The sequence below is a fragment of the Rickettsia montanensis str. OSU 85-930 genome, from assembly GCF_000284175.1.
Classification (GTDB): domain Bacteria; phylum Pseudomonadota; class Alphaproteobacteria; order Rickettsiales; family Rickettsiaceae; genus Rickettsia; species Rickettsia rickettsii.
Genome location: NC_017043.1, coordinates 575055 through 690397, shown reverse-complemented (window position 1 = coordinate 690397; position 115343 = coordinate 575055). Strand labels below are relative to the sequence as shown.

Genomic DNA, 115343 nt, shown 5'->3' with positions numbered 1-115343 from the left:
TATAACTATTTTTGTATTAGCTTCTTTTGTGGGCTATTATGTTGTGTGGAAAGTAGCGCCTGCACTCCATACTCCGCTTATGTCTATTACTAACGCTATTTCAGGTATTATAGTTCTTAGTTCTATGATTGCTGTAAGTAGCTCTGCTTTTGGGTTTCCCGGTCTACTAGGGTATTTTGCAACGCTGCTTGCTTCTATAAATATCTTCAGTGGATTTATAGTAACAAAAAGAATGCTCGAGATGTTTAAGAAGAAGTAATTAATAATGTCATACCTGTGTTGTTGATGCCCAAATTGTCATTGCGAGGAGCAGGGGTTGTTGCATGGATCGAAAAACCTACTCGATGTCGTTCCCGCGTAGGCGGGAATGACATAACAAGCCATACGGTTAACGTTTACAGTGACAAAAAAATCAAATTAAAGTTCTAGTTCTTTATATTCAACGGTAACTACTTCGTATGATTTAGATCCTTTTGGTGTTGTAACTTCTGCAAAATCACCTACCGATTTTCCAATCAAAGCTTTTGCTATAGGAGAAGCGATTGAAACTCTTTTTCTAGTTATATCGGCTTCATATTCTCCTACAATAATATATGTTACTTCTTCTTCAGTATCGTCGTCGATCAAAGTAACCGTAGCCCCGAATTTTATGTTATCTCCCGATAATTTACCAATATCAATAATTTCCGCTCTTGCCGTCATATCTTCAAGCTCTTTAATACGCCCTTCTATAAATGCTTGTTTCTCACGTGCCGCTTCATATTCCGCATTCTCGGATAAATCGCCGTGTTCTCGTGCTTCGGCTATATCTTCACTAATTTTTTTACGTTCTACATGTTTTAAATGTTTAAGCTCGTGTTCTAATTTTTCAAAACCTTTAGCGGTGATAGGAAATTTTGTATTCATAATTATATTGTATAGATTTAGTAATTTTAGTATACTATTTTCAATAATATAGATTTCAGCAAGTATATTTGTAATAGTGAAATTTGTCAAATAAGCCTTTTTAATTATTTGGCATTGCCTAAATATCGTCATTGCAAGCGGTCCTTGTCTAGGCGGATTCTGTTATGTCATCCCTGCGAAAGCAGGAATCCAGTAATCTTTGAATTGTCATACCGCGACTTGATCGCGGTATCCAGTCTTTGTTAGTTTTTTCTGGATTCCTGCTTTCGCAGGGATGACATCGAATACTGCTCGCAATGATGTTGGCATTATTTCTCATATAACAATAGCAACAAATTAGTAATCTTATGGAAATTAAAGATTTTGACTTTGAGAAAAAGCGTAAAATTTTCCACCTATCGGCTATAATATTTCCGCTGCTTTATTTATTTATTCCAAGAACCGCTATTACGTTATTATTATTTGTAATAACGGCTATTACATTATATTTAGATGTATCACGTCATAATAATGCAAAAATTAGCGAATTTGTAACTAGATTTTTTTCAAAAGTTATAAGGCTTGAAGAAAATAACGGTTCTTTTGCTTTAAGCGGCGTTAGCTTTATGATGCTCGGTTTTTTCTTAACTGCTCTTCTTTTCCCTAAAAATTTAGTGATTTGTTCGTGGTTGATTTTAATTATTTCAGATTGTTTAGCGGCTCTTGTCGGCGTTAAAATAGGAAATAGCTTAGGTAACGGTAAATCTATAGCCGGTTCTATTACCTTTTTAGCTTCTGCAATTTTTATAAGTATATTAGTGTATTTCTATTTAGGATATAATACAAGTTTTATTATTATTATTGTAAGCTGCATAGGGGCTACAGTAGCTGAATTTTATTCAAAAGATTTAAGAATTAACGATAATTTGTCTATACCGCTTTCTTATTGTCTTTCTACAGCTATTCTTTCCTACATATTGTAATATAATGAGAGTTGCACCGGAATTTTATGAGTTCTTAAGAAACCGTATTAACATATCGGATGTAGTGCGGCAAAAAGTAGCTTTAACTAGAAAATCCGGTAACTATGTAGGTTTATGTCCTTTCCATCAAGAAAAGACCCCATCTTTTACGGTTAGTGATAGTAAGAGATTTTTCTATTGTTTTGGTTGTAAAGCAGCCGGTGACGTTATAAAATTTACTTCTAATATTAGCGGTTTATCTTATAATGAGTCTGCTATAAAGCTTGCAACCGATTACGGTATAGAGGTACCGAAATTAACCGCGAGACAGAAAGAATTTTATGAAGAATCCGATGAAATTCTAAATATTTTAGAACTCGCCAATAAGTTTTTCAGGACACAATTAACACCTGAAATATTACATTATCTACACGAAAGGGGTATTACCGAAGAAACAGTAAAAGAGTTTTCAATAGGCTTTGCTCCGAAGAATAATAAATTTGAAAAATTTTTTCACGATAAAAATATAGATATTATAAAGCTTGGTAAAGCAGGGCTAATCGGCAAGCGAGAAAACGGTGAAATATATAATTTATTTTCTAACCGTATTACTATTCCAATTAGAAATATTTACAATAAAATTTTAGGCTTTGGCGGTAGAGTACTAGGGGAGGGGCTGCCTAAATACTTAAATTCACCTGAAACTACAGTATTTCGAAAAAGTGAAACTCTATACGGTGAGCATAAAGCGATAAGCAGTAGCTATAAAAAAAATCATTCGATTTTAGTAGAAGGTTATTTTGATGTTATAGCACTACATCAAGCAGGTTTTAGTGAAACGGTTGCGAGTCTCGGTACTAGCGTTACCGAGAATCACTTACATAAATTATGGCGTGCTGGCGATGAAATTATATTATGTCTTGACGGAGATAATGCAGGCATAAAAGCTAGCATAAGAACTATTAACTTAGCATTACCGCTTATTAATAGCGAAAAGAAAATTTCTTTTATTAGGTTACCAAGCGGACTTGATCCCGACGATGCAGTAAATAAAAACGGTGCTGATTTTTTTGCAAAGCTTATAGATAAAAGAATAAGCTTATCAGAAATGATTTGGCATATTGAGTATAGCGGCAAGAGTTTTAAAACTGCGGAAGAAAAAGCTAATTTAGAAAAAAATTTAAAAAATTATTGCAGCAAAATATCGGATAGTGATTTAAAAGCAAGTTATTACAGGTTTTTTAAAGATCAAATATGGCAAAATTTAGTCACAACGCAGAAGAAAGCTACAACTAGAAACTCAAATTTGGTTCCTATAATTTCAAGTCACGGCTATTCGGAGCTTGAAATGCTAGAACACGCTTTTTGTGCTTTGTTGGTTAAATTTCCTATAATACTTGAAGAAAAAGATATTAGAGATTTCATCTTAAATTTAAATTTTAATAATAAATCGCTTGAAGAATTTCGTAATTGGTATTTAAACGAGATTATAGATAATAACGTAGAAGCAAGTGAAATTACTGCAATTGTGGAAAAAACTAGCTTTTTTGATATTTTTTTATTATTATCAAAAACGGATAATTTGTTTTTAGATATCTCATTTAATAAAAATAATATCAGACTGGATTTATTATGGCAGTGGCTACATAAGAAATATTATCTAATAAATTTACAACAAGAATATGCTATTACCATAAACAGTACTGACAATCACGACTTTGAAAAAGTTTTACTATATAAAAAAGAAATTCTGAAAATTGCAAATGAACTTCAAGTTTTAAACGAATCTTTTATTAATCACACGATAACTTAATTATTTCAAACTTCTTTTAAAAAAAAGGCATATAGGTATTTAATGAGCAATAGCAATATAGACAATGATCTAGATAAAATAGATAGTTTACTTAAAAAAGCTAAATCTAAAAAGATACCGGTCACTTATGATGATATAAACAATGCTCTTCCTCTTAATAAAAATCCTTCAATAAGACAATTAGAGGAAGCTATATTAAAATTTTCCGATGCGGGAGTAGATATTTTAGAATCTAATGAAGATGATGAAATTAAGCTTGATATCGGAATGGATGAAGAATTTAAGCTATCTACCAATGTTGATAATGAACCTGAGGATGAGGTAGAAGAAGAAAATATAGGTACTACCGATGATCCTGTAAGATTATATCTTAAGGATATGGGGGGAGTCGATCTTTTAACTCGTGAAAATGAAGTAGAAATAGCAAAAAGGATTGAGGAAGGACATAAAACAATGACTGCTTCCTTATGCAGAAGCCCTATTGCTATGCGTTGTTTTATAGTATGGTATGAAGATTTAGTTAATGAAAAAATGTTACTACGTGATCTGATAGATTTAGAAGCTAACATGTTACATGACGAAACACCCGAAAATGATGAAGAACATAGTAGTGAGACCGAAGGAGAAGAGCATGAGGATAATCACTTATCTATGTCTAGAGTAGAAACGCAGATATTACCTAATATTATAGAGCGTATGAAAAAGATTTCTTTTATCTGCGAAGAGCTACTCATTGAAGCTAAAAAATGTTATGAGAAATCTTTTGAGCCGAAGGTTTTACAAAATAGCAAAAAATATAATAATTTGGAATTATTAATAAATGAGGTTTCGGAAATACATTTTAATTCTAAAAGAACGGAAGAAATTTTAGGTAAGATGTATGGAATAAATCGTGATTTAATTAATAAAGAAACAGCTTTTTTAAAACTTGCTGAAAAATATGGAGTAACTCGCCAAAATTTCCTTGATGAATATATAGGATCGGTTATCAATGCAGCATGGAAAGAAAAAATGCTGAAAAATAAAAAAGTCGCTTGGAAAGAGTTAATGACTAAAGAATCGGATTATATAGATCAAATGATTGCTGAATTATCGGTTATAGAATCTAAAACCGGTCTTTTAGTTAATGATTTTAAAAAACTAGTGAATACTATACAAAAAAGTGAGAGACAAACGCTACAAGCAAAAAAAGATATGATAGAAGCGAATTTACGTTTAGTTATATCTATCGCTAAAAAATACGCTAATAGAGGATTGCAGTTTTTAGATTTAATTCAAGAAGGTAATATAGGACTTATGAAAGCGGTGGATAAATTTGAATATCGCCGTGGTTATAAATTCTCTACCTATGCTACGTGGTGGATTAGACAAGCTATAACAAGAGCTATTGCCGATCAAGCAAGGACTATACGTATTCCTGTGCATATGATTGAAACAATTAATAAGATACTACGTACTTCAAGACAAATGTTTAATGAACTCGGATACGAACCAACAGCAACGGAAATCGCTAACCGTCTTTCAATGCCGCTTGATAAAGTGCGTAAAGTCATGAAAATAGCTAAAGAACCTATAAGTCTTGAGAATCCCGTAGGTGATGATAGTGACGGCGGTCAATTAGGCGATTTTATCGAAGATAAGAATGCAGTAGCACCGATTGATGCGGCAATTCAGTCAAATTTACGAGAAGTTACCACTAGAGTACTTGCAACCCTTACGCCTCGTGAAGAAAGAGTGCTTAGAATGCGTTTCGGTATAGGTATGAATACTGACCATACATTAGAAGAAGTAGGGCAGCAATTTAAAGTAACTAGAGAACGTATAAGACAAATCGAGTCAAAAGCTTTAAGAAAGTTACAACATCCTATTAGATCCAAAAAACTTAATAGCTTTAGAAGCGGAGGAAAGCGTGGTGACGGTAATCCATCGGACTTACTAGAAGCATGATAATACTTATACTGTCATCCCGTGATTCGGGATCTCAGGATACGGGCTGTGATACAAGATCCAGTGGTCAAGCCACGGGATGACAGTGGGCTATTATGTATCGATATAAAATTACCATTGAATATTTAGGCACGGATCTTGCAGGTTGGCAAAGACAAGCAGGAGTAATGTCGGTACAGCAGATATTAGAAGAAGCGATTTATAAATTTTCCGGTGAACAGGTGATATTGTTTGGGTCAGGAAGAACAGATGCCGGTGTTCATGCTATAGGTCAAGTAGCACATTTTGATTTTTCAAAATATTTAGAACCTCACAAAATTATTACGGCTATCAACTATTTTACAAGACCGTATGCTGTAGGAGTATGGAATTGTGAATTAGCCCCCAATAATTTTCATGCTAGGTTTTCAGCTACCTCTCGTTATTATATATATAGAATTATTAATAGACCTTATCCATCGGTAATTGATTTAAATAGAGCATGGTGGATTAGTTCACCTTTAGATGTTCCGGCTATGCAACAAGCTGCTGCTTATCTATTAGGCAAACATGACTTTACTTCATTTAGGGCTAGCTCATGTCAATCAAAATCACCGATTAAAACTTTAACTGAACTTAATATTATTAAAGAAGACGAAGAAATAAAATTATATCTTTCAGCCCCGTCATTTTTGCATCATATGGTACGTAATATTGTCGGCAGTTTAGTACTTGTTGGTAAAAATATTTGGCAGGCAGAACAAATTAAAGATGTTCTAGAAGCCAAAGATAGAAAAGCCGCCGGTCCTACTGCTCCCGCCTCCGGTCTTTATTTTGTGAAAGTAGCGTATTAACAACCATAAATTTTGTCATTACAATGCCTCCCTGCATAGGCATTGTTACGTGCACCTTATCATTGCGAGGAAATTACGAAGTAATTGACGAAGCAATCTCAGAATATTTGACTAGATTGCCACGCAAGTACTACGGCTGCTCACAATGACAACCGGGTATCCATCTACAAAGCACACTCGTAATGACGTCCTAAATTAGTACACTACGACACTGTCAATAAACTGTATAATTTTTCATGGATGTTAGTTAGTTTACCTATATCATTTCCACCGGCTTGAGCAAGGTTTGCTTGTCCACCTCCGCCGCTGCCACCTAAGAATAAAGAAAGTTTTTTTGCAATTATATCTGCATTGTATTTGTCTGTTATAGCTTTACTCACCGCAACCGTAATAGATAATTTACCAATTCCCTCGGCAATATATACCATTATCAAATCTTCTACTTTTTTTGTTAAATTTTCGGCAGCTTGACGTAATATTTTATTGTCTATATTTCCTACTTTTTTGTATAATAGTTTTATTCCTGTTATTTGTGCAGCTTGCTTTTCAATTTGCTCTATACTTAAATCTAAACTAGCTAAATGAGTTTTTTCTAACTCTTTCTCAACTTCCTTGTTACGCTCTAAGATATTATTAACCTTAGTAATAAGTTCATTTTTATTAGTTTTTAAACTGCTTTCTATCGATTTAAGTAAACTATCCTTTTCTCTTATTAATTTAATTACGAATTCACCGCAAACTGCTTCAATTCTACGAACACCTGCTGCTATAGCACTTTCGCTTGTGATTTTAAAGCAACCGATGTCACCGGTACGTCTGACATGCGTACCGCCGCATAATTCTAAAGAAGTCTCACCCACCTTAACTACTCTTACTTCAGAGTCGTATTTCTCGCCAAACAGTGCCATAGCTCCTTGTTTAACTGCATCTTCAGTTGCCATTAATGTAGTATTTACTTCATGATTATCTCTAATAATCTCATTTACCTTATCTTCGATTAAAGTGATTTCTTCATTAGTCACAGCTTTAGAATGGCTAATATCAAAGCGTAAATAAGTCGGAGCGACTAACGAACCTTTTTGAGTAACATGCTTACCAAGTACCTCATGCAGTACTGCATGTAATATATGCGTTGCTGAGTGATGAATTCTTAAATTTTGCCTATATCTTATGTCTATACTAAAATTAGCATTCTCGCCTACGTTAATCTGCCCCTTTTTCAAAATACATTTGTGGACTATAATAGAGCCTAAGTATTTTAAAGTATCTATTACTTCTACTTCAGAATCTTTTGCAAATATCGTTCCGATGTCACCTATTTGACCGCCTGATTCACCGTAGAAAGGAGTTTGGTTGCTGATTAGCAGGAATTGTGTATCTATCTCTTTTATATCATTAACTAAATTATTATTTTTGATTAATGCAATTATTTTACATTTTGCTTCATTAAGTGTATATCCTAAAAACTCCGTGCTACCATGTTGTTCTTTGATGTCAAACCACAACTGATCGGTTTTTGATTCACCGGAGCCAAGCCAAGATTTTCTAGCACGTTCTTTTTGCATAAGCATTTGCTCTTCAAACCCTTTGTGATCAACGGAAATATCACGGTTTTTTAGAATATCTTCGGTTAAATCAAGTGGAAATCCGTAAGTATCGTATAGTTTAAATGCTACTTCTCCTGATAATTCATTACCTTTTGTTAGCGTTTCTGTTTCTTCGGTAAGAAGTTTGAGACCACGTTCTAATGTGGCTTTAAATCTAATTTCTTCTTGTTCTAAGATACTGCTTATAAAGCTTTCTGCTCTTTTAAGTTCAGGATAAACATTCCCCATTAAATCAACAAGTTTTGGCAGTAATTTATACATTAACGGCTCTTTTGACCCAAGCATATGAGCATGCCTCATGGATCTTCGCATAATGCGGCGAAGTACGTAACCACGCCCCTCATTTGAAGGAATAACGCCGTCAGCTATTAAAAAGCTACTTGCTCGTAAGTGGTCGGCAATAACTCGGTAAGAAAATTTAGCTTCTCCCTCTACTTTCACTTTTACTATATTTTCGGTAAAATTAATTATTTCCTGAAATAAATCTATATCATAATTGTTGTTAACATGCTGTAATACTGCCGTCATACGCTCAAGACCCATACCGGTATCGATAGATTTTTGCGATAATTCTATGCTAGTATCTTTATCGATTTGTTCATATTGCATAAATACCATATTCCAAATCTCGATAAATCTATCACCGTCTTCATCTTTAGTACCGGGAAGTCCGCCATATATTTGTTCACCGTGGTCGTAAAAAATTTCGGAACAAGGACCGCAAGGGCCAGTATCACCCATTGACCAAAAATTATCGTTTGTTTTGATCTTTATGATGCGATCATCCCCAAAACCTGCTATTTTTTTCCAATAAGAAGCTGCTTCGTCATCGGTATGATAAATTGTTGCATAAAGCTTGTCTTTTGGGAGTTCAAATTCTTTAGTCAATAAATTCCAAGCGTAATATATGGCTTGTTCTTTAAAATAGTCACCGAATGAAAAATTACCTAGCATTTCAAAAAAGGTATGATGTCTTGCCGTATAACCGACATTCTCAAGGTCGTTATGCTTGCCGCCGGCTCTAAGAGACTTTTGACTAGTTACCGCTTTGTTATAAGGTCTTTTTTCTTGTCCGGTAAAAACATTTTTAAATTGTACCATTCCGGAATTAACAAACATTAAGCTAGGGTCATTGTGTGGAATTAACGAGCTGGTCGGTACATGTGTATGATTATTTGCTTTAAAGTAAGTTATAAATTTACTTCTAACTTCTTCGGTGGTAAATTTAGTCATGGTAAGATATATTATTTAATGTTATGTCATTCCGGAGAGAATCATTTTTCGTCATTGCGAGGAAAATTACGTAGTAATTGTACATACGCAATCTCGTGTCAAAGTCCTGAGATTGCCACGCTCCTTATCAGTCGTTCGCAATGACAAGGTGGTATCCACGCAGAAATGACGTCCAGTATAGTAAAATACACTGAATTATGATTAAAATAAATTTATTTATGAAAAATATTTTTGATTCGATCAAATTACATTTTGTTCAATTTGCTACAAAATTAAAAATATTTTCTTTCAAAAGAAAAAAGATTGTGGTGTTACTAGGTAATAAAGGTGCATTTCTTAGTACTTTTCTCGATAATAAATTATTAGATAAATTATTTATCCCTATTTGGGAACAGATAGACTTAAATCCTTATAAAAACTTTTTTAGTAAATTTCCAAAAAGCGATATTTATTTTTTACTTGACGGCAGCGAATGTAAAACACGGCACGATCAAATACCTATATTACAGTCAATAGTTAAACTTGATCCTATTGAACAATTTATTGAAGGTTATTTTAATAAAGAAGACATTATAGCACATTGTGTTTACGAAATTACTACTACCCCAAGTGAAATTTGGTCGACTTTAATTATGTCGTGTCCATTTGAAACACCTTTAAGTGATATAATTTCATGCATTATAGGTAAAAGATCTCTTGATTTAAAAGGAATTTACTTTTTAACGTTAGAGCTAAAAGTTATTATAAATAAAATAGTGCAAAATATAGAAAATGATGAATATAAAGATTATTTTCAAATTTGTGTATATGCATCACAAGCTAGCGGTATAAAATTTGTTATCAAACATAAAGATAATATAATAACAATTAAAAATCTTGAGTATCCATTTGATAAAACAATCGGCTATGTTCAAGGTATTATAGAACAAGAAATTAATGATTGTTTGATATTATTTAAAAACTATATAAGTAATCTTGACCAAAGAGCCTGTATAATTCTTATAGTAGATGAAGAGTTAAAATCTTTATTAGAATCAACAAATTTTGAAGAACGCCCTGTAATCTTTATACCGGTTGATAATATACTAAATAAGCAAACTCTAGAAAAAGGAAGATTTATAGATACGAATATTAGTAGACTGTTTCTAGAATATAAGAGTTTTCCTGCTTATAATAATAATTTAAAATCAATAAAAAAACTAGTTACTATAAAGGATCTGACATTTAAATTATATAGTGCATTACTTATAATATTAATATTAGTGGTTGGTATTATCAAATATAATACAAAACAAAATTACAAAGACATAAACTCTATTAATGAAAAATATTATGCAACAAATCCAGAATATGATGGTATCAAATATAAATATCCTTATATTAAAAATACTACTAGCCTAGCTGATTTATATGTAATAGAAAAATTACTAGAAGCACCGATACCACTGCCGTTTGATTTACTTAAAAGGCTAATAATTACTTTAAATCCGGCTTTTAAATTAGAAGAAATTAAATGGGAATTAACAAATATAGATAATATTTTGTTAGTTTCTAAGAGACAATTAATGATCAAATTAATACTTAAATATCATACTAATAATCTATCGGTAGATGAATCTCTAAAAATGCTAGATGATCATATGACAAACGTAAAAAATGAATTATCTAATTTGCAGGTAGATTATGTTATATATAAGGATAAAATACTTGATATATTCGGTAAGGTAGTAATTCCTTTATCGGTTAATATAGTTGATAATAAAACGTAATATTCCATGTTATTCCCGCGTAGACGGGAATCCAGTACTTTAAAGCTTTTTAAAAGCTCGATTTATCTCGCTTTACTCTGGATTCCCGCCTACGCGGGAATAACATAAACCATGCAACGGCACTAATAACCCAAGGTAAAAATATATGTTTGAAAAATATATTATGTATTTAAAGAATCTTATATTTTTTCAATTCATTATATATTTCTTCTTTATTTCCTTAACTATTTGGATAATAAAAAATTTCCAGCAAGAATACAATAAATCTATTCTTGATAAACAAGTTTTACAAGAAAATCTAACAGAGGAAATTTTAAAGCTTTATTCTGTCATTAACTCTAAAGAAGAAATATTAGAATCGTACAAAAAATATGTAGATTTAAACGTGCCAAGTAGTGTAAGTTGCTTAAATTATCAAGAACTAATTCCTAAAATAAAAAGCTTAAGCAATAAATATGATCTAGTAGAACCTATAGATGTATTTATAAATTCAGTATTTTTTAAAAATAATGTTCAGGCGGTTGAAGGAGAAGGTGAATCGATTCATGTAAATAATTATAGCATAAATATAAAATATGCATGTGCAGATTTTTTGACTTTTCTAAAAATATTCTCTGAAATTTATTCTTATATGCCTCCTAATACTCTTATATCTTTTGTACGAGTACGTAATGAAGAAGTGTTAACACCTAAGAATATATATAAACTTTCAGTAAATCATGCTCCTAATCTTATTTATGCTAAATTGATATTATATATCAGAGAATTAACCTCAAAATAAATTATCAAAATGAATAATGCAATAGTACTTAATAACGTAAATACTAATTTATTTAAAAAAGATATTGTTAATAATTTTGTCAATAATCTTATGAAATCTACTTGCTCTACTATTGCAAATATGCTTGCTATAGATTATACGCTAAGGCTTAATTCTAAACCAGAAGCTGAAAAATATATTAATAAATGTATTTCTAGACTCAAAAATTATTTAGGTATGCGGGTTATTAACGATGATAATTTTTCCGTAGCATTAGAGTTATTTGCAATAATGATTACTTCTGAAGACGAAAATGAGCAAAATAAGAATAATATTTTAGAGCAATCACAAGATATAATAGCAGAAAATCTTGTAGAAGTTTATTTTGGAGATGAAATAAATAGTACCGAAAAAGAAAAAACTAACAATATATTTAAAACTCTTTTAAAAGAGAAGAATTTTGACAAAATAATAAATTATGCGGAGTCTCACAAAAAATTATTTAAGGCTTCTGTAATGTATGCAATGAAGAAATATAATAATATTGATGAAGCAACCATCTATATAAAGAAAGAATTTAATAAAATATTAGAGATGTCTTTAGTATTTACACAAAAAAGTAATATATTTAAACAAGCAACCGGAAAAATCGCCGGTGCTGTTTGTGCTTTATTAGTCGGAGCAATCAGTGTTGCGACTGCGGGAGCGGCTTTTTCTATCATAGTTGTACCGGCATCAATTTTTGCCGTCAGATATGCACCTGAACTTGGTGAAAAAATTGGAGGATTAATTTTGAATAATGATAATGCAATAAAACTAGAACAAAGCAATATAGATAAGCTTATGAAAACATTACAAAATGATAAAGAAAGTCTTCTATCTCAAGAAAAAACAAAAAACATCAAACAAAATATTAAAGTTTTTCCTTCTCAAATCAATGCTAAATTAACTAAGAAAGTGGTTAATGAAAAACATAGATAGGGTATAGTCATTGCAAGAAGAATTACGTAGTAATTCGACTAAGCAATCCAGTAAAAATTCTGTAAATCAGAATTTTTTAATTATTTTTCTAGATTGCCACATCGCTATGCTCCTCGCAATGACGACTACGGTATCAACGCAAGCAAAGCTATTCGCATGAAATAAAGTTATTTTTACTTGAGAATATAAAATATTACTCTTATTATCTTTTTTAAAATCAATAAAATAACTTAATGAGAAAAGTAGTAATATCCGGCATGATCGGCAACGCTTTAGAATGGTATGATTATGCATTATATGCGCAATTTGCTTATATTATAGGGCAGCATTTTTTTCCGGATCCAGAAATGCGAGAGACTTTAACTTTTGCGGTATTTGCTGCAGGCTTTGTAGTACGACCGCTCGGCGGTGTTATTTTCGGTAATATAGGTGATAGATTCGGTAGACGTACTGCTTTGGTGATGGGTATTATAGCTATGGCAATACCGACTGCCGGGATAGGGCTCTTACCAAGTTATAAAACTATTGGAATTGCCGCTCCTATTATTTTAACTATTATCAGACTCATACAAGGTTTTTCTTTAGGAGGGGAATTTAGCGGTTGTATTTCGTATATTGTAGAACATGCTTCGTTCGAGCAGCGGGGACTTGCGGGGAGTAGCTCATTTGTTAGTATGTGCGGCGGTATGCTGCTTGGACTTGGTACAGCAGCCGGTTTTTCTTATTTTATGCCTGCCGATATGCTATTTGAATGGGGTTGGAGGATACCTTTTATTGCCGGTTTATTTATTAGCTCCGTAGGTTTATATATTAGAAAAAACCTAGCAGAAAGTCCTATTTATAAAAAAGCTAAGGGCACAGGGCGTTTAGCACGTTTTCCTTTACGAGAAACATTAACAAAATACCCAAAAGAACTAATTATCGCACTTGGTCTGTATATTACCGTAACTGCTCCTTTTTATACTTCTACGGTTTTTATTGGTAATTTTATGCAAACACTCGGTTATACTAATCAGCAAAGCACAATTGTTAGTAGTATAATATTAATCGTAATGATGATAGTATTTCCTATATCTGCGTATGTTTCGGATAAGGTGGGGCGACGTCCTGTACTAATATGGGGGATTATCTTGTTAATTTTATCAGTCTATCCTATTTTTGTAGCCTTAGGGTCGATGAATATTACTTTAGCTATAATATCTCAAGTAATATTTGCTGGAGTTATTAGCATTTATATGGGACCTATTCCAACGGTTTTAGTAGAGATATTTCCGACTAGCATAAGATTTACCGGTGTTGCACTTTCATACAACCTTGCAGCTGCTATATTTGGCGGTACTGCTCCAATGTTAGCAATGATATTAACGAAAGTTACCGGAGACAATTATGCTATTGCATATTATTTAATTGCACTTGCCTTGTTATCTTCTATAATTCTAAAATTCTATAAAGAAACCTATAAAAAGAATCTAGTAAATTAATATGCATGAGCGAAGTTTTTGAAATACCAAACGGTGAAAGCAAGGTTTTACTCCATTGTTGTTGTGCTCCTTGTGTTGGCCCTTTAATGGAAAAAATGATCGATACCGGCATTAAGTTTATGCTTTTTTTCTATAATCCTAATATTCATCCTAAAAAAGAATATGAGCTTCGTAAAAACGAAAATATTAAATTTGCCGAGAAACATAATATAGAATTTATCGATGCAGATTATGATCCGCAAAATTGGTTTAGGCGTGCTAAAGGGATGGAGTTTGAGCCTGAGAGAGGTATACGCTGTACAATGTGTTTTGATATGCGTTTCGAGCGTACGGCTTTATATGCTTATGAGAACGGCTTTAAAGTTATAACTAGCTCGCTTGGTATTTCTAGATGGAAAGATATGAACCAAATTAATGAATCAGGAACTAGGGCGGCATCTCATTATGAAGGGGTGACCTATTGGACTTATAATTGGCGTAAAGACGGCGGTGCTAGCAGAATGTACGAAATTGCCAAAGAAGAGAACTTTTATAAACAAGAATTTTGCGGCTGTGTTTATTCTTTCCGTGATACTAACGATTGGCGAGTAGCAAACAATCGCCCTAAAATCGAGATCGGCAAGGAGTATTATTAAGACTTCAAATTAATAAAAAAATATTTTATTTTTTTGAATCTTTATATTATAATAATCTAGACAATCTAGCTATATGGGGATTTTATATGAACAAATGGCAGTTACACGAAGCAAAGAATAAGTTAAGTAATATTATTGATATTGCAATGCATGGTACCCCTCAATGTATTACAAAAAGGGGTGAAGAAGCAGTTGTAATTATTAGTATAAAAGACTATAAACAACTTACTAAACAAAAACCTGATTTCAAAGAATATTTATTGAGCATACCTAAGACAGATAATTTGGATATTCAGAGAGCAAAAGGGTATGCTAGAGATTTTGAATTATGAAATATTTATTAGATACTAATGTTGTATCTGAAATTCAAAAGAAAGAATCCAATTCTCAAGTAGCAGCATGGTTTTCAATTGTTCATTCTAGCCAGTTACACTTAAGTTGTATTACTATCGGCGAAATAAGAAAGGGAATATCAAAATTAGCAAAGAAAGATAAAATAGCAAGTTTGAAATTAGAAAAATGGTTAGAAAGAATAATAATAGACTATAATGAAAGAATTCTTAATATTGACAAAGAAATGTGTGAGGAGTGGAGTGAATTAATGAGTATTGATAGTACGAATGCAATCGATGCTTTAATAGCTGCACAGGCAAAACAAAGCAATATGGTACTAGTTACTAGAAATATCAAACATTATAATATGTTTAATATAAAAATATTCGATCCTTTTAACTGATCAAAATTTTCTTTCCCAATAATAATACCCTATGAAAAAACTATCATTTCAGCAAATTATTCTGACATTACAAAATTATTGGCAGGATTATGGCTGTGCAATATTGCAGCCTTACGATGCCCATGTCGGAGCCGGTACGTTTCACCCTGCAACTGTGCTTCGCTGCCTTGGTATTAAACCTTGGTCTGTTGCATATGTTCAGCCATCAAGAAGACCAGGGGATAGCAGGTATGGCATGCATCCTAATAGAATGCAGCATTATTATCAGTTTCAAGTTATCTTAAAGCCGTCGCCGGATAATATTCAAGAGTTATATCTTAAAAGCTTAGAATGTTTAGGCATAGATTTAAAAATTCATGATATCAGATTTGTTGAAGATGATTGGGAGTCGCCAACCTTAGGTGCTGCCGGGCTTGGCTGGGAAGTATGGTGTAACGGTATGGAAGTATCGCAATTTACTTATATGCAGAAAATCGGCGGTATTGAATGCCGTCCCGTTGCCGGTGAAATCACTTATGGACTCGAGAGGCTTGCTTTATATATTCAAGGTGTTGATGAAGTAAGAGAGCTTGATTGGAACGGGCAAGTAGGCGAAAAAGCTTTAAAATACGGTGAAGTGGATTTCGAAGCTGAACGGCAATTTTCAAAATATAATTTAGAGCTTGCCGATAGTGAAATGTTACTGCGACATTTCAAGGATAGCGAAGACCAGTGTGAGAGATTAATCAAAGCTAATTTACCTATGCCGGCTTATGATGAATGCCTTAAGGCAAGTCATGCATTTAATCAACTAAATGCACTTGGAGTAATTAGCGTCACTGAGCGTGCTTCTTATGTTTTAAGAGTGCGTCATTTAGCTAGAATTTGTTGTACAAAATGGTTGGAGATGAACAAGTGAGCGAGTTATTATTAGAGCTATTTAGCGAAGAAATTCCGGCTTTTATGCAAAAAAATGCTGAAGAGGGTTATTTAAATATATTCACGAAAATTTTTGAAGAAAACGAAATATTTGCAAAAGTACAAGTATTCGCGGGACCTCGCAGGATAACGCTGCATGCTACCCATTTGCCAAAGATAACTTTGCCAAAAGAGGAAGAAATTAAAGGACCAAGCATAGCAGCTCCGGAAGCCGCTATTAACGGCTTTTGTAAAGCTCATAATGTTAGTAAATTAGAGCTTTCTACTAAATTAATTAGTAATCAGCTATATTATTTCTTTGTCAAAAAAACAGAAGAAAGAGAAATAAAAGAGATTTTGCCGGAGATTATTATAGAGGCTATTAATAAATATAGCTGGGCAAAATCGATGTTTTGGGGTGATTACAAAATAAAATGGATTAGACCTCTGCGAAATATTTTATGCATATTTGACGGTGAAATATTACCGATGCAATTTGGGCATTTAACCGCTAATAATATTACGTATGGGCATCGTCTTACTGACAATAAAAAATTAGAAGTAACAGATTTTGAAGATTATAGAAATAAGCTTTTAGAAAATCATGTTATTTTAGAAAGAGCAAAGAGAGAGGCAATAATTAAAACCGGTTTACTGGAACTAGCAAATTCTCATGATTTAATTATAAAAGAAGATAATCGTTTAGTAGAAGAAGTAGCAGGGCTTAGCGAATTTCCTGTTGTACTGCTTGGAAAAATCCCGCAAAAATTTTTAGAGTTACCTAAAGAAGTACTTATTTCTTCGATGCATACGCATCAGAAATATTTTTGTTTATTTGATAAAACAGGAAATTTCACACCGTATTTTCTCTTTGTCAGTAATGGTAGATTTACAAATGCTGAACTAGTTATTCAAGGTAACGAGAAAGTTCTATCAGCACGTCTTTCGGATGCTTTATATTTTTGTAAGCAGGATATAGCTAAAACTTTAGCATCAAGATTAGGCCAATTAGAAGCTGTAACATTTCATGCAAAGCTTGGTAATTTAAGAGAAAAAATTGAACGCATAACCGATATTTGTAATTATATAGCTCCAAATAATAAGGATTTGATTACAGCAGCTAGACTTTGCAAAAGTGATCTTGTTTCTGATATGGTCGGGGAATTTCCGGATTTACAGGGGATTATGGGTTATTATTATGCAAAACATGAAGGGCTAAATGCAGAAATAGCCGCTGCAATTAGAGACCATTGTAAACCGCAAGGTTTGAGCGACAATGTACCAAGCGGAAATGCGGCTTTACTTGCTTTAGCCGATAAGCTAGATAGTTTAGTAGGTTTGATGATAGCAGGGGAAGCACCAACAGGCTCAGGTGATCCATATGCCTTAAGACGTCAAGTTCTTGGTATAATAAGAATAATACTTGAAAATAAATTAGAGCTAAATTTTAATGATTTAATTAATTTTTCTATAAACTTATATAAAGATTCATCTGACGAAAATAAGAATTTAATAATATCTTTTTTTGAAGAAAGAGCAAAGTTTTACTTTAAAAATGACTATGATATTGCGTTAATTAATGCAGTTCTTGACTTAAATTTAGTAGATACAAACTTTAAACTTGATGCGTTAAAAGAATTTTTAATAGAAGACGCAGGCAAGCAATTATTAAATGCTTACAAACGAGCTAGCAATATAATTGGTGATCAGAAAATTACCGGCTTAGTTGATGCGAGTCTCTTTAGTACACAACCTGAAAAAGAATTATTTGAAGTAATCCAAAAAATTTCTCCGCAAATTATAGATAGTATAGCTGATAAAGATTATAAGAAAGCCTTAAATTTATTATCGTCTCTATTAACCCCCATTACTAGCTTTTTTGATAATGTACTCGTTAATGACTCTGATCCAAAGATCGCTCAAAATCGTTTGTCGTTATTACAGAATATTTGCGAGTTATTTGATAAAGTAGCTAAGTTTAACCGCTTATGATAAACAAAGCAGTTCAATTTATAAAATCAGGTAAAGTGGTTGTTTTTCCGACTGAAACAGTCTATGGGATTGGTGCGGATGCCACAAATAATGAGGCGTGTTTAAAGATTTTTCAGTTCAAAGAGCGCCCTGCTATCAATCCGCTTATCGTGCATGTCTCCTCCATAGAGCAAGCAAAGGAAATAGGGGAGTTTAACGATTTAGCTACAAAAATAGCAGAAAAATTTTGGTTTGGACCATTATCTATAGTTGTCCCTTTAAAAGAGAATGCAAATATTGCCCCTAGCGTAACAGCAGGACTAAATACCATAGCACTTCGGATACCGTCTTATCCTGTAGCGTTAGAGCTTATCAGACAATCAGGCATACCTATAGCTGCCCCAAGTGCTAACCCTTCAAACTATATTAGTCCGACTAACGCTGAGCATGTCACAAAACATTTTAAGGATAATCAGGAAATTTTTATTTTAGTACCTGAAATCTATCAATCTAAATATGGGCTAGAGTCAACGATAATCGATACAACAACTGTTACTCCTACTATTCTTAGAGAAGGGTTTATAACTGCTGAAATTTTAGGAGAAATACTAGGGATAGAAGTTTTAAAAGCATCAGAGACAAGTACTATAAAAGCTCCGGGAATGCTTGCAAAACACTATTCACCAAAAGTACCGGTTAGGCTAAATGCTATAAATTTAGAGGATAAAGAAATCGGATTAAATTTTAGCAATAGCAATCTTACAGGAAGATTTTCATTAAACTTAAGTGTAAAAGGTGACTTTATAGAAGCCGCTGCAAATCTTTATGCTTATTTAAGAATACTTGACGATTATGCTGCATCTCATGATGTAAGAGGTATAGCAGTTAGCCCTATACCTCAAGTGAATATAGGGGTTGCAATTAATGATCGCCTAAAACGTGCCGCAAAATCATAAATTTCGGCGTTCTATTCGCCTTAATAGCTTTTCGATGATATTTGGTAATTACATAGTTATCGTGCGGTTTTAAATAATCATTTTTATTTATAATTTCAAAATTACCATTCTGCTGTATTAACTCTATTGCTTCATAAAAATAATTTTCGATATCGGAAGCAAATACTAAATTACCATTGTCTTTTAGCTTATCTTGTAAAATCTTAAGTCGTTCTTTATTGAAAATACGTTTCTTTTTTTGCTTATTTTTTATCCATGGATCGGGAAATAAAATATAAATTCCATCAAGGCTATTACTTGGTATCTCATTTAATATTAAATCCAAATTATTAGGGAATAATAAAAAATTCGTGATATTTTGTTCGCCTGCAAGCTTTAAAACATTTGCAACTCCGTTTAAATATACCTCTACCCCAATAAAAAGTGCATTAGGATTCATTTGAGCTTGATTAATGAAATGCTCACCCATACCAAAGCCTATCTCAAGAAATACTTTACGTTTTTTATTTACAAGCTTTTCTTTAGAAAATAAATATTTTGGTAGTTCGTTATCTAATAAATTCTGTTGTACTCCTGATAAGCTTTTACCGATACGTCTTGCATATGACCGATTGAGATTAATAGGAGAAAATAATATTACCCTACTGTGACCTTGTAGATCCTTATAAACGCTTTCAATATTATAACCATGATCTAAGAAAATTTGGGTTACCGCTTCTTCCTGTTTAAACCCTATTTCTAATATAATCTTACCGTTTGGTTTTAAGAATTGTTTGGCATTTTCGGCGATGAGAAAGTAAGCTTGTAGTCCATCTTTTTCAGCAAATAAAGCAATAGACGGTTCATAATTGATTGTTTCAATTGCCATCTCTGATTTTTCGCTGTGAGCTATATATGGCGGGTTGCTAACGATAAAATCAAATTTCTGAGTTTCAATATTCTCAAACCAATTACTGTGAATAATCTGAATGCGATCCGTTACCTCATATTTTGCCGCATTACTTTTGATAAGTTCTATAGCATCAAGACTTATATCGGTCGCAATTACATTAGCATTCGGTAACTCACATAATAGACTGATAGCAATGCAGCCGCTACCTGTGCCAAGTTCTAGGATGTTTAAGAATTTGTCATTGTAGTTTTCGCTTATGTCATTCCCGCGAAAGCGGGAATGACATTGAAATACAACATCCACTAAAACTTCAGTATCGCTTCTTGGAATTAATACATGTTTATTAACAATAAATTCACGTGAGTAAAATTCTTTAACACCTGTAATATATACTATCGGTTCATGCTTTAATCTTCTTTCTAACAGTTTTTCAAAAGCTTCTATCTCGGCTTCATTTAACTGCTCATCAAGATTAATAAGTAAATACTCAATAGGTTTATTTATAACATGCTGTAGTAAAATTCGTGCCTCTAATTGCGGCGAACTAATACCTATTTTATTTAATTTATCTGTAGCGTCACTAAGAATTTGCTTTATAGAACATTGCATGGAAAGTTTTATTTTCTGCCAAAATTTTTCATTTCTAAAATCTCATCTACACTACCTAGCGGTGCTCGTTTTTTAAGTTCAGTAAATTCACGAAATATATTATTACCAAATTGATTCTTATAATATCCGGGTTCTAGAGTTATAATATCTATTTTAAGATAATTTTTGGTTTTAGGTATTTTAATTATTTTCATAAACCGTTTTATGTTATTATATCACCAATTATTTCTGAATAATATTCATGTTCTATATAGCTATTTTTAAAGCTAAGATTTGCTAATGTTTCTAAATCACAAGTGATTAAAGGTTCTTGTTCGTGTTGATTTTTTAATAAATAAGGACTAGTACAAAACCAAGCGAACTCTCCTTTTATCTGGTCAGCAGTTAGTTTATTTAGTACTTCACCATTTTTCCCATACAAAATAAAGTCAGAAGAAGCACCATATCCTGCTTCGGTAAATTTTATGAGAGCTTTCTTCTCACCTAAAATTTCTTGTTGATTTTTTAAAATACATTCTAAATAAGCTTTAAAATAATGCTTATACTCTTGTCCCTCATATCGTGTACACTTAGTATTTTGATATTTAGATTTTCATTCCTCTAAAGATTCTTGCGGTATTTTTGTGTCTTGATGTCCTATATATATTTTATCTAAAATTTGTTTTTTCTCATATTCTTTAATAATAATATGAGTCATATTTTTTGTTGGAACAGTAATCATATATTCTTTTTTGTTAGGATAAATAATCTCTGCACATTTAGCAATAAAACTATGAAGTTTAAGAGAAAGACTTGAATGTTTTTTAGTATTATTATAGTCATATATTGGAGCTTTTGTTATTCCTATATGTGAAATAAAATTTGTGTTTTGAGAAGTTGCCATAGTTATAATCATTTCTACCGATGGTATATCAATACTACTTTTCTGTTCCCATGCTTTATTATAGGTAAAAACTACATATACATCTGTTAAATCTTGGTCATGATATTCTATGCTAGAGTCAAAAGCATCTAGTTCCATAAAAGCTTTTCTATATTCTTTTTTCCCGGACTGGTTTATAAACTCCCCCTGTTTCTTTGAGACATTTTGCCAAGTAGTTACATTTACTCCATTAACTTTTACCATATAAAAGATGTAAGTCATCTTCTACTTCATAATGATAAATTTCTGATTTTACTTCTTGTGCTTCATATAGCTTTGTAAAAAGATGTTGTAAATTAGAATATTTCTATTTTACTGAAATCAAATTCAGAGAAAATCCGCAAAGCTTGCATATATTGCATGTCTATATTATCAGGTGCTTTTGCTTCTTTGCACGCAACTTTTATAATCAGAAATTTTAATTTCATGTTCTGTACTATATTGGGAAGAGCTAGCAATTTTTATAGATTGCGGTTTAAAAGATAAATTATTACCTAATTTTAAAATAAAATCTTTTACTTCTGGCCAATCTCTATAATTTGATATATCTAAGGCAATAATTTTGTCTGTGAAGTAAAAATCTCTTCTAAGCTCGCTTTTTGTTTTCTAAGGTTTAAAATACCCTCTTCCATAGAATATAAGGCTTCTTCTAATTTAGCATTAGCTTTTTTCATTTTATAAATCTTTTAAATATTAATCCTTAATGTTATATTAAAAATTAATATTTTGTCAATTATAAACTAATTATCTCTTCCATATCCCTTGGCAACTCACAAGAAAATTCCATAATCTCATTACTAGTCGGATGAGTAAAACTTAAATACCAAGAATGCAGGGCTTGACGTTTAAAATCAATTAATTTTGCCTTTAGTTCAGGGGGAGAATGAGCAATTTTTCGGTCGTTATTGCCGTAAGTTTGGTCGCCGACTACCGAATGCTTTAAATGGCTTAACTGTACTCTAATTTGGTGAGTTCTACCCGTACTAAGCTTGCACTCCACCATACTAATACTACCTTTATAAAATAATTCTAGAGTCTTATAATGTGTAACGGCTTCTTTGCCGCCATATTTTAATATGGTCATTTTTTGGCGATCGCTTCGGCTGCGACCTATATTATTCTTAATGACTCCTTCTAGCGGATTTATTACTCCCCACACTAACACTTTATATTTCCGTATTACCTGCCTTTGTTCTATCTGATTTGCAAGTAGCATATGTGCTTTATTATTTTTAGCAACTACCATCAAGCCCGTAGTGTCTTTATCTAAACGATGTACTATCCCGGGTCTTTCTGATGAGCCGATATCCGATAAGTTTTTTGTATGATGTAATAAAGCATTAACAAGCGTATCGTCATGATGCCCTGCTCCCGGGTGTACCGTCATACCTGCAGCTTTGTTAATTACTATCAAATCATCGTCTTCATATATTATATCAAGTGCTACATTTGCTGCTGCCATTTTTAGCTCTTCAGGTTCTTTAAAAGAAAATAATATAATATCATTCTCCTTGACCAAAACATCAGGATCAGAAATAATTACATCATTAACTAGTACTTGCGAATCTTTAATAGCTTTTTGGATTTGATTCCTTGAAACATTTTCAAGAAGCGATGATAGAGCTTTATCAAGCCTTATGCCGTTTAGTTCGTGTGGTACGGAATATTTTAACATATTTTATTTTAAGATAATGAATAATACGCTTAAATGGTTAAGTGCAATCGGTGTTGAATATTATTGCCATGAACATCCACCGCAATTAAAGGTACGTAATAATACTGAACTAACTGAAAAGCCACAAGTAAAACTTATGTCTACAAAAGAAACTGCATTCAATATGAATGATAAAGTTCATGATAATATAACCCTAGCAAGATCTCTTGCCGATAAAGCTAATAATATCGAAGAACTAAAAGAATCTCTACTAAATTTTAATGGTTGTGAACTTAAGAAATTTGCTACTAATACGGTTTTCGGTGACGGTAATTTGGAAGCTAAAATTATGTTAATAGGCGAAGCCCCAGGAAGTACCGAAGATTTGAAAGGAATACCTTTTTACGGCGAAAGTGGCAATTTACTTGATAATATGCTACACGCTATCGGAATTTCACGAAAAAATAACGCTTATATTACTAATACGGTATTTTGGCGTCCTCCTGCTAATAGACAGCCGACGTTCGAAGAAGTCGATATTTGTAGACCTTTTGTCGAGAAGCATATTGCTCTTATTAACCCGAAGCTAATTATTCTAGTCGGTAGCACGGCTGCAACTAGCTTACTTGGAAAAAATTCGGGTATTACTAAAATTAGACAAGAATATTATTTTTATACCAATAAATATCTATCCGCTCCTATTCAAACTACGGCAATTTTCCATCCTGCCTATTTACTCCGCCAACCTATGCAAAAACGCACCTCTTGGTATGATTTACTCAAGATTAAGGAGTATTTAGTCAATAATAGACTTCTTGCATAACTTGTACATTAATCTAGTACTCACAGCTTCACGTACTTTTCAAAATAATTTTCTACTGGACAATTAGTCGTATATATGCGACAGTGTAATCATCTCTAGTTAAGCTTAATATGCAAAACACTAAACAAATACAATTTTTATAACAGATATTCTGCTATCAAATGCAGGTAATAAAGATGCTCAAGGCAAAGATATTAAAAAAGCCTTAGAAATAATAGAAGAAGTTTATAAACGAAATTGAGGGTGTTATATGGAAAGTTTACAGATTATTTAAAAGAAAAATTACAAAATGAGGAAATATTAGTAGGGTGTATTAATGAAGCGTTAGAGCAATATTTCGTGGATCATAATAAAGAAGCTCATATAAATAGACAACATATATATAGAATGTTATCTAGTAAAGGTAATCCAAGTGTCGACAATATAGGATCTTTATTAAACGCTTTAGGCTTGCAGTTGAAAGTAGAAGCATGTGCGTTTTAAATTTTCATTAACCTTGCAAGTTGAGCAAGATATCAAAGAAAATTTTTAAATCCTAATAAATCATAATTCATTTCTAATTTCATTAAATTATGGTTATACTTACTGGTGTATAAAAATAAGGTATATCCATATGACCAATGAAAATAATAATGATTCAGAATTTGCTGAATTAAAAATCAGAGGAAAAATATTTGAATTACCTATACTTAAAGCAAGTATCGGTGAGGATGTAATCGATATAAGTAGGGTATCTGCGGAAGCCGATTGCTTTACTTACGACCCGGGTTTTATGTCTACTGCTTCTTGTCAGTCTACTATCACCTATATAGACGGTGATAAAGGAATCTTGCGGCATCGAGGATATGATATTAAAGACTTAGCTGAGAAAAGTGATTTTTTAGAAGTAGCATATTTACTGATTTATGGGGAACTACCAAGTGGCGAGCAGTATAATAATTTCACTAAACAGGTTGCTCATCATTCATTAGTGAATGAAAGATTACACTATTTATTTCAAACCTTTTGTAGCTCTTCTCATCCTATGGCTATTATGCTTGCGGCTGTTGGTTCTCTTTCGGCATTTTATCCTGATTTATTGAATTTTAAGGAAGCAGACTACGAACTTACCGCTATTAGAATGATTGCTAAGATACCTACCATCGCCGCAATGTCTTATAAATATTCTATAGGACAACCGTTTATTTATCCTGATAATTCGTTAGATTTTACCGAAAATTTTCTGCATATGATGTTTGCAACGCCTTGTACGAAATATAAAGTAAATCCAATAATAAAAAATGCTCTTAATAAGATATTTATCCTACATGCCGATCATGAGCAGAATGCTTCTACTTCAACAGTCCGAATTGCCAGCTCATCCGGAGCTAACCCTTTTGCTTGTATTAGCACGGGTATTGCCTCACTTTGGGGACCTGCTCACGGCGGGGCTAATGAAGCGGTAATAAATATGCTTAAAGAAATCGGTAGTTCTGAGTATATTCCTAAATATATAGCTAAAGCTAAGGATAAAAATGATCCATTTAGGTTAATGGGTTTTGGTCATCGTGTATATAAAAACTATGACCCGCGTGCCGCAGTACTTAAAGAAACGTGCAAAGAAGTATTAAAGGAACTCGGGCAGCTAGATAACAATCCGCTCTTACAAATAGCAATAGAACTTGAAGCTATCGCTCTTAAAGATGAATATTTTATTGAGAGAAAATTATATCCAAATGTTGATTTTTATTCGGGTATTATCTATAAAGCTATGGGTATACCGTCGCAAATGTTCACGGTACTTTTTGCAATAGCAAGAACCGTAGGCTGGATGGCACAATGGAAAGAAATGCACGAAGACCCTGAACAAAAAATCAGCAGACCTAGACAGCTTTACACCGGTTATGTACATAGAGAGTATAAGGGTATTCGGGAGAGGTAAACATTGTCGTCATTGCGAGCGACTGCAAGGAGCGTAGCAATCTCAAGAGATTTGATGAGATTGCCACGTCGCCTCGCTCTTCGCAATGACGTTGAAAATATAAATCATATGCATTTTATTGATGAAGTTAAAATATGTATAAAAGGTGGGGACGGTGGCAATGGTTGTGTTAGTTTCCATCGTGAGAAATTTATTGACAGAGGCGGACCGGATGGTGGTGATGGTGGACGTGGCGGTAGTGTTATTTTCAGGAGTAATCACCATCTTAATACGCTAGTAAATTATCGATATGAACAGCATTTTACCGCAGAAAACGGCGAAAACGGTAAAGATTCAAATAGAAGCGGTAAATCAGGAAAATCATTAGTTCTTGATGTTCCGATCGGTACTCAAATCTTTTCCGAGGACGGCAATATATTATTGCATGATTTCACTGTGGATGATCAAAGCTTTGAAATAATTAAAGGAGGAAGTGGCGGTCTTGGTAACAGCCATTTCAAATCGTCGGTTAATCAAGCTCCAAGAAAGCGTACGGAAGGAGAAATTGCCGAAGAAATGTGGATTCATTTAAGTTTAAAACTTTTCTCTGATGTTGGGCTTGTGGGGCTTCCAAATGCCGGTAAATCTACTTTTTTATCCGTTGTAACGGCAGCCAAGCCTAAAATTGCCGATTATCCCTTTACTACTTTAGTGCCGAATCTTGGAGTGGTATATGTTGATGACGAAGAGTTTGTCATGGCCGATATTCCTGGCTTAATTGAGGGGGCTCATCAAGGTCACGGACTTGGCGATAAATTCTTAAAGCATATAGAAAGATGTAATGTATTAATACATTTAATAGACGGTTCTAGTAATGATGTAGTTGCAGATTATAATACAGTACGTCTTGAGCTTGAATCATATTCCGATTATCTAAAAAATAAAGTCGTAATCATATGTCTTAATAAATGCGATGTTCTCACAGATGAGGAAATACAGGAAAAAATAAATAAGTTGCAGAAAGTTACTAATAAAGAAGTTTTTCCTATCTCTACCTACACTAATGCTGGAGTAAGTAAAATAGTTAAACTTGCTTTAGAGACTATAAAAAATCAGGAGTAATAATACTAGGTATTGCCTGCGTGGATACTGAGGATTTGTCATTGCGAGGATTCCTGAGATTGCCACGCGTACTAACGTTCGCTCGCAATGACGACTTAATATCCACACAATAATATCCCCTCGCAATGACAATTAATAAACTTTAAATTAAAGTAATACGTTGCTCTTCTGCTTCTAGATATTTCTCTAGCTCTTCCTTAGTATATTTCTTTTCTTTAAGCTTTATTTCGTGATTAAATATATATTGTACAGCTTTATCTTCTAAGGCAGGACCTTTAAGTCCTTCAATTGCTCTAGGATTATTTTTATAAAAATCAAATATCATATTTTCCTGCCCAGGAAAATTACGTGCTTGTTGCATAATAACTTTTCTTAAATCATCAGGCTCTAATTGCAAATTTTTAGATTTTGCATATTCAGCAAGTAATAAGCCTATTCGCACACGGCGTAGGGCTAATTTATTATAATATGCTGTTATTTCTTTAGAGGATTTATCTTTCAATAATGATTCATCTTGTTCATTTTGATCGGTCCCGGACTTTAGAATATTTTTTTCTTGCTCTAATAAAGATTCTGGTACATCAAAATCTAACAATTTTTCTAACTTATCAAATAAGTTCATTTTCATTATAGTATTAATAGCTTCTTCCGACTCATTTTCTATTTGTTTAGTAAAATGTGTACGCAATTCTTCAAGGCTATTACTTTGGAATTTTTTAGCAAATTCGTCATCGATAACGGTAGGTTCTGCAGTATGTACTGCTTTAATTTGTACTACAAAACGAGCATCCTTACCTGCTAAATCTTTAGCATGGTAATTTTCAGGAAAAGTAACATTAACATCTACTTCACTACCTGTTTTAGAACCTATTAATTGTTTCTCAAAACCGGGAATAAGTGCATTACTACCTATTATTACCTTAAAATCATTTAATTTACCGTCCTCAAAAGCTTTCTCCTTGATGTACCCGATTGCATCAATAGTAACCTGATCTCCGTCTTTTATTTTTGCTTTACTTTCTTTAGTATAGTTTTTTGTTAATGCGGCAAGTTTTTCTAGTTGTTCTTCAACATCTTTAGAGTTTACTTCTAATTTTGGACGATCTAGTGAGATTTTTTTAAAATCCGGAATAGTAATTTTAGGTAATAGCTCTATTTTTACGGTAAATTCTAAAGTTTTATCGGATTCGTTTTGTAATTCTTCAATTTTGGGTCTACCGATTATATTTAGATTATGCTCTTTAATAATGTGATTTACTGAATGGTTAATTCTTCTTTCTATTATATCATTCCTGACGGAAGTACCGTATTTTTTCTTAACAATTGAAACCGGTACTTTACCGGCTCTAAAACCTGCTATTTTAACTTTTTTGGTTAAATCAAGTAATTCTTTTTGAATATCGTCATCTATCTCACTTAAAGGAGTAGAAATTCTTGCATGAAAATTCAATCCTTCGTTTTTTAATACGGTAATTCCCATTTTAATAATCCATTAATTCTGTATATAGTTTGCTAATCAAAATAAACTAAAGAGCTGAAATATGCAATAGTTTTTGTAAAATCCCATTAGGATTAGGCATTGCTAACTGTGAGTTTCGCAGAACTCACCTTTGCTGGCATATAGTCGTCTATTTTTGCAATCACTAACTATTTCGCGTTGGCACTTAACAGCAATTGAGCCATTTCCATAACAGTAAGCTCCTGCTTCTTATAATTTTCAAGGGCTTTAATAATTTTGGATATATCAAATATCTTATCGGTATTATTAATATAACAAATTTAGCCCGATTTCCCTTTTTTATTGTATTAATGTTCGGTGCGGTGTTTCATATAGTACGTAATAACCTGTTTAATGTGTGTCTATAAATCATGATAATAATTTTTCTCTTTCTTACTTTGCTTTTAGCATTAAGTAATCGTTTATCATTGCTTGCTTCCTCTTTTTTCTTTGCTTCTTCAGGATAAGTATCAACTAGCCAGGTTGCTATTTTAGAAGCAGTAAACTCTTTGCCGGCATGAGTTTTAAGGAGTTTAATAATTGCAGTTTTGTGGTCAAAAAAAGACATATTCGGTAATTATATTAAGTTAAAATTCATATTACTTTATTTTTTAGATATTGCTAAATTAAAGATGGATATTGTCATGAGCTAAGCGACTAGCCGTAGTCGATTTTGTATAAGTACTTTTTTCTTTTTTGTTATTGCTCGTTTGTTCTTTATCTGAGTTAACTTTAAAAGCTCAATAATTACAGCTTTGTATTGAAATTTTGCAGAAAAAATAAATTATAAATTCTTCAAAGTAAACAAATTAATTATATAGAAATTAATATTATAGTGGTATAAAAATACAACTACTTTTTAAATTATGTAAAGATAAGGTATTTATGGGGTAACCCTTTATTTTTTAAAAAGAATTTAAAAGGTTATATCTTACTTTTTTTAGAGTATATTTCAATAAACTAGATGATTTAGGAGCAAAAGCAAGTAAATAAATTGGGTATAAGATTTGTGGCATTGTTAACCAAAGATAGATATCATCATGAGCTAAACAACTGAAAGCATTGTTGCGTGGAGGCCAAATCGTCATTGCGAGGCGCGAAGCAACGTGGCAATCCAAAAAAATAATTAAAAAAATTCTGATTTGCAGAATTTTTTACTGGATTGCTTCGTCGAATTACTACGTAATTCTTCTCGCAATGACGGAAAACCAATCCACGTAACAATGCCACGCAGGAATAACATTAAGAGCATTTTTTATTAGACTGCTTCGTCAATTACTGCGTAATTTTCCTCACAATGGCATTAAGCAATAAGATTTAAGCGTACTTCTTCGTTAAGTTCTTTAGCAGAAGATAATTCTATATCAAGTTCGGCAAGTATCTGCACTAAAGCTACAGATAAATCATTGATCATTTTGTCGGTATGGGCAGGGGTTGGGATGATTCGGAGGCGTTCCATACCTCTCGGTACGGTTGGAAAATTGATATGTTGAACGTAAATACCGTATTCATTAAGGAGCATATTTGAGGCTTTCGTCGCTTTAATCGGATCACCAATAATTATCGGCACTATATGACTTTCATTTTTCAAATAAGGTATATTAAAACGTTCAAAAGAATTTTTAAGTTTTGTAACTACTTCTTGATGTTTTATTCGTTCTTCATTTGATTCTTTAAGATGTCTAATACTATGCGTTGCAGCGGTAGAGATTACCGGCGGCAATGAAGTAGTGAAAATAAACCCTGGAGCGGTTAGTCTTATAGTGTCGACTAAATTATGGTTGCTAGTGATATAACCGCCAATAGTACCATATGCTTTGGCAAGCGTCCCTTGAATAATATCGATTTGATCACTACAATTAAGAAGCTCTGCAATACCGCCACCCTGTTTACCGTATAAACCGACCGTATGAACTTCATCGATAAAGGTTAAAGCATTATATTTCTTGGCTAAGTTGATTATATCTTTGATAGGTGAGAAAAAACCGTCCATAGAGTAAGCCGATTCAAAAACAATAATTTTCGGTCTATTAATATCGACTGATTGTAAAAGCTCTTCTAGATGCTTAACGTCTAAATGTCTATATATATATTTCTCGGCTCTTGAACTTGTAATCCCTGCAATTATTGATGCATGATTTAGCTCATCGGAGAAAAATACTATATCCGGCATAATTTTAGCAAGACTTGCAAGCGTTGTATCATTTGCAACAAAACCGGATGTAAAAACTAAAGCTGCTTGCTTTTTGTGTAAATTTGCAAGTTCTTTTTCAAGCTCAAGAATGGCGATATTATTACCGCCGATATTGCGAGTTCCGCCTGATCCAACACCGTATTTTAGCAAGGCATCTATAGAAGCTTGCATTACTTTTGCATGTTTACTCATACCCAAATAGTCATTAATGCACCACATAACTATTTGTTTATTAGCGTGTTCTGCAAAAGGAAAATTATCGGCTTGCCTTTTTAAGGCCTTAAATTCTCGATATCTTCCTTCGCTTTTGATCTTATCTATATGTTTGCTAAATATAGTATCGTAATAAGACATTTTCTCGATGTCATTCCCGCGTAGGCGGGAATCCATTGTTATTAATTATAAAATTCTATTCAGATATTTTGAATGTTCTTCCTGAATTCCCGCCTACGCGGGAATGACATCGAACAGAACAATACTTCCAAACTCACGTTTGCAACTATTCTACATTAAAATTAAAAAAGTTTAAAGTTATAATATGGCTTTTTGTACAATGTCGTTTAATCTCTTTGAAAATGCACCTGTATCAGCAACCGGTTCACCCTCTAAAATACAGGCTTGATCAAATATTAGATTAACCAATTCTTCATTATTTTTATTATTTGCTTTTAAGTCGTTAAAGATTTTCTCTATGATTTTATTTTTAGGGTTTAACTCTAGATTTTTAGCTGAGGCATTAGCTATTTGTTTCTGCTCAATCAAAAATCTCTCCATACGAATATCCATAGCAGTGTCGCTAACGGCAAGACAAGCAGGACTTGAAGTAAGTTTTTTAGAGATCTTAACTTCTTTTACCAACTCCCCTAGTGTCTCTTTAAAATAATCTGTTAGCAATTTATATTCATCATGGGATTTTTTACTATCTGTATTTTTCTCCTCAGATTGTGAAGTAGTTTGCTCTACATCGATATCACTTCTTGTCGCTGATTTAATAGCATGTTCTTTATATTTGCTATTAACATTTACCCAAAAATCATCCACTGTATCGGTAAAAAGTAATACATCGATTTTTTTACTTAACAACCCTTCGATTTGTGGGCTTGAAAGTAATTTATCGGGGTTATCACCGCTTAAATAATATATAGTACTCTGCCCTTCTTTAAAATTCGCTATATATTCGTCAAGGCTGATCATTTTATTATGCAAGGCACTTCTGAATATGCATACCTCTAATAATTTTTCATGATCGGTAGTAGCCTCACATAAACCCTCTTTTAAAGCACCGCCGAAATTAGCCCAAAACTTATTATATTCTTCAGGTGATTCCTCTTTCTTTTTTCTAAGCTCGCCAAGCACTCTTTTTGTAATAGCACTTTTGATTTTCTCAAGCACACTATTATGCTGCAGTGATTCACGGCTAATATTTAGTGGTAAATCTTCTGAATCAACCACGCCTCGTAAAAATCTTAAATATGACGGGATTAAATCTATATTCTCATCAGATATAAATACTCTTTTTATATATAATTTTACTCGCCTTTTGCGATCAGGGTGGAATAAATCAAATGTTTTGCTTGATGGAATGAAAAGTAGGTTAGTAAATTCTATAGCTCCCTCATTTTTATTATGCATAGTTATCCAAGGGTCATCAACGGCATAAGATAGGCTTTTGTAGAATTCTTTATATTGTTCTTCCGTAATTTCCGATTTCGGTCTTGTCCATAATGCAGAAGCTGAATTAAGCTGGATTTCATTATTACCAGCTTCATCAAAGAAATATATCGGTACTGCTATGTGATCGGAATAGCTTTTAACGATGTGTTTTAATCTAAAATGATCAAGGAATGTATCTTCTTCCTTTTTGATATGTAAAACGATTTCTGTACCTCTTGTAAACTCTTTATCTAAATCTGAGACAGTATATTCACCAAGCCCGTCTGATTCCCAAATATGGATTTTATCTTCCCCAGCTTTTCTTGAGGTTACAGTCACTTTATCGGCTACCATAAAGCTTGAATAAAATCCAACACCAAATTGACCGATTAGCATATTGTCTTTTTTAGAATCACCGGATAGGCTTTTAAGAAAATTTGCCGTACCCGATCTTGCAATAGTACCGAGATTTTCAATTAAATCGTCTTTATTCATGCCGATGCCGTTATCACGGATAATGATTTGTCCGTTATCTTTATCGACTTTAACCGTAATTTTAAAATTGCTATCGCCAGCTACTAATTCACTATTACTTTGAGATAAATAACGTAATTTATCACAAGCATCCGAAGCATTGGAAATTAACTCCCTCATAAAAATCTCTTTATTACTATAAAGAGAGTGAATCATTAAATTTAAAATCTTGCCAACCTCGGCATCAAATTTCTTTTTTTCTTGTGTCATAATTATTCCAGTTAATAAATTATTTTTTCGTTATATGACTGCTTATGTCATTCCTGCGGAAGCAGGAATCTAGAAAATAATAAATATAAACTGGATTCCCGCCTATGCGGGAATGACATTGGAAGTCTAGCAACAACTGTACCTTATTTAATATAGGAATTAATAATCAAATTTAAATAGTCTTCATTAATATTTTTTATCAATATCGTTTTTAAGCTATGAGTATGACCTTTAATAATTTCGATATTACTACGTGATAATTTCCATTCTTTTGCTAAATAATTTATGATTTCTTCATTCGCTTTACCTTGTTCCGGTATTGCTTTTATAGATAATTTTAGATATGGGATATTATTAATAATGACAAAATTGCTAATTAAATTTTGTTTAGAATTAGGCTTTACTTTAAAACTAAGTAAAGCCTGATGTGAAGAAGAATTGTAATTGTAGAATTTATCCATGAATATTTTTTATCATATTTGCTCATTATTTTTAATAAAAAAAGAATCCTTGAAAAACTTTGCTTAAACTGATATAATGCTTGCCATAAATGTTTAGCACCCTTAGCTCAGCTGGATAGAGCAACAGATTTCTAATCTGTGGGTCAGAGGTTCGAATCCTTTAGGGTGCGCCATTCTTCATTTTTCGGTATTTCTACAAACGTATCAAACCGCAGATGCAGCATAAAATCAAGCTTTTGACCGTTTAACTGAATATTAATTGTCTTTCACCAAGTCTCTAAACTAAGCAGCTTTTCTCTTTCTTCTAAAAAAGAAGAAATGATTATTAATACCCTCAAAGAACTATCATCAGACCATTCTGGTGTAATGCTTAATTTAAAACCGAGTAATAACGAAAAAGAGTTTAAAGAAAAATTAGAAAAGATTATTAATACTTATGCAAAAGGGAAGGAAAATCCTGAAAACAAAAAAGCAATTTCTCAAGAAATCAAAAAAGAATTAGAGAATCTAGATATATGGTGCAGAGAAACAGCTAAAAAAGATAATTCGCATGTTTTTAAAAATATTGGACAAGTTATAAAACATAGTTTTAAAGCTTTGGCTAACATAGGAAATAAAGAAGCTTTCAAAAAAGAACAGAAAGAAGTAGGTATTTATATGGATGCTATAACACATGCTAATAAAAATACTAAACAAACACTAGAACGCATAAGGGCTACTATTAACAAACATAAATCTTCCCTTCCTCATTCTATTACTACTCCCGAGAATATATCGCAAAAAAGCAAGCGAGGATCTGTAGAAAGATAAATAATAATTACTCGAAGCTGGTAAATGGGTCGATAATCGTCCACTAGGGCGTGCCATTAACCGAAAACCAACAAGACGCCTTAATCTCGTTTATTTTCAACTGCGGGGCTGGGGCATTTCAAGCATCAACATTGCGGCAAAAGCTAAACCGAGGTGAATGTGCAAACGCTGCTAACGAGTTACTGCGATGGATGCATGCTAAAGGCGGTCTTAAGCTGCAAGGCTTAGTGAAACTTCGGCAATATTATAAATTATAATTATTAAAACTTCTGATTACTTCCTTTAATTCTCAATAATACGCGTTTTATAATTTTTGCTGAGTGTCTTAAACTAAGAGATATTACAGGAAACCTGCTATAAATATTTATCAATTAAGCAGACATCACCGGAGAAGGAGTAAAAGATTTTGTCGGATAATTTCCACTTTCTTTCTCCAATTTTTCAAAATGAAATATACCAAATCCAATACTTGTTGGAATCATAATAATTAATACCCCCCAGTTTCCAAAGGTTTTTATTAAATGAGGAAAACCAAAAGAGCTAATAACATACATACAAGCAGCTGATACAGCATATGTAAATGTTACGGAAGTAAAGCGTTTAAAGATTGGAATAAGTGCTTGAATATGGATTAATAATATTTCCTAATGCCTAATTACAAATCAGAGGAATATCTAATATATTAGACCAAACTTTATCCCAACCTTTTGAATGAGAAATATTAGGAAAAGTTTGCTTTTTTACACACGGTGAGTTACTTGTTTTTACGTAAAGTGCTGCTATGAAAGGCGGGACTCTTTTGTCATCCATGCCGGAGAGATGTAATTGAGGGGTATTATTAACCTGTTTTGCATAATTTATCGGGTTTAAGGATTTAACTAAGTAACCACGATAATTATGATATTTATCAAACTTTTTAGTATCTAAATTACCAGCAATCGTTATAATATCTTTAACATTACTATTTTGAGCGGCAATTAATATTGTAAGCCCGCCGCCACCGGAGAAGCCGACTAAGCTAAATTTTTGTCCGTTATTGATAATATTTATGACATTGTTAATTGAATCTACGACTTCCTGCCCCATTCTTTTATCTAACCAATAATCGCTAATGCATTTTGAGTTCATTTCTAAAGGAGTATATTGGCAAGGTCTTGCTATATAAACAATATTCGGTCTTTTATCCATTGTAGCAAGCTTTAAGAGCATCGGATTAACTGGAGTCGGGTTGTCGGAATTAGCATATCCATCCGCAAGATGTCCATCTCCCTCAATATAGAATACAAAAGGTAGGTTACGGTCGGTAATACGCTGATAAGTCGTAAGAGTAAAATCACCACCGTTTACTAGCCTCATCTGAAAGTTATTTTGAGTTGCTATATCTTGCGAATGCTTTACCCTGCTAGCTACATCATGAGTAGTAGAACACCCTGAAAGAAATATTGGTATTAAAAATATTATTGCCCAAATAAAATTTTTCATAACAATTTTGATTAAAACGGTATTTCGTCGTCTAAGTCGCTATGGTCAAAGGAATGATTTTTAGTTTCAGGATGTTTATATTCGCTATGCCCTGAATCTTGAGTATGATTATTAGAGTTTTTACTATCTAATAATATTAATTGTGAATTAAAGTTTTGTAACACAACTTCCGTGGTATATTTTTCTTGACCTGAATTATCATTCCACTTACGGGTTTGCAATGAACCTTCAATATATAATTTGCTACCTTTTGTGACATAGCGTTCTACAACAGATACTAGCCCTTCACTAAATATCACTACTCTATGCCATTCAGTTCGTTCTTTTCGTTCGCTGGTAATGCGATCTTTCCAAGTTTCGGTTGTTGCTAAGGAAAGATTAATGATTTTTTTCCCTTCGCCCGTAGTTCTCATTTCCGGATCACGCCCTACATTACCTATTAATATTACTTTATTTAAACTACCTGCCATAGATTACTACCTACTTTAAAATATTATTATTGCAATAATAAAATAAAAGAGCCTATAATACCACAGGTTTTTTTAAAAATATCTCAAAAATTTTGTAGTGAAGTGATTATGAACCAAGAATATATTAAGGTACGCGGTGCTAAAGAGCATAATCTAAAAAATATAAATGTTAATATTCCAAGGAATAAATTTGTTGTTATCACTGGTCTTAGCGGTTCAGGCAAGTCTTCTTTGGCGTTTGATACTATTTATGCAGAAGGTCAAAGGCGATATGTTGAAAGTTTATCTTCATATGCAAGGCAATTCTTACATTTACAAAATAAACCTGATGTAGAATCTATTTCCGGATTATCGCCTGCTATTGCAATTGACCAAAAAACTACTTCCAAAAATCCACGTTCTACGGTTGGAACTATAACGGAAATTTACGATTATCTTAGGTTATTATATGCAAGGGTGGGTATTCCTTATTCTCCGGCAACCGGTCTTCCGATACATAGCCAAACAGTTTCCGAGATGGTAGATATAATTAACGAACTACCTAAGGGTACGAAAATATATTTACTCGCTCCTATTGTTAGAGGACATAAGGGTGAGTTCAAGCGTGAAATTATGAATCTGAAAAAGCAAGGCTTTCAGAAATTAATAGTTAACGGGGAAGTTTGCGAAATTGATGATTTACCGAAACTTGATAAAAATAAGAAGCATAATATAGAAGTGATCGTTGATAGAATAGTTCTAGACGAAAGTTTAGGTAATAGACTTGCAGATAGCTTAGAGAGTTCGTTAAATCTTGCCGAGGGTATTACTTATTTGGAAATTGTAGAATTACCGCCGGCAGTTAAGAGCGAGTTTGAAAAAAATCAGCGTATTACTTTTTCCGAGCAATATTCTTGTCCGGTATCGGGTTTTCAGCTTACTGAAATAGAGCCTCGAATCTTTTCTTTTAATAGCCCTTTTGGAGCATGTCCTAAATGTGAAGGGATAGGTAAGGAGTTTTTCTTTGATAGAGATTTAATAGTTCCGGATCAAAGAATTTCTATTAAAGACGGTGCAATAGTGCCTTGGGGTAGTACATCTTCTAAATTTATCCTAGAGACATTAAAGGCTCTTGCCAATCATTATAAATTTTCTATTGAAGTACCTTTTGTAAGTTTATCACAAAATGTTAAGGATATTTTATTTGAAGGTTCAGGAGAAGAGGCAATAAAGTTTGAATTTCACGATGGTTCTAAAACGCAAATAATAAAACAACCTTTTGCTGGTATAATACCAAGTTTGCAAGAAAAGGACCGTACTATAGAATCGGTTTTAATTAAAGAAGAACTAGCTAAATTTAAGTCAGAGCATAAATGTACTGCTTGTTCAGGGTTTAGATTAAAAGACGAAGCATTATGTGTTAAAATAGCAAATTTTCATATAGGCGAAGTAGCAGGTATGAGTATTGCAGCCTTGCAAAAATGGTTTAGTCACTTAGAAGAAAAATTAAATAAAAAGCAATTATTTATTGCTGAGCGTATACTCAAAGAAATTACCGAGAGATTAAAATTTCTTATGAATGTCGGGCTTGATTATCTCACGTTATCACGAGAAGCAGGTACTTTATCGGGGGGGGAAAGTCAGCGTATTCGTCTTGCATCTCAAATAGGTTCAGGACTGAGCGGTGTTTTATATGTACTTGATGAGCCGTCTATCGGTCTTCATCAACGAGATAATACAAGATTAATTGAGACACTAAAAAGGCTTAGAGATCTGGGTAATACCGTTTTGGTAGTCGAGCATGACGAAGAAACAATATATGAGGCAGACCATATTATTGATATAGGACCGGGAGCCGGTATTCACGGCGGTCGTGTTATTGCGGAAGGAAATGCTGAAGAAATAAAGAATTTTGAAGAAAGTATCACAGGTAGGTATCTAAGCGGTCGTCAAACAATCAAAGTGCCGTCTGAAACAAGAGTAGGGCATGATAATAGGGTAATTGAATTACTTGGGGCGGTTTCCAACAATTTAGATAATGTTGATATCAAAATTCCGCTTGGTACTTTTACCGCTATAACGGGCGTATCGGGAAGCGGTAAATCAAGCTTGATGATTCATACCCTATATAAAGCGGCTCTAAAGCATTTAGAGCCAACTAGCAAAGTATTTCCCGGCAAATATAGAGAGTTAAAAGGACTTGAATATATTGATAAAATTATCGATATTAATCAATCTCCGATAGGTAGAACTCCTCGTTCAAACCCTGCGACTTATACAGGTGCCTTTACCCATATTAGGGATTGGTTTGTGGAATTACCTGAATCAAAAGCTAGAGGGTATAAAGTAGGCAGATTTTCGTTTAACGTTAAAGGTGGTAGATGTGAAGCATGCCAAGGTGACGGGCTAATAAAAATAGAGATGCATTTCCTACCTGACGTATATGTAAAGTGTGATATTTGTAACGGTCACAGATATAATAGAGAAACGCTTGAAATAAAATATAAAGGTAAATCTATTGCCGATATTTTGATGATGACTGTAGAAGATGCGATGCAGTTTTTTGAAAAAATACCGTTAATCTATGAAAAATTAATTACCTTAAATGAAGTAGGCCTAGGCTATATTAAAATCGGTCAGTCTGCTACTACTCTTTCAGGTGGTGAAGCACAACGCGTTAAGCTTGCTAAAGAATTATCAAGACGTTCAACCGGTAAAACGCTTTATATACTTGATGAACCGACTACGGGATTACATATCGACGATATTAATAAATTGTTAAAAGTATTACATAAACTTGTTGATATGGGCAATACCGTTTTAGTTATCGAGCATAATTTAGATGTTATAAAAACTGCAGATTATATTATTGACGTCGGTCCTGAAGGTGGCGACAAAGGCGGTAAGATAGTTGTATGTGGCACCCCTGCCGACATCGCTGCCTGTGAGGAAAGCCATACCGGTAGATATTTAAAGCAATATTTGGTGTGATCTAATAAATAGCAAGTTACTCTATATAATTTGCTATTTTCTAAAAATTATCATATTTTATGGTTATTACCATGTTTTATGGTTTTCTGTAGAATAATTATAAAAGAAGAAATTAATGAAAGTTACATTTAATAGTATTGAAAAAATTTATAATTTATTAACTACCGAAGAATGTATAGATAAAAAAGATCCGAAGAAACGCTTAGAACAAAATTTTGATCAATTAAATACTAATGATGAAAAAATACATAAGCAATATTTAAGTACAAAATACACGCCTTAAAAAAATCTTATTAGTAAAGAAGTATGTAAGGAAATATTGCCATATTGTCAAATAATCGCTGACTTATATAAGGAGAATGGCGGTTTAAATTCTTTAGAAATGGCTAAAAAATTATCTACTTAACTTTGGAAATTTAGAAGATATAAAAAGTTACTTAAAAACTGTTAATTATGATACAAAAGAAACAATAGAATTGAATTTTCAATTTAATTTACCACAAAAACTTCTTCCAAAACATTAGAATTTTTTCAAATTTTAAATAAATCTGGAAGAGACTCATTATATATTTTCAGTAATGCACACTTACTGGAAAAAACTGAAAAATAAAAAATTCTTAAAGAAAATAAATTAAATGATTTTCAGCAGATAACTAAAAATGATTTAAAAGAATTAGTAAATCAAGTAACTGAAATAGTAATTAATAAGTACAACGAAGAAGAATTATCAGAAGAAAATAAATTACATGCAAAAAATTTAGCTAATTTTTCTTTAAAAGGAAAACTAGATAATAATAGTTTTCAAAAAGCATTGAACTTTATAAAAGAATATAAGTTAAAAAAAGAAGGTTATATGCCTGATATTAATTTTGATATAGAGGTAAAAGGCAAAAAGTATAATTTTTCTAAATTACCTGCCGATGATATGAGAGGTTTTATGCTTGGTGAATTTAGTAATTCTTGCCAATCTATAGGACATGATTCTACTATTGAAGAGCTAAAAACTGATAGTAAATTATTACAACAAATTATAATAAGTAAGCAAATTAACCGAGATTTAACAGTAACATAGGTTTTACTTTTGCACAAATTTCGAATATAGAAAACGATAAACAAGAATTCTTTGTTGAAAATGACTATAATATAATTTGACTGACGCCGGTATTAGTGTGAAAGAATTACTTGCAATGAAACCAAGTCAGCAAGACTTAGTTATTAAAAATAGTTTGCGGGTAAAAATCTTAATTGACGACGGTCTTAGTATAAAAAAATTACTTGCTATAGAAGCAGGTCAGTAGAAACTCCTTATTGAAAATAGTTATAAGGTAAAAAGCTTATCTAAGGCCGGGCTCACTACGAAAGAATTGTTTAATGTGATAACAGGCCAACAAGAATCAGGTAATACAAATGAAAATGATTTAACTCAGTTCGATAATACGGATCACAATGCATTAAAAGTAGAGGTGATAGGTGATGCTACAGAACAAGCTTAGGTGAGCGTGGAATACAATTCAAGTATAATAGAATTCTTGTATAACATAGCTAATAAGGAGAGATCCTTTTGGAGACAAATAAGTTATGCAAGAATTCTAATGCTTATGGTCATGGTGGTGGGTATAGAAGCCTAGAGCAGAAAGTGCATTTGAGAATTCAGAGTTAGGAGTTATTTCATTTGGTATTCCGCTGCAACATATGTGACCGTTTAAGCATATCACTTGATCGGAGTTTTTTATTACGGTAAATAAATCATGAGAAATCATAAAAACCGTAATATTTAGCTTTTTACGAATCAAATTAATAAGCTGATAAAATTCTTGTTGGCTTGTTACGTCTAAAGACTGTAACGGTTCATCTAAAATAATTAAGTCGGGATTATTAACTATTGAACATGCAAGAACTACCTTTTGAAACTGCCCTCCTGAGAGCTTAGAAATTTCTTGATCTTTTATATGTTCCAAATCAATAAATGAGTTAATCTCTTTAATATTGTTATTAAAATTACTCGGTGCTAACAAATCTAAAAATTTTTTTACTGTAATAGGTAAATCAGGAGTTAATCCGAACTTCTGCGGTACATATTCAATTTTTAGTCTAGGACCAATTATAATCTCACCGCTTGTAGGTTTTTCAAGCCCAAGCATTAATCGTACTATGGTAGTTTTACCTGCACCGTTAGGTCCGATTAAAGTAGTGATATTATTTTTTTTGACAGTGAAACTAACGTTATTTATCGGCAATTTATTACCGCATTTTTTAGATACGTTACGAAACTCGATTATAGGTTTTTGCATGTGTCAGTTCACTTCTGTCATCCCGTGGCTTGACCACAGGATCCAGTAATAAATACTAAAGTTATTAATGTTTTAAGTTATTTTTCTAGATCCTGTGGTCAAGCCACGGGATGACACAGTAGGCAATAAATAGCATTCATTAAATAGAATAAATGCCGATTAGTTCTGCCTCGGCAAGTAAATGTTTTTGCAGGGCTAATACTAAATCTTGCTTGCTAGCATTCTCATCAAGCTCAAGATAATCATTTAGAGCATATAGTTTAAAAAAATAACGATGAGGTTTGCCGGCAGGTGGACAAGGACCACCGTATTTTTTTTCTTGCCAGCTATTATTTAAAATTTTAATACTACTATCTATTTGTCCTTCTGAAAGCTTAGTAATAGAAGCAGAAATATTATATATTACCCAATGATCCCATATACCGTGTGGCGGTGCTATTTCTACCGGTGCATCCGGATCATCCATTATAAGTGCAAAAGATTTAGTATCTGAAGGAGCATTACTCCATTCTAGATGCGGTGAAACATTTTGTCCTTTACAAGTAAATTTATCAGGAATGCGATCATTATGTTTAAATGCCGTACTTGTTATTATGAAAGTCATAGGTTGCTCCTTTTGTTATAACGTCATTACGAGCAGCCATAAGCTGCGTGGCAATCTCATGAAATAATAAAATCCCTGAGATTGCTTCGGCAATTACTTCGTAATTTTCCTCGCAATGACGTTTTGTCTATCAATTTACAACTTGCCATTGTCCGTCAGGTTGGCGGCATGCATTACCGTATGCTTTTTGTTGTTTTCCGCCTATTACAACTGTTTGAGTGTACTCACGGCAATATTGACCAGTGCTATTTCTATAAGTTTTATTAGGTGTTACGTAACCGTAATTGCCGTTATCCGGATTACGCCATTCTACGTTACTACCGCTAGGAGCTGTTTCTAAAGCTCTCTGTGAGGTAAGCTCTGCAAGTCTTCTATCCTGCTCATCCATACCTGCACCGATTTGTCCACCAAGAACTGCTCCAAGTAATGCACCTACACCTACTCCAACAAGCTGTCCTTTGCCCTGACCGAATTGAGAACCAAGTAATGCGCCGCCAGCACCGCCAAGAAGTGTGCCTGTACCTTGTTTATTCATACCGCCCGGACCGTTGCAGGCTTGTAACATAGAAGCTGCAAGAGCTATAATCATAATTTTAGATAATAGTTTCATATAATTCTCTCTAAATTAATATATAATTTAATGAGTATATGGTTTTTGGAATTTTGTAAAGCTAAAACTAGATTCTGTAAACAAAATTTAAATTATTTGTATTTTAAAATATTATTTTTAATTTTGTTCACGGAACCTCATTATAATTGAATTTTATATTTTCTTTGTTAAACTACAAAAAATAAATTGGAAAGATTTGTCATGGATACTAATAGCCGTAATCGGTTAATAAAATCGGCATCTTATTTATCGGTTACTACGGCATTAATGATTTTAAGTGTAAAATTATATGCTTGGGTTGTTACCGGTTCGCAATCAATCCTTGCTTCTTTAATTGATTCAATGCTTGATATAACTTCCTCCTTTATTAATCTAATAGCTTTAAGATTTGCCCTGCAACCGCCGGATCATCATCATCGATTCGGGCATGAAAAAATGCAGGATTTAACAATTTTTTCTCAATCGATATTTTTCTTTGCTTCAGCTTTTTTTGTAGGCTTTTCTTCGGTTAAATCTTTATTTGAAAAAACAAAACCGGAGAATATTAGCGACGGTACTACTGTAATGTATGTATGTATATTCTTAACAATTATTTTAGTGCTTTACCAAACTTATGTAATTAAAAAAACAGGATCGGAAATAGTAAAAGCCGATAAGCTTCATTATTTCACGGACTTACTAACTAATGTTATAGTAATTATCTCTATAAATTTAAGTGATTATTTTTGGTTTGTTGACCCATTATTTGGTGTAGTTATTTCGTTATATATATTTCACTCTTCTTATTCTTTATTTAAAAAGGCATTTAAAAATTTAGTAGATCATGAATTACCCGAACAAGATAGACAAAAAATTATCTCGATAGTTAATAACCATTTAGGGACAAAAGGTATGCACGAAATGAAAACTAGATATGCCGGTCAAAAAGCTTTTATCCAGTGCCATCTGGAAATGGACGGCAATATGTCGCTTTATAATGCTCATAAAATTAGCGATGAGATTGCTTTTGAAATATTGCAGGAATTTCCGGAGGCTGAAATAATTATCCACCAAGATCCTTTTGGAATCGAAGAACACGTAAATTACCGTGAATATATTGTTAGATAAAGAAGCTAATTTTAATAATTTTTTCATGGAGCAAGCTTTAAAACAAGCCAAGATTGCTTTTGATAAAAATGAAGTCCCGGTCGGAGCGGTAATTGTAGATATGTTAAATCAGAAAATTATTGCTAGTACCCATAACAATACGGAAGAAAAAAATAACGCTCTTTATCATGCTGAAATTATTGCTATTAATGAAGCATGTAATCTTATATCTTCTAAAAATTTAAATGATTATGATATTTATGTTACTTTAGAACCTTGTGCTATGTGTGCGGCAGCTATAGCTCACAGCAGGTTAAAACGTTTATTTTACGGAGCTTCTGATTCCAAGCACGGAGCAGTTGAAAGTAATTTGCGATATTTTAACAGTAGTGCTTGTTTTCATAGACCGGAAATATATAGCGGAATTCTTGCCGAAGATTCGGGGCTATTAATGAAAGAGTTTTTTAAGAGGATCAGAACTGTTATTTCTAGACACAGTGATAACCTAGATGATGTCATTCCCGCGAAGGCGGGAATCCACAAAAAATTTTTAAAAACAAAAAGTTAATGGAAATTATATTTAGTTTTTATTTACTGAATTCCCGCTTTCGCGGGAATTACATAGAGGATTGCAAGAATGACATAAAGAAGTAAGAAAACATGCTAAAACTATTAACCCCCTATTATTTTAATAAATTATCAAAGGTTATAATACCTATATTAGCTATATCTACTTGCGTAATGATGATTATAGGTCTTTATTTAGCCATCATAGTTTCGCCGGTAGATTATCAGCAAGGTGAGTTTGTACGCATTATGTATGTTCATGTCCCTGCCTCTTGGATGGCTCTTGGTGTTTATGTTTTCATGGCAGCATGCAGCTTTAGCTATTTAGTATGGAAAACTACTATTAGCTATTTGCTAGCCGTAGCTTCTAGTTACGTTGGGGCTACTTTTACTTTGATTAGTTTAGTAACAGGTTCTTTATGGGGAAAACCTATATGGGGGACATGGTGGGTTTGGGATGCAAGACTTACCTCCATGCTCATATTATTTTTATTATATTTAAGCTATATTATTATAGTGAATAGTGCGGATAATATAAGAAAGGCACAAAATCCTTCTTCTATTATTGCTCTTATCGGACTGATTAACATACCGATAGTAAAATTCTCGGTAAATATTTGGTATAGCCTGCATCAGCCTGCTAGTGTTTTAAGGCTAGGGAGTCCAACTATTCACTCTTCAATGCTAAAGCCTTTAATTATCATGTTTATTAGTTTTATATTATATTTTCTATTAGTATTACTTTTAAGAACTTCTATATTAATCGACAAAACCAAAAATAGATAATAAAATGACTTATGTTGTAACCGATGAATGCATAAAATGTAAATATACCGATTGTGTTGAAGTATGTCCTGTAGATTGTTTTTATGAAGGTGAAAGGGAAGATGATTTTATGTTAGTCATTAACCCCGATGAATGTATAGATTGCGGCGTTTGTGTTCCTGATTGTCCTATAGGTGCTATTAAACCCGAATCACCGGGGTTAATAGAATGGGTAGAACGTGCAAAAGATTTTATAGAAAATAAAGGATGGCAAAATATTACCAAAAAAAAACCTGCTTTGCCTGATGCCGATAAATTTAAAGATGAGAAAGATAAGTTTAATAAATACATCAGGTTCTGTGAGGATTTCTAATTGATTTGTTATTTTGAGATATTTTAAAGCGAAAATTATAAGCTTTTTGAAGGAATAGTTAATCCTATTTCAAAAAAATCTTATAGTTTGTAGCAAAAAATAGCCAAAATTAAATCTTTTAGAAATCTTCACAGAACCTAAAATAACATGAATTAACTATATGTGTTTATTTTATCACAAAACTTAATAAAAGCTTTATTACATGAATCTAATTGCTGATTAAATATAGAACTAAAAAATATAATGTGTTATACATGCCATTAAGATAATGTTTAATTATTTAATTTGAGGTGTTAATCATGAAAAAGTTACTTTTAATAGCTGCTACAAGTGCAACAATTTTATCTTCTAGCGTATCATTTGCCGAGGGCATGGATAATGAGTGGTATTTAAGAATAGATACCGGTGCAGCAATGTTTAATAAAGAAAAAGATAAGGCAACCGGTGTTAAATTAAAATCTAATACAACTGTTCCAGTTGATTTAGGTATCGGTTATTATATTTCCGAAAACTTTAGAGCCGATTTAACTTTAGGTACTATAATCGGTGGAAAGTTAAAGAAATCCGGAGCTGCGACTAATGCACCTTTTACCGGTACTAATGTTTCAGCAAGCCATAAACCTACTATTACACGTTTACTTATTAACGGTTATGTAGATTTAACTAATTTTGATATGTTCGATGTTTTTGCTGGTGTCGGTGTTGGTCCTGTATTAGTTAAAGAAAAAATTACATATAATGGGATAACCGGTCTTTCATCTAACACTAAAAACAACACTAATATTTCTTGCAAGCTAACTTTAGGTACTTCTGCACAAATTGCCGATGGTGTTAAAGTAGAACTAGCTTATAGCTGGATAGATGATGGTAGAACAAAAAGTAAGAATGTAGTTTACCAAGGAACAAGTGTACCAACCGGTGGTATGCGTTATCAAAGCCACAACTTAACAGCCGGTATAAGATTTGATATATAATTAATCAAGAATATATTAATAATATCAACTGTGGCTTAACCACGGTATCTAGAAGTACAAAAAAAAGACTGGATTCCGTGGTTAAGCTACGGAGTGATATTAGACGACAACTCAGAAATGTCACTTAAAACTATTTTTTATCGAATTTAGGTAAAAATTGTAAAGTTATTATCTAATATCGTTTTTACTAACAACTAATAAAATTTAAAGGGAAAATTTAACAACATGAAAAAATTACTTTTAATAACAGCTGCAAGCACAGCACTTTTAACTTCCAGTTTTTCATTTGCTGATTGTGATATGAATTCTTCTGTAGATTCATCTACTAATTCATCGATGTCATCACCTGTGGAAAGTCAATGGTATTTAAAACTTAATGCCGGCGGTGTGATTTTTAACAAAGTGAAACCTAAAGGAGCAGATTTTAAGTTAAAGTCTAATACAGGATTTACAGGTGAGATCGGTGCGGGTTACTATATCATGGATAATCTAAGAACCGATTTAACAATTGGAACGGTAGCAAGTAGTCATTTAAAGAAATCAAAAGCTTATCTAGACGATGATCCTTTCTCAGTAAAAATTACAAATAAACCTACTATTGTAAGTTTATTACTTAACGGTTATGTTGATTTCGTCGATTTAAGCATGTTTAAAGTATTTACAGGTGCAGGTGTTGGTGCTGCTTTTGTAAGGGAAAAAGTTAACTTGAAAGATATTGGAGGTGGTGTAACTAAAACTTACAACGGTGTTACTAAAAACAAAACTAACTTTGCTTATCAATTATCTTTAGGAACTTCATTTGAAGTTGCACAAGGTGTAAAAGCTGAACTAGTTTATAGCTGGAGAGATTACGGTAAAACAAAAAATACCACCAAAACTATTAATAGGGATAAGGTTATATTTGGCGGAACCCGTTATAAAGGTCATAACTTAATGGCAGGATTAAGATTTGATATGTAATTAGTTTTAAATCTTTTTACAAGCTATTAACACGAAAAAGGAGTCTTTAATAAAGACTCCTTTTTTTGTTTGTGTACCTTTTGCCTACGTGGATACTGAGACGTCATGAGCTAAGCGACTGCAAGGTATTACCGCATGATTCAGCTTTTTCGTCATTGCGAGAAAAATTACGAAGTAATTGACGAAGCAATCCAGTAAAAAATTCTGATTTATAGCATTTTTATTATTTTTCCTAGATCCTACGGCTGCGGAGTTGTTGTATGGTTCGAAAAGCCCGTATGATGTCATTCCCGTTTCCGCGGGAATTATTTTTTCCTTTATAAAACGTTACGTTCATTTGATGTATTGCTTCAAAGCCTAAATAAATTTTAATACGTTCTAGAATAATATCTTGATAATAAGGTAATTCTGCTGCAGTAGCATTATCTTCAGCTTGTATAAACAGCGTATTAATCTTTTGTTTTTTATAAGTATAGGTGGTGATTTTTAAAGGTAATGCTTTAGTGCTGAAGTTAAACCCGACTATTTTATTCCAGTTAATCATGATTTCAGGCAGCAATGGATGTTGTTTGGCAAATATACGTCTAACTATTTTATCGATATCCTCTTTAATTAGCTTCATTTTAATAAACTTTGCACTGTTAAAGTTATGACGGCTAAAGCAAGCATTATAGATATTACGGGAAAATGTAAAGATGTAACCGATATGATCATTAAAAATATATTACAAACTGCTATAATCGATACTACTTGTTTATGAGATTTACCTTTTTGTACTGCTTTTTGAAAAAAATGCTTTAAATGAGGCTGCCAAATTTTTTCTTTATTGAGTAGCCGAATTAATATGGTTAGCACTGCATCAGTGATGTAATATAAGCTAGCAATAGCACAAGCTATAAATAAATTAGTGCTTGTAAGAGCCAGTAGGAGCAAACAAAGACCCGTTAAGAATCCAAGACTAATACTTCCCACATCTCCTAAAAATATTTTTGCCGGATGCCAATTAAATATTAAAAAACCACAAGAACAACCAAGAATAATAACATTTACACTAGCTATAAAATATGGATTATTAATAGCCGGAAATTGTAAAAAACATAATATGAGCATAGTGCTAGATAGATGGATAGATTCCACACAACTCATACCGTCTATACCGTCCATAAAATTATATATATTAATAAAACCGCTTAAAGCTATAACTAAAATAGAATATATTAGTATATGTACAGAGTTTAGCTGCGAAAAAAGAAAAATAGCAAAAGCTGCACAAATTAAGTGGACTATTAAACGAATTAGAATAGGTACGGCTTTTAAGTCATCTAAAAAGGAAATCGAAGCAATTGCCAATAATAACGGTAATATTTTTATTGAATTAACAAAGTTATTGCTCGTTATATATTCAAATCCGCTCAAAGCAATCATTACAACAACTACAATAGCAAGACCGCCGCCGCGCGGTGTTATCTTATCATGAGAACGACGGTTACTTGGTATATCAACTAAACCGATAGTAGGAAGATATTTAGTTAATATATATGTTAATATAGTGGTGGATATAAAAGAAAAAATAAATAATGTGTTGTAGCTATTTATATTCATAGGAACATATTAGATTTAAAACTATAATATTTGTTATTACTTATAATGACGTGATCATGTACTATAATATTTACGGTTTGGCATGTTTCTGCTATCTTATTTGTCATATGAATGTCGGCTTTTGAAGGTTCAGGGCTACCGCTTGGATGATGATGCACAAGTATTATCTCACGTGGATATACCGCAGCTTGGTCTATAGTTCCTTGACTTAAAACCTCATCAGCAATTAAAATATTTTTCTTATTCAAAAATAATATACGAAATTGCTCGAGTCGCATATTGCCCATATTAACTTTTAAATAATCAATCCAAGAACTCCAAGAAGCACTAATATTTTTATTTATTATTTTTTGTTTCAATACTCTAATTTATCAGCTCACGTATTAGAGCAAAATTGATATATAAATTTTCATTGGTGCCTTTAATACTAAGTAGCCTTTCCTTATCAAGGTTAATTAAATCCGTAATATCAAAATGATCAAGTAATTTTTTAGCAAGAGGTTTTACGTCTTTACGAGGGATAGCCGAAAATAACATTACTTCAAGTAATTCGTAATCGGAAAAATGTTCTGCTCCAGCGGCAACGAAGCGTTCTTTTACTCTTTTACGGTGACCTATATAATAAGGCGTATCTATTTCATCATTACTAAATTCTAACAAATTATTTTCTAACATTCTTTATGTTTATTCAAATTATAAATAAGTAAAATGTTGCTGATGTCATTCCTAGCTAAAAGCGGGAATCCAGTAATCTTTAATGTCATCCTAGCTAACTTGATCGCGGGATCTAGTCTTTTTAAATGCTTTTTGGATCCCGTGGTCAAGCCACGGGATAACACCGAGTGCGTTTTTCGATCCACGCAACAATGTCCCGCGGGAATGACATAGATAGCTATACAACAAAATCAATTTTTACCCTACAGTTTAGTATGGAGGATAATCAAGTTTTTTAGGTGATAACGTAAATATTTCAAAACCGTCTTTAGTTACGCCTATAGTATGCTCAAATTGAGCCGATAATGATTTATCACGTGTAGTAACTGTCCATCCATCTAGTTTACTTAATATAGTGTCATAATTACCGGCATTTATCATAGGTTCAATGGTGAAAAACATCCCTTCTTCTAACGTTAGACCCGTGCCGCTGCGACCGTAATTTAATATTGACGGTTCGTCATGAAAAACTCTTCCGATACCGTGACCCGTATAATCTCTAACCACAGAATAATTATGTTTCTCGGCATAGCTTTGAATAGCATGTCCGATATCACCGAGTTTAGCACCGGGTCTAACTACTTCAATTCCTTTCATCATTGCATCATAAGTTACTTGAATAAGACGCTTTGGCTTAATTGCTACGTCACCGACATAATACATACGGCTAGTATCACCGTACCAACCGTCTAAAATTACCGTAACATCAATATTTACTATATCACCGTTTTTTAACGGTTTATCGTTTGGAATGCCGTGACAAACCACATGATTTATAGAAGTACAAATCGATTTCGGAAAGCCTTTGTAATTTAACGGTGCAGGAACGGCATTATGAGAAGTAATAAAATTATGACAAAGGTCATTTAAACTATTAGTATTGACGTTCGGTTTTACGTGATCAGTAATAAAATCGAGCGTCTCTGCAGCTAATTTTCCTGCTGCCCGCATCTTTATGAAGTCTTTTTCCGTGTGGATTTTTATGGTCATGAATTTTGGTTACCTTTCCCTCAAGTAAAAAAATATATTTTTCATAATACAAAATGGCTCTTTTAATGTAAATAACTTATCCTATTATTGAGAAGTGCTGCTATGTTACTTGATTTAGGTTTTGGATATTATATAATTGCTAATATAATTATTATTTAACATAATGGGTGTAGCTAGGTTATTATTTGCTCTTTCTGTTGTGGCTGCACATTCAACTTCTCATCCATTTCTTAAATTTATAGGTGCAACAATTGCAGTACAATCTTTTTTCATGATTTCTGGCTTTTATATGGCTATGATTCAGAGCAATTATACAAGCAAAATGAAATTTTGGAAAAGTAGATATTTAAGGCTTTATCCTACTTGTATCTTTTGTATTTTAGTTACTTTCTTCTTGCAGCAAAAATTTTCTTTTTTAAGGCAATTGTGTAATCTTCCATTTCCGGCTGGTTTTTTTAATTTTTACAAACCTAACAATGTTGTTGTAAGATGTAACAATGTTTATTGGAATTAATAATACAGTACATTTTACAAGATACTTTATTGACTACACGCCTCCTCTTTATCAATTTTTGTTGATACCTCCTGGCTGGTCAATTGGGTTAGAAATTTCTTTTTATTTTATGGCACCTTGGATTCTAAAAAAGAAAAATATCTATATTTTATCCATAATTTGTATATCTTTAATTACTAGAATTATTCTTCAGTTTAATGGATTTATAGGAGATTCTTGGTCTTATAGATTCTTTCCTTCTGAACTTGCAGTTTTCTTAATTGGTAGTCAAGCATTTTATATTTATACTAATCAAGAAATAAACGAAAAAAAGTCTTGGCTTAGTCAATTACTCTATATTATATATTAATAATTATTACTTTTCCGTTTATCCCAATAGAGCCTCAACTAAAAAAATTACTTTTTTATTGTTTATTTGCTCTATCTTTAGGAAAAATATTTGACTTAACCAAAGATAATAAGTTAGACAAATTAATTGCTTTACTCTCTTACCCAATATATTGTTGTCGTTTAATTGTCTTGTATAATATATTACCTGCTATTTCATGTTGGGTTGATAATGAGACATTTCTTAATACGTTGGTTACTTTTATAACAGTAATAATTATTTCTTTATTGAAAAGCCTATAGAGTATTATAGAAAAAGGTATAAAACTCATAATTTAGCTTAATATTTAAAACTATGCTATATTACATAAATAAAATTCTTTCAAACAATAAGGTACAAGCGGTTATCTTAGGGATAATCGGGCTTGGGATTGTTACTGTTCTCACGTCATATAATATAGACGATCCGTCTTTTAACTCGGTCACAACAGAGTACCATAGTAATTTAGTCGGAATTTTTGGCTCTTATTTATCGGATTGTTTATATCAATTTTTTGGGTTGGCTGCTTTTATTATACCGCTTGCTTGCTTTGTTTGGGGGAGAAATTGTTGGTATGGAAGATATCGCGGCTCATTTATCCGTATGTTTGTAATGTTGCTTGCTCTCGTTAGCAGTAGCACATTATTATCTAAGATTAAGCTAGAATTCATACCGGCAAATGCAGGTGGAGCTGTCGGAATAATAGCTTCTAATTTTTTTGAGCGATTTACAAATCAACTATACTTATTATTAATATTTTTTACCTTTATTATATTAGTTGTTTTATTTGAAATTAAATTTACTTCTTTAAGTAATTTTATTATTAAGCTAGGTAAATTTTTAATCTATCGGATACAATCTTTTTTACATAATGTATTTTCACGATTGTCGTCGATAAGATTATTCCCTACTAAAAACAATGATAAGATAAATATAACTTCTTCTTACCAAAAGCCTGTAAGTGAAAAAGTAAAATTCCCTGAAGAAGTGAGACCCGTACCTGCAAATCCTATAAAATTCTTTAGCAAACCTGTTAGCCCTAAAATATCTCAAAGCGAAATAGCAGAATTGCCGCCTATTTCGTTATTACGTGATCCTGAAAACCATCATGTAAAAGGAGCTTCTTCCTCAGAGCTTAAACAAAAGGCTGAAGAGTTATTAACCGTGCTGAATGATTTTGGAGTTAAAGGGCAGATAATTAATATCAATCAAGGACCGGTGGTAACTCAATATGAATTTGAGCCGGCAGCAGGCACGAAAACATCAAGGGTAGTAGGATTATCTGACGATATAGCACGCTCACTATCTGCTTTATCAACAAGGATAGCAGTCATACCCGGCAAAAACGTACTTGGTATTGAGCTTCCTAATAAGCAGCGTGAATTCTTTTGCTTAAAAGAACTTATAGAGACCCCAGAATACCAAGACAAATCAACTTTATTGCCGTTAGTCTTGGGTAAAGATTTAGCAGGTAAGCCGCTGATTGCCGATCTTGCTAAAATGCCTCATTTATTAGTAGCAGGAACCACTGGCTCAGGTAAATCCGTCGGTATTAATGCGATGATTGTGTCACTCTTATATCGCTATACTCCCGAAGAATGTCGCTTTATCATGATTGATCCGAAAATGCTTGAATTATCGGCTTATGATGGAATACCGCATTTGCTAACTCCCGTGGTAACCGAGCCTTCTAAAGCGGTAGTTGCTCTTAAATGGGCAGTTAAGGAAATGGAAAATCGTTATAGAATGATGAGCAATATCGGTGTTAAGAATATCGCAGGTTATAATGCAAAAATCTTAGAAGCGGTTAAAGAGAATAGGGTAATTGAGCGTTCGATTCAAACTGGTTTTGACCCTGAAACAGGTAAGCCTATTTACGAAACCGTTACAATGAACATGGAAAAACTACCTTACATAGTGGTTATTGTTGATGAGATGGCTGATTTAATGCTAGTTGCCGGTAAGGATATTGAAATGCTGATTCAAAGGCTTGCTCAGATGGCAAGAGCGGCAGGCATCCATATTATTATGGCAACGCAAAGACCTTCTGTAGACGTTATTACTGGTGTCATTAAAGCCAATTTTCCAAGTCGTATTAGTTTTAAAGTTACCTCTAAAATCGATAGCCGAACGATTTTAGGAGAGCAAGGCTCCGAGCAGTTACTCGGTATGGGTGATATGCTATTTATGGGGAGCACTTCCAAGATAAGTAGGGTACACGGACCGTTTGTTAATGAAGCCGAAATTGAGCAAATTACGGAATATTTGAAAGAGAGTGGTACGCCTGAATATATCTCTGCCGTTACCGAGCAACCTGAAGAAGACGATAGTAGCGTTGATATCGGTGACGGTACCTCTGATGAAGTGCTTTACAAAAAAGCTGTGCAGATAGTGCGTGACGAACGCAAATCTTCCATTAGCTATATCCAAAGGTCGCTTAGAATTGGCTATAACAAAGCTGCCAACTTAGTTGAGAAGATGGAGAAAGAGGGAATAGTCTCACCACCAAATCATACAGGTAAAAGAGAGATATTATTGCCTGAGAGGTAGGGTATTTTTTCGTCATGCGCTACGCAGCCGTAGGCGTTGTTGCATGGCTCTTATGTCATTCCTGCGAAAGCAGAAATCCAGCATAAAGCGAGCTTTGAATTTCAAAAATTTGTTGTATCTATACTTTTTTCTTGGATTCCTGCTTTCGTAGGAATGACATAAATATATTTATCATTGATATTATTATTAATATATTTTAATAATTGCTGATGCAATATATTAAATAATGGAAATAATTAATGACTACCTATAACACTGAGACCAGACACCCAAGTTACTATACCTCATATGCAAAAATTACCCCTAAAGATTATATAATATCACGTCTTAAAGCTTTAAAAGCTAAGATAGCGAAAGTAAACCCGATGGCTATAAGAGATAATAAATGGTCGGATTGACATATAGCAGTAGGATCTGAAGAGATAAAATTAGTAAAAGCTTTATGTAATGAAAAAAATATTAATGTTACAGATGCTAAATGTAGCACTCCTTTGGAGTTAGCAATACTTGGTCATGATTTAGAAACAGTAAAATTTTTAATTCAGATGGTAGGGAAGATTGCTCCTAACATGTATGGTTGGTCTGCTATTCACTTAACAATAAAAATCGGTAATGTAGAAATGGTAGAATATTTATATGAGAATACGGAATTTCAAAAGTACAATAAATATGGCTATACTTTACATGATTGGGCAAGAGCAATGGGTCATGGTAAAATAGTACAATTTTTTCATGATAAAAATCATAATAATTGATATTAAAAGCGAACTCGGTGATAAGATTTTTGAACTTGCTATTGATTCTGAAGATTTGAGATTAATAGAGTATCTAGTAAATCATACGCTAGTCGGTAAAAACACGGGTCAGCAAACACTTTTAGAAAAAGTAACTCAAATTTATGACAAGCATATAAACACCTCGAAACTAGTAAAAATGTTGATTAAAGGTTACGCCGAATTTGATAAAGCTTTAGGACAAAAGCTTTTACAAAAAGCAATATATGCCGATGATTTAGAGTTTAGTAGAAACTTTATATAGTAAAGGTGTTGATGCCCAGTACAAAGACCAATTAGGACGTATAGCCCTGCATCATGCTATAAAAGCTAATTGCGGTGAAGAATTAATACAGTTTTTAATTGAACACACTGCGGATATTAATTATCGTGATAAATCAGGTCTAACACCGCTGGCCATGGCGAAGAGTAATCATTATGTCCCGGCTACAGAATTATTGCTCAAAGCTAATGCTTCTTTCTGAATATTATATGTATGATGATGTTATTAAGGTGTTAGGAGAATATGGATACTAAATAGTTGTTGCGAGCGGGCATTTCCCGCGTGGAGCGATTCCCTCCCTGTCATCCCATGGTTTGTCCACGTGATGACACCCAGCAGGTTTCTCGAGCCATGCAACAAGGCCAACGCCGCTACGGAATGACATATCATCTATATTATTAATGATATTTATGTATATTATAATAGACATATTAAAAAAGTTGTGTTAGAATTATAACATTTTTTAAGTGATTTAATTTTTATTAAGGTTTACATATGGCGAATATTTCTCCAAAATTATTTCAAAAAGTAATACAACAAGGTCTTAAAGCCGCTTTATTCACCACCTCAACCGCAGCGATAATGCTGAGTAGTAGCGGGGCATTCGGTGTTGTTGCGGGTGTTATTTCTAATAATGATGCAGCATTTAGTAATTTGGCTGCTGCCAATAATTGGAATGAGATAACGGTTGGAGGGGTAACTAATGGTACTCCTGCTGACGGTCCTCGAGACAATGTGGCATTTACTTACGGTGGTGATCATACTATCACTGCAGATAAAGTCGGTCGTATTATTACGGCTATAAATGTTGCGGGTACTACTCCTGTAGGTCTAGATATTACTCAAAATACCGTCGTTGGTTCGATTGTGACGGGAGGTAACTTGTTGCCTGTTACTATTATTGCCGGCAAAAGCTTAACTTTAAACGGTGCTAATGCTATTGTTGCAAATCATGGTTTTGATGCTCCTGCCGATAATTATACAGGTTTAGGAAATATAACTTTAGGGGGAGCGAATGCTGAACTAATTATACAATCTGCAACTCCGGCAAAGATAACACTTGCAGGAAATATAGATGGAGGAGGTATAATAACTGTCAATACAGATGCTGCCATTAACGGAACAATAGGTAATGTTAACCCAGCAGCTCAAATAAGCGTTGGGGCAAGTACCCTTTCTCTTGGGGGAGCGGTTATTAAAGCTACTACGACTAAATTAACGGATAATGCGTCAGTATTAACCCTTACAAATGCAAATTCAGTATTAACAGGTGCGATTGATAACACCACAGGCGGTGATAATGTAGGTGTCTTAAATTTAAATGGTGCATTGAGTCAAGTAACCGGGAATATAGGTGATACAAATTCATTAGCCACGATAAGTGTAGGAGCAGGTACAGCCACGTTAGGGGGAGCGGTTATTAAAGCTACTACGACTAAATTAACGGATAATGTGTCGGTATTAACCCTTACAAATGCAAATGCAGTATTAACAGGTGCGATTGATAACACCACAGGCGGTGATAATGTAGGTGTCTTAAATTTAAATGGTGCATTGAGTCAAGTAACCGGGAATATAGGTGATACAAATTCATTAGCCACGATAAGTGTAGGAGCAGGTACAGCCACGTTAGGGGGAGCGGTTATTAAAGCTACTACGACTAAATTAACGGATAATGTGTCGGTATTAACCCTTACAAATGCAAATTCAGTATTAACAGGTGCGATTGATAACACCACAGGCGGTGATAATGTAGGTGTCTTAAATTTAAATGGTGCATTGAGTCAAGTAACCGGGAATATAGGTGGTACAAATTCATTAGCCACGATAAGTGTAGGAGCAGGTACAGCCACGTTAGGGGGAGCGGTTATTAAAGCTACTACGACTAAATTAACGAATAATGTGTCGGTATTAACCCTTACAAATGCAAATTCAGTATTAACAGGTGCGATTGATAACACCACAGGCGGTGATAATGTAGGTGTCTTAAATTTAAATGGTGCATTGAGTCAAGTAACCGGGAATATAGGTGGTACAAATTCATTAGCCACGATAAGTATAGGAGCAGGTACAGCCACGTTAGGGGGAGCGGTTATTAAAGCTACTAAGACTGAATTAACAGATGCTGCGTCGGTATTAACCCTTACAAATGCAAATGCAGTATTAACAGGTGCGATTGATAACACCACAGGCGGTGATAATGTAGGTGTCTTAAATTTAAATGGTGCATTGAGTCAAGTAACCGGGAATATAGGTGATACAAATTCATTAGCCACGATAAGTGTAGGAGCAGGTACAGCCACGTTAGGGGGAGCGGTTATTAAAGCTACTACGACTAAATTAACGGATAATGTGTCGGTATTAACCCTTACAAATGCAAATGCAGTATTAACAGGTGCGATTGATAACACCACAGGCGGTGATAATGTAGGTGTCTTAAATTTAAATGGTGCATTGAGTCAAGTAACCGGGAATATAGGTGATACAAATTCATTAGCCACGATAAGTGTAGGAGCAGGTACAGCCACGTTAGGGGGAGCGGTTATTAAAGCTACTACGACTAAATTAACGGATAATGTGTCGGTATTAACCCTTACAAATGCAAATTCAGTATTAACAGGTGCGATTGATAACACCACAGGCGGTGATAATGTAGGTGTCTTAAATTTAAATGGTGCATTGAGTCAAGTAACTGGGAATATAGGTGATACAAATTCATTAGCCACGATAAGTGTAGGAGCAGGTACAGCCACGTTAGGGGGAGCGGTTATTAAAGCTACTACGACTAAATTAACGGATAATGCGTCGGTATTAACCCTTACAAATGCAAATGCAGTATTAACAGGTGCGATTGATAACACCACAGGCGGTGATAATGTAGGTGTCTTAAATTTAAATGGTGCATTGAGTCAAGTAACTGGGAATATAGGTGATACAAATTCATTAGCCACGATAAGTATAGGAGCAGGTACAGCCACGTTAGGGGGAGCGGTTATTAAAGCTACTAAGACTGAATTAACAGATGCTGCGTCGGTATTAACCCTTACAAATGCAAATGCAGTATTAACAGGTGCGATTGATAACACCACAGGCGGTGATAATGTAGGTGTCTTAAATTTAAATGGTGCATTGAGTCAAGTAACTGGGAATATAGGTGATACAAATTCATTAGCCACGATAAGTGTAGGAGCAGGTACAGCCACGTTAGGGGGAGCGGTTATTAAAGCTACTACGACTAAATTAACGGATAATGCGTCGGTATTAACCCTTACAAATGCAAATTCAGTATTAACAGGTGCGATTGATAACACCACAGGCGGTGATAATGTAGGCGTCTTAAATTTAAATGGTGCATTGAGTCAAGTAACCGGGAATATAGGTGATACAAATTCATTAGCCACGATAAGTATAGGAGCAGGTACAGCCACGTTAGGGGGAGCGGTTATTAAAGCTACTACGACTAAATTAACGGATAATGCGTCAGCAGTGACATTTACGAATCCTGTAGTGGTGACCGGAGCGATAGATAATACCGGTAATGCGAATAATGGTATAGCAACGTTTACCGGTAATAGTACAGTAACTGGCAATATAGGTAATACGGCAGCATTAGCGACAGTGAATGTAGGAGCAGGTTTGCTACGAGTACAAGGCGGAGTGGTAAAAGCGAATGCAATAAGCTTAACGGATGATGCGTCAGCAGTGACATTTACGAATCCTGTAGTGGTGACCGGAGCGATAGATAATATCGGTAATGCGGATAATGGTATAGCAACGTTTACCGGTAATAGTACAGTAACTGGCAATATAGGTAATACGGCAGCATTAGCAACAGTGAATGTAGGAGCAGGTTTGCTACAAATACAAGGCGGAGTGGTAAAAGCGAATGCAATAAACTTAACGGATGATGCGTCAGCAGTGACATTTACGAATCCTGTAGTGGTGACCGGAGCGATAGATAATATCGGTAATGCGGATAATGGTATAGCAACGTTTACCGGTAATAGTACAGTAACTGGCAATATAGGTAATACGGCAACATTAGCAACAGTGAATGTAGGAGCAGGAATAACATTACAAGCTGGAGGAAGCCTAGCTGCGAATAATATAGATTTTGGAGTCGGGAGTACTTTAGAGTTTAACGGACCTCTTGATGGTGGTGGTGACATAATCCATTATCATTTTAAAGGAGCTATAGCAAACGGCAATAACGCTACATTAAATGTTAATACAAAGTCACTTACGGCATATCATTCAACTATAGGAACAGTTGCAGAAATCAATATTGGAGCCGATAGTTTTTTTACAATTGATGCAAGTGCTGGTGATGTTACTATATTAAATGCTCAAGATATTAATTTTAGAGCTCAAAATTCTACTTTAATGCTTTCTAACTTAACCGGAGTCGGAGTAAAAAATATATTATTAGCAGCTGATTTAGTAGCTCCCGGTGCTGATGAAGGTTGTGTAGTCTTTGATGGTGGGATGAATGGCCTGAATATCGGGAGTAATGTAGCAGGTACCGCTAGAAATATCGGTGATGGAGGCGGTGATAAATTTAACAATTTATTTATTTATAATGTCGTTAAAGTAACCGACGATGTAAATTTAGAAGGTATAAAGAATGTGTTTATTGGCAATGATGCATATTTTACTAGTAGTACAGCATGTAATGCTGGTACTATACAAATAAACAATGCTACTTATGCGATTGATGCAAATAATGGTAATTTAAATGTACCGGCAGGAAATATTCAATTTGTGCATGCGGGTGCTCAATTAGTATTACAAAATAGTTCAGAAAACGACCGTACGATCACACTAGGTGCGAATATAGACCCTGATAATGACGGTGATGGTATAGTAATATTAAATTCTGTAACTGCAGGAAAAAAATTAACGATAGCCGGAGGCAAGACGTTTGGTGGAGCTCATAAGTTACAAGCTATAGTTTTCAAAGGAGCGGGAAATTTCGGCGTGGCAGGTACCACTTTTAATGCAACAGATATAGTGCTTGATATTACAAGTCAATTAGAACTTGGAGCTACTACGGCAAACGTAGTTTTACTTAATGATGCTGTTCAATTAACTCAAACCGGTGATATTGGCGGTTTCTTAGATTTTAATGCACGAAACGGTACGGTAACATTAAATAACAATGTAAATGTTGTGAGAGCAGTCCAAAATACCGGTGGTACTAATAACGGTACGTTAATAGTTTTAGGTGCAAGTAATCTTAATAGCGTAAACGGGATTGCTATGTTAAAAGTAGGTGCAGGAAATGTAACTATTGCCAAAGGCGGTGACGTTAAAATCGGCGAAATCCAAGGTACAGGCACAAATACTTTAACATTACCTGCAAACTTTAATTTAATAGGCAGCATAAATAAAACCGGTGGTCAGGCTCTGAAGCTAAACTTCACGAATGGCGGTAGTGTTAGCGGTGTTGTAGGGACTGCGGCTAATTCGGTTGGTGATATCACAACGGCAGGTGCTACAAGTTTTGCAAGCAGTGTTAACGCAAAAGGTACGGTGACACTTGGCGGTACTACAAGTTTTGCCGATACATTCACTAATACAGGTGCGGTTACTTTAGCCAAAGGTTCTATCACTAATTTTGCTAAAAATGTAACGGCTACCAGCTTTGTAGCTAACAGTGCTACTATTAATTTCGGCAATAGCCTAGCCTTTAATAGTAATATAACAGGTAGCGGTACTACACTTACTTTAGGTGCAAATCAAGTAACATATACTGGCACCGGTAGCTTTACCGATACGCTAACCTTAAATACTACTTTTGACAGAGCAGCTAAGTCAGGTGGTAATATCTTAATTAAATCAGGTAGTACTCTTGATTTATCAGGGGTTTCAACTTTAGCACTTGTTGTTACTGCTACTAATTTCGACATTAATAATATAAGCCCAGATACAAAATATACGGTAATATCTGCAGAAACAGCAGGTGGTTTAAAGCCTACTTCTAAAGAGAATGTTAAAATAACTATTAATAATGACAACCGTTTTGTTGACTTTACTTTTGATGCATCGACTTTAACTTTATTTGCAGAGGATATAGCTGCAGATGTTATAGATGAAGATTTTGAACCGGGTGGACCGCTTGCAAATATCCCAAATGCTGCAAATATAAAGAAATCGCTTAAGTTAATGGAGGATGCTCCCAATGGTTCAGATGCACGTCAAGCTTTCAATAACTTTGGTCTAATGACACCGCTACAGGAAGCAGATGCTACAACTCACCTCATGCAAGATGTTGTAAAACCTAGCGATACTATAGCTGCCGTTAATAATCAAGTTGTAGCGAGTAATATATCAAGTAATATAACTGCTCTAAATGCTAGAATGGATGAAGTACAAGCAGTAAATAAAGGTCCTGTTTCTTCCGGTGATGAAGATATGGATGTTAAGTTTGGTGCGTGGATAAGCCCGTTTGTCGGTAATGCAACGCAGAAGATGTGTAACAATATAAGTGGTTATAAGTCTGATACAACTGGTGGCACTATAGGTTTTGACGGCTTAGTTAGCGATGATCTAGCACTCGGACTTGCATATACAAGAGCTGATACTGACATTAAGCTAAAAAATAATAAAATGGGTGATAAGAATAAGGTGGAGAGCAACATCTATTCTTTATACGGTTTATATAGTGTACCTTATGAAAATCTCTTCGTTGAAGCTATAGCATCTTACTCAGATAATAAGATAAGAAGCAAATCAAGACGTGTTATTGCAACGGCACTAGAGACTGTCGGTTATCAAACTGCAAACGGTAAGTATAAATCCGAAGGCTATACAGGTCAGTTAATGGCTGGTTATACCTATATGATGCCTGAGAACATTAACTTAACACCGCTAGCTGGGCTTAGATATTCGACTATCAAAGATAAGGGCTATAAGGAAACCGGTACTACTTACCAAAATCTTACCGTTAAAGGCAAGAACTATAATACTTTCGACGGTTTACTCGGTGCTAGAGTATCAAGTAATATCAATGTCAATGAAATAGTGCTAACACCTGAGCTTTACGCAATGGTCGATTATGCATTCAAGAATAAAGTTTCGGCGATTGATGCAAGATTACAAGGTATGGCTGCTCCTCTCCCAACCAACAGCTTTAAGCAAAGCAAAACAAGTTTTGATATCGGTGTCGGTGTTACTGCTAAGCATAAAATGATGGAATACGGGATTAACTACGATACCAATATCGGAAGTAAGTATTTCGCTCAGCAAGGTAGTGTAAAAGTTCGTGTTAATTTTTAATTAACCGTTCTATAACCATAAAAAAAGCCTATATAGTTTGACTATATAGGCTTTTTTGCTTTATAATGTAGTCTTAAGAAGCGTCATTGTGAGGAGTGAAGTGACGTGGCAATCTTGTCAAATATCCTGAGATTGCTTCGTCAATTACTTCGTAATTTCCTCGCAATGACGATAAAAACTTAAATAAAAAATTATGTTAGATAATATTAGAAAAACTGCCGATAGTTTTATAATGCGAGTTTTATTCGCAATGATAGCTTTTGCTTTTGTCGGCTTTGGTATTAAAGATGTATTAAATGGAAGAAGAAGCGGTGATATTGTTACTTTTTCTCATGTGAAAAATATCTCCCAGGAAGATTTTTTGAGAGCAAAATCTTTAGAAATTAATGCTATAAGTAAGCAAACGGGAACAAGTTTAACGGATGAAGAAATAGCACAGTTAAATATTGATAACCGAATCCTAAAAAGGCTTGTTTACGATAATGTCTTAGATTATTTAGTGAGTTATTATGACTTAGATCTAAGTGATGATACAGTTAAAATTTTAGTTAAAGAATCACCGATTTTTAAAAATGAGCAAGGTGTTTTCAATATAAAAATTTTTAAAACTTATTTTAGAAATTCTTATATGGATGAAGAAAAATATTTATTAAACTTCAAAGAAAAAGCTCTAAAAAATATTTTTGTCGGTACTTTTGTAGAAAGTTTTTATGTTCCTAAAGCTATGACTGACAATATAGTAGATTATATGGCTGAAAAAAGAGAAGTAGAATTAATACAAATAGATTTACAAAATAAACCGAAAGATTTACAAATCCCTACTCCTACCGATCAGCAATTAAAGGATTTTTACCAAGATAATAAAATAGCGTTTGAGGTACCTGAGAAACGCAGCTTTTCTTATATTAAAGCTAATATTAAGGATTTAAAAGTCTCAGTTACTCAAGATGAGTTGTTAGAATTTTATAATGAAAATAAAGATGAATTCGGTGATCAAAGTTTTGAAGCGGTACAAAAACAATTACATGATTTATTAAAGGCTCAAAAAATCGACATACTTAATATGGAGTTTGCTAAAAAGCTGGAAGATGAGACGGCAGCCGGTTCTAGCTTAGTTGAAATTGCCGAAAAATATAAGCTACCGATACAAAACGTTAACTATATCAGTTATGCAGAGCTTATTGAAGATAAAATAATTGCTGAAAGTGCCGATAGTATTTTTGAGCTTTCGGAAGGTGAATTATCTTATCCTATAGAAACAGAGGATAAAAGCTATCTTATATTAGTAGAATTAAAATCTATTCAGCCGGCAAAGATACCTGAATTTGATGCTATTAAAGAGCAGGTAAATAAAGCTTGGATAAAGCGGAATATTGCAGATGTAAACTTAAAAATTATCAAGGATTTAGCAAAGGAATATAATTCAGATCAAGAGAACATAAAAGAGCTTAAAGCTACCGGAATAAAAATGAGCAAAAAAAGCTATATTAGATCCGAAATGGAAAATGATCTAACACTAACTCCTGAAATATTATTATCAATTTTTAATACTAAAATAGGAAGTAATACGCCTGTATTTCGAGTAGGTGATGAAGTATATTTTGCACATATTAAATCTAGAAGTATCGATGAATTAACAGCTAAAAATATTCATGTCAATTCAGAAAAAAGTATAATATATAACATTAAAAATTCTGTAATTGACGAGCTAATTAACTACACAATTATTCAGAATGATATGCGGGTAAAAGCTAATTTTAGTAAGTAGCGAAATCCATCAGGTTATACCGTATCGTCATTGCGAGGAAATTACGAAGTAATTGACGAAGCAATCTCAGGATATTTAATGAGATTGCCACGCAGCCTATGGCTGCTCGCAATGACGATAAAATAAGCTGCACATTATAAACAAAAAAATAAAACTATGAGCTTTAAAGATTTACCGGGGTTTTTAAAATTTTTAGAAAAAAACGGTGAGTTAAAGCGTATTGTTCTTGAGGTTAAAACTGACTTAGAAATTACTGAAATTAGTAGAAGAGTATTAGCACAAGGCGGACCTGCATTACTTTTTGAAAATGTTATAAAAGCCGACGGCATTAAGTCCGACATACCTGTTCTCACTAATCTTTATGCTAGTATAAATCGCATTTGTATGGGGCTTAAACTTAAGTCACCCAAAGAATTAAGAGAACTTGGCGTTTTACTAGCATTCCTTAAACAGCCGCAACCTCCCGCATCTTTTAAAGAAACATTGTCAATGTTACCGCTTGCTAAGCGTATATTTGCTATATCTCCTCAAACCGTATCAAAAGCAGCTTTTCATGAAATCGTCATTGACAAACCAAATATCAATATATTGCCGATCCAAAGATGTTGGCCTGATGATATTTCGCCTTTAATTACTTGGGGTATAGTAGTTACTAAAGGTCCAACAAAAGATAAAATCGATAATTACAACCTTGGCATATATAGAATGCAGGTTATTTCAGAAAATAAGCTATTGATGCGTTGGTTAAAGTTACGGGGCGGAGCAGAGCATCATAAACGTTGGAAAGAAGCAAAAAAAGAACCTTTTCCTGCTGCTATCGTTATCGGGGCAAATCCAGCGGTAACTTGTGCAGCAGTTACGCCGATACCTGAGAATATCTCGGAGTATAATTTTGCTGGTTTACTCGGTAATGAAAAAGTAGAGTTGGTACAATGCAAAACTATTGACCTCAAGGTACCTGCACATAGTGAAATAGTGCTGGAAGGCTATGTAAGTTTAGAGGAGTATTTGCCTGAAGGTCCTTTTGGGGATCACACCGGATATTATAATGATGTTGAGGAATTTCCTGTATTTACGGTTACCGCAATAATGATGAAGAAAAATCCAGTATATTTAAGCACCTATACAGGAAAACCACCTGATGAGCCATCAATCTTAGGTGAAGCATTAAATGAAATTTTTATTCCTATATTGCAGCAACAATTTCCGGAAATAGTCGATTTTTGGCTTCCACCTGAAGGTTGTTCATATAGAGTTGCGGTAGTATCGATTAAAAAATCCTATCCCGGCCATGCTAAAAGAATAATGCTTGGGATTTGGTCTTACTTACGGCACTTTATGTATAGTAAGTTTATTATAGTTGTAGATGACGATATTGATGTTCGTAATTGGCAAGAAGTAATTTGGGCAATAGCAACAAGAAGCGATCCAAGGCGTGATACGAGCTTTATAGATAATTCCCCGATAGATTATTTGGATTTTGCATCTCCTGAGTCAGGCCTTGGTAGTAAAATGGGAATAGATGCAACCGATAAAATATACCCTGAGACAAATAGAAAATGGGGTAAAAAAATAGAAATGAGTCAGGAAGTTATCGACAAGGTTCATAGTATGTGGAATAGTTTAAAGATATGAGGTATGCTCGTTTAATTTGAAAAATTGGCGTCGTTGTTTCATATTTTTTGATCCTCACGTACTAGCATGTACGCTGTGGTCCAAAAATATGAAACGCCTTGCTCTTTTCCAAATTAAACTTCGTCTACTGTTTATATTAATTGTTAATTTTTTGCAATATCTTGGAACTAAACATGTATAATATCCCGTACGAGACGATAATTAATAATTTCAAAGAAATTGCCGATAAATATCAAGAGCTTATTTCGCATTTCATGCAAGGTAGGGGGAGTATGATCCCTAGGAGCCTAATTGATATTGATAAAAACAGAATTATAGCCTCTTTTTAATGGTAGAACAATTTTGGGCAAATCCTGAAAATTTTGTCAGCTTAATATTGAATATATTGATAAGTTAAGAGAGCTTACAGCGAATAGCTTTGCAAAGTTTGTCGGTAGTCCGGCAAAAGCTGTATTTTCTCCGGATAATCGAGATAAAAGATTTCAAGATTCTTCATGGGAGGATAATGCTTATTTTGACTTTGTTAAACAATATTATTTACTATCTAGCGAGTGGCTTAAGAAGAATATAGAACAGTATGAGCTGTTAAATGATCTCAAGCAACATTTAGAGTTTGCAACTAAACATTTTATCGATGCGTTTTCACCTTCAAATTTTGCTTTTTGTAATCCAAAAGTTTTGCATGAGACATTAGAAAGCGGCGGGCAAAATTTAGTACAAGGGCTAGAAAATTTCTTAAGAGATATAAAAAGTTCAGGTGATATATTAAATATTAAAACTACCGATAAATCTGCTTTTAAACTCGGTAAAAATATTGCGGCGACAAAAGGAAAAGTAATATGTTATGGGCCGAAAGAGAAAGTTCATAAGATTCCGATATTTATTATTCCGCCAAAATAAATATTATATACTCAATTTATCTCCGCATAATTCTTTAGTATCTTTCTTAGTAGAAAATAATTTTCAAGTTTTTCTTATTTCATGGGTTAATCCTGATATCTCTCTATCGGAAAAAGGCTTCGAGGATTATTTAAAAGACGGTATTTTAGTACCTTTTGAGTATGTTAGAAATCTTGGTTTTAAGAAAATTTATTTTGTCGGATATTGCATGGGAGGTACATTCCTTGCTATAATTATTGCCTACTTCAAAGCAAAAAAAATAGATTCCGTTCATAGTGCTACTTTCTTTACTACTTTGCTTGATTATACTCATCCCGGCGAGCTTATTTTTTAATGAAGCTACGATTAACTACATTAAGGAAGATATAAAACTAAAAGGCTATTTTGATGGGTAATATTTATCAAATAGCTTTAGTTTACTAAGGGCTAATGATTTAATTTGGACGTTTTTTGTCAATAATTACTTACTCGGTAAAAAACCGATGCCTTTTGATTTGCTATATTGGAATGCGGATTCTACTAACTTGCCGGCAAAAATGTATGAGGAATATAAAATACATATTGCAATAACTTGTAAAAGAGTCTAATAATTTAGAGGTACTCGGAACAAAAATAGATCTTGGAAAAGTTGATTGTAACTCTTTTTTCGTAGCCGCAAAAGAAGATCATATAGCTCCATGGCGTTCAATATATGATGGGAGTAAAATTATTAAACGGACATAAGATTTTTTGTCTCACAGATCCAGGGCATGTAGCAGGTGTAGTTAACCCTCCCGCTAGTGCTAAATATAATTATTGGCTTAATGACGACTTAAGTTTAAGTAGTCATGAGTGGCTTATGAAAGCTACGGAATATAAAGGCTCATGGTGGAATTATTGGCTTAATTGGCTTATAAAAAATAATGATAATAAGCTAGTAGATTCTTTAGATTATCAGAATCTAGAGGCTATTGAAGAAGCTCCAGGAAGTTACGTAAGGAAGTAGGTTTTGTTTGTGGGGATACTAAATCGTCATTGCGAGCAGCCATAGGCTGCGTGGCAATCTCATGAGATTGCTTCGTCAATTACTTTGTAATTTTCCTCGCAATGATGGAAAAGTCGATCTATGCAACGTCTAAAATATAAATAAGTCATGAAGAGAAGAAATAATAAATTTATAGAAATATCTACTGCCTTTATCTTGGGAATTGCTTTAGGTATTTATGGACAGAATCCGGATTATTTTACTAATCTAATAAGTCAAAAATCATTAGCTTTACCTGCTCTGCAAATAAAGCATTACAATATTTCAGAGCTTTCAAGAAGTAAAGTTAGTACATGTTTTACTCCGCCTGCCGGTTGTACTAAGTTTATAGCCAATCAGATAGATAAAGCTGAAGAATCTATTTATATGCAGGCATACGGTATGAGCGATGAGTTAATTACTACTGCACTTATTAATGCACAAGCGCGAGGAGTAAAGGTTAGAATATTGCTTGATCGTAGTAATTTAAAGCAAAAATTTTCTAAATTACATGAATTACAACAAGCAAAAATTGATGTAGGTATAGATAAAGTACCAGGAATCGCTCATAATAAAGTTATAATTATTGATAAAAAGAAAGTAATAACCGGTTCTTTTAATTTCACGGCTGCTGCTGATAAACGTAATGCTGAAAATGTAATTATTATAGAAGATCAGGAGCTAGCAGAATCTTATTTACAAAATTGGTTAAACAGAAAGGCGAGCAACTGAGAGGAGATTTCCACTATGTCATTCCTGCGAAAGCAGGAATCCAGTAGCTAAAAGATATAAATATATTTAATTTTTTATATTAAAAGCTCAAATAATTTCGCTTTTTTCTGGATTCCCGCTTGCGCGGGAATGACATCAAACGCATTTTTCTTCCATGCAACAACGTCTTCAGTCGCTTAGCTCATGAGGTTGAAAATTAAGCAGATTTCTTGTTGAAGTTTTTTTTGTACTTGTTCTGCCATATTTTGCGTATTATTAGAAGCATGATGAACATTTTCGGCAATGTACTTAATTTGCGGCTTCTAATATTTTGGTTGAAAACTCATAAGCAATACTTGCTAATTCCTTAGCATTATCCATAGATGTTTCATAAATAGATTTTAAACATTTTTGATGACATTCACTAGCTTGTTTGAAATCTTTAGAAGTTGCTGCTTCTTTAGTAGTATTCAAAATAGTATTAACATTATTTTGTATAATTTCGGAATTTTTCTTAAGCAAAGATTGCATGCTTTCTGTAGCAATTTGGTTAGTTATTAAAAGAACACTCATAGCTCTTTGCATTGTATTTGTGATAGATGCAAGATCTCCACTAGGGATATTTTGCATAGAACTCATATAAAATTCTGGATTCATATAGGATTTCATTAAATCTAAAAATTGTGTATTATTTCACATTATTCATTCTCCTAAAATAAATTAAATTTTTTACTTAAAAAATTTTTTGTGTTTTATAGGTTACGTATATGTACATAAACCCTCAGTTCATGCTAACATTTATAAAATTATGAGTCAATAATTGTTAGCATTAAGAATAATATTAAAAATAGTTAAGTTTTTATAAATGTTAGATACATCAATTCAAGCATTAATAAATAAGTGGCAAAAATACCTCGTTTTGCAAAGAAATTACTCTAATCATACAGTAATTTCTTATAATAATGACCTTAAGCATTTCCTTGAGTTTATGAATTATTATAATTCAGAGCTTGTAACGATAAATCATATTAAAACCGCAGATATAAGATTAATCCGAAGTTGGCTTGCAAAACGTAACTGTGATAATTTTACCACTTCTTCAATTTCACGTGGTTTATCTGCAGTAAAAAATTTTTATAGGTTTTTAGAGAAAACAACACAATTAAATAGTCATATAATTTTTTCTATAAAATCTCCTAAAAAGACTAAATTGTTACCAAAAGCTTTATCGGAAGATGATGTAGTAATATCACTTGAACATATTGAAGAATACGGGAATGTTAAGTGGGTAGAACTTAGAAATAAAGCCCTACTTGTTCTTATATATGCTTCAGGTCTACGTATATCGGAAGCATTATCAATTACGAAACTTCATCTACAAAATCTAGAATTTATAAGAATAATAGGTAAAGGTAGTAAAGAAAGAATAATTCCGTGGTTACCGATTGCTAAAAATTTAATTACCCAATATTTAGAAATATTGCCGTATAAGTTAGGTGATAATGAACCCATATTTAGAGGAAAGCAGGGTAAGAAATTGCAGCCACCGGTATTTAATCGTGAATTAATTAAATTAAAGCATTTTTATGGTTTACCGCAGCATTTCACTGCTCATTCATTTAGACATAGTTTTGCTTCACATTTGCTTGAGCATGGTGCAGATTTACGCTCTATTCAAGAGCTATTAGGTCATAAAAGTCTATCTACTACACAAAACTATACTAAAACAAGTATAAAGCATTTAGAAGCTGCATATACTACCGCATATCCAATTAAAAAATAAAATATATTAATATTCATAATCTTCTTGCGTTAATTTTAAGTTATATATTATTTTAAAAATCTTATAAACATAATATATTAAAGCTAATATTGAGATATTAACATGCTAGAAATACTTTTAAAAATCTTATAAGCATAATATATTAAAGCTAATATTGAGATATTAACATGCTAGAAATACTTTTAAAAATCTTATAAACATAATATATTAAAGCTAATATTGAGATATTAACATGCTAGAAATACTTTTAAAAATCTTATAAACATAATATATTAAAGCTAATATTGAGATATTAACATGCTAGAAATACTTTTAAAAATCTTATAAGCATAATATATTAAAGCTAATATTGAGATATTAACATGCTAGAAATACTTTTAAAAATCTTATAAACATAATATATTAAAGCTAATATTGAGATATTAACATGCTAGAAATACTTTTAAAAATCTTATAAACATAATATATTAAAGCTAATATTGAGATATTAATATGCTAGAAATACTTTTAAAAATCTTATAAACATAATATATTAAAGCTAATATTGAGATATTAACATGCTAGAAATACTTTTAAAAATCTTATAAACATAATATATTAAAGCTAATATTGAGATATTAATATGCTAGAAATACTTTTAAAAATCTTATAAACATAATATATTAAAGCTAATATTGAGATATTAATATGCTAGAAATACTTTTAAAAACCTTATAAACATAATATATTAAAGCTAATATTGAGATATTAATATGCTAGAAACACCTAAATTACCTATGGGATATAAACCTTCTAAAGATGAAGAATATATGTGTCCTAATCACCTAGAATATTTTAGACAAAAACTTTTAAGATGGAAAGAGGATTTATTAAAGGAATCTCAAGAGACTTTAAATCATTTAAAGGAAGAAAATTTAAAAGAATCCGATCTTAACGATTGTGCTACTCATGAAACAGAAAGAGCTTTTGAACTTCGTAGTAGAAATAGATATTGTAAATTAATGAGTAAAATAGAAGAAGCATTATCACGTATTAAAAATGGGGAATACGGTTACTGTGAAGAAACAGGCAACCCAATAGGTATAAAAAGATTAGAAGCACGACCTATTGCTGCATTATGTATTGAAGCTCAAGAGCGTCATGAAAATTATGAGAGAAGTCATTTGGATGAGCCTGGGAATTAAGTAGCTAGGTAATTTATGTGCGTGGATCGCAGGAATCCAAAAACATTTAATGTCACCCCGTGGCTTGACCACGGGGTCTAGAAAAACAAATTATTATATTAATAATTTTAGTATTTTTAACTAGATTCCGCGATCAAGTCGCGGCATGACAATGATTCATTTTTGCAGGAATGACACTTGAACATCTAAAACCTAAAGAAGTTAGAGCATTTACTGTTTCAAATAAAGGTAATCCCATAACATTTGAATATGAGCCGGAAATAAATGAGATAAAAGCTTCTGCATAACCGGAAATTTTACATCCGCCGGCTTTGTCTATTCCCTCATCCAAAGAACAATAAAAATTAATCTCTTCATCACTTAATTTTTTGAACTTAACAATAGTCTGAACTATTTTTTGTCTAACTGTAAGCTGATCATTCTCTTTTTTGATAATACATAAGCCGGTATAGACACGATGACGACGCCCGGATAACATCTTAATACAATTCTTGACTTCTTCATAAGTAGTAGCTTTCGGCAATATTCTTCTACCTACTGCCGCTACGGTATCGGCAGCTATAATTATAGCTGATTCCTCTATTTGAGATGCAATTTTTATAGCTTTTTCGTAAGCAAGTCTTATGGCTAAGGGAGCGGGTAATTCACGCAAATTAGGTGTTTCTTCTATATCTGCCGGAATAATTTGTGAAGGGATAATTTTGATTCTGTTTAGTAACTCAATTCTTGCAGGAGAGCTTGATGCTAATATAATCGGTAGGTTTTTTCTGTTCTGCTTCATACTTATAAAGACTAGTGACGATGAACCACACGCCCCTTAGTTAAATCATAAGGAGTCATTTCTACCGTAACTTTATCTCCTAGTAATATTCTGATACGATTTTTACGCATCCTACCGGAAGTATGAGCAATAATTACATGATCATTCTCAAGCTTTACTCTGAAAGTAGCATTAGGTAAAAGTTCAAGTACTGTACCTGTAAACTGAATTAGGTCGTCTTTTGACATTATAATTTATGTTTTTATGGTCGGGGCGGAGAGATTCGAACTCCCGACCCTCTGGTCCCAAACCAGATGCGCTACCAGGCTGCGCTACGCCCCGATAATTAATTATGTCTATACTATATACTCTATTATTCGTAGCAAATCAATTTGTTTATGTAAAAATTTGTAGATTTTACCTAGAAAAAGTGGTTTTGTTAGGTTCTAAGCGTCATTGTGTCAGTCCTGCGGCTTTGTTGTATGGTCCTTATGTCATACCCGCGGGAGCTGGAATCCAGTCTTTTTTGCTGTCATACCGTGACTTGACCCCGATCTTGTATAACAGACTGTGTCCTGAGATCCCGCAATCAAGTTGCGGGATGACATAAGAGGTACAAAAATTAATAAAGTTTTGCGGTTTTTACTAAGAAGCTAAAATAGATAGGTTTTACCATTGTATTTCTTAAGTTTTATATACGATTTACCGAATTTCTATAAAAGTACATAAAGTTTAATTTATTTTAAACAAGAAAAAGTAATCATAAGTTACTTTTTCTATATAGAAAATACCTTATTTATAAGTATTTTTTATAGATATTTTAGTATTTAATTAAGTAATATGTTATTTATAGAACAAAATCATAAGTTAGAAAAATTAAGCCCAAATTTAGGAGATATTATGTCAAGTCAACGATAAAAAATTTAATAAAAAAAGGCATGTTTGCATCAACTGCGGCATTGATGCTTACTAGCACTAGTGCCCTTGGTACTGCTAACCGAATCGTAACAGTAGGGGGTGGCTCAGTAGCTGATGGTAGTGCTTTTGGCGGAGGAGCATATGTACCAGGTTCATTTGTAACCCTTGGCGAAGTAAATGATTTTAGTGCAGATGTGCCAGCAATTCCTGCTATATATTAACGCCGGCGGTAATATGTCAATTGCTGAAATCCAAGGAACCGGCACGGGTAATATAGTGTTTACTCAAGCAACTAATTTAACCTGTGGTATTAACATCACAGGCGGTAAAGCTGTGGATTTAATGTTTACCGGCCCAAGCGGCGTTAGTGGAGCTATAGGTAGCAGTACTTCAAAAGTTAGTGATATAACTATTAGCGGTGATGTATTAAATTGTACCGGAGGTATTGAGGTATTAATGCAGGCTATGTAATATTAATAAATGGTGGCGACATAAAATTTAAGGGAACAACGAATAGTTTAGATATTTCTGAAGGATCAAGCTTTTCTCCTTTTGCTTTAGCTATAAATCCTGAGGGTAACGTGGTAATTTTTGAATCTACCGCTATTACCTATTACTTATTCCGGTAGTATAGGTACTAAAGGAATGGTCGATATAGTTCAAATAGACGGGGGTGATGTTACAATTTAAGGTACCGTGAAAACAGGCTCGATTTCATTTACTACTGCCCAGTCTGCAACTTTAAGTCTTAATAATACAAGTATAATAAATGAGTCAATTATGACCACAGGTAATAAAATCCATACTCTTGCAATATCAAATGATTTAACAACTGGAGCTAGCGGTAGTGGTTCGGCAGGTTCAGACTCAAATTACCTTAAAACCGTTCAGTTCAACGGTGTAGACAGTAAAATCACAATCGATAGCGAAGATTTTTACTCGAGTATAACAACCAAGACTAATAATCAAGGTACGGCAATATTTAACGCTAATAGTGGTTTTACCGATGATTTAGGTGGTGAGAATTTAAACCTTAAACTAGTTCAGTAGTAATAAAGGTACGGTAAAAGGGGATACCTATGCTAAAGATAGTACTATTGATGCCGGTAAATCAGCAGTATTTACCGGTTATAACAGTAGAAGTTTAGAAATTCCGTCAGCCACGGTCGGCGGTGTTAAAGTGCCAAGAGCAACAACAAAATTTAATTACAAAACAAAAATCGTTTCAGAGAACTTCAAAGGGAGCAGCAGCAACTCTTCAGCGGAATACACTAATGCTGCACTTGTACAAGCACCGATTAACTGCGGTAGTCATAAATTCGATGATGATGTATGGTTACAAAAAGCGGTAACAGGCACTAATGCTATTACTTTTGCACCGAAGAAAACCGCTTTTATTGCATCGGATTTAGGAGCAAATACTATAAATTGCCGATCAAGCAACAATGATGTTTACCTGTGATAATACTAACGTAAATGTCGGGGGCAATATCTCAGGAAGTAATATAACTTTCGATCTTGGTAATAATAAAGTTACTTATACAGGCTCTGCTACTCCTACCGGTGAGCTTATTATAAATGTCTTCTATGATACTATAAATGCAGGGCAAACAGGCAACGCTAATAGCGGTAATATAGTACTCGCAAGCGGTAGTACCTTTGATTTATCAAATGTTTCTTCAATTAAAGTATTTTTAACTGCACAAAATAGTCCGTCTGCTATTGGGCAGGGTAGTGCTTATCCTATCATCACCACGGCAGGAGGTAATATCATAGTCGGTAATGCTGCAAGCTTACCGTTTAATGTAACCGCTAATGAAGGTGGTTTTGTTAGATGGCAAATTACAGGTAATTCCTTTGTACTTTTACCGATAGAACCAACAGGAGATGTAACAATAGATAATGTCATCAAAATTTTAATAAATACTCCTGTAGGGCAAAGACGAGAAGTAGTTGAACATCTATTACCTATAATTCAAAGACCTTCAAATGAAATACATAGAATAACTACTTCGCTTATTACCCCAATGGGCTCCTTCCGTCGGTCCGAGTGTTGGAGGTTTTAACACTCTACAGCCGCCACCAACTAGCGGTAGTGTAGTTAACAATATATTGTTCCGCCTACCACTCCGGGCGGCTACGACGTAACACCTAGCAATCCGGCAGGATATAATACTCCGACTACTCTGGTTACAGGCACAGGCGGATTTGGTCCTAACAGACCTGGTACAGGAGGAACTATAGGAGGTAATATTGGTACAGGCAGCGGTAACCCATCAGTTGGTACCGGTGGTTTTGGTCCTAATGGTCCGGGTAATGTTGGTACTACAAGCAGTAATATTACTGGTGGCAGTATCACAGGTGGAGTATTTAATCCGGATGGTCCAGCTGTTGTAGCTCCAAGCGGTCCTGGTACAGGTGGAGGAGGCTTTGGTCCTAATGGTCCTGTAACGGGCGGAGCTACGGGTAATGGTCCTGCTAATGTCGGAGGCAATCCTTACGGTCCGAGTGCTTCGGTCGTAATGACTCCAACCTCAAACGTAGGCGCTAACCAGTTATCAACCGGGGGAGGCGGTAGTTTTGGAGGTACTACGGGCTATAACAGTCCGTCAACAGGTGGTTCAAGCTACAATAGTCCAGCTTCCGGTTCGGATGTATACAGTCCATCAACGGCTTCTAGTGGTCAGAGTGGTGCCGGTGGCTCAAGTTATAATAGTCTTGCTGCAACCGGTATTGCTCCTGCTAATAGCGGTAACTCTTCAGCACAAGGGAACAGTTCTAGTTTGGGAGGTACAACTAAAGGCGGTGTAACCAACAGCGGAATTAGTCCATACGGTAATAGCGGTAATCCTAAAGCAACAGGTGTTCCTCCCGCTAATAATAGTAACGGCATGGGAAGTAGTTCCAGTAGCGATATGTCTGCTATAGGTAGTAGCCGAGATAATTCTGCAGGTACAAGTAGCGGTGGAAGCTCAGGTAGCGGAATAAGTCGTGCTAAAGCGAACGACGGCTTTAATGCTGCACAAGATAATACTAGTATCGGTAATCAAAAAGTAAGGGAGAGAATTAAGGCTCTTGAAGATGAAGAAGATGAAAATAACAACGCTATGAATCATGCAGCAGAAGATGCCACATCACGTAAGAGAGGTGCAGTTGTCGGAGGCGGTGATTGTGAACTTGATGAAAGTAAAGCTAATAATCCCATTTACGGGATATGGGCTAGCCTATATTACGGTAAGGCAGTACAAAAAGCCTTTAACGGACTTAGCGGTTATAAAGCTAAATCTACCGGTGGCTCAATCGGGGTTGATACCGTTATAAACGATAATATAGTTCTTGGTGCTGCTTATACTAGAGTCGATACGAAGTTACGTTACCAAAATGCTAAAGTCGGCAATACTACTAAGGTCGGAACTAATATGGGCTCTATATACGGTTTATATAACTTTATAAATAACCTATTTATAGAAGGTGTAACCACGCACGAAGTGATATTAAAACTAATGAACTACGTAATATCATAGGCGGTTATGAAACAGCACACGGTAAGTATCATTCAACTTACTTATAGCGGTCATCAAGTAGTTGGGGGTTATAATTATCTATGGAAAGAAACTTCATTTGCACCGATGGCAGGAATCAGGCTTACTAAGATTAAAGATTCCGGTTATCAGGAATACGGTACTTCTTTCCAAAACCTAACTATTCAGAAACGTCAATATAACAAGGTTGAAGGTATACTCGGCGGTGAAATTAAGACAACCTACTATAAGGATGAATTCATAATTAGACCGCAAATTCATGCCTTTATTAATTACGACTTCAAAGGTAAAACACCGGCAATCGTTGCAGATCTTAATGGTCTTAATGAGCCTCTACCGGTACCGGCACCTAAACCTACTAAAATGCTATATGATTTAGGGGTAGGTGCAGTAATTAAGAAGGGTAGAATGGAGTACGGAGCGCATTACAGTCTGAACTTAGCTAAAAAATACCAATTGAATTTGTATAAGGATTATTATATTAATATCTGTAATTATTTTTCGGGAACTGCGATAGTTTTTATGGTAATTGCATGTAGTTTTTGATTTAATATTTCAGACAGGGCGTTTTTTACTAATTTATGTTGATTAATTAAAGAAAGTCCATTAAATTGAACGTCTGATATTTCTAAGGCATAATGGTCTTGATCTCCTACTAAATCAGTAATTTTCATTGTACTGTTCGGAAATGATTCTTTAAGTATTTTTTCTAACTCTTCTACAGATATTGCCATTATTTTATCAATATTAATTTAAGTATTATAAGTATTAATTAAAGTTTTTTTGCTTAAAGTAAAGCTTTATATGAATTTTTATTATAGAATTTTAAACATTCATTGATAAAATCGACTCTTATGCATATAATAATTAATATTATTATGTCATTTATTAATTATTATGAAAAAAGAAACTGAAGAATTAAAATTATTTATCTTAGAATGTTTAAGTGAGAAAAAAGCAGAAGATATTGCGGTAATTGATTTAACAGGAAAACATAAATTAGCCGATTATATTATATTTGCTAGCGGTTGTTCGACTAAAAATGTTGGAGCAATTGCTGAATATGTAGCTTTAGAATTAAAAAACAATGCTGGTATAAATATTAATATTGAGGGGCTTGGTAAATCAGAATGGGTACTAATAGATGCAGGTACTATTTTAATTAATATTTTTTATCCTGAAGTACGGGAGCATTTTAAGTTAGAAGAAATTTGGAAAAGATGAACGATCATATTCTTATTAACGTTATAATTTTACTCGGTACTGCGGTTTTTGTCGTGGCTATACTTAAGCGTCTTAGATTAAGTCCGGTACTTGGTTACTTAATTGCCGGAGCTGCAATAGGTGATCACGGTTTAAAAATCGTAACATATGACCAAACTAAGTTACTAGGTGAACTTGGTGTAGTATTTCTATTATTTGCGATAGGACTTGAGTTATCCTTCGAGCGATTAAAAGTTATGAGACGATATGTATTTGGTCTCGGTAGTTTGCAAGTTTTAACAACCGCTATAGTAATTGCCGGTGCAATGGTGCTTATAGACGGCAATAGTAGTGCGGCTATTATTACCGGCGGTGGTCTGGCCCTTTCATCTACGGCACTTGTTATGCAGGTTATTGAGGAAAATCGTAGTCAATCAACGCAAATAGGAAGAGTTTCTTTAGCTATTCTGTTACTACAAGATTTGGCCGTAGTGCCATTGCTTGTGATAGTTCCGTTACTTGCCGGTAACAATAAAGCCTCGCTTGCAGCGGCTCTTGGTATTGCACTCTTAAAAGCCGTAACGGCCTTACTTACAATATTTATTGTCGGTCGTGTTTTTCTTCGTCCTGTATTTTCATTCATTTCATCAGAAAGTAATAATGCAAGCGAGTTACCTATTCCGATGACTTTGTTAATAGTACTTTCTGCTGCTTGGGCTACCGAAACATTTGGTTTATCTTTAGCTCTAGGAGCATTTGTTGCTGGAGTATTAGTTGCGGAAACTGAATTTAGATTGCAGGCAGAGGAAAGTATTTATCCTTTCAAAAGTTTATTTTTAGGATTGTTTTTCATGACCGTGGGTATGAATATCGATGCCCTAGAAATGTATGAAAAAATATCTCATATTCTTACTTTATCTATTGCTTTAATAGGTATAAAAACCTTAATCATAACGGCTTTTTGTATTTTATTTGGTTTTAATAAAGGAGTTGCTTTTTATTCAGGCTTATTATTATCGCAAAGCGGAGAGTTTGGTTTTATATTATTCAGTTTAGGTAAAGATAGTGGAGTATTAGAAGAAAGTACTGCCGATATATTATTACTCGTAGTTACTTTTACTATGGCACTTACTCCATTACTCGCAGCTTTAGGGCAAAAGATTGCCGAGAAAGTTGATAAAGGACTTGGTAAAACTCCGACTCAAATGATTGAGCTTGGGGCAAGAGATTTAACAAATCATATTATTATTGCCGGGCTCGGTAATACCGGTAAAATGGTAGCAAGAGTTTTGGAAGCGGAAGGTATAAGTTACGTAATACTTGATTTAGATGATGATAGAGTAAAAGAAGAGCTATCAAACGGTTTGCCGGTTTTTAAAGGTGATGTATCGCAAGCCGATACTCTAAAGGCATTAGGTACGGAAAGAGCATTCGCTATAATACTTACTATGAATAATCAAGTAACTATCAAGAAATCGCTTAAAACAATTAGTAGTAATTATCAGGATATACCGGTTGTCGTTAAGTTGAAAAATTTAAAAAATGCTAGAGAGTTTTATGATTTAGGTGCCACAACTATTATTCCGGAAAGTTATGAGACTGGATTACAAATAGGTGGAACAGTTCTAAAAGATATAGGTATTAGCGAGCAGGAAATTAATAGAATAAAAGTACAATTTAGGCTTGGTAATTATATAATAGCAAAAAAAGAGGATGCTTTATCTGAAGCGGAAGATAATGATTAAAATTCTTATTACTTTAATTATTGTAATATTATCAATAACAATTAATGCCGATAATAAAAAATTGCCTATTCCGAGATTTGTTTCAATAAAATCTAATGAAGTAAATGCAAGGAGCGGACCAACTACTAAATCTGCCGTAGAATGGGTTTTTGTTAAAAAAGGCGAACCGGTAGAAATAACTGCAGAGTACAAGCAATGGCGACAAGTACGTGACATTAACGGCGAAGGTGGTTGGATACATTCAAGCGTTTTATCAGGTAAAAGATCAGTAGTTATTACTTCTGATAAGGAAATAGAACTTACCAAATCCGTAGACCCTAAAAGCCGAGTTATAGCAAAATTAATGCCAAAAGTTCGTTGTAGTTTAAAAAAATGTAAAGAACAATTCTGCCAAATTACATGTAAGGATTACACAGGTTGGATTTCCAAGAAAGTAATTTGGGGAGTGTATGATGATAATGATAGGTATTAATAGGCTTCTTGCATAACCTATCTTATAAAGAGGAATTTGAAGGAAGCACGGAACACAGCACTGCAGCGTACATAAAAGTACGTGAGGATGCGAGTACCGGATTGACGTACAAATTACCTTTAGAAGGAGGTTATGCAAGAAGCCTATTACCGATAATAAATTGTAAAAGTAATTTACTACCTGAAGTTAATTTGCTATATATAAAAACTTACCAAAGATATAATTATTTATGCAAAGATATTTAGACGGTACAAATGATGTCGCATTTAAAAAATTATTTAGCGATAAAGTAAAATTAATAAATTTATTGAACTCTCTTCTTAGGTTATCGAAAGGAGATAGCATCATAGATTTAAGCTATATAACTACTGAACAGTTACCTTTATTTCTTGAAGGGCAAAGAAGTTTGTTCGATCTAAAAGTTAAAGATGAAACCGGTAGATGGTATATAATCGAGATGCAGCGTAAAATGGAGAAAGATTATCTTAATAGAACGCAGCTTTACGGTTGTTATACCTACGTTAGTCAAATTAAGAAGGGTATGAAACATAAGGACTTATTGCCGGTAGTAATAATTTCTATCATAGGAGCAAAAGCTTTGCCTGATGAATTGCCGTATATTAGCTATCATCATATAAAAGAAAGCAATACCCATAAACAATATTTGTTTTCATTAACTTATGTATTTATTGAACTAGGAAAGTTTAAAAAAATGATCTTAAAGATGATACCGATGAATGGTTGCATTTATTAAAATATGCTTCGCAAGAACAAGAACCGCCAAAAGAGATTAAAAATGAAATTATTGTGTTATCGGCATATGCAAGTTTAGAGCAATATAAATGGACAGAACAGGAGCATGATGATTATTTTAGAGCTGAAATGGCTATACAACAAGAAATAGACAAGTTTGAAGAAAAGTTTAATGCCGGGATGGAGAAGGGCATAGAGAAAGAGCAAATTGAAACTGCAAAAGAAATGCTAATAGAGAACGAACCTATAGAGAAAATAGCACGATATACTAAGCTTACAATAGAAGAAATAAAAAAGCTAAAAGCAAAAAAATAATAAAAATCTAAATATTAGCATTTTTAACTGGATTGCTTCGTCAAGACTTGCAGTTTTTCCTCGCAATGACGGGTGCTTTTAAAGATATCTATAGTTATTGAGCAATGCTCATCAAGGTTTTAGTTTAAAGATTGATAAAGTTAATTAAATATAGTATAATATAAAACTTTTTATAGTATATTCGATGAACTGCAAAAATTGGCTGAGTCGTTCTACAAGAGCTTCGGTTCTCGCGTATTACGTTATATGCAGCTCATCTTGCCTTGTGAACTCCTTGCTCTTTTTGAAGTTGATCTTCGTATACTAGGCTTTTAGTTTAAAGATATATATAAAAAATTATGAGTAAGAAGCTTTATATTAAGACCTACGGGTGTCAGATGAATGTTTATGACTCCGTTAAGATGCAGGATTTGCTTTATCCCTTTGGCTATGAACCTACTGAAAATATTGAAGAAGCAGATGTTATTATTCTAAATACTTGTCATATCAGAGAGAAAGCAGCCGAAAAAACTTATTCTGAACTCGGTCGTATTAAGAAACTACAAGATACCAGAACAAAACAAGGTTTAAGTTCTGCAATAATAGTTGTAGCCGGTTGTGTTGCACAGGCGGAAGGGGAGGAGATTTTTACAAGAATTCCTTATGTTGATATTGTTGTCGGTCCGCAATCTTATTATAACCTGCCGGAATTAATCTCAAAAGTCGTCAGACACGAAAAGCACTTAATCGATCTTGATTTTGTTGAAGAAGCAAAATTTGATCAGCTACCTGAGCAATTATATCCACAAGGAACAAGTGCCTTTATATCGGTACAGGAAGGGTGCGATAAATTTTGTACTTTCTGCGTAGTACCTTATACTAGAGGTGCTGAATTTTCAAGAAATGTAGAGCAGGTTTACAGAGAAGCACTAAAAGTAGTTAGTAGCGGTGCTAAAGAAATTATGTTACTTGGACAAAATGTCAATGCATATCACGGTAAAGGTCCTGCAGATAAAATATTTAGTCTAGCCGATTTACTTAAACATCTAGCACAAATTCCCAATTTAGAGAGATTACGTTATACCACCTCACACCCGATAGATATGAATGATGATCTAATAAAACTGCACGGCACCGAACCTAAATTAATGCCGTTTCTACATCTACCGGTGCAGTCAGGTTCAAATAAAATATTAAAAGCCATGAACCGCAAACATGCTCGGGAATATTATTTTGATATAATTAATCGCTTAAGAGAAGCAAGGCCCGATATAGTTTTATCCTCTGATTTTATTGTCGGGTTTCCCGGTGAAACAGATGAAGATTTTGAGGGTACGTTAGATTTGGTCCGCAGAGTGAAATACGGTCAGTGCTATTCGTTTAAATATAGCCCACGTCCCGGCACACCTGGTGCAACTAGAACCGACCAAATACCTGAACATATAAAATCAGAGAGATTAACTATATTACAACAAGAACTCATGGCTCAGCAACTAGCTTTTAATGCAAGTTGTGTTGGTAGTACTATGAAAGTTCTATTTGATCGTAATGGTAAATTCGACGACCAGATAATAGGTAAAACTCCATACATGCAGTCCGTATATATCCAAAACCCTAATAAATCTTTACTTGGTAAAATCATTGACGTCAAAATTACTAAGGCTTCACTTAATAGTTTAACCGGCGAAATATTATAAGTCATGCATAAATCTCTTCTTTTTTGTTTAAAAATTTTTGCCTTCCTTATTTTAGTAGGTTGCGGGATTACTGCTTATATAATATACCACTATTCACGTGATTTGCCTGATTACTCACAGCTTGCACGTTATTATCCACCGTCGGTAACGCGTATTTATTCCCGTGACGGCAAATTAATGGAGGAGTACGCTTTTGAACGTCGTGTATTTGTACCGATTAATAGCGTACCGAGTTCGCTAATAGAAAGTTTTATTGCAGCTGAGGATAAGAATTTCTATAACCATCCCGGCGTTGATTTGCTTGGAATAGTTAGAGCGGCATTTTTAAACATATCGAATTATTTACATCATAGGCGTATGGAAGGAGCGTCTACCATTACTCAGCAAGTGGTTAAAAATTTTCTGCTAACTAACGAAATTTCTCTTGAACGTAAGATTAAAGAAGCGATTCTTTCTTATATGATTTCAAGAGTATTTACTAAGGATCAAATTTTAGAATTATATCTTAATCAAACATTTTTTGGTCGTGGTGCATACGGCGTTGCAGCAGCTGCACAAAATTATTTTAATAAATCCGTAGAGGAACTTACTATTGCAGAATCAGCTTTTATTGCGGCACTGCCTAAAGCCCCTTCCGAACTTAATCCTGAGAGAAACTATGCTAGAGTAAAAGCTCGTCGTGATTACGTAATAGCACGTATGTTTGAAGATGGTTATATAACAAGAGACGCTGCGAAAGAAGCTATGGATAGCCCGATAGTTTTACGTAAACGAGCTAAAGAAGAAACTGTTACGGCAGATTATTATGCTGCACAGGTCAGAGAAGAAGTAATTAGGATGTTAAATAGTAAGGAAGAATTTTATACCAGGGGTCTTACTATCATTACTTCTTTAGATGCAAAGATGCAGCAATTAGCTGAAAACTCTCTAAGAAAAGGTCTAAGGGAGTTTGATAGAAGGCGTGGTTTTAGAAAGCCTATAGCTAATATTTCTCTTGATAATTGGCAAGGAGAGCTAAAAAAACTACCGACTCCTCCATCGCTTTTAGAGTATAAATTAGCTGTAGTTCTAGATGTAGCCGATAATCATGTAGAGATTGGACTTATAGACGGCAGCAAATCTAAGATGCCTATTGCTGAAATGAAATGGGCAAGAAGTAATCTTAAATCAGTTAAGACCTTGCTTAAAAAAGGTGATGTGATAGTGGTTGAGGCTATAAAAGAGGGGTATGCTCTTCGTCAGATTCCTGAAGTAAACGGTGCTATTATGGTTATGAACCCAAATACCGGACAGGTACTTGCAAGCGTCGGCGGTTATGATTTTTCCACAAGTAAATTTGATAGAGTAACTCAAGCACTTCGTCAACCCGGTTCTTTGAGTAAAACCTTTGTTTATTTAGCAGCTCTTGAAAATGGTGTTAAGCCGAATCAGATTTTTAACGATGGACCTATTGAGATTTCGCAAGGTCCAGGGATGCCTAGTTGGCGTCCTAAAAATTATGAGGGTAAGTTTTTAGGTGAAATCACTATGCGTACTGGTCTTGAAAAATCTCGTAATCTTATAACCGTAAGAGTTGCAACTGCCGTAGGACTTACAAAAATCGTTGATATAATTAAGCGTTTCGGTATTAATAATGAACCAAAAAAAGTTTACTCTATGGTACTTGGTTCAATTGAAACCACACTTAGCAGAATAACTAATGCTTATGCAATTATTGCTAACGGCGGTAAAAAAGTTGAGCCTCATTTTGTAGAATTAATTAAAGATCGTAACGGTAAAATTATTTATAGGCGAGATGATAGAGAATGTCTTGCTTGTAATGTTTCGGATAGTAATTTAGATACCGCAATATTAGAAATGCCGAAAGAATATATCTATAGAGTTACGGATGAAGCTAGTGATTATCAAATTACTTCGTTTTTAACCGGAGTAATAGATAGAGGTACCGGTTATGCTGCGAAGAAGTTAGGGAAAATTATCGGCGGAAAAACCGGTACTAGTAACGATAGTAAAGATACATGGTTTGTAGGTTTTACACCCAAAATAGTAGTCGGCAGTTATGTGGGCTATGATACACCGAAAGAGCTTGGAAAAAGAGCAACAGGTTCAAACGTAGTATTACCGATTTTTATTGATTTTATGAGTAATGCTTATAAGGATGAGCCATCGCTGCCTTTCAAAGTTCCAGATTCAATTAAGCTAATCGCCGTAGATAGAGCAACTGGTAAAATTACACCAAGCGGTACAGTTATAGAAGCATTTAAAGTAAATAATGTTCAGATGTTTGAGAATGAAGATATGATTGATAATCAAGATAATAATGATATTTTTGATTATGTACCAAGTAAGGAAGATCAATCGCAGGAAATTTACTAAACTGTATAATTAGTTTAAGACGATGTCATTCCCTGTTCTCTATGTCATGCAACAAAACCACCTATTTTTATTTTAACCTATGAAAAAAATTATTTTATATCTCACTGCCCTAATATCACTTACTATACCTTTTATAACTCAAGCGGATTGTTTTTTAGTTAATGAAAATGATAAAATTATAAAACAATAAGGTAATTGCGAGTCTCGTTATGCTCCATGCTCAACATTTAAAATTGCTATAAGTTTAATGGGTTATGATGATGGGTTTTTAATTGATGAAACTTATCCAAAACTACCTTTTAAAGAATGATATGCTGACTATCTTGAAGTTTGGAAACAATCCCAAACACCTAAAGATTAGATGAAGAATAGCTGTGTTTGGTATTCTCAGATTATTACTAAAGAATTAGGTATTGAAAAATTTCGTGATTATGTAACAAAATTTGATTATGGTAATCGTGATATTTCAGGAGATAAAGGAAAGAATAACGGTTTAACTAATGCATGGTTTTCTAGTTCTTTAGAAATTTTACCGTAAGAACAATTAGCTTTTCTTCAGAAACTAGCAGAGAATAAATTGCCTGTAAGTGTTAAAGCCCAAGAAATGACTAAAAATATTTTGTTTATTGAAGATCTTGTAGATTGTTGGAAGCGTTACGGTAAAACAGGCAGCGGTAATAAACTTAGCCAAGATAGAACTGTAAAGTTAAAGGATCGTAAAATCGGATGGTTTATAGGTTGGCTACAAAAAAATGACAGAACAGTTTTCTTTGTACATTTCATTGAAGATAATAAAAATTATGATTCTTATGCAGGGCGACGTTCTAAAGAAGCAGCGAAATAAAAGAATTGATAAATAAAGAATTGAAATAAATCTCAATTTTTATTTTCGAGGAACAACCAACAGTGAATTTGCTATTGGTTGTTGATTAAAAAGCAATACTCTAGGTTATCTATACTAAAGTACCTTCTTCTTCACAGGAGACTCCGGTCATATCTACCACAGCATGATTATTATCAAGTAGAGTGTTATTTTCAGTAGTAACAAATTTCAGCAGCAAGTTTTTCAGCTTCAATTTCATCAATATATTGTTTTAATTTAGCTTTTTTTGCGTTTTTATTTCTAACATACCAAGTTACCCCTACACCTATTATAACAGCTATGGAGGCAACTACAGCTGTGCCAATGCTTATATATTGAGCAACCAAGGAATTATTGTTATCACTCTCATCAAACATATTTTCTTGAGAGTTGTAAGTTGTATTGAAAGCAGTATTAGTAAGGTTTGCTACGGTGTTATTAATTAAATTTATTCCCGTTCCAGTCCAACTTTCAGTGTTATCGGAAAAGATTGATTCAGAAATTTCGGCAGTAGAACTTGTTATTGTGTTATTAATCGGATTAGCTGCTATTTCAGATAAGTCTTTTGTTATGAGTTCTAATAAGTTTTCTATTGTGCTAGTACCTTGAGTAGTGCTAGATATCGGGTTAGATATTAAATCCTTTATTTCTGAAGAAATTCCATTCAAATTATTGCCTTTAAGTACCTCAAATATTTCGCATCCTTTACTATAACCTATAGTAATAGGGTTATTAGTTGCTGCAGTATTAAGTATATACTCAATAGTAGGGTTTTAAATTTTAGTATAATTTTGTGGATCAGAATAATAACGAAAATTTTCTTGACATATTTTCATCAATGCTTCCTCATACATAAAAGTATTATCACCTTGTTTTTTAAATATATAATCTCGTATATCGTCTCCATTATCATTAACTGCAGTAATAATAGCCTCGTCTATAGTTAGCGCTTTCTTTATTTTGAAAAACCCTCTAAATATTAGGTTCATGATATCGCTATTTAATAATTCAATTCCTTTGCTACACTCCATCGCTGCCATATTGTTTTTAGGACAATGCGATACAATTAAATTTTTTGTAGTAGGATCTATATAATAATTTTCTCCGTTATATCCTATTTGAAGCATATTATATTCTTGATCTCCAATTGTTGCTCTTGCTGTAGTAATTCTTGCCACAGTGGTTAAAAATGAAGTTAATTGATGTATCATTTTGCTATTCCTTTGGATTTTTAAAATTGAAGGGCATAGTCAGCAGTACTTATTTGATAGTCAAGAAATTATTAACAAAAATTAATAATTAATATATAATCATTGCAATTAGGTAAAATTATATAAATTTCAATATCACTTGAAGTATCTAAAGAAATGTTATAAAGTCAAAAAGTTCATAGAAATTTAAGGGTATTATGCAAGTAGTAAAAGCTTTAGAACAAATTTTAGCAGATAGCTATGCTTTATATTTTAAAACACAAAATTATCATTGGAATGTAGAAGGAGCAGAGTTTAGAAGTCTACATTTATTATTTTAGGGGCAGTATGAAGATTTAGCTGAAAGCTTAGATGAGCTTGCTGAAAGAATAAGCAGTTTAAATGCTAAAGTTTCCGTATTATCAGATTTAATAAAACTTGTATCTATAGATGAGGCAAATCCAAACGCAACAGCAAATGAGATGCTTAAAAATCTAGCAAAAGATCAAGATATTATTAGAGATACATAAGGGACTCAAAGTAGCACAAGCAGAGGGCGATGAGGCTACAGCCGATATGATTATTGGACGAATTAAGGTGCATGAAAAGAATAGATGGATGCTGAAGAGTAGTATACCCTAGTATCATTTCCATTTTCGTCATTGCAAGCGACTGAAGGGAGCGTGGCAATCTCAGGAGATAGTGTATGATTCCTGAGATTGCTGCGTCGATGCTGCGCATCTCCTCGCAATGACGTTAATGTTCATAACAAACAAACTAACAAAATAAAAATAAAATGGAACAATATGATGTCGCCGTTATAGGCGGTGGTCCAGGTGGATATGTTGCAGCAATTAGAGCAGCACAATTAAAGAAAAAAGTTGTATTAATAGAAAAAGAGCATTTGGGTGGGGTATGTCTTAATTGGGGTTGTATACCGACTAAATCCCTGCTTAAATCTGCTGAGGTTTTTGAATATATAAAACATGCTAAAGATTATGGAATTGATGCTAAAGGTGCTGAAATCAACATTAAGAAAATAGTCGAACGCTCAAGAGAGATTTCAAATAAGCTTGTAGGTGGTATTAAGTTACTACTGAAAAAAAACAAAGTTACCGTGATAGACGGAGTAGCAAGTCTTGCAGGAAATAAGGTAATAAATATAAATGATAAACCTACAGTAAAAGCAGGAAATATTATTATAGCTACCGGAGCAAGATCTAGGATTTTAAAAGGCTTTAAGCCTGACGGTAAACAAATTTGGACTGCTAAAGAAGCTATGATACCGCAGCATGTGCCGAAATCTATGATTATTGTCGGCTCAGGTGCAATCGGTATAGAATTCGCTTCGTTTTATAATGGTATTGGTGTAGATGTTACCGTAATTGAGGCACATAATAGAATATTGCCTGCTGAAGATACGGAAATTACCGGAATCGCTTATAAGAGCTTTGAGAAGAAAGGTATAAAAATTATTACAAATGCTAAGTTAATTAAGCAAACAAAATCAAAAGATAAGATAGAAGTTGAGTTAGAGTTAACAGATAAAACACAAAAATTACAAGCTGAAATTTTACTTATGGCAGTAGGTATTACAGCTAATACGGAAAATTTAGGTCTTGAGAAAACAAAAATTAAAGTAGAAAACGGCTATATAACTACTAACGGGTTAATGCAAACTGCGGCATCAGGAATTTATGCTATAGGTGATGTAGCAGGAGTGCCTTGTTTAGCTCATAAAGCAAGCCATGAAGGTATTATTGCAGCGGAAAGCATAGCGGGCTTAAAACCGCATGCTATTAATAAACATAATATTCCTGGTTGCACTTATTCTTCGCCGCAAATAGCAAGCGTCGGTTTGACTGAAGAAGCAGCAAAAACCTTAGGTTATGAGCTTAAAATAGGCAGATTTCCTTTTATAGCTAACGGTAAGGCTTTAGTAAGCGGTGATAGCGATGGCTTAATTAAAACTATATTTGATGCTAAGACGGGTGAGTTGCTTGGAGCTCATATGATAGGCTCGGAAGTTACAGAATTAATACAAGGATATGTGGTGTCAAAAAATTTAGAAGGAACGGAGTTGGATTTAATTAACACTATCTTCCCGCATCCGACTTTATCGGAAATGATGCATGAATCAGTATTCTCTGCTTATGATAGGGCAATACATATATAATAAATATATAATACTCGATGAACTTCAAAAATTGGCTACGTCGTCTTATAAGAGCTGTGGTGCTCACGTATTAAGTATACGCTCCGCTCCTCGTCTTATAGACTCCTTGCTCTTGTTGAAGTTGATCTTCGTATATGCGTTTCACTTTACTTCGGAGATATAAATTAAGAAAATGAACAAAGGTAATTTAATCGAGAATTATGCAGTAGCGTTATTTAATAACGCTATGGTTGATAATATACAAGATAAGATCTTTGAAGAAATTACTTCTATAAACCGTATAATTACCGATAATTTTGATATTAGAGAGTTCCTATTGTCTCCTATAGTAAATAAGAACGACAAAATTAACGCAGTCAATTCGTTAGCAAAAAATATCAAAATTAGTACAATAGTACAAAATTTTTTATTGTTATTGGTAAAAAATTCTCGTACTGCTATTTTATCTAATATAGTAGATGCTTATAATACTTTACTATATGAAAGTAAAAATATAAAGATAGTTCAGGTTATTTCTGCAAATAAGTTACAACCTAAAGAGCAGGAGTGGATTAAATCTCGTATAGAAAAAGAATTAAATCAAAAAACAGAAATATTATTTGATATAGATAGTACTATTATTGGCGGTATTGTCATTAAATATGATAGTATGTTGCAAGATTACTCAATAAAAGGTAGTTTAGAGAAAATAACGAAAGCTTTAAAGACAGTTAATATTGCTGCATAGATATTTATATAGTCATTGCGAGGAAATTACTAAGTAATTGACGAAGCAATCTCAGGATGTTTTATGAGATTGCCACGAGGTCTACGGCTGCTCATCCACACGGGCAATGCTCGTTCGCAATGACAAGAAAATTAGGAGACATAAACCACATGAAACTAAAGCCTATTGAAGTAGCTGAAATATTACAAAAGGAAATAGCTAATATTAATTGCTTAAGTGAGCTTGAGGAAGTGGGGCAGGTAATAACCGTCGGTGACGGTATAGCCCAAATTTACGGTCTTGCTAATGTAAAATCCGGTGAAGTGGTAGAATTTAAATCCGGTGTTAAGGGCCTTGTTTTAAACTTGGAAAACGATAGTGTTGGTGCTGTAATTATGGGGGATGATAACCAAGTACAGCAAGGTGATAATGTCAAAAGAACTAAAGAAGTTTTAGCAGTACCGGTAGGCAAAGCTTTGCTTGGTCGTGTTGTTGATGCTCTAGGTAATCCTATTGACGGCAAAGGCGATATTGCAAGTAAGGAGTACAGACATATCGAGATGAAGGCTCCGGGGATAATAGAAAGAACGAGTGTGAGTGAACCCGTACAAACCGGAATAAAGGCTATAGATTCATTAATCCCAATAGGTAGAGGACAAAGAGAGTTAATAATCGGTGATAGGCAAACCGGAAAAACGGCTATAGCCGTTGATACTATTATTAATCAAAAACAAGCTCATTCACTTACTAATGAAAGTGATAAAATTTATTGTATTTATGTAGCTATTGGGCAGAAAAGATCAAGTGTTGCACAAATAGTAAAAAAACTAGAAGGTGCCGGAGCCATGGACTATACACTCATTGTTTCGGTTACTGCTTCGGAAGCTGCAGCTCTTCAATTCATTGCCCCTTATTCTGCCTGTAGTATGGGCGAATATTTTCGTGATAACGGTATGCACGCACTTATTATTTATGATGATTTAAGTAAGCATGCCGTTGCATATAGACAAATCTCATTGTTACTTAGAAGACCTCCAGGGCGAGAAGCCTATCCCGGCGACGTGTTCTATCTGCATTCAAGGTTGCTTGAGCGTGCTGCTAAAATGTCAGAGGAAAAAGGCAGCGGTTCACTTACTGCTCTTCCTATAATCGAAACGCAGGCAGGTGACGTATCCGCATATATCCCAACAAATGTTATTTCGATTACCGACGGTCAAATTTTCTTAGAAAGTGAGCTATTTTATAAAGGCGTAAGACCTGCCGTTAATGTCGGTATTTCGGTAAGCCGTGTTGGTTCTGCAGCACAAATAAAGGCTATGAAGCAGGTAGCAGGTTCGGTAAAGCTAGAGCTTGCTCAATTTAGAGAGCTTGAGTCTTTCTCGCAATTTGGATCAGATTTGGACCCTGCCACTAAAGCACAAATCGATCACGGTAAAAGATTAGTTGAGATATTAAAACAAGCTCAATATCATCCTTTTCCGGTAGAAGAACAAATAGTAAGTATTTATGTCGGAACTAAGAAATATTTAAATGATGTCCCGCTTCAGAAAGTAAAAGAATTTGAAGATAAAATGCTTACGGAGATAAGGTTAAATAAAAAAGATATTTTGGAATCAATAAAAAACGAGCAACGTATAACTGAAGAAACCGAGCAGAAACTGAAAGCATTTTTAGAAGACTTCGTTAAGGAATTTGTTAAATAAGATGATGTTGTTTTTGTTTGGATACTAAGTCGTCATTGCGAGCGACTGAAAGGAGCGTGGCAATCTCAGGATATTTGACAAGATTGCAACAAAGCTTCGCTCCGCGCAATAACATAAAAATACTAAATAAATATGTCAAATTTAAAGCAGTTAAGAACTAGAATTAAAAGCGTTAAATCTACACAAAAGATTACTAAAGCAATGCAACTAGTATCAGCTTCTAAAATGGCAAAAATAAAGAGTCAAATAGCCAATTCAAATTTTTATATTGAGGCTATTAGTAAAATGATGTCTGCTATATTATCAATTGATATGTATGAGTTATCTATAGAAGAGCAGAAATTTTTTAATACCGTGCCGAATAAAGCAAATTTATTGATAGTTATGACGTCACAGCGTGGTTTATGCGGAACGTTTAATTACAGTATAATTAAGCAAGTTAAGAATGATATTAAAGAGTTAGAAAATAAAGGCGAACAAATAAAACTTATCATTATTGGAAAAAAAGGTTACGAAGCACTAAAAAGGCAATATGTAAATTATATTGATAGTTATTTTGAGTTACCCAAAATTCATGATGAAAATCTGATGCTACAAGTAAAACAAAAAATTATGTCGGCAGTAGAAAATCTAGAAGTTAGTAATTGTGTTATATATTTTAATAAATTTAAGAACGCAATGACTCAAATTATGACTAGACAACAGATTTTACCGGTAGCAAAATATCAGGATGATTCTATGATAGATAATCCTATAGTTAATTTAGTCGGGTTCGGATACAAGGAACGAGGAGCGAAGCATATAAACAATAGGAGAGCGACGAGTGACATAGTAGGCGAGTCCAAATCAATTGACTATAATTATGAATATGAGGGAGAGAATCTCATTTCTAATCTAATTAATTTATATGTGAATTCCCAAATAAATTATGCTTTACTACAAAGTAGAGCAAGTGAGGAGGGAGCTAGAATGACCGCTATGGAAAATGCAACAAATAATGCTAATGATTTAATAAGCAAGTTAGTTTTAAAGCTAAATAGATCAAGACAGGCTATTATTACTACGGAATTAATAGAGATTATAGCCGGTTCAGAAGCGGTTTAGATATACTCGTTTAATTTGAAAAATTGGCGTCGTTGTTTCATATTTTTTGCTCCTCACGTACTAGTATGTACACTGCGGTCAAAAAATATGAAACGCCTTGCTCTTTTCCACATTAAACTGCGTCTATCTGCTCTTCATTTTATTTGTAGTATATTTTTTAACAAAAGAAAAGATCATGACAAAAAATATTGGAAAAATTACTCAGATTATTTCAGCGGTGGTGGATGTAAAATTTACGAATAACGGTGAGTTACCGGAAATTTTAAATGCTCTAGAGTGCTATAACGATAAACAAAGGATAGTACTGGAAGTAGCACAACATATAGGTGATGATACGGTGCGTTGTATTGCTATGGATTCTACGGAAGGGTTAGTGCGGGGCTTAGAAGTAATAGATACAGGTAGTCCTATTCGTATTCCTGTAGGTACTGAGACGCTTGGGCGTATTATGAATGTTGTAGGTGAGCCGATTGACGGTAAAGGAGACATTAAAAGCTCAAATATTTCTTCTATATATAAGCCTGCTCCTGATTTTACCAATCAGTCAACCGAGCGTAATATATTAGTAACCGGTATTAAAGTTATTGATTTACTTGCTCCTTATACTAAAGGCGGTAAAATAGGACTATTCGGTGGTGCAGGAGTCGGTAAAACCGTGCTTATAATGGAGCTTATTAATAACGTAGCTAAAGCACACGGCGGTTATACGGTATTTGCAGGAGTCGGTGAGAGAACTAGAGAAGGTAATGATCTTTACCATGAAATGATTGACTCGGGTGTTATTAACCTTGCAGAGCCTGAAAAGTCAAAAGTAGCTTTAGTTTATGGACAAATGAACGAGCCGTCGGGAGCAAGGGCAAGAGTTGCGTTAAGCGGTCTGACCATTGCGGAGAGTTTTAGAGATATGAATGAAGGGCAAGATGTTTTGTTTTTTGTAGATAATATTTTCCGTTTTACTCAAGCAGGTTCTGAAGTATCGGCGTTACTCGGTAGGATTCCATCAGCGGTAGGGTATCAGCCTACTCTTGCAACCGATATGGGCAAACTACAAGAGCGTATCACCTCTACTAAGCACGGCTCAATAACTTCCGTGCAGGCTATATATGTACCGGCGGATGATTTAACTGATCCTGCTCCTGCTACTTCTTTTGCACATTTAGATGCTACAACGGTACTTAGCCGTCAGATAGCCGAGCTTGGGATTTATCCGGCAGTTGACCCGTTAGATAGTAATTCGCAGGTACTTGATCCGATGATTGTTGGTGAAGAACATTATAGTGTAGCAAGACAAGTGCAGCAGGTTTTACAAACTTATAAATCGTTGCAGGATATTATCGCTATTTTAGGTATGGATGAGCTATCCGAAGAAGATAAACTAACCGTGGTACGTGCTAGAAAAATACAGCGTTTCTTATCGCAGCCTTTCCATGTCGCTGAAGTATTTACCGGAGCTGAAGGCAAATTTGTTAATCTAGCCGAGACTATCGCAGGCTTTAAAGGACTTATAGAGGGTAAATACGATGATTTACCGGAAGCTGCTTTTTATATGGTCGGAACTATAGACGAGGCTGTAGAAAAGGCGCGGACGTTGAAGTGACGTTGATGTCATTCCCGCCTACGCGGGAATGACGTAGTAATTTTACTATATTATTCTATGAACGCAACAATTCTAGTCAAAATAATTACTCCTTTAAGTATTGCATTTGAAAAGCAAGCTAAAATGGTAACAATGCCGGGCGAGGAAGGTATGTTTGGAGTGCTGCCGAGTCACGTTCCGATGGTTGTTAGTTTAAAAGCCGGTTTAGTGCAGGTTTATATAGATGATATGCATAAATCCGAAAACACTTATCTTATTTCCGGCGGTGTAACCGAAGTAACGGCAAATTATATTAATATAGCTACGGAAACGGCTATTAACGTTACGAATTTAAGTGAAGCAGAAATAGCAACTAAGCTTCTCGATCTTCAAAAACCTTTATCAGATCAACATTAATTTGTTTGAAAAATCTACGTTTTGGGATAAGGTTATTTTAATGTCATTGCAAGGCTTTTTTCCGTCATTGCGAGGAGCGAAGCGACGCAGCAATCTTGTCAAACTTCCTGAGATTGCCACGCAGTCTACGGCTGCTCGCAATGACGATGTTCATTCCACATAATCAAGTGAGAAACAAATGTCAAAAGTACATAATTCAGAATATATACAAAAGTTATCAGTCGATAATACTTCATACAAAATTTACGATATAAATAAAGCGGCAAGCGATATCGATCTTCCCTTAAAAAAGCTTCCATATAGTTTAAGAGTATTATTTGAGAATGTATTACGTTCTAATGGTTCAAAGCAAAGCTTACTTGTATTTAAAGAATGGCTAAAAACTAAAAAATCTGATGCGGAAATAGATTTTATGCCGGCAAGGGTTTTGATGCAGGACTTTACCGGTGTACCTGCTATTGTAGATTTGGCTGCGATGCGTGATGCGATGAAGAAAATAGGAGGCGATCCATTAAAAATTAACCCGCTTATTCCTGTTGATTTGGTAATAGACCATTCCGTAAGCGTTGATTCTTATGCAGCTAAGGATTCATTCGATAAAAATGTTCAAATGGAAATGAAACGTAATATAGAGCGTTATGCATTTCTTAAATGGGGGCAGCAAGCATTTAATAATTTTAAAGTAGTGCCACCGGGTACGGGTATTTGTCATCAGGTAAATTTAGAATATTTAGCAAAAGTCGTGTGGCATAAAGACGGCACCCTTTATCCTGATAGTTTAGTTGGAACGGATAGCCATACAACTATGGTAAACGGTTTATCGGTGCTTGGTTGGGGAGTCGGCGGAATAGAGGCAGAAGCTGCCATGCTAGGTCAACCTCTTACTATGATCCTGCCGGAGGTAATTGGGGTAAAACTAACAGGAAAATTAACAGGCATAGCTACCGCAACCGATTTAGTTTTAACCGTTACCGAAATGTTGCGGAAAAAGAAAGTAGTAGGTAAATTTGTCGAGTTTTTCGGTGAGGGGCTTAAAAACCTAACGATTGCCGATCGTGCTACTATTTCTAATATGTCGCCTGAATACGGTGCTACTTGCGGCTTTTTCCCGATTGATCAAGAAACTATAAAATATCTAGAGCTAACAGGTAGAGAAAAAACGCAAATCAGATTAGTAGAGAAATACGCAACCGCGCAGAATCTTTGGTATGATTTTGAACATGCGGCAGAATATACCGAGGTTTTAGAGCTAGATTTATCTACGGTACATAGTTCACTTGCCGGTCCAAAACGTCCGCAAGATCGAGTAAACTTAAACGATGTAGCAAGTAATTTTAAATATGAATTACCGAATTTTGCTTTAGAAAATAAAGACATTGATAAAAAATATGCCGTAGCAAATCAGAATTACGAAATCGGTAACGGCGATGTGGTAATTGCAGCAATTACTAGCTGTACTAATACTTCTAATCCTTCGGTTATGATTGGTGCAGCACTTCTTGCTAAAAAAGCACTAGAACACGGGTTAAAGGTAAAACCTTGGGTTAAAACTTCTCTTGCTCCTGGTTCAAAAGTCGTAACGGAATATTTGAAGCTTAGTGGTCTTGATAAATATTTAGATGAATTAGGGTTTAATCTAGTAGGTTACGGCTGCACTACTTGCATCGGTAATTCCGGACCTCTAAATCCGGAAATAGAGGAAACTATTAACAAAAACGGGTTAGTTGTTGCTTCTGTTTTATCTGGTAATAGGAATTTTGAAGGGCGAATTAATCCGCTTACTAAAGCAAGCTATCTCGGCTCGCCTATTTTAGTCGTAGCATATGCACTTAGCGGCACTCTTAATATAGATCTAACAAATATGCCCATAGGAGAAAATATTTATTTAAAAGATATTTGGCCAAGCAAAGAAGAGATAGATGAAGTTATTGCAAATTCAATCAATTCCTTTATGTTTATAGAAAAATATTCTGATATATTTAGCGGAACGAAAGAGTGGAAAGATTTACAGGTTACTAATAGTTCTACTTATAACTGGAATAAGAATAGTACATATATTAATAATCCGCCTTATTTTGAGGATATAGGCAGCAAGAATAATATACAAGATATAAAATCTGCAAAAATTCTAGCAATTCTCGGTGATTCTATTACTACCGATCATATTTCGCCGGCAGGTAGTATTAGTAAAACCAGTCCTGCTGCTAAATATTTAACGGACCATCATGTAGAGCCTCTAGATTTCAACTCTTACGGATCACGTAGAGGAAATCATGAAGTAATGATGCGTGGCACATTTGCTAATATTCGTATAAAAAATGAGATGTGTAAAGGTGTAGAAGGCGGGTTTACCATAAACCAGTTAAGCGGTACGCAGCAAACTATCTACGATGCAGCTATGGACTACAAAGCTCATGATGTACCGGTAGTGATTTTTGCAGGTAAAGAATATGGCAGCGGCTCATCTAGAGACTGGGCAGCAAAAGGACTTGGGTTGCTTGGTGTAAAGGCAGTGATTGCCGAGAGCTTTGAGCGAATACATCGCTCAAATTTAGTAGGTATGGGTATTTTACCGCTAACTTTTACCGGCAATAATACAAGATTAGATTTAAAGTTAGACGGTTCAGAAACTATTGACATTACAGGCTTAAGCGAGAATATAAGCTCTTATAATCCTGTTAAATGCGTGATAAAAAAACAAACAGGTGAAATAAGAACAATCGATTTAATATTGCAAATATTTACGGATAATGAGATAAATTATATAAAGCACAGCAGTATTATGCATTTTGTGGTAGAGAGTTTGAATGGGTAGTTTGCTGGTATCGTCATTGCGAGGAAATTGCGTAGCAATTGTACGTACGCAATCTTGGGAGTTTGTTATTATTTCATGAGGTTGCCACGCAGCCTACGGCTGCTCGCAATGACAACTCAGATAGCCATGCAACAACGCCACACGGGAACGACATAAAGAGGTAAAAATATGGACAAGCATCTTAAAGAATATACCGAGAGCGGTAAGAAAAATTTAATTGTGGTATATATATTATATTTATGCGGGATAGTGGCTCCAATATTGCCGTTAATCGGGGTATTTTTTGCATATCTTAACAAAGATAAAGGCGATAACTTTGCAATTAGTCATTACGTGTTTTTATTTCGTACTTTTTGCCTTGGGGTTCTTGGGTGGATTGTATGTTTTATATTTACGTTTATCATGATTGGAGTAGTACTATACTTTATACTCGCTGTTTGGTATATACTTCGTGTTGCCATCGGTTTTAAATATATGATAGAAGACAAAGCATACCCAAACCCTATGACTTATTGGATAAAATAAAAATGATAAAGTTGAACGTAGACGGTTCTGAAATAGAAGTATTAGAAGGTAGCACCGTTTATCAAGCCTGTACACAAGCAGGAAAAGAAATCCCTCATTTTTGTTATCATGAGCGTCTAAAAATCGCTGGTAATTGCCGTATGTGCTTGGTTGAAATGGAAAAATCACCAAAGCCTATAGCTTCTTGTGCTATGCCGGTAAGTAACGGTATGGTTATTCATACCGATACGCCTATGGTAAAAAAAGCACGTGAAGGGGTGATGGAGTTTTTACTGATTAACCATCCTTTAGATTGTCCTATTTGTGATCAGGGCGGAGAGTGTGATTTACAGGATCAGGCTTTCAGATATGGCAAAGGTACTAATAGATTCCACGAAAATAAGAGATCTATTAAAGATAAATATATGGGACCGCTGATTAAAACAGCGATGACTAGATGCATACAATGCACAAGATGTATTAGATTTGCGAGCGATATAGCGGGAATAGAGGAAATGGGAGCTATTCACCGTGGAGAACACATGGAAGTAACTTCATATTTAGAGCAAACTTTATATTCCGAAATTTCTGGTAATATGATCGATATTTGTCCCGTCGGTGCTTTGAACTCTAAGCCTTATGCTTTTAAAGCTCGTAAATGGGAGCTAAAACATACCGCTAGTATTGGAGTGCATGATGCCGAAGGCTCTAATATTCGTATTGATAGTAGAGGCGATGAGGTAATGAGGATATTACCTCGTGTTAATGAAGAAATAAATGAAGAGTGGCTTTCAGATAAGAATCGTTTTAGTTATGACGGTTTAAAATATCAGCGCTTGGATCGTCCTTATATCAGAAAAAACGGTAAGTTAGTAGAAGCTAGCTGGAGTGAAGCTTTAAAGACAGTAGCGGATAAAATAAAATCCGTAAAACCAGAAAAGACTGCTGCTATTGCTGGTTCTCTCTCTTCTGTCGAAGCAATGTTTATGTTAAAAACATTATTGCAAAAGCTTGGCTCTAATAATTACAGCGTTAATCAGTTTAACTATAAACTAGATACCACGCAGCGAGGCAATTATTTATTTAATACTACTATTGCAGAGATAGAAAAGGCTGATTTATGTTTGCTAATCGGAGCAAATCCAAGGCAAATAGCTCCAGTATTAAATAGTAGAATAGGTATGCGAGTACGTGCCGACTCACTAAAAGTAGCAAGAATAGGTGGAGGGCATAACCAAACCTATAAAATTCAGGATTTAGGAAGTGATATTAAGATTATTGAGGAGCTAGCCATTGGTACTCATGAGTTTACGAAAGCCTTAAAAGCAGCAAAATATCTGATGATTATAGTAGGTGACGGTGTATATGCAAGAGATGACGGATATGCTATATTGTCGCTTATTCATAAGATAGTGACTGAATATAATATTATGCGTGATGATTGGAAAGGATTTAATATATTGCATAATCATGCTTCTATAGTTGGCGGCCTTGATATTGGTTTTAATACTCCTATTAAGCTCGAAGAGTTGGAACTCGCTTATTTACTTGGAGCGGACGCTGTCCCATTTGATAAGCTGAAATCGACTTTTATAATATATCAAGGACATCACGGGGACGCAGGTGCTAGCAGTGCTGACGTCATTTTACCTGCGGCTGCTTATACCGAGCAGAGCGGAATTTACGTAAATTTAGAAGGTAGACCGCAAATAGCAGAAAAAGCAGTATCGCCTGTAGGGGGAGCTAAAGAAGATATAGAAATTATTAAAGAGCTTACCGGTTATCTAAAAATAGATATCGGAATGGATAATTTGCAAGAAGTAAGAGTAAGGCTTGCTAAAGGATATAAGGTATTTGCTAGTATTGATAGAATTATAGAAAATAAATTTAGTAAGTTTAGCTCTAAAGATAAGTTATCAAAAGAGCCTATAACTGCAGAACCTATTAATTATTATATGACTGACGTGATTAGTAAAAATTCGGTCACTATGGCTAAGTGCGTTGAGGCTAAGGAAGCAAGAGACGAGGAGGCGGCATGATGAAAAATATGCTATTCTCACCCCGTATGTCATTCCCGCAAAAGCGGGAATCCAGCTCTTTTTTTGTAAATTATTTTCTGGATTCCCACTTTTGCGGGAATGATATAATAAGAGTACAATCATGCTAGAACTCTTTTTTGAATATATTTTTCCGTTAATTATCATCGCTCTAAAGGTAGTTGCAATTACTATCCCTTTAATATTGTGCGTTGCGTATTTAACATATGCAGAGCGTCGTGTTATTGGATTAATGCAGCTTCGACGAGGACCTAATGTTGTCGGCCCGTTTGGATTACTTCAGCCTATTGCCGATGCGGTTAAGCTCTTATTCAAAGAGCCGATCATTCCAACCAATTCCGATAAAATATTATTTATTTTAGCACCGATGATAACTTTTATATTAAGTTTAATCGGCTGGGCAGTTATACCCTTTGCAAAGGGCGTAGTTCTGGCAGATATTAATGTAGGTGTTTTATATATTCTTGCTATTTCCTCTTTAAGTGTTTACGGCATTATTATTGCCGGCTGGGCTAGTAACTCAAAATATGCTTTTTTAGGAGCTATACGTTCCTCTGCCCAAATGATTTCTTATGAAGTGTCGATGGGGCTGGTTATTATTACCGTGCTACTTACTACCGGTACTCTCAATTTAAGTGAGATCATTGAAGCACAAAGAACAATGCCGTGGTGGATTGATTTAATGCTACTACCTATGGGTGTCGTGTTTTTTATCTCGGTGCTTGCCGAAACAAATAGATTACCTTTTGATTTACCTGAAGCAGAATCGGAGTTAGTCGCTGGCTATAATGTTGAATATTCCTCTATGGGATTTGCTTTATTTTTTCTAGGTGAATATGCTAATATGATATTAGTTAGTGCAATGACTACGATTTTCTTTTTAGGAGGTTACTTGCCGCCCTTTAATATATCGTGGTTAGATTGTATTCCGGGGTTCTTTTGGTTTGTATTTAAGGTCGGATTCTTATTGTTTTGTTTTTTATGGATTAGAGCGACCTTACCAAGATATCGCTATGATCAATTAATGCGACTTGGCTGGAAAGTATTTTTACCTCTAACTTTATTTTGGGTGGTGTTAGTATCAAGCGTGCTTGTTTATACAGATAATTTACCGAGTATTTAGGTGTTATTGTCATTGTTGCTTGATCGGTTTACCCGTCATTGCGAGGAAATTACGAAGTAATTGACGAAACAATCTCAGGATATTTGATGAGATTGCCACGCAGCCTACGGCTGCTCGCAATGACGAATCGGTATCCATGCGGGCAACGCCCCGCAGAAATACATCGATCTTTAATATATAATTTTTATGATAAACTATTTAAAATCGTTTTTTCTATATGAGATAGTAAGGGGGATGGCTTTGACTTTAAAGTATTTCTTTAAGCCCAAAGTTACCATAAATTATCCTTATGAAAAAAGCCCTGTTAGTCCAAGATTTAAGGGTGAACATGCCCTGCGTCGCTATGAAAACGGTGAAGAACGCTGCATTGCGTGCAAACTCTGTGAGGCGATTTGTCCGGCACAAGCGATAATAATTGAAGCGGACGAACGAGAAGACGGCAGCAGGCGTACTACTCGTTATGATATAGATATGACAAAATGCATTTATTGCGGATTATGTCAGGAAGCTTGCCCTGTAGATGCAATAGTTGAAGGTCCTAATTTTGAGTTTGCAAGTCTAACTCATACCGCACTTATTTACGATAAGGAAAGATTACTGCAAAATGGCGATAGATGGGAACAGGCACTCGCTAGTAAACTACACAAAGATTACGATTATAGGTAATATACTCGTTTAATTACTCTTCATTTATTCGGGATATATACGTATATTAATTATGCTATTGTGATCCTGTTAATAGGTTCATTTCAAAAAAGTTAAATTAAAAATCATGAAAATTCGAACCTTGCATTCGAGATTTCATAAACCTTTGTAATTTAATTATTGCTTTTCTTTATTTATAGTATGGTAGTTTGTTTTGTTACTACTATAGTTTTATTAATAACGCTCTCTATTACATTTAATGCATTCATTACATTATTCCTACCGGAATAAGAGGAACTCATAAAATATAGTACTAATGAGCATTAAAGCTAAAATCATATGCTAAGGATTTATATGAACAATTAAAAGGGTTGCCTCCAAAAGAGTTAGAAGACAAGAGAATTAGTTATAAGAATGAATATATAGAAGTTACTAAAACACATGCTGTAAGTACAATAATTAATTGTTCAATTTGGATTATAGTTAGCCTTATATTTTTTATTGTACATTGGGAGGTTTATAAAAATACGCAAAACAATAATAATTAATCAAGCTGTAATATCTGTGCAGATTTTATAGAGCTTTCTAGATGAGAGGATAGAAGAACAATACCGCCGCTATTTGTTTTCATGACAATTAGATTATTTAGTAAATCCCTATTTTCTTTGCTTAAGTTAGTTTCAACTTCATCAAGTAGCCATAAATCAGATTGGCAAGCAATAAGCCTTGCTATGGTTACGATTTTTTGCATTCCGCTAGACAAACTATAGCATTTTTCATCTAATAAGTCGTGTAATTTGAAGTAATGAATAGCAGCATATAGGGTTTCAGTGGAATTATAAATTTCCGACCAAAATTTTAGATTCTCAAAAACAGTCATTTCTGATTTTAGACCTAAATTATGACCGATATAAGTGCAGTAAAGTTTAGCGATATTGTTAATATTACAGTTTCTATAGTAGATATTACCGCTACTCGGTTGCATAATTCCTGCTATCATTCGTAGCAACGAGCTTTTCCCACAACCGTTAGCTCCTTTTATATATGTGATAGAAGAAGGAAGAAAAGTAATATTTAGATCAAATAAGTTTTTAAATTGTAATTGATGAAGTGATAACATGTCCTTGTCATACCGTGGCTGGACCACGGTATCCATAAAAGCAATTCAAAATACTAATAATTTTACTAGATATCGTGTTCAAGCCACGGTATGACATCTGTTGCTTTTTAATAAATTTAATTTTCATGATGCTCTTCTGGTGTGGTCCCAGTTAATTCTGTATTATCTTGTTGATTATTATGACCAATTCCAAGTTTCTCACGAGCATCTCTTAAAGCTTCTTTATGATTTGATGCATCAGGATTTACCACATGACTTATATCTATGCCTGTTACCTTATTAGCTTCTTAACCTAGTTTTTTAGTTGTGTTGTCTAATTCATGGTTTATTTTTTAGCTTCTTTTGCTATTTTTCATATAAATCTCACTTTTAAGTTCTATAATTAGAGTAGCATTTATATTTTTTGTAAGCAATTAAAATTTTACCAGCAAACTTTCCACCGATAAGCTAAATACATTTAAAATAGAACTCGGCATTAGACCAAAGTAAATAATTAATAATATTAAAGGAGCTATTGAGATTATTTCGTATTTATATAAATCTCTGAAATGCATAATTTCTTTATTGGTAATTTCACCGAGCATTACTTCTTTGTATAATTTCAGCATGTAAATCGCCCCGAAGATTATGCCGAGAGCTGCTATAAAGGTTGCTACTACATTCACCTTATAAATCCCAAGCAGGCTTAAAAATTCTCCAATAAATCCACTAGTTCCGGGTAACCCGACAGAGCCGAGCATTGCAATCATAAAAAATGCGGCAAGCACCGGCATTTTACTTGCTACACCACCATATTTAGCTATTTCTTTTGTATGCAATCTTTCGTACAAAGTACCGACTATTAAGAATAGACATGAAGAAATCACGCCGTGGCTAAGCATCTGAAATATTGCTCCGCTAACTCCGGCTTCAGTAAAGCTAAAAATACCTATCGTAACATATCCCATATGTGCAATAGATGAATATGCTATCATCTTCTTCATATCTTTTTGAGCAAGAGCAACGAGTGATGCATATATTATAGCAATAACGCTAAGGTAAATTACGTAAATTGCAAATTCTTGTGATACACTCGGACATAGAGGTAGTAATACTCTTAAAAAACCGTAACCGCCGAGTTTTAGCAAAATACCGGCAAGAATAACCGAACCACTGGTTGGAGCTTGTACGTGTGCATCGGGTAGCCAAGTATGAAAAGGAATCATAGGGATTTTAACGGCAAAAGCAATAAAGATAGCCCACCATAAAATTTGCTGAGCAAATAATGGAATATTATCGGTAAGCTGAAAGATATAGGTTAAATCAAAGCTATGCATTTTGCTATAAATATAAATTAATGAAAGTAGGAAAAATACAGAACCAAAGAACGTATATAAGAAGAATTTAAGAGCCGCATATATTCTATTCTCGCCACCCCATACGCCGATAATAATATACATCGGCACTAATATTGCTTCAAAAAACAGATAAAACAATAGTAAATTTACCGAGGCAAATGCCCCTATACAAAAAGATTCCATTAATAAAAAACATACCAAATATTCTTTAATATATTTTTTAACGGTAAATAAGCTTCCAATTATACAAATAAGAGTAAGAAAAGAAGTTAGAACCACAAAAAATATTGATATACCGTCAATGCCTACATGGAATTCAAGCCCGATCTTATCAATCCAAGCGTAGCGTTCAACAAATTGATAAGCGGGGTTTGAGGAGTCAAACTCTATTAAAATATAGATAGTTGAGATGAATGTTAAAACAGAACTAAGCACTGCAACATACATTACATATATCGGTTTATCTGCTTTTTTACTTTGACTAATAAACAGCAAAATATATAGCACGCTTATTAGCGGCAGAAAAATACTGATAGATATAATAGGTAGTTCTAACATTCTTTAAGATTTTATGAGTTTTTTTCCGTTATGGCGAGGCAAATTACGAAGTAATTGACGAAGCAATCTCAGGAATTTGTTATTATTTCATGAGATTGCCACGCTCTCTACGTTCGCTCGCAATGATGGTTTTAGTTTTTAACGCAAATAACATCAGTACATTATGTTTTTCCAAACAAAATAACTAATTGTTACAACAATAAATGATACTATATACAAAGCATAATTAAAAACATATCCTGTTTGTATTTTGCCGGTAAGAACGCTAAAGCAATTAACGACTCGTGAAAAACCGTTTGGTCCAAAACGATCGATTATTTGCTGATCGCCAAGATAAAATAAAGAAGCTAAACAGTTAATAGGTTTCACAATTAAGCAATTATATATTTCATCGAAGTAATATTTATTGCGTAATATGTTGGAAATTAATACAAGGGGTGTCATCCCGTGGCTTGACCGCAGGATCCAGGCGTTTTTAATATTTTTACTGGATTTCCGCTTTTGCGGGAATGACATAACAGTACTTGACTTATATAAATAAATCCCAGTAACAATCCCCACTATACCGACTGCCATAGGTAGTAGCTTAATATATAAAGGCGGGTGGCTAATTAGTAATTTATAAATATGTAAATTAAATAGGCTTGCATGGAAATAACCGTTTGGTTTGTCCATAGCAAGTAAATAATAGCCGATCATACCACTAAAAAAGCTCCCAGCGACAAGTAATATAAGTGGATTATTCATTACTTTAGCCGGTTCGTGAGCATGCTCAAAAACATCTTTTTCTAGCTTAGTTTTGCCATGAAATACCAACACAATAATCTTCATTGAATAAATAGCGGTAAGTATTGTTGCTGCTATTCCAAAAATAAACATAAACGAGCCGCTACTATAAGCCGCTTCTAAAATCGAGTCTTTAGAGTAAAATCCTGCCAAAGGATAAATCCCTATTAGTGCAAGTGAGCCGATTAAAAAGTTGCCATAAGTTACCGGCATTTTATTTCTTAAATCACCCATTTTAAAAATATCCTGCTCGTGAACGGTATGTATTACGCTGCCGGCTGATAAGAATAATAAGGCCTTAAAAAAGGCATGAGTTACTAAGTGAAATATTCCGCTATTATAGGCAGATACTCCGCACGCCATGAACATATAACCAAGCTGACTGCAAGTTGAGTAAGCAATAATCTTCTTGATATCGCTGTGCATAATAGCAATGCTTGCAGCAAAAAGACAAGTAACACCGCCGATAATCGTAATAAATTGTAGAATTAAAGGGCTATATTCAAATAAATACGAGCAGCGTGCTACTAAGAATACTCCTGCCGTTACCATGGTTGCTGCATGAATAAGTGCAGATACCGGAGTCGGTCCTTCCATCGCATCAGGAAGCCATACATGTAAACCGATCTGTGCAGATTTACCCATACAACCGATGAATAATAATAAACAAATAATGTCTAGAATAGAAAAATGTAAAAATATTTTTGTATTAGATAATAATTCTGCAGATGACAATACATCTTTGTAATTTGCCGAGCCACAATAAACAATAATCGTCATTACGCCTAAGATAAAAGCAAAATCGCTGGTTCTATTTATTATAAAAGCTTTAATCGCTGCTTTATTGGCTGATTCTTTTGAATACCAAAAACCTATTAGTAAATATGAGCAAACGCCGACGCCCTCCCAACCGAAAAATAACTGCAAGAAATTATCGCTAGATACTAGCATTAACATAAAAAAAGTGAATAAAGAAAGAAAAGACAAGAAGCGTATAATCCCCTTATCTTCGGCCATATAGCCAAGCGAGTAGATATGCACGACGCTTGACACCCATGTTACAGCTATAAACATTATGCTAGTTAGCTGATCGATATAAATCGACCAATTTACTTTAAAATTTCCAACCTCAACCCATGGTAATAATTTAATATGGATTATATTTCCGTCTAAGCCCGCATCGCAAAATATTATTAATGAGAATAAGGCAGATAAAGATAAAAAGCCGGTTGCAATTACTTGCGCTAATTTTTTGTCTATTACCCTTACGAATAACCCGTTTATTATGCTAGATGCAAGTGGTAACATGATGATCATTATGGAAATATTTTGATACATCATTATCCCCACATCTGATTAATGTCGGTAATTTCAATTGAGCCTTTATTACGGAAATATATTAGTAATATTGCAAGCCCGATTGAGGTTTCAGCAGCTGCTACGGTTAAGATTATAATACTAAAAATTTGTCCCGATAATTCTTGCATATATACGGAAAATGCAACAAAATTTATGTTAACTGCAAGCAGCATTAACTCAATAGACATTAATATATTGATAATATTTTTGCGATGCATAAATAATCCAAACATTCCGATAGTAAACACTAAGCTGCTTAAGATTAAATAATGATTAAGCGAAATATATTCATTCATATTTAATATTCTCAACACCTTTATTTAGAATAGGCTTTGTCATTAATACGGTATTTTCTTTATTGTGACGTAGTTGTTTTGATATATCTTGACGTTTTACTCCCTCACGCTTCTTTAGTGTTAACGTAATACATGCAATCATAGCGACAAATAATATAAGGCCCGCCATTTGAAACGGTAGCATAAAGTCTGTGTAGAGCACGCCTCCTATTGCTTTAGTATTTGAGATATTATTTGTTATGGCAAACGATATATTGGAGTTGAAATTAATATTTTTAGTACCAAATAAAATAATTATTACTAAATCGGCAAACATAATCAAAGCTATAAAAATACTTAAAGCTAGATTTTCTTTTAGCTGCGTTATTGTCTTATTAAAATGCATATCTAGCATCATTATCACAAATAAGAATAATACTGCTACAGCTCCAACATAAATCACTATCAGCATCATAGCTAAAAATTCTGCTCCAAGCAAAATCATAAGCCCTGCACCGTTGATAAATGCAAAAATTAACCATAATACCGAATATACGGAACTTTTGCTTAAGACAACGCATAAGCTACTGATAGTTATTAATGTTGCAAATAAATAAAAAAATATAGGCATGGTGTTTATATAGGTTGTGTCTTATCTCTATTTTATCCTCGTAAAACTCGTTTTACAACATTAGGTTCTTTCTCAATAATCTTAAGAAGTAATTTTGCAGCTCCGGTAGGTAATCTTCTGCCTTGTTCCCAGTTTCTTAAAGTTGCAACACTCACTCCAAATGTTGTAGCAAATTGTTGTTGTGTTAATTTTAACTTATCTCTTGCTTCATGCACGTCTATATTAGATAATTTTATATCATGTTTATTTGCTTTTAATTTTCCTTTAGTGTATAAAACAGCCTCTTGCATTCCAATTAATATACTTTTGTCGGTTTGATTAGTATTTTTATTATTCATTTTTACCTCTTCCGACATATAATTTTACCAATTCTTCAGTTAGTTTTTTTGATTCATTACAACTATTATGATTAATATTTTCCATCTTACTTTTTATAAAACCGGTTATTAAAAATACCGGCATATTTTCATTGTAGTAAAAATAAATTATTCTTATACTGCCACTTTTACCTTTACTACTTAAAGCAAATCGTAACTTTCTTATACCTCCAGTACCTTTTATTATATCACCTTGGTCAGGATTAGCAGCAATTAATGTATTATTTCAAAGCATTCTTTTTCATTTGGATTATTCTTAGCGAATTTTTGAAACTCTGGAAGCTCAACAACTGAAATCAGTTTTTTACTCATAATAATTATACGCCATTGGCGTAGGAAAATCAATAAATAATTTTTGTTTAGTATCATGGATACCGTGGTAATACCACGGTATGACAGGGTGCAAATTGGCTACACCAACAAAGCATTAGAAGAAAATTTCTGGATCATCGGAATAAATAAGCTTTCTAGTTCTTTGCGTATTTCTTCCTTGTTTTCTACTTTTTGACCTTCTTTACTTAAAGTTAGCTCGCCTTTTTCTACATGACCAAGTACAGCCTCAATGATTGCTTTTTTATCATGTTTACCATCCATATATCTAAGTGCAAACTTCTCAAAGAAATTAACGCAGATCAGTTCATGTTTTAAATTTGTAACCCACATAGAAGGTGTATGGGTTGCTTGATGTATCACCATTTTTGTTGTTTTAGGCTTATCAAGCTCAGGGTTATTTCGATGCTTCTGATTTGTAATACTAATATAACCTTGTAGTACTAGCTTCATTGCATTATTTAAAAGCTCAGCTTTGATTTCGTTTAATTTAGTATTATGTAGCTTTTTATTAGCTTCAGTGGTTATTTTCTCAAAGCTTAACGGATTATTTAGATTTTCGCTGAAAGTGTATAAAATAGCTTTCATATAAGGCGAACTAGTTGTTAAGTTAGAGTCTTTATTGCCGTTTAAGAAGAATTTTAAATTTTCAGAAGCATTATTAAGATCTACTTCTTTGAGTGGTTTTTCAGGTACTATATTAAAGATTATATTAAATTTCGTTATATCATCATTGTTAATATTTCTATTAATTTTCACATCACTATGACATAGTAAAGTGGTTCTAAAACGACGATTCGTAATGAAATCCATATATTGTTCGGTTCTAACTATATCGTTTACCGCTTTTAACTGCTCTACTACTTTCGGCGGCATATTACCGAGATACATAGTCGAAAGATTACAATCGGCTAAATATTGTAAATTGTGCTTTCTTGCTTCATTCATAAATTCATGGAAGTAGAATTGAGCATTTTCTTCTTCTAGATGATCATGACGTAAATAATGATCGGTTTGTTTAGCAAGTAGCCCTGCTTCGGTTTTTAATGCTTCTGCATAAGGAGTTTTAGAGTTTTCTAAACTATCCTTAACAAATTCTAGTAACAATCTAGATTGAGCTATTCTATCCCGTACATTTGCAAATGAGCTAGAATGATACATCATCATATCTCTAATAGTACGGACCATATTCCAGCCAGGGAGGGTATTATAGCTAATATATGCTATTCCGTTTGGACTAAGATTTTTATTACAAACTTCAAAAATTTTATCTCTAACGGTTTTTGGTACCCAAGAAATTACGCCATGGCAAATTATATAATCAAACTTACCGAAAGAATCGTCAATATCGGTTATCGAACAATGATGGAACTCTATATTTTTTAATCCTAGTGCTTTAACATTTTTATTTGCTTCGTCAATTTGTACCTTAGACAAATCAACACCAACAAAATGAGCTTTTGGATAAAGAACTGCATGTGGTATTAAATTACCGCCTGCTGCACAACCAAGCTCTAATATTTTTGCATTCTCGACTTCAGGAGCATTGACACCGAAAAGAGTTGCCAGTGTACTTAAGTGATAAGGATGTGTAAGAGCATATGGGTAGCTTTCATACGGTACTTCATCATAAGTGTTATGACCTGAAACCGCACCGTTAACAACGGACTGTACGGAATGTGTTTTTTTTGCCATCTTATCATGACCGTTAGGGGTAGAAGAAGAGTTAGTAGCTTTTGGAGACATATTTTTTCCTTACATAGTTGAATTATTCGTGTCATCCCGCGGCTTGACCGCGGGATGACATTGTAGCTTTCATATAAATATTTCACAAAATTATTAAAATGGCAATCTACAAGTAAATCCTACGCCAAATTCTCCAACGGCTGTAGTTTTTTTGATAGGATTTGCTGGCATGAATTGCCCCGTTTTCATATCAAGCGTATCATAATTAATTCTTGCTCTATATGCCGTTTGTAATTTTGCAGTTGCATCAATACTTAAATTTGAAGTTACATCTTGTGAAATTCCAAGACCTACTTGTCAAGCAACACAATTTTTATGAGTTTTTCTTACTTTAAAATAATCGCTATTTATAACACTTCACCTAGAAGAGGTAGGCTTAACTTTTACTTGTGCTATTCCACCTCCAAGTATTACAAAGATTTTTTAAAAATTATTTCGGTATTTGAGTGTTTATGTCGGAATTTACTAACGACCGGTTCAACTATTCCGCCTTCTGCTCCTATATGGAACCCTGTTTCTTTTGCGAAAGCAATGTTATTAAAAATGATGATAGTAATAAAAAATAATTTTAGTAATTTAGTCATTATAATTGCTTAAAAAATAAAAAAATATTATATACCCCCTTTATTAATGGTCAATCATATTTTCCCTAATTATGGAAGCAATTATACCAAATAGTAATAAAGTAATAGTTACAGTGAACACAACATATGCCGGAATCACTATATAATGATGAATAAATATTTTAAAGCCGATAAATATTAAAATTAAAGCCAAAGAATATTTTATATAACTGAAACGTTCTACAATTCCTGCTAAACAAAAGAATAACGCTCTAAGCCCTAAAATAGCAAAAATATTTGAAGTATAAATTATATAAACATCATTAGTAATTGCGAATATTGCCGGTATACTATCTATAGCAAAGACTAAATCTATTGCTTCTATCAGTACTAGAGATATAAAAAGGGGGGTACAATATAGTTTGTTATTACGTTTAACAACAAATTTATCCACTTCAAGGTTAGGGGTAATATTTAGATTTTTTATTATTGACTTGTAAATATAAGAATTCTGTACATCAAAAGTTTTATGTGATACATAGAAAGTTTTTATACCTGTAGCAATAAGTATTACGGCAAAAATATATAATAACCAGGCAAATTTATTTATAAGAATAATACCGCCGTAAATCATTACGGCTCTGAATATTATTACGCCTATTATACCGAAAAATAAAACACGGTGTTGATATTGCCCGGGAATTTTAAAAAATTGGAACATAATAGAGATAACAAAAATATTATCAAGTGACATAGCTTTCTCAATGAGAAAGCAAGTATAATATTCACGAGCATGATCTGCCCCCGTATTATAGTAAACATAGATACCGAATAAACAAGCTATTACAAGATAGAAAAGACTAAAAAGTACGCTTTCTTTAAAGCTCATTATGGTATTTTTTTTGTGTATTATTCCCAAATCGAGAATCAGTAAAGCAGCGATTACCGTATAAAAAATAATCCAACTCATTTATTTATCTCTTCATTTTATATTGCATGTGGAAATGTAGTCCTCCACCAAACATAACTCTTAGCTGGAATCTTATAGTATTTTCTCCTTGTTTTAAATGACGCTTTATATCAATCGGTAAATTTTTAGCTTGTAATGCTTGACCTTGGTCATTTCCATCGTTACAGTACCTTTTCTCATCTAGAGAATCAACGTTAGTAGGGAGGCTAAGTAACTTTGTGCCGTTGACATATATTAATGTGCAATCATCATACCATAAATCTTTTATTGCAAAATACTCAATATCGTCCATTGTTGCATCTAAAGTTACTTTGAATTCTACAGTATGCAATATTGTATTGTCCGGTTTATTTTCTGCAGCTATAAATGCTCCATCCTGTGGAAATGCCATAATGCTCCCCTGTGGTACCGGTTTTTTGTTTAAGATATAGTCACCTATTCTAGTTACCGGATTATAAGGGGTCTCAGGTAATTGGTCTGATGGAAAGTCGTTATAACTAACTTTTATAGGTAATCCTTTAGATTCTCTACAGCCGACATTTTGGCCTAAAGGTTCAAACTCGACAACCTTTCTATCAAAATATGATAAACAATGGCGTTCTAAAGGTTTATTAGGATCAATAGGTATCCAATTTGTTGGGCATTTTCCTTTTGCAAGTTCTCCTATATCGCTTTCAGGCCATTCTGCATTACCATGATTGTTACCGGAAGGAGCTTTCTCTGTGCTAGGAATTTTAGCACAAGTAGGTACTAATATAGGAGCACAAAGATTTAGCTCTTGCCAAGTTTTATCTCTTACATCCTCAGTCTCAGCTTTATATGTCGGTTCAGGAGGAGTATTTTGATCTCCTTTTGTATATGTCACTGTATAATATTTTGAAGAATCTACCGGTACTAATATTGGTCCTATGTTAGGTTTCGGCTCGATTCTATCTGTATAATCCCTACTTAAAACACATATTGGAGTATTAGCCTTATCGTTATTGGTATAGCATTTACTCGGAATCTTATTTATATTGCAAGTATAAATTGTAATACCTCTTCCTGGACCTGACACTGTTTCTTCTAGAGTACAGCGCGTTAGATCTGTATCTTTTTTACATAAGCCAAGATTTGGATATTTAACGTTATATTTATTTTTAAAATCTTTACAATTTATAGTATCGTTGTTGTTGAGCTTAGCAAGTACACAATTTGTCGAGTCATTATTGTAACCGGGCATAGGTGATCCATCAGGTAAAGTAGGACGCAGCATAGGGTTACAATGTTGGAAATTTTTCGGCATCAAGCAGGCATGCGTTCCACCTTGGATATATTTACCGTTTATATATTCTAAATATTTTAAATATACCGCACTTGAGTCAGGATTTCCATTACTATCATAAGGTTCTTTATCGTCTTTATATTTACCGTGAATAGTCAACTGATTTAGAGCATTCTCTCCTGAAAACGGCATAGCAATATATTTATCTTCCTTTGGATCTTTAGGTATAAACGCAACGGAAGAACTATACTTATAACCGGCAAGCATTACTATGCTTTCTGTGTCAGTGGGGTTGGGAGGTGGAGGTCCGGCGTATGCTAACGGCGTTACAAGAGTGCTTGTTTCATCTATGATCTTGTCGCCTTCTCTTACTTGTACTGACGCAATGAATTGCGGTTTATAATAAGCATCGTTGGGATTGCTATTATTAGTACAGGTAATTCCGGCATATTGCTTTGCACATTCATAAGTAGCTAAGCTGTAAGAATGATTTACTCTCGGTACGCAATCTATTAAATTACCGGACTCAAATAAGCAAATATTATTAGGATTTTGCTTATCGTCTTCGGTATTACTAATAGAGACATAAAGCTTTCTATCTTTACCGTTATTGTCTTTTAAGGTGACATCTGTCTTTATAGGCATTAAGCTAGTTGTATCTTGCCTTTGTACCTCAGGAAATTTTACGCTTACATCCTTAAATTCGCCGATATTAACTCCCCACACTTTTTGACAGGTAGTTGAATTAGAACTTGGACAGTCCGGTATATCGCTTATGTAGTAATCGCTGGGTGTTTCTACATTTCCAATTTTCTGCGAATATACTATTCTAAATCCCTCATTACAACCGTTAGCCGTAACACTACATGGCGTAGAAATTTCTGTATTAATACATGGAGTGTCGCCTGAAGTATTCTTACACGATTTAATTAAATCTTTAAAAGCCGTATTAGTATGAGTAATTTTTGCTGAAGAAAAATCTATATTACGTGGTTCTACACAAGTTTTGAGGTCAGAGTGAGAACTCGTGCAAAGCGGAACAAGATTGCTAAAGCTAACACGTATGGTATTATTAACAATATTGTTTTTAACATTAATATTAGATGGCACTACACAAGCCGGATTAGTAGAAGATTGGTCAAACTTGCCGCTTGCATCTTTTATGCTACATACATTATTAGCACTCGCATTAATGCTAATATAATCTAAATTTGGACAATATGGCGGTGGAAAAGGCCCTAAAGGTAATTGTACACAACCAAAAGAATAGCTATCTACAGAACCGTTTAATGACCCAAGTGCTTCAATAATTTTTATTATTAAAGCAGGGAAAAAATTAAAAATCTCTCCTATTGCATTAAGTACTGATTGAAGTACTTTTATAAATTTTGAATCTTGATTTATCATACCAAGAAGCTGTCCTAATAAACTTGG

General features: G+C 33.9%; 110 protein-coding genes, 2 tRNA genes and 8 pseudogenes (2 of these 120 cut by a window edge). 76 read left to right on the top strand and 44 right to left on the bottom strand.

The window, feature by feature from the left end; genetic code table 11:
- A protein-coding gene (locus MCI_RS03755; protein WP_014409719.1) for an NAD(P) transhydrogenase subunit alpha crosses the window boundary here: on the top strand, window positions 1-259 show its 3' portion. The gene continues 140 nt to the left of window position 1, outside the view; only the last 259 of its 399 coding nucleotides appear in the window; its start codon lies beyond the left edge, outside the window; it ends in the stop codon at window positions 257-259.
- Between the two features lie 158 nt (window positions 260-417).
- On the opposite strand, the gene greA is transcribed toward MCI_RS03755, so the two are convergent.
- Window positions 418-906, bottom strand: coding sequence for a transcription elongation factor GreA (gene greA / locus MCI_RS03750; protein ID WP_014409718.1), 489 nt, complete (start codon window positions 904-906; stop codon window positions 418-420).
- Window positions 907-1253: 347 nt separating this feature from the next.
- Here greA and MCI_RS03745 point away from each other — a divergent pair, with 347 nt between their 5' ends.
- The 4 genes from MCI_RS03745 to truA all read left to right on the top strand — a co-directional run bounded on the left by MCI_RS03745 (window position 1254) and on the right by truA (window position 6440).
- Window positions 1254-1868, top strand: a complete 615-nt coding sequence (locus MCI_RS03745) for a diacylglycerol/polyprenol kinase family protein (RefSeq protein WP_014409717.1) — start codon at window positions 1254-1256, stop codon at window positions 1866-1868.
- Between the two features lie 4 nt (window positions 1869-1872).
- The gene (gene dnaG / locus MCI_RS03740; protein ID WP_014409716.1) at window positions 1873-3660 is read left to right on the top strand and encodes a DNA primase; all 1788 of its coding nucleotides are present in this window, start codon (window positions 1873-1875) and stop codon (window positions 3658-3660) included.
- A gap of 42 nt (window positions 3661-3702) precedes the next feature.
- Entirely contained in the window at window positions 3703-5607 is a 1905-nt protein-coding gene (gene rpoD, locus MCI_RS03735) for an RNA polymerase sigma factor RpoD (RefSeq protein ID WP_014409715.1), read from the top strand.
- Window positions 5608-5702: 95 nt separating this feature from the next.
- Complete coding sequence (gene truA, locus MCI_RS03730; RefSeq protein WP_014409714.1) at window positions 5703-6440, top strand: tRNA pseudouridine(38-40) synthase TruA; 738 nt, start codon at window positions 5703-5705, stop codon at window positions 6438-6440.
- A gap of 203 nt (window positions 6441-6643) precedes the next feature.
- Here the strand turns inward: truA and alaS are convergent, their stop codons facing one another.
- Window positions 6644-9280: an alanine--tRNA ligase gene (alaS, locus tag MCI_RS03725; protein WP_014409713.1), complete on the bottom strand. Its 2637-nt coding sequence runs from the start codon at window positions 9278-9280 to the stop codon at window positions 6644-6646.
- Window positions 9281-9477: 197 nt separating this feature from the next.
- On the opposite strand from alaS, the gene MCI_RS03720 reads away from it, so the two are divergent.
- The 10 genes from MCI_RS03720 (at window position 9478) to MCI_RS03675 (ending at window position 19466) form a co-directional block, all read left to right on the top strand.
- The gene (locus tag MCI_RS03720; protein WP_014409712.1) at window positions 9478-11049 is read left to right on the top strand and encodes a hypothetical protein; all 1572 of its coding nucleotides are present in this window, start codon (window positions 9478-9480) and stop codon (window positions 11047-11049) included.
- 145 nt (window positions 11050-11194) lie between these two features.
- Window positions 11195-11830, top strand: a complete 636-nt coding sequence (locus MCI_RS03715; protein WP_014409711.1) for a hypothetical protein — start codon at window positions 11195-11197, stop codon at window positions 11828-11830.
- A 9-nt stretch (window positions 11831-11839) separates the two neighbouring features.
- The gene (locus tag MCI_RS03710; RefSeq protein ID WP_014409710.1) at window positions 11840-12790 is read left to right on the top strand and encodes an RP853 family protein; all 951 of its coding nucleotides are present in this window, start codon (window positions 11840-11842) and stop codon (window positions 12788-12790) included.
- A gap of 233 nt (window positions 12791-13023) precedes the next feature.
- Window positions 13024-14271, top strand: a complete 1248-nt coding sequence (locus tag MCI_RS03705) for a metabolite/H+ symporter (RefSeq protein WP_014409709.1) — start codon at window positions 13024-13026, stop codon at window positions 14269-14271.
- A gap of 5 nt (window positions 14272-14276) precedes the next feature.
- The gene (locus MCI_RS03700) at window positions 14277-14906 is read left to right on the top strand and encodes an epoxyqueuosine reductase QueH (protein WP_014409708.1); all 630 of its coding nucleotides are present in this window, start codon (window positions 14277-14279) and stop codon (window positions 14904-14906) included.
- Between the two features lie 86 nt (window positions 14907-14992).
- Window positions 14993-15238, top strand: coding sequence for a type II toxin-antitoxin system Phd/YefM family antitoxin (locus MCI_RS03695; RefSeq protein ID WP_004997145.1), 246 nt, complete (start codon window positions 14993-14995; stop codon window positions 15236-15238).
- On the top strand, window positions 15235-15642 hold the full coding sequence (locus tag MCI_RS03690; protein WP_014409707.1) for a type II toxin-antitoxin system VapC family toxin: 408 nt from the start codon (window positions 15235-15237) through the stop codon (window positions 15640-15642). The genes MCI_RS03695 and MCI_RS03690 overlap by 4 nt, the downstream gene beginning before the upstream one ends.
- Before the next feature lie 31 nt (window positions 15643-15673).
- A complete protein-coding gene (locus MCI_RS03685; RefSeq protein ID WP_014409706.1) occupies window positions 15674-16540 on the top strand; it encodes a glycine--tRNA ligase subunit alpha in 867 nt (288 codons plus the stop codon).
- Window positions 16537-18531: a glycine--tRNA ligase subunit beta gene (gene glyS, locus MCI_RS03680; protein ID WP_041404207.1), complete on the top strand. Its 1995-nt coding sequence runs from the start codon at window positions 16537-16539 to the stop codon at window positions 18529-18531. The genes MCI_RS03685 and glyS overlap by 4 nt, the downstream gene beginning before the upstream one ends.
- Complete coding sequence (locus MCI_RS03675) at window positions 18528-19466, top strand: L-threonylcarbamoyladenylate synthase (RefSeq protein ID WP_014409704.1); 939 nt, start codon at window positions 18528-18530, stop codon at window positions 19464-19466. Before glyS ends, MCI_RS03675 begins: the two co-directional genes overlap by 4 nt.
- Here MCI_RS03675 and trmB read toward each other — a convergent pair.
- The 6 genes from trmB to MCI_RS03645 form a co-directional block, all read right to left on the bottom strand.
- Window positions 19432-20967 (bottom strand): bifunctional peptide chain release factor N(5)-glutamine methyltransferase PrmC/tRNA (guanosine(46)-N7)-methyltransferase TrmB, encoded by a 1536-nt coding sequence (gene trmB / locus MCI_RS03670; RefSeq protein ID WP_014409703.1) that lies wholly within the window; start codon window positions 20965-20967, stop codon window positions 19432-19434. The genes MCI_RS03675 and trmB overlap by 35 nt on opposite strands.
- 8 nt (window positions 20968-20975) lie before the next feature.
- Entirely contained in the window at window positions 20976-21161 is a 186-nt protein-coding gene (locus tag MCI_RS03665) for a hypothetical protein (protein WP_014409702.1), read from the bottom strand.
- Between the two features lie 8 nt (window positions 21162-21169).
- Window positions 21170-21388 (bottom strand): hypothetical protein, encoded by a 219-nt coding sequence (locus MCI_RS03660; RefSeq protein ID WP_041404113.1) that lies wholly within the window; start codon window positions 21386-21388, stop codon window positions 21170-21172.
- Window positions 21389-21559: 171 nt separating this feature from the next.
- Window positions 21560-22093 carry a hypothetical protein gene (locus tag MCI_RS03655; RefSeq protein WP_232202619.1) on the bottom strand — a complete coding sequence of 178 codons (534 nt, stop codon included), beginning with the start codon at window positions 22091-22093 and terminating at the stop codon, window positions 21560-21562.
- 344 nt (window positions 22094-22437) lie between these two features.
- Complete coding sequence (locus MCI_RS10285; protein ID WP_014409701.1) at window positions 22438-22563, bottom strand: hypothetical protein; 126 nt, start codon at window positions 22561-22563, stop codon at window positions 22438-22440.
- 59 nt (window positions 22564-22622) lie between these two features.
- A complete protein-coding gene (locus MCI_RS03645; RefSeq protein ID WP_014409700.1) occupies window positions 22623-23564 on the bottom strand; it encodes an RluA family pseudouridine synthase in 942 nt (313 codons plus the stop codon).
- 16 nt (window positions 23565-23580) lie between these two features.
- On the opposite strand from MCI_RS03645, the gene MCI_RS03640 reads away from it, so the two are divergent.
- From MCI_RS03640 to obgE, 4 genes are all read left to right on the top strand, one after another.
- On the top strand, window positions 23581-24366 hold the full coding sequence (locus MCI_RS03640) for a uracil-DNA glycosylase (protein WP_014409699.1): 786 nt from the start codon (window positions 23581-23583) through the stop codon (window positions 24364-24366).
- A gap of 297 nt (window positions 24367-24663) precedes the next feature.
- Window positions 24664-24849: a DNA-binding protein gene (locus MCI_RS03635; RefSeq protein WP_410526316.1), complete on the top strand. Its 186-nt coding sequence runs from the start codon at window positions 24664-24666 to the stop codon at window positions 24847-24849.
- A gap of 130 nt (window positions 24850-24979) precedes the next feature.
- Window positions 24980-26287 (top strand): citrate synthase, encoded by a 1308-nt coding sequence (locus MCI_RS03630; RefSeq protein ID WP_014409697.1) that lies wholly within the window; start codon window positions 24980-24982, stop codon window positions 26285-26287.
- Between the two features lie 108 nt (window positions 26288-26395).
- The gene (gene obgE / locus MCI_RS03625; protein WP_014409696.1) at window positions 26396-27388 is read left to right on the top strand and encodes a GTPase ObgE; all 993 of its coding nucleotides are present in this window, start codon (window positions 26396-26398) and stop codon (window positions 27386-27388) included.
- A gap of 142 nt (window positions 27389-27530) precedes the next feature.
- Here obgE and tig read toward each other — a convergent pair whose 3' ends face one another.
- The 5 genes from tig to MCI_RS03600 form a co-directional block, all read right to left on the bottom strand.
- Complete coding sequence (tig, locus tag MCI_RS03620; protein WP_014409695.1) at window positions 27531-28868, bottom strand: trigger factor; 1338 nt, start codon at window positions 28866-28868, stop codon at window positions 27531-27533.
- Window positions 28869-29214: 346 nt separating this feature from the next.
- On the bottom strand, window positions 29215-29454 hold the full coding sequence (locus MCI_RS09800; protein ID WP_014409694.1) for a hypothetical protein: 240 nt from the start codon (window positions 29452-29454) through the stop codon (window positions 29215-29217).
- A gap of 735 nt (window positions 29455-30189) precedes the next feature.
- Complete coding sequence (gene hemA, locus MCI_RS03610) at window positions 30190-31434, bottom strand: 5-aminolevulinate synthase (protein ID WP_014409693.1); 1245 nt, start codon at window positions 31432-31434, stop codon at window positions 30190-30192.
- 177 nt (window positions 31435-31611) lie between these two features.
- Window positions 31612-33477 (bottom strand): molecular chaperone HtpG, encoded by a 1866-nt coding sequence (htpG, locus tag MCI_RS03605; RefSeq protein WP_014409692.1) that lies wholly within the window; start codon window positions 33475-33477, stop codon window positions 31612-31614.
- A 143-nt stretch (window positions 33478-33620) separates the two neighbouring features.
- Window positions 33621-33938: a DUF167 domain-containing protein gene (locus tag MCI_RS03600; RefSeq protein ID WP_004997180.1), complete on the bottom strand. Its 318-nt coding sequence runs from the start codon at window positions 33936-33938 to the stop codon at window positions 33621-33623.
- 96 nt (window positions 33939-34034) lie between these two features.
- Between MCI_RS03600 and MCI_RS03595 the strand changes: the two genes are divergently transcribed.
- From MCI_RS03595 to MCI_RS03585, 3 genes are all read left to right on the top strand, one after another.
- Window positions 34035-34111: transfer RNA gene (locus MCI_RS03595), tRNA-Arg, on the top strand.
- A gap of 145 nt (window positions 34112-34256) precedes the next feature.
- On the top strand, window positions 34257-34748 hold the full coding sequence (locus MCI_RS07000; protein WP_014409691.1) for a hypothetical protein: 492 nt from the start codon (window positions 34257-34259) through the stop codon (window positions 34746-34748).
- A 50-nt stretch (window positions 34749-34798) separates the two neighbouring features.
- Complete coding sequence (locus MCI_RS03585) at window positions 34799-35005, top strand: lysozyme (RefSeq protein ID WP_014409690.1); 207 nt, start codon at window positions 34799-34801, stop codon at window positions 35003-35005.
- Window positions 35006-35119: 114 nt separating this feature from the next.
- On the opposite strand, the gene MCI_RS03580 is transcribed toward MCI_RS03585, so the two are convergent.
- Genes MCI_RS03580 through MCI_RS03570 form a run of 3 tightly spaced genes read right to left on the bottom strand, consistent with a single transcriptional unit; the run spans window position 35120 to window position 36700 of the window.
- Window positions 35120-35389: a hypothetical protein gene (locus tag MCI_RS03580; protein WP_041404112.1), complete on the bottom strand. Its 270-nt coding sequence runs from the start codon at window positions 35387-35389 to the stop codon at window positions 35120-35122.
- A 10-nt stretch (window positions 35390-35399) separates the two neighbouring features.
- Window positions 35400-36230 (bottom strand): alpha/beta hydrolase family protein, encoded by an 831-nt coding sequence (locus tag MCI_RS03575; protein WP_014409688.1) that lies wholly within the window; start codon window positions 36228-36230, stop codon window positions 35400-35402.
- 11 nt (window positions 36231-36241) lie between these two features.
- Window positions 36242-36700, bottom strand: a complete 459-nt coding sequence (locus tag MCI_RS03570; RefSeq protein WP_014014871.1) for a single-stranded DNA-binding protein — start codon at window positions 36698-36700, stop codon at window positions 36242-36244.
- A 108-nt stretch (window positions 36701-36808) separates the two neighbouring features.
- On the opposite strand from MCI_RS03570, the gene uvrA reads away from it, so the two are divergent.
- The 5 genes and pseudogenes from uvrA to MCI_RS10280 all read left to right on the top strand — a co-directional run bounded on the left by uvrA (window position 36809) and on the right by MCI_RS10280 (window position 40968).
- Window positions 36809-39670 carry an excinuclease ABC subunit UvrA gene (uvrA, locus tag MCI_RS03565; protein ID WP_014409687.1) on the top strand — a complete coding sequence of 954 codons (2862 nt, stop codon included), beginning with the start codon at window positions 36809-36811 and terminating at the stop codon, window positions 39668-39670.
- Between the two features lie 115 nt (window positions 39671-39785).
- Window positions 39786-39953, top strand: coding sequence for a hypothetical protein (locus MCI_RS08520; RefSeq protein WP_014409686.1), 168 nt, complete (start codon window positions 39786-39788; stop codon window positions 39951-39953).
- A gap of 99 nt (window positions 39954-40052) precedes the next feature.
- Window positions 40053-40340: pseudogene (locus MCI_RS10515) on the top strand (hypothetical protein); the annotation flags it as partial.
- Window positions 40341-40523: 183 nt separating this feature from the next.
- Window positions 40524-40742, top strand: coding sequence for a hypothetical protein (locus tag MCI_RS03560; RefSeq protein WP_156794966.1), 219 nt, complete (start codon window positions 40524-40526; stop codon window positions 40740-40742).
- A 97-nt stretch (window positions 40743-40839) separates the two neighbouring features.
- Entirely contained in the window at window positions 40840-40968 is a 129-nt protein-coding gene (locus MCI_RS10280; protein WP_269479116.1) for a hypothetical protein, read from the top strand.
- Window positions 40969-41259: 291 nt separating this feature from the next.
- Here the strand turns inward: MCI_RS10280 and MCI_RS03550 are convergent, their stop codons facing one another.
- The 3 genes from MCI_RS03550 to MCI_RS03540 form a co-directional block, all read right to left on the bottom strand.
- A complete protein-coding gene (locus tag MCI_RS03550) occupies window positions 41260-41961 on the bottom strand; it encodes a metal ABC transporter ATP-binding protein (protein ID WP_014409685.1) in 702 nt (233 codons plus the stop codon).
- Window positions 41962-42100: 139 nt separating this feature from the next.
- Window positions 42101-42565: a YbhB/YbcL family Raf kinase inhibitor-like protein gene (locus tag MCI_RS03545; protein WP_014409684.1), complete on the bottom strand. Its 465-nt coding sequence runs from the start codon at window positions 42563-42565 to the stop codon at window positions 42101-42103.
- A gap of 130 nt (window positions 42566-42695) precedes the next feature.
- Window positions 42696-43175 (bottom strand): RT0821/Lpp0805 family surface protein, encoded by a 480-nt coding sequence (locus MCI_RS03540; protein ID WP_014409683.1) that lies wholly within the window; start codon window positions 43173-43175, stop codon window positions 42696-42698.
- A gap of 201 nt (window positions 43176-43376) precedes the next feature.
- Here MCI_RS03540 and MCI_RS03535 point away from each other — a divergent pair, with 201 nt between their 5' ends.
- From MCI_RS03535 to MCI_RS03510, 6 genes are all read left to right on the top strand, one after another.
- Window positions 43377-44282: a cation diffusion facilitator family transporter gene (locus MCI_RS03535; RefSeq protein ID WP_014409682.1), complete on the top strand. Its 906-nt coding sequence runs from the start codon at window positions 43377-43379 to the stop codon at window positions 44280-44282.
- Window positions 44263-44829, top strand: coding sequence for a nucleoside deaminase (locus MCI_RS03530; RefSeq protein ID WP_014409681.1), 567 nt, complete (start codon window positions 44263-44265; stop codon window positions 44827-44829). Before MCI_RS03535 ends, MCI_RS03530 begins: the two co-directional genes overlap by 20 nt.
- A gap of 92 nt (window positions 44830-44921) precedes the next feature.
- Window positions 44922-45614 (top strand): heme ABC transporter permease, encoded by a 693-nt coding sequence (locus MCI_RS03525; protein ID WP_014409680.1) that lies wholly within the window; start codon window positions 44922-44924, stop codon window positions 45612-45614.
- Window positions 45615-45618: 4 nt separating this feature from the next.
- On the top strand, window positions 45619-45966 hold the full coding sequence (locus MCI_RS03520; protein WP_014409679.1) for a ferredoxin family protein: 348 nt from the start codon (window positions 45619-45621) through the stop codon (window positions 45964-45966).
- A gap of 299 nt (window positions 45967-46265) precedes the next feature.
- A complete protein-coding gene (locus MCI_RS03515; protein ID WP_014409678.1) occupies window positions 46266-46940 on the top strand; it encodes an outer membrane beta-barrel protein in 675 nt (224 codons plus the stop codon).
- Window positions 46941-47165: 225 nt separating this feature from the next.
- Window positions 47166-47900, top strand: coding sequence for an outer membrane protein (locus MCI_RS03510; protein ID WP_014409677.1), 735 nt, complete (start codon window positions 47166-47168; stop codon window positions 47898-47900).
- Between the two features lie 232 nt (window positions 47901-48132).
- Here MCI_RS03510 and MCI_RS03505 read toward each other — a convergent pair whose 3' ends face one another.
- The 5 genes and pseudogenes from MCI_RS03505 to map form a co-directional block, all read right to left on the bottom strand.
- On the bottom strand, window positions 48133-48522 hold the full coding sequence (locus MCI_RS03505; protein ID WP_014409676.1) for a DciA family protein: 390 nt from the start codon (window positions 48520-48522) through the stop codon (window positions 48133-48135).
- Window positions 48519-49502 carry an MraY family glycosyltransferase gene (locus tag MCI_RS03500; RefSeq protein ID WP_014409675.1) on the bottom strand — a complete coding sequence of 328 codons (984 nt, stop codon included), beginning with the start codon at window positions 49500-49502 and terminating at the stop codon, window positions 48519-48521. The genes MCI_RS03505 and MCI_RS03500 overlap by 4 nt, the downstream gene beginning before the upstream one ends.
- Window positions 49489-49861 (bottom strand): annotated as a pseudogene (locus tag MCI_RS03495) (JAB domain-containing protein). Before MCI_RS03495 ends, MCI_RS03500 begins: the two are co-directional and overlap by 14 nt.
- A 4-nt stretch (window positions 49862-49865) precedes the next feature.
- A complete protein-coding gene (locus MCI_RS03490) occupies window positions 49866-50177 on the bottom strand; it encodes a UPF0758 domain-containing protein (protein WP_014409673.1) in 312 nt (103 codons plus the stop codon).
- A 249-nt stretch (window positions 50178-50426) separates the two neighbouring features.
- Window positions 50427-51206, bottom strand: coding sequence for a type I methionyl aminopeptidase (gene map / locus MCI_RS03485; protein ID WP_014409672.1), 780 nt, complete (start codon window positions 51204-51206; stop codon window positions 50427-50429).
- A 163-nt stretch (window positions 51207-51369) separates the two neighbouring features.
- On the opposite strand from map, the gene MCI_RS09795 reads away from it, so the two are divergent.
- The 14 genes from MCI_RS09795 to pld all read left to right on the top strand — a co-directional run bounded on the left by MCI_RS09795 (window position 51370) and on the right by pld (window position 69009).
- Window positions 51370-51720 (top strand): acyltransferase family protein, encoded by a 351-nt coding sequence (locus MCI_RS09795; protein ID WP_232202737.1) that lies wholly within the window; start codon window positions 51370-51372, stop codon window positions 51718-51720.
- A gap of 109 nt (window positions 51721-51829) precedes the next feature.
- Window positions 51830-52069, top strand: coding sequence for a hypothetical protein (locus tag MCI_RS09790; RefSeq protein ID WP_232202736.1), 240 nt, complete (start codon window positions 51830-51832; stop codon window positions 52067-52069).
- Between the two features lie 333 nt (window positions 52070-52402).
- On the top strand, window positions 52403-54637 hold the full coding sequence (locus tag MCI_RS03475) for a DNA translocase FtsK (protein WP_014409671.1): 2235 nt from the start codon (window positions 52403-52405) through the stop codon (window positions 54635-54637).
- 239 nt (window positions 54638-54876) lie between these two features.
- Window positions 54877-55035: a hypothetical protein gene (locus MCI_RS08500; protein ID WP_014409670.1), complete on the top strand. Its 159-nt coding sequence runs from the start codon at window positions 54877-54879 to the stop codon at window positions 55033-55035.
- Between the two features lie 93 nt (window positions 55036-55128).
- Window positions 55129-55392, top strand: a complete 264-nt coding sequence (locus MCI_RS07655; RefSeq protein ID WP_083837106.1) for an ankyrin repeat domain-containing protein — start codon at window positions 55129-55131, stop codon at window positions 55390-55392.
- Window positions 55370-55675 (top strand): hypothetical protein, encoded by a 306-nt coding sequence (locus MCI_RS09785; RefSeq protein ID WP_232202735.1) that lies wholly within the window; start codon window positions 55370-55372, stop codon window positions 55673-55675. Before MCI_RS07655 ends, MCI_RS09785 begins: the two co-directional genes overlap by 23 nt.
- A 40-nt stretch (window positions 55676-55715) precedes the next feature.
- Entirely contained in the window at window positions 55716-55895 is a 180-nt protein-coding gene (locus tag MCI_RS09780; RefSeq protein ID WP_232202757.1) for an ankyrin repeat domain-containing protein, read from the top strand.
- A gap of 293 nt (window positions 55896-56188) precedes the next feature.
- The gene (locus MCI_RS03455; RefSeq protein ID WP_014409668.1) at window positions 56189-62971 is read left to right on the top strand and encodes an autotransporter outer membrane beta-barrel domain-containing protein; all 6783 of its coding nucleotides are present in this window, start codon (window positions 56189-56191) and stop codon (window positions 62969-62971) included.
- 193 nt (window positions 62972-63164) lie between these two features.
- Window positions 63165-64739: a SurA N-terminal domain-containing protein gene (locus MCI_RS03450; protein ID WP_014409667.1), complete on the top strand. Its 1575-nt coding sequence runs from the start codon at window positions 63165-63167 to the stop codon at window positions 64737-64739.
- A gap of 156 nt (window positions 64740-64895) precedes the next feature.
- The gene (locus tag MCI_RS03445) at window positions 64896-66374 is read left to right on the top strand and encodes a UbiD family decarboxylase (protein WP_014409666.1); all 1479 of its coding nucleotides are present in this window, start codon (window positions 64896-64898) and stop codon (window positions 66372-66374) included.
- A gap of 375 nt (window positions 66375-66749) precedes the next feature.
- On the top strand, window positions 66750-67274 hold the full coding sequence (locus MCI_RS09775; protein ID WP_332248939.1) for a hypothetical protein: 525 nt from the start codon (window positions 66750-66752) through the stop codon (window positions 67272-67274).
- Window positions 67219-67608 carry an alpha/beta fold hydrolase gene (locus tag MCI_RS09770; protein WP_232202734.1) on the top strand — a complete coding sequence of 130 codons (390 nt, stop codon included), beginning with the start codon at window positions 67219-67221 and terminating at the stop codon, window positions 67606-67608. The genes MCI_RS09775 and MCI_RS09770 overlap by 56 nt, the downstream gene beginning before the upstream one ends.
- A gap of 357 nt (window positions 67609-67965) precedes the next feature.
- On the top strand, window positions 67966-68259 hold the full coding sequence (locus MCI_RS09765; protein WP_232202733.1) for a hypothetical protein: 294 nt from the start codon (window positions 67966-67968) through the stop codon (window positions 68257-68259).
- 147 nt (window positions 68260-68406) lie between these two features.
- Window positions 68407-69009, top strand: a complete 603-nt coding sequence (pld, locus tag MCI_RS03425; RefSeq protein ID WP_014409665.1) for a phospholipase D — start codon at window positions 68407-68409, stop codon at window positions 69007-69009.
- Between the two features lie 196 nt (window positions 69010-69205).
- Here the strand turns inward: pld and MCI_RS06990 are convergent.
- Window positions 69206-69645 (bottom strand): annotated as a pseudogene (locus MCI_RS06990) (phasin family protein).
- A gap of 208 nt (window positions 69646-69853) precedes the next feature.
- Between MCI_RS06990 and MCI_RS03415 the strand changes: the two are divergent.
- Window positions 69854-70771 carry a tyrosine recombinase XerC gene (locus MCI_RS03415; RefSeq protein WP_014409663.1) on the top strand — a complete coding sequence of 306 codons (918 nt, stop codon included), beginning with the start codon at window positions 69854-69856 and terminating at the stop codon, window positions 70769-70771.
- A gap of 752 nt (window positions 70772-71523) precedes the next feature.
- Entirely contained in the window at window positions 71524-71955 is a 432-nt protein-coding gene (dksA, locus tag MCI_RS03410) for an RNA polymerase-binding protein DksA (protein ID WP_014409662.1), read from the top strand.
- A 133-nt stretch (window positions 71956-72088) separates the two neighbouring features.
- Here dksA and MCI_RS03405 read toward each other — a convergent pair whose 3' ends face one another.
- The 3 genes from MCI_RS03405 to MCI_RS03395 all read right to left on the bottom strand — a co-directional run bounded on the left by MCI_RS03405 (window position 72089) and on the right by MCI_RS03395 (window position 73057).
- A complete protein-coding gene (locus MCI_RS03405) occupies window positions 72089-72736 on the bottom strand; it encodes a Maf family protein (protein ID WP_014409661.1) in 648 nt (215 codons plus the stop codon).
- An 11-nt stretch (window positions 72737-72747) separates the two neighbouring features.
- Window positions 72748-72963 (bottom strand): translation initiation factor IF-1, encoded by a 216-nt coding sequence (gene infA / locus MCI_RS03400; RefSeq protein ID WP_014409660.1) that lies wholly within the window; start codon window positions 72961-72963, stop codon window positions 72748-72750.
- Between the two features lie 17 nt (window positions 72964-72980).
- Window positions 72981-73057 (bottom strand) — tRNA-Pro (locus MCI_RS03395).
- A gap of 620 nt (window positions 73058-73677) precedes the next feature.
- On the opposite strand from MCI_RS03395, the gene MCI_RS03390 reads away from it, so the two are divergent.
- The 5 genes from MCI_RS03390 to MCI_RS03370 all read left to right on the top strand — a co-directional run bounded on the left by MCI_RS03390 (window position 73678) and on the right by MCI_RS03370 (window position 75699).
- Window positions 73678-73854, top strand: coding sequence for a hypothetical protein (locus tag MCI_RS03390; RefSeq protein WP_041404202.1), 177 nt, complete (start codon window positions 73678-73680; stop codon window positions 73852-73854).
- 13 nt (window positions 73855-73867) lie between these two features.
- On the top strand, window positions 73868-74104 hold the full coding sequence (locus MCI_RS03385; protein ID WP_232202731.1) for a hypothetical protein: 237 nt from the start codon (window positions 73868-73870) through the stop codon (window positions 74102-74104).
- Between the two features lie 225 nt (window positions 74105-74329).
- A complete protein-coding gene (locus tag MCI_RS03380; protein WP_041404110.1) occupies window positions 74330-74683 on the top strand; it encodes a hypothetical protein in 354 nt (117 codons plus the stop codon).
- Between the two features lie 130 nt (window positions 74684-74813).
- Window positions 74814-75095, top strand: coding sequence for a hypothetical protein (locus tag MCI_RS03375; protein ID WP_041404109.1), 282 nt, complete (start codon window positions 74814-74816; stop codon window positions 75093-75095).
- Window positions 75079-75699 carry a hypothetical protein gene (locus MCI_RS03370; RefSeq protein WP_232202730.1) on the top strand — a complete coding sequence of 207 codons (621 nt, stop codon included), beginning with the start codon at window positions 75079-75081 and terminating at the stop codon, window positions 75697-75699. The genes MCI_RS03375 and MCI_RS03370 overlap by 17 nt, the downstream gene beginning before the upstream one ends.
- 71 nt (window positions 75700-75770) lie before the next feature.
- On the opposite strand, the gene MCI_RS10510 is transcribed toward MCI_RS03370, so the two are convergent.
- Complete coding sequence (locus tag MCI_RS10510; protein WP_041404200.1) at window positions 75771-75968, bottom strand: hypothetical protein; 198 nt, start codon at window positions 75966-75968, stop codon at window positions 75771-75773.
- A gap of 187 nt (window positions 75969-76155) precedes the next feature.
- On the opposite strand from MCI_RS10510, the pseudogene MCI_RS10505 reads away from it, so the two are divergent.
- Window positions 76156-77721 (top strand): annotated as a pseudogene (locus tag MCI_RS10505) (autotransporter outer membrane beta-barrel domain-containing protein).
- Here MCI_RS10505 and MCI_RS03350 read toward each other — a convergent pair.
- Window positions 77670-77909, bottom strand: coding sequence for a BolA/IbaG family iron-sulfur metabolism protein (locus tag MCI_RS03350; RefSeq protein WP_014409656.1), 240 nt, complete (start codon window positions 77907-77909; stop codon window positions 77670-77672). The pseudogene MCI_RS10505 and the gene MCI_RS03350 overlap by 52 nt on opposite strands.
- Before the next feature lie 163 nt (window positions 77910-78072).
- Here MCI_RS03350 and rsfS point away from each other — a divergent pair, with 163 nt between their 5' ends.
- The 9 genes and pseudogenes from rsfS to blaOXA all read left to right on the top strand — a co-directional run bounded on the left by rsfS (window position 78073) and on the right by blaOXA (window position 86559).
- The gene (rsfS, locus tag MCI_RS03345) at window positions 78073-78399 is read left to right on the top strand and encodes a ribosome silencing factor (protein WP_014409655.1); all 327 of its coding nucleotides are present in this window, start codon (window positions 78073-78075) and stop codon (window positions 78397-78399) included.
- Window positions 78396-80123: a cation:proton antiporter gene (locus MCI_RS03340; RefSeq protein WP_014409654.1), complete on the top strand. Its 1728-nt coding sequence runs from the start codon at window positions 78396-78398 to the stop codon at window positions 80121-80123. The genes rsfS and MCI_RS03340 overlap by 4 nt, the downstream gene beginning before the upstream one ends.
- The gene (locus MCI_RS03335; protein WP_014409653.1) at window positions 80116-80595 is read left to right on the top strand and encodes an SH3 domain-containing protein; all 480 of its coding nucleotides are present in this window, start codon (window positions 80116-80118) and stop codon (window positions 80593-80595) included. Before MCI_RS03340 ends, MCI_RS03335 begins: the two co-directional genes overlap by 8 nt.
- A pseudogene (locus tag MCI_RS10635) lies at window positions 80595-80744 on the top strand (palindromic element RPE1 domain-containing protein); the annotation flags it as partial. The gene MCI_RS03335 and the pseudogene MCI_RS10635, both read left to right, overlap by 1 nt.
- An 80-nt stretch (window positions 80745-80824) precedes the next feature.
- Window positions 80825-81349, top strand: coding sequence for an Rpn family recombination-promoting nuclease/putative transposase (locus tag MCI_RS09745; RefSeq protein ID WP_232202727.1), 525 nt, complete (start codon window positions 80825-80827; stop codon window positions 81347-81349).
- Window positions 81337-81663: a hypothetical protein gene (locus tag MCI_RS09740; RefSeq protein WP_041404108.1), complete on the top strand. Its 327-nt coding sequence runs from the start codon at window positions 81337-81339 to the stop codon at window positions 81661-81663. The genes MCI_RS09745 and MCI_RS09740 overlap by 13 nt, the downstream gene beginning before the upstream one ends.
- A gap of 338 nt (window positions 81664-82001) precedes the next feature.
- A complete protein-coding gene (miaB, locus tag MCI_RS03315) occupies window positions 82002-83339 on the top strand; it encodes a tRNA (N6-isopentenyl adenosine(37)-C2)-methylthiotransferase MiaB (RefSeq protein ID WP_014409651.1) in 1338 nt (445 codons plus the stop codon).
- Window positions 83340-83342: 3 nt separating this feature from the next.
- On the top strand, window positions 83343-85715 hold the full coding sequence (locus MCI_RS03310) for a penicillin-binding protein 1A (RefSeq protein ID WP_014409650.1): 2373 nt from the start codon (window positions 83343-83345) through the stop codon (window positions 85713-85715).
- 79 nt (window positions 85716-85794) lie between these two features.
- Window positions 85795-86559, top strand: a pseudogene (gene blaOXA, locus MCI_RS10500) (class D beta-lactamase).
- Window positions 86560-86750: 191 nt separating this feature from the next.
- Here the strand turns inward: blaOXA and MCI_RS09725 are convergent.
- Complete coding sequence (locus tag MCI_RS09725) at window positions 86751-87245, bottom strand: hypothetical protein (protein WP_232202726.1); 495 nt, start codon at window positions 87243-87245, stop codon at window positions 86751-86753.
- 105 nt (window positions 87246-87350) lie between these two features.
- Window positions 87351-87788, bottom strand: a complete 438-nt coding sequence (locus tag MCI_RS03285; protein ID WP_014409649.1) for a hypothetical protein — start codon at window positions 87786-87788, stop codon at window positions 87351-87353.
- Window positions 87789-87985: 197 nt separating this feature from the next.
- On the opposite strand from MCI_RS03285, the pseudogene MCI_RS08490 reads away from it, so the two are divergent.
- From MCI_RS08490 to nuoI, 12 genes and pseudogenes are all read left to right on the top strand, one after another.
- Window positions 87986-88409: pseudogene (locus tag MCI_RS08490) on the top strand (Dps family protein).
- Window positions 88410-88563: 154 nt separating this feature from the next.
- On the top strand, window positions 88564-89943 hold the full coding sequence (lpdA, locus tag MCI_RS03275) for a dihydrolipoyl dehydrogenase (RefSeq protein WP_014409647.1): 1380 nt from the start codon (window positions 88564-88566) through the stop codon (window positions 89941-89943).
- Window positions 89944-90115: 172 nt separating this feature from the next.
- The gene (gene atpH, locus MCI_RS03270) at window positions 90116-90670 is read left to right on the top strand and encodes an ATP synthase F1 subunit delta (protein ID WP_014409646.1); all 555 of its coding nucleotides are present in this window, start codon (window positions 90116-90118) and stop codon (window positions 90668-90670) included.
- A gap of 149 nt (window positions 90671-90819) precedes the next feature.
- A complete protein-coding gene (gene atpA / locus MCI_RS03265; protein WP_014409645.1) occupies window positions 90820-92352 on the top strand; it encodes a F0F1 ATP synthase subunit alpha in 1533 nt (510 codons plus the stop codon).
- Between the two features lie 132 nt (window positions 92353-92484).
- Window positions 92485-93456, top strand: a complete 972-nt coding sequence (gene atpG, locus MCI_RS03260; protein ID WP_014409644.1) for an ATP synthase F1 subunit gamma — start codon at window positions 92485-92487, stop codon at window positions 93454-93456.
- A 175-nt stretch (window positions 93457-93631) separates the two neighbouring features.
- Entirely contained in the window at window positions 93632-95053 is a 1422-nt protein-coding gene (atpD, locus tag MCI_RS03255) for a F0F1 ATP synthase subunit beta (RefSeq protein ID WP_014409643.1), read from the top strand.
- A 57-nt stretch (window positions 95054-95110) separates the two neighbouring features.
- Window positions 95111-95449, top strand: coding sequence for a F0F1 ATP synthase subunit epsilon (locus MCI_RS03250; RefSeq protein WP_014409642.1), 339 nt, complete (start codon window positions 95111-95113; stop codon window positions 95447-95449).
- 178 nt (window positions 95450-95627) lie between these two features.
- Complete coding sequence (gene acnA / locus MCI_RS03245) at window positions 95628-98264, top strand: aconitate hydratase AcnA (protein ID WP_014409641.1); 2637 nt, start codon at window positions 95628-95630, stop codon at window positions 98262-98264.
- Window positions 98265-98432: 168 nt separating this feature from the next.
- Window positions 98433-98789 carry a DUF4870 family protein gene (locus tag MCI_RS03240; RefSeq protein WP_012153185.1) on the top strand — a complete coding sequence of 119 codons (357 nt, stop codon included), beginning with the start codon at window positions 98433-98435 and terminating at the stop codon, window positions 98787-98789.
- 2 nt (window positions 98790-98791) lie between these two features.
- A complete protein-coding gene (gene nuoG / locus MCI_RS03235) occupies window positions 98792-100807 on the top strand; it encodes an NADH-quinone oxidoreductase subunit NuoG (protein ID WP_014409640.1) in 2016 nt (671 codons plus the stop codon).
- 121 nt (window positions 100808-100928) lie between these two features.
- The gene (gene nuoH, locus MCI_RS03230) at window positions 100929-101948 is read left to right on the top strand and encodes an NADH-quinone oxidoreductase subunit NuoH (RefSeq protein ID WP_014409639.1); all 1020 of its coding nucleotides are present in this window, start codon (window positions 100929-100931) and stop codon (window positions 101946-101948) included.
- Window positions 101949-102134: 186 nt separating this feature from the next.
- A complete protein-coding gene (nuoI, locus tag MCI_RS03225; protein WP_014409638.1) occupies window positions 102135-102614 on the top strand; it encodes an NADH-quinone oxidoreductase subunit NuoI in 480 nt (159 codons plus the stop codon).
- A 523-nt stretch (window positions 102615-103137) separates the two neighbouring features.
- Here the strand turns inward: nuoI and ccmA are convergent.
- From ccmA to MCI_RS03175, 12 genes and pseudogenes are all read right to left on the bottom strand, one after another.
- A complete protein-coding gene (ccmA, locus tag MCI_RS03220; protein ID WP_014409636.1) occupies window positions 103138-103713 on the bottom strand; it encodes a heme ABC exporter ATP-binding protein CcmA in 576 nt (191 codons plus the stop codon).
- Window positions 103714-103829: 116 nt separating this feature from the next.
- A complete protein-coding gene (locus MCI_RS10275; protein WP_014409635.1) occupies window positions 103830-103964 on the bottom strand; it encodes a hypothetical protein in 135 nt (44 codons plus the stop codon).
- Between the two features lie 162 nt (window positions 103965-104126).
- Entirely contained in the window at window positions 104127-105608 is a 1482-nt protein-coding gene (locus MCI_RS03215) for an NADH-quinone oxidoreductase subunit M (RefSeq protein ID WP_014409634.1), read from the bottom strand.
- Between the two features lie 153 nt (window positions 105609-105761).
- A complete protein-coding gene (gene nuoL / locus MCI_RS03210; RefSeq protein WP_232202725.1) occupies window positions 105762-107702 on the bottom strand; it encodes an NADH-quinone oxidoreductase subunit L in 1941 nt (646 codons plus the stop codon).
- 32 nt (window positions 107703-107734) lie between these two features.
- Window positions 107735-108049 (bottom strand): NADH-quinone oxidoreductase subunit NuoK, encoded by a 315-nt coding sequence (gene nuoK, locus MCI_RS03205; RefSeq protein ID WP_012151334.1) that lies wholly within the window; start codon window positions 108047-108049, stop codon window positions 107735-107737.
- Complete coding sequence (locus MCI_RS03200) at window positions 108042-108659, bottom strand: NADH-quinone oxidoreductase subunit J (protein WP_014409632.1); 618 nt, start codon at window positions 108657-108659, stop codon at window positions 108042-108044. Before MCI_RS03200 ends, nuoK begins: the two co-directional genes overlap by 8 nt.
- A gap of 32 nt (window positions 108660-108691) precedes the next feature.
- Entirely contained in the window at window positions 108692-108997 is a 306-nt protein-coding gene (locus MCI_RS03195; RefSeq protein WP_041404196.1) for a helix-turn-helix domain-containing protein, read from the bottom strand.
- The gene (locus MCI_RS09715; RefSeq protein WP_232202754.1) at window positions 108990-109148 is read right to left on the bottom strand and encodes a hypothetical protein; all 159 of its coding nucleotides are present in this window, start codon (window positions 109146-109148) and stop codon (window positions 108990-108992) included. Before MCI_RS09715 ends, MCI_RS03195 begins: the two co-directional genes overlap by 8 nt.
- A 299-nt stretch (window positions 109149-109447) precedes the next feature.
- Window positions 109448-111112, bottom strand: coding sequence for a class I SAM-dependent methyltransferase (locus MCI_RS03185; protein ID WP_014409631.1), 1665 nt, complete (start codon window positions 111110-111112; stop codon window positions 109448-109450).
- 93 nt (window positions 111113-111205) lie between these two features.
- Window positions 111206-111696 (bottom strand): annotated as a pseudogene (locus MCI_RS07605) (hypothetical protein).
- Between the two features lie 43 nt (window positions 111697-111739).
- Complete coding sequence (locus tag MCI_RS03180) at window positions 111740-112645, bottom strand: TerC/Alx family metal homeostasis membrane protein (RefSeq protein ID WP_014409629.1); 906 nt, start codon at window positions 112643-112645, stop codon at window positions 111740-111742.
- Between the two features lie 4 nt (window positions 112646-112649).
- Window positions 112650-115343, bottom strand: partial view of a hypothetical protein gene (locus MCI_RS03175; RefSeq protein ID WP_014409628.1) — the 3' portion only. The gene runs 795 nt beyond the window's last position; only the last 2694 of its 3489 coding nucleotides appear in the window; its start codon lies off the right edge, out of view; the stop codon is at window positions 112650-112652.

Excerpts from the sequence above, each read along its gene's own strand:
- greA (WP_014409718.1), bottom strand. The coding sequence starts at position 906 with ATGAATACAAAATTTCCTATCACCGCTAAAGGTTTTGAAAAATTAGAA.
- MCI_RS03745 (WP_014409717.1), top strand. The coding sequence starts at position 1,254 with ATGGAAATTAAAGATTTTGACTTTGAGAAAAAGCGTAAAATTTTCCAC.
- dnaG (WP_014409716.1), top strand. The coding sequence starts at position 1,873 with ATGAGAGTTGCACCGGAATTTTATGAGTTCTTAAGAAACCGTATTAAC.
- rpoD (WP_014409715.1), top strand. The coding sequence starts at position 3,703 with ATGAGCAATAGCAATATAGACAATGATCTAGATAAAATAGATAGTTTA.
- truA (WP_014409714.1), top strand. The coding sequence starts at position 5,703 with ATGTATCGATATAAAATTACCATTGAATATTTAGGCACGGATCTTGCA.
- alaS (WP_014409713.1), bottom strand. The coding sequence starts at position 9,280 with ATGACTAAATTTACCACCGAAGAAGTTAGAAGTAAATTTATAACTTAC.
- MCI_RS03720 (WP_014409712.1), top strand. The coding sequence starts at position 9,478 with ATGATTAAAATAAATTTATTTATGAAAAATATTTTTGATTCGATCAAA.
- MCI_RS03715 (WP_014409711.1), top strand. The coding sequence starts at position 11,195 with ATGTTTGAAAAATATATTATGTATTTAAAGAATCTTATATTTTTTCAA.
- MCI_RS03710 (WP_014409710.1), top strand. The coding sequence starts at position 11,840 with ATGAATAATGCAATAGTACTTAATAACGTAAATACTAATTTATTTAAA.
- MCI_RS03705 (WP_014409709.1), top strand. The coding sequence starts at position 13,024 with ATGAGAAAAGTAGTAATATCCGGCATGATCGGCAACGCTTTAGAATGG.
- MCI_RS03700 (WP_014409708.1), top strand. The coding sequence starts at position 14,277 with ATGAGCGAAGTTTTTGAAATACCAAACGGTGAAAGCAAGGTTTTACTC.
- MCI_RS03695 (WP_004997145.1), top strand. The coding sequence starts at position 14,993 with ATGAACAAATGGCAGTTACACGAAGCAAAGAATAAGTTAAGTAATATT.
- MCI_RS03690 (WP_014409707.1), top strand. The coding sequence starts at position 15,235 with ATGAAATATTTATTAGATACTAATGTTGTATCTGAAATTCAAAAGAAA.
- MCI_RS03685 (WP_014409706.1), top strand. The coding sequence starts at position 15,674 with ATGAAAAAACTATCATTTCAGCAAATTATTCTGACATTACAAAATTAT.
- MCI_RS03675 (WP_014409704.1), top strand. The coding sequence starts at position 18,528 with ATGATAAACAAAGCAGTTCAATTTATAAAATCAGGTAAAGTGGTTGTT.
- trmB (WP_014409703.1), bottom strand. The coding sequence starts at position 20,967 with ATGCAATGTTCTATAAAGCAAATTCTTAGTGACGCTACAGATAAATTA.
- MCI_RS03665 (WP_014409702.1), bottom strand. The coding sequence starts at position 21,161 with ATGAAAATAATTAAAATACCTAAAACCAAAAATTATCTTAAAATAGAT.
- MCI_RS03655 (WP_232202619.1), bottom strand. The coding sequence starts at position 22,093 with ATGGTAAAAGTTAATGGAGTAAATGTAACTACTTGGCAAAATGTCTCA.
- MCI_RS10285 (WP_014409701.1), bottom strand. The coding sequence starts at position 22,563 with ATGAAAAAAGCTAATGCTAAATTAGAAGAAGCCTTATATTCTATGGAA.
- MCI_RS03645 (WP_014409700.1), bottom strand. The coding sequence starts at position 23,564 with ATGTTAAAATATTCCGTACCACACGAACTAAACGGCATAAGGCTTGAT.
- MCI_RS03640 (WP_014409699.1), top strand. The coding sequence starts at position 23,581 with ATGAATAATACGCTTAAATGGTTAAGTGCAATCGGTGTTGAATATTAT.
- MCI_RS03630 (WP_014409697.1), top strand. The coding sequence starts at position 24,980 with ATGACCAATGAAAATAATAATGATTCAGAATTTGCTGAATTAAAAATC.
- obgE (WP_014409696.1), top strand. The coding sequence starts at position 26,396 with ATGCATTTTATTGATGAAGTTAAAATATGTATAAAAGGTGGGGACGGT.
- tig (WP_014409695.1), bottom strand. The coding sequence starts at position 28,868 with ATGGGAATTACCGTATTAAAAAACGAAGGATTGAATTTTCATGCAAGA.
- MCI_RS09800 (WP_014409694.1), bottom strand. The coding sequence starts at position 29,454 with ATGTCTTTTTTTGACCACAAAACTGCAATTATTAAACTCCTTAAAACT.
- hemA (WP_014409693.1), bottom strand. The coding sequence starts at position 31,434 with ATGTCTTATTACGATACTATATTTAGCAAACATATAGATAAGATCAAA.
- htpG (WP_014409692.1), bottom strand. The coding sequence starts at position 33,477 with ATGACACAAGAAAAAAAGAAATTTGATGCCGAGGTTGGCAAGATTTTA.
- MCI_RS03600 (WP_004997180.1), bottom strand. The coding sequence starts at position 33,938 with ATGGATAAATTCTACAATTACAATTCTTCTTCACATCAGGCTTTACTT.
- MCI_RS07000 (WP_014409691.1), top strand. The coding sequence starts at position 34,257 with ATGATTATTAATACCCTCAAAGAACTATCATCAGACCATTCTGGTGTA.
- MCI_RS03575 (WP_014409688.1), bottom strand. The coding sequence starts at position 36,230 with ATGAAAAATTTTATTTGGGCAATAATATTTTTAATACCAATATTTCTT.
- MCI_RS03570 (WP_014014871.1), bottom strand. The coding sequence starts at position 36,700 with ATGGCAGGTAGTTTAAATAAAGTAATATTAATAGGTAATGTAGGGCGT.
- uvrA (WP_014409687.1), top strand. The coding sequence starts at position 36,809 with ATGAACCAAGAATATATTAAGGTACGCGGTGCTAAAGAGCATAATCTA.
- MCI_RS08520 (WP_014409686.1), top strand. The coding sequence starts at position 39,786 with ATGAAAGTTACATTTAATAGTATTGAAAAAATTTATAATTTATTAACT.
- MCI_RS03560 (WP_156794966.1), top strand. The coding sequence starts at position 40,524 with ATGCCTGATATTAATTTTGATATAGAGGTAAAAGGCAAAAAGTATAAT.
- MCI_RS03550 (WP_014409685.1), bottom strand. The coding sequence starts at position 41,961 with ATGCAAAAACCTATAATCGAGTTTCGTAACGTATCTAAAAAATGCGGT.
- MCI_RS03545 (WP_014409684.1), bottom strand. The coding sequence starts at position 42,565 with ATGACTTTCATAATAACAAGTACGGCATTTAAACATAATGATCGCATT.
- MCI_RS03540 (WP_014409683.1), bottom strand. The coding sequence starts at position 43,175 with ATGAAACTATTATCTAAAATTATGATTATAGCTCTTGCAGCTTCTATG.
- MCI_RS03535 (WP_014409682.1), top strand. The coding sequence starts at position 43,377 with ATGGATACTAATAGCCGTAATCGGTTAATAAAATCGGCATCTTATTTA.
- MCI_RS03525 (WP_014409680.1), top strand. The coding sequence starts at position 44,922 with ATGCTAAAACTATTAACCCCCTATTATTTTAATAAATTATCAAAGGTT.
- MCI_RS03520 (WP_014409679.1), top strand. The coding sequence starts at position 45,619 with ATGACTTATGTTGTAACCGATGAATGCATAAAATGTAAATATACCGAT.
- MCI_RS03515 (WP_014409678.1), top strand. The coding sequence starts at position 46,266 with ATGAAAAAGTTACTTTTAATAGCTGCTACAAGTGCAACAATTTTATCT.
- MCI_RS03510 (WP_014409677.1), top strand. The coding sequence starts at position 47,166 with ATGAAAAAATTACTTTTAATAACAGCTGCAAGCACAGCACTTTTAACT.
- MCI_RS03505 (WP_014409676.1), bottom strand. The coding sequence starts at position 48,522 with ATGAAGCTAATTAAAGAGGATATCGATAAAATAGTTAGACGTATATTT.
- MCI_RS03500 (WP_014409675.1), bottom strand. The coding sequence starts at position 49,502 with ATGAATATAAATAGCTACAACACATTATTTATTTTTTCTTTTATATCC.
- MCI_RS03490 (WP_014409673.1), bottom strand. The coding sequence starts at position 50,177 with ATGTTAGAAAATAATTTGTTAGAATTTAGTAATGATGAAATAGATACG.
- map (WP_014409672.1), bottom strand. The coding sequence starts at position 51,206 with ATGACCATAAAAATCCACACGGAAAAAGACTTCATAAAGATGCGGGCA.
- MCI_RS09795 (WP_232202737.1), top strand. The coding sequence starts at position 51,370 with ATGGGTGTAGCTAGGTTATTATTTGCTCTTTCTGTTGTGGCTGCACAT.
- MCI_RS09790 (WP_232202736.1), top strand. The coding sequence starts at position 51,830 with ATGGCACCTTGGATTCTAAAAAAGAAAAATATCTATATTTTATCCATA.
- MCI_RS03475 (WP_014409671.1), top strand. The coding sequence starts at position 52,403 with ATGCTATATTACATAAATAAAATTCTTTCAAACAATAAGGTACAAGCG.
- MCI_RS08500 (WP_014409670.1), top strand. The coding sequence starts at position 54,877 with ATGACTACCTATAACACTGAGACCAGACACCCAAGTTACTATACCTCA.
- MCI_RS09785 (WP_232202735.1), top strand. The coding sequence starts at position 55,370 with ATGATAAAAATCATAATAATTGATATTAAAAGCGAACTCGGTGATAAG.
- MCI_RS03455 (WP_014409668.1), top strand. The coding sequence starts at position 56,189 with ATGGCGAATATTTCTCCAAAATTATTTCAAAAAGTAATACAACAAGGT.
- MCI_RS03450 (WP_014409667.1), top strand. The coding sequence starts at position 63,165 with ATGTTAGATAATATTAGAAAAACTGCCGATAGTTTTATAATGCGAGTT.
- MCI_RS03445 (WP_014409666.1), top strand. The coding sequence starts at position 64,896 with ATGAGCTTTAAAGATTTACCGGGGTTTTTAAAATTTTTAGAAAAAAAC.
- MCI_RS09770 (WP_232202734.1), top strand. The coding sequence starts at position 67,219 with ATGGGCCGAAAGAGAAAGTTCATAAGATTCCGATATTTATTATTCCGC.
- MCI_RS09765 (WP_232202733.1), top strand. The coding sequence starts at position 67,966 with ATGATGGGAGTAAAATTATTAAACGGACATAAGATTTTTTGTCTCACA.
- pld (WP_014409665.1), top strand. The coding sequence starts at position 68,407 with ATGAAGAGAAGAAATAATAAATTTATAGAAATATCTACTGCCTTTATC.
- MCI_RS03415 (WP_014409663.1), top strand. The coding sequence starts at position 69,854 with ATGTTAGATACATCAATTCAAGCATTAATAAATAAGTGGCAAAAATAC.
- dksA (WP_014409662.1), top strand. The coding sequence starts at position 71,524 with ATGCTAGAAACACCTAAATTACCTATGGGATATAAACCTTCTAAAGAT.
- MCI_RS03405 (WP_014409661.1), bottom strand. The coding sequence starts at position 72,736 with ATGAAGCAGAACAGAAAAAACCTACCGATTATATTAGCATCAAGCTCT.
- infA (WP_014409660.1), bottom strand. The coding sequence starts at position 72,963 with ATGTCAAAAGACGACCTAATTCAGTTTACAGGTACAGTACTTGAACTT.
- MCI_RS03390 (WP_041404202.1), top strand. The coding sequence starts at position 73,678 with ATGCTTACTAGCACTAGTGCCCTTGGTACTGCTAACCGAATCGTAACA.
- MCI_RS03385 (WP_232202731.1), top strand. The coding sequence starts at position 73,868 with ATGTCAATTGCTGAAATCCAAGGAACCGGCACGGGTAATATAGTGTTT.
- MCI_RS03370 (WP_232202730.1), top strand. The coding sequence starts at position 75,079 with ATGATGTTTACCTGTGATAATACTAACGTAAATGTCGGGGGCAATATC.
- MCI_RS03350 (WP_014409656.1), bottom strand. The coding sequence starts at position 77,909 with ATGGCAATATCTGTAGAAGAGTTAGAAAAAATACTTAAAGAATCATTT.
- rsfS (WP_014409655.1), top strand. The coding sequence starts at position 78,073 with ATGAAAAAAGAAACTGAAGAATTAAAATTATTTATCTTAGAATGTTTA.
- MCI_RS03340 (WP_014409654.1), top strand. The coding sequence starts at position 78,396 with ATGAACGATCATATTCTTATTAACGTTATAATTTTACTCGGTACTGCG.
- MCI_RS03335 (WP_014409653.1), top strand. The coding sequence starts at position 80,116 with ATGATTAAAATTCTTATTACTTTAATTATTGTAATATTATCAATAACA.
- MCI_RS09745 (WP_232202727.1), top strand. The coding sequence starts at position 80,825 with ATGCAAAGATATTTAGACGGTACAAATGATGTCGCATTTAAAAAATTA.
- miaB (WP_014409651.1), top strand. The coding sequence starts at position 82,002 with ATGAGTAAGAAGCTTTATATTAAGACCTACGGGTGTCAGATGAATGTT.
- MCI_RS03310 (WP_014409650.1), top strand. The coding sequence starts at position 83,343 with ATGCATAAATCTCTTCTTTTTTGTTTAAAAATTTTTGCCTTCCTTATT.
- MCI_RS03285 (WP_014409649.1), bottom strand. The coding sequence starts at position 87,788 with ATGATACATCAATTAACTTCATTTTTAACCACTGTGGCAAGAATTACT.
- lpdA (WP_014409647.1), top strand. The coding sequence starts at position 88,564 with ATGGAACAATATGATGTCGCCGTTATAGGCGGTGGTCCAGGTGGATAT.
- atpH (WP_014409646.1), top strand. The coding sequence starts at position 90,116 with ATGAACAAAGGTAATTTAATCGAGAATTATGCAGTAGCGTTATTTAAT.
- atpA (WP_014409645.1), top strand. The coding sequence starts at position 90,820 with ATGAAACTAAAGCCTATTGAAGTAGCTGAAATATTACAAAAGGAAATA.
- atpG (WP_014409644.1), top strand. The coding sequence starts at position 92,485 with ATGTCAAATTTAAAGCAGTTAAGAACTAGAATTAAAAGCGTTAAATCT.
- atpD (WP_014409643.1), top strand. The coding sequence starts at position 93,632 with ATGACAAAAAATATTGGAAAAATTACTCAGATTATTTCAGCGGTGGTG.
- MCI_RS03250 (WP_014409642.1), top strand. The coding sequence starts at position 95,111 with ATGAACGCAACAATTCTAGTCAAAATAATTACTCCTTTAAGTATTGCA.
- acnA (WP_014409641.1), top strand. The coding sequence starts at position 95,628 with ATGTCAAAAGTACATAATTCAGAATATATACAAAAGTTATCAGTCGAT.
- MCI_RS03240 (WP_012153185.1), top strand. The coding sequence starts at position 98,433 with ATGGACAAGCATCTTAAAGAATATACCGAGAGCGGTAAGAAAAATTTA.
- nuoG (WP_014409640.1), top strand. The coding sequence starts at position 98,792 with ATGATAAAGTTGAACGTAGACGGTTCTGAAATAGAAGTATTAGAAGGT.
- nuoH (WP_014409639.1), top strand. The coding sequence starts at position 100,929 with ATGCTAGAACTCTTTTTTGAATATATTTTTCCGTTAATTATCATCGCT.
- nuoI (WP_014409638.1), top strand. The coding sequence starts at position 102,135 with ATGATAAACTATTTAAAATCGTTTTTTCTATATGAGATAGTAAGGGGG.
- ccmA (WP_014409636.1), bottom strand. The coding sequence starts at position 103,713 with ATGTTATCACTTCATCAATTACAATTTAAAAACTTATTTGATCTAAAT.
- MCI_RS03215 (WP_014409634.1), bottom strand. The coding sequence starts at position 105,608 with ATGTTAGAACTACCTATTATATCTATCAGTATTTTTCTGCCGCTAATA.
- nuoL (WP_232202725.1), bottom strand. The coding sequence starts at position 107,702 with ATGTTACCACTTGCATCTAGCATAATAAACGGGTTATTCGTAAGGGTA.
- nuoK (WP_012151334.1), bottom strand. The coding sequence starts at position 108,049 with ATGAATGAATATATTTCGCTTAATCATTATTTAATCTTAAGCAGCTTA.
- MCI_RS03200 (WP_014409632.1), bottom strand. The coding sequence starts at position 108,659 with ATGCCTATATTTTTTTATTTATTTGCAACATTAATAACTATCAGTAGC.
- MCI_RS03195 (WP_041404196.1), bottom strand. The coding sequence starts at position 108,997 with ATGAATAATAAAAATACTAATCAAACCGACAAAAGTATATTAATTGGA.
- MCI_RS03185 (WP_014409631.1), bottom strand. The coding sequence starts at position 111,112 with ATGTCTCCAAAAGCTACTAACTCTTCTTCTACCCCTAACGGTCATGAT.
- MCI_RS03180 (WP_014409629.1), bottom strand. The coding sequence starts at position 112,645 with ATGAGTTGGATTATTTTTTATACGGTAATCGCTGCTTTACTGATTCTC.